102 protein-coding genes and 2 pseudogenes are annotated in these 115343 nt (G+C 37.7%); 43 read left to right on the top strand and 61 right to left on the bottom strand.

Annotated features, from left to right (window positions below; translation table 11 throughout):
• The first annotated feature begins 261 nt into the window (after nucleotides 1-261).
• Nucleotides 262-1917, top strand: coding sequence for a thermopsin (locus SUSAZ_09935; GenBank protein ID AHC52185.1), 1656 nt, complete (start codon nucleotides 262-264; stop codon nucleotides 1915-1917).
• 91 nt (nucleotides 1918-2008) lie between these two features.
• Here SUSAZ_09935 and SUSAZ_09930 read toward each other — a convergent pair whose 3' ends face one another.
• Nucleotides 2009-2455, bottom strand: a complete 447-nt coding sequence (locus SUSAZ_09930) for a hypothetical protein (GenBank protein AHC52184.1) — start codon at nucleotides 2453-2455, stop codon at nucleotides 2009-2011.
• 275 nt (nucleotides 2456-2730) lie between these two features.
• Between SUSAZ_09930 and SUSAZ_09925 the strand changes: the two genes are divergently transcribed.
• The gene (locus tag SUSAZ_09925) at nucleotides 2731-4077 is read left to right on the top strand and encodes a glutamyl-tRNA amidotransferase subunit A (GenBank protein ID AHC52183.1); all 1347 of its coding nucleotides are present in this window, start codon (nucleotides 2731-2733) and stop codon (nucleotides 4075-4077) included.
• Nucleotides 4078-4197: 120 nt separating this feature from the next.
• On the opposite strand, the gene SUSAZ_09920 is transcribed toward SUSAZ_09925, so the two are convergent.
• Together SUSAZ_09920 and SUSAZ_09915 are read right to left on the bottom strand one after the other, a co-directional pair.
• The gene (locus SUSAZ_09920) at nucleotides 4198-4818 is read right to left on the bottom strand and encodes an RNA polymerase sigma70 (GenBank protein ID AHC52182.1); all 621 of its coding nucleotides are present in this window, start codon (nucleotides 4816-4818) and stop codon (nucleotides 4198-4200) included.
• Between the two features lie 11 nt (nucleotides 4819-4829).
• A complete protein-coding gene (locus SUSAZ_09915; protein AHC52181.1) occupies nucleotides 4830-5180 on the bottom strand; it encodes a uroporphyrin-III C-methyltransferase in 351 nt (116 codons plus the stop codon).
• Nucleotides 5181-5434: 254 nt separating this feature from the next.
• On the opposite strand from SUSAZ_09915, the gene SUSAZ_09910 reads away from it, so the two are divergent.
• Nucleotides 5435-6133 carry a glycerophosphodiester phosphodiesterase gene (locus SUSAZ_09910; protein AHC52180.1) on the top strand — a complete coding sequence of 233 codons (699 nt, stop codon included), beginning with the start codon at nucleotides 5435-5437 and terminating at the stop codon, nucleotides 6131-6133.
• Nucleotides 6134-6184: 51 nt separating this feature from the next.
• Nucleotides 6185-6826 carry a 5-amino-6-(5-phosphoribosylamino)uracil reductase gene (locus SUSAZ_09905; GenBank protein AHC52179.1) on the top strand — a complete coding sequence of 214 codons (642 nt, stop codon included), beginning with the start codon at nucleotides 6185-6187 and terminating at the stop codon, nucleotides 6824-6826.
• Between the two features lie 104 nt (nucleotides 6827-6930).
• Here SUSAZ_09905 and SUSAZ_09900 read toward each other — a convergent pair whose 3' ends face one another.
• The 3 genes from SUSAZ_09900 to SUSAZ_09890 all read right to left on the bottom strand — a co-directional run bounded on the left by SUSAZ_09900 (nucleotide 6931) and on the right by SUSAZ_09890 (nucleotide 8748).
• A complete protein-coding gene (locus SUSAZ_09900; GenBank protein ID AHC52635.1) occupies nucleotides 6931-7635 on the bottom strand; it encodes a hypothetical protein in 705 nt (234 codons plus the stop codon).
• A 639-nt stretch (nucleotides 7636-8274) separates the two neighbouring features.
• Entirely contained in the window at nucleotides 8275-8571 is a 297-nt protein-coding gene (locus tag SUSAZ_09895; GenBank protein AHC52634.1) for a hypothetical protein, read from the bottom strand.
• A 6-nt stretch (nucleotides 8572-8577) separates the two neighbouring features.
• Nucleotides 8578-8748 (bottom strand): hypothetical protein, encoded by a 171-nt coding sequence (locus tag SUSAZ_09890; protein AHC52633.1) that lies wholly within the window; start codon nucleotides 8746-8748, stop codon nucleotides 8578-8580.
• Between the two features lie 423 nt (nucleotides 8749-9171).
• Here SUSAZ_09890 and SUSAZ_09885 point away from each other — a divergent pair, with 423 nt between their 5' ends.
• On the top strand, nucleotides 9172-10539 hold the full coding sequence (locus tag SUSAZ_09885) for a transposase (protein ID AHC52178.1): 1368 nt from the start codon (nucleotides 9172-9174) through the stop codon (nucleotides 10537-10539).
• A gap of 194 nt (nucleotides 10540-10733) precedes the next feature.
• On the opposite strand, the gene SUSAZ_09880 is transcribed toward SUSAZ_09885, so the two are convergent.
• The 5 genes from SUSAZ_09880 to SUSAZ_09860 all read right to left on the bottom strand — a co-directional run bounded on the left by SUSAZ_09880 (nucleotide 10734) and on the right by SUSAZ_09860 (nucleotide 16751).
• Nucleotides 10734-11069, bottom strand: coding sequence for a hypothetical protein (locus SUSAZ_09880; GenBank protein AHC52177.1), 336 nt, complete (start codon nucleotides 11067-11069; stop codon nucleotides 10734-10736).
• Nucleotides 11070-12348: 1279 nt separating this feature from the next.
• The gene (locus SUSAZ_09875; protein ID AHC52176.1) at nucleotides 12349-12921 is read right to left on the bottom strand and encodes a hypothetical protein; all 573 of its coding nucleotides are present in this window, start codon (nucleotides 12919-12921) and stop codon (nucleotides 12349-12351) included.
• A complete protein-coding gene (locus SUSAZ_09870; GenBank protein AHC52175.1) occupies nucleotides 12890-14635 on the bottom strand; it encodes a DNA polymerase II in 1746 nt (581 codons plus the stop codon). Before SUSAZ_09870 ends, SUSAZ_09875 begins: the two co-directional genes overlap by 32 nt.
• The gene (locus tag SUSAZ_09865) at nucleotides 14616-14855 is read right to left on the bottom strand and encodes a DNA polymerase II (protein ID AHC52174.1); all 240 of its coding nucleotides are present in this window, start codon (nucleotides 14853-14855) and stop codon (nucleotides 14616-14618) included. The genes SUSAZ_09870 and SUSAZ_09865 overlap by 20 nt, the downstream gene beginning before the upstream one ends.
• A 171-nt stretch (nucleotides 14856-15026) precedes the next feature.
• Nucleotides 15027-16751, bottom strand: coding sequence for an acylaminoacyl-peptidase (locus tag SUSAZ_09860; protein AHC52173.1), 1725 nt, complete (start codon nucleotides 16749-16751; stop codon nucleotides 15027-15029).
• A 397-nt stretch (nucleotides 16752-17148) separates the two neighbouring features.
• On the opposite strand from SUSAZ_09860, the gene SUSAZ_09855 reads away from it, so the two are divergent.
• A complete protein-coding gene (locus tag SUSAZ_09855; protein ID AHC52172.1) occupies nucleotides 17149-18432 on the top strand; it encodes a malate dehydrogenase in 1284 nt (427 codons plus the stop codon).
• Nucleotides 18420-18887 (top strand): N-acetyltransferase GCN5, encoded by a 468-nt coding sequence (locus tag SUSAZ_09850; GenBank protein AHC52171.1) that lies wholly within the window; start codon nucleotides 18420-18422, stop codon nucleotides 18885-18887. Before SUSAZ_09855 ends, SUSAZ_09850 begins: the two co-directional genes overlap by 13 nt.
• 114 nt (nucleotides 18888-19001) lie before the next feature.
• Here the strand turns inward: SUSAZ_09850 and SUSAZ_09845 are convergent, their stop codons facing one another.
• The 3 genes from SUSAZ_09845 to SUSAZ_09835 form a co-directional block, all read right to left on the bottom strand.
• Complete coding sequence (locus tag SUSAZ_09845) at nucleotides 19002-19958, bottom strand: acetamidase (GenBank protein ID AHC52170.1); 957 nt, start codon at nucleotides 19956-19958, stop codon at nucleotides 19002-19004.
• 161 nt (nucleotides 19959-20119) lie between these two features.
• Nucleotides 20120-21007 (bottom strand): hypothetical protein, encoded by an 888-nt coding sequence (locus tag SUSAZ_09840; protein ID AHC52169.1) that lies wholly within the window; start codon nucleotides 21005-21007, stop codon nucleotides 20120-20122.
• Nucleotides 21008-21356: 349 nt separating this feature from the next.
• Nucleotides 21357-22277, bottom strand: a complete 921-nt coding sequence (locus tag SUSAZ_09835) for a beta-lactamase (GenBank protein ID AHC52168.1) — start codon at nucleotides 22275-22277, stop codon at nucleotides 21357-21359.
• Between the two features lie 52 nt (nucleotides 22278-22329).
• On the opposite strand from SUSAZ_09835, the gene SUSAZ_09830 reads away from it, so the two are divergent.
• Entirely contained in the window at nucleotides 22330-23277 is a 948-nt protein-coding gene (locus tag SUSAZ_09830) for a 2-hydroxyhepta-2,4-diene-1,7-dioate isomerase (protein AHC52167.1), read from the top strand.
• Between the two features lie 464 nt (nucleotides 23278-23741).
• Here SUSAZ_09830 and SUSAZ_09825 read toward each other — a convergent pair whose 3' ends face one another.
• Both SUSAZ_09825 and SUSAZ_09820 read right to left on the bottom strand, forming a co-directional pair.
• Nucleotides 23742-23978 (bottom strand): hypothetical protein, encoded by a 237-nt coding sequence (locus SUSAZ_09825; protein ID AHC52632.1) that lies wholly within the window; start codon nucleotides 23976-23978, stop codon nucleotides 23742-23744.
• Between the two features lie 444 nt (nucleotides 23979-24422).
• A complete protein-coding gene (locus tag SUSAZ_09820; GenBank protein ID AHC52166.1) occupies nucleotides 24423-24506 on the bottom strand; it encodes a hypothetical protein in 84 nt (27 codons plus the stop codon).
• A 22-nt stretch (nucleotides 24507-24528) separates the two neighbouring features.
• Between SUSAZ_09820 and SUSAZ_09815 the strand changes: the two genes are divergently transcribed.
• Nucleotides 24529-24675, top strand: a complete 147-nt coding sequence (locus tag SUSAZ_09815) for a hypothetical protein (protein ID AHC52631.1) — start codon at nucleotides 24529-24531, stop codon at nucleotides 24673-24675.
• A gap of 187 nt (nucleotides 24676-24862) precedes the next feature.
• Nucleotides 24863-26038, top strand: a pseudogene (locus SUSAZ_09810) (sodium:proton antiporter).
• A gap of 34 nt (nucleotides 26039-26072) precedes the next feature.
• Here the strand turns inward: SUSAZ_09810 and SUSAZ_09805 are convergent.
• The 4 genes from SUSAZ_09805 to SUSAZ_09790 all read right to left on the bottom strand — a co-directional run bounded on the left by SUSAZ_09805 (nucleotide 26073) and on the right by SUSAZ_09790 (nucleotide 32040).
• Nucleotides 26073-27740 (bottom strand): long-chain fatty acid--CoA ligase, encoded by a 1668-nt coding sequence (locus SUSAZ_09805; GenBank protein ID AHC52165.1) that lies wholly within the window; start codon nucleotides 27738-27740, stop codon nucleotides 26073-26075.
• Between the two features lie 159 nt (nucleotides 27741-27899).
• The gene (locus tag SUSAZ_09800; GenBank protein AHC52164.1) at nucleotides 27900-28958 is read right to left on the bottom strand and encodes an aspartate-semialdehyde dehydrogenase; all 1059 of its coding nucleotides are present in this window, start codon (nucleotides 28956-28958) and stop codon (nucleotides 27900-27902) included.
• A gap of 353 nt (nucleotides 28959-29311) precedes the next feature.
• Nucleotides 29312-30739 (bottom strand): fatty-acid-CoA ligase, encoded by a 1428-nt coding sequence (locus SUSAZ_09795; protein AHC52163.1) that lies wholly within the window; start codon nucleotides 30737-30739, stop codon nucleotides 29312-29314.
• Between the two features lie 209 nt (nucleotides 30740-30948).
• Nucleotides 30949-32040 (bottom strand): succinate-semialdehyde dehydrogenase, encoded by a 1092-nt coding sequence (locus tag SUSAZ_09790; GenBank protein ID AHC52162.1) that lies wholly within the window; start codon nucleotides 32038-32040, stop codon nucleotides 30949-30951.
• 120 nt (nucleotides 32041-32160) lie between these two features.
• Between SUSAZ_09790 and SUSAZ_09785 the strand changes: the two genes are divergently transcribed.
• Entirely contained in the window at nucleotides 32161-33159 is a 999-nt protein-coding gene (locus SUSAZ_09785; protein ID AHC52161.1) for a ferredoxin--NADP reductase, read from the top strand.
• Between the two features lie 236 nt (nucleotides 33160-33395).
• Here SUSAZ_09785 and SUSAZ_09780 read toward each other — a convergent pair whose 3' ends face one another.
• The 3 genes from SUSAZ_09780 to SUSAZ_09770 form a co-directional block, all read right to left on the bottom strand.
• Nucleotides 33396-34913, bottom strand: coding sequence for a 4-hydroxybutyryl-CoA dehydratase (locus tag SUSAZ_09780; protein AHC52160.1), 1518 nt, complete (start codon nucleotides 34911-34913; stop codon nucleotides 33396-33398).
• Nucleotides 34914-35173: 260 nt separating this feature from the next.
• On the bottom strand, nucleotides 35174-36184 hold the full coding sequence (locus SUSAZ_09775; GenBank protein ID AHC52159.1) for an amidohydrolase: 1011 nt from the start codon (nucleotides 36182-36184) through the stop codon (nucleotides 35174-35176).
• A gap of 43 nt (nucleotides 36185-36227) precedes the next feature.
• Entirely contained in the window at nucleotides 36228-37523 is a 1296-nt protein-coding gene (locus tag SUSAZ_09770; GenBank protein AHC52158.1) for a glutamate--ammonia ligase, read from the bottom strand.
• Nucleotides 37524-37897: 374 nt separating this feature from the next.
• On the opposite strand from SUSAZ_09770, the gene SUSAZ_09765 reads away from it, so the two are divergent.
• From SUSAZ_09765 to SUSAZ_09755, 3 genes are all read left to right on the top strand, one after another.
• Nucleotides 37898-38845, top strand: coding sequence for an aryldialkylphosphatase (locus SUSAZ_09765; protein ID AHC52157.1), 948 nt, complete (start codon nucleotides 37898-37900; stop codon nucleotides 38843-38845).
• Nucleotides 38846-39457: 612 nt separating this feature from the next.
• Complete coding sequence (locus SUSAZ_09760) at nucleotides 39458-39817, top strand: Sulfolobus mercury resistance protein, MerI (protein AHC52156.1); 360 nt, start codon at nucleotides 39458-39460, stop codon at nucleotides 39815-39817.
• A gap of 236 nt (nucleotides 39818-40053) precedes the next feature.
• Complete coding sequence (locus SUSAZ_09755) at nucleotides 40054-40881, top strand: hypothetical protein (protein ID AHC52155.1); 828 nt, start codon at nucleotides 40054-40056, stop codon at nucleotides 40879-40881.
• Between the two features lie 77 nt (nucleotides 40882-40958).
• Here SUSAZ_09755 and SUSAZ_09750 read toward each other — a convergent pair whose 3' ends face one another.
• Nucleotides 40959-42293 carry an aminotransferase gene (locus SUSAZ_09750; protein AHC52154.1) on the bottom strand — a complete coding sequence of 445 codons (1335 nt, stop codon included), beginning with the start codon at nucleotides 42291-42293 and terminating at the stop codon, nucleotides 40959-40961.
• 171 nt (nucleotides 42294-42464) lie between these two features.
• Here SUSAZ_09750 and SUSAZ_09745 point away from each other — a divergent pair, with 171 nt between their 5' ends.
• Nucleotides 42465-42923 (top strand): AsnC family transcriptional regulator, encoded by a 459-nt coding sequence (locus SUSAZ_09745; protein AHC52153.1) that lies wholly within the window; start codon nucleotides 42465-42467, stop codon nucleotides 42921-42923.
• Between the two features lie 311 nt (nucleotides 42924-43234).
• Nucleotides 43235-43939 (top strand): hypothetical protein, encoded by a 705-nt coding sequence (locus SUSAZ_09740; protein ID AHC52630.1) that lies wholly within the window; start codon nucleotides 43235-43237, stop codon nucleotides 43937-43939.
• A gap of 244 nt (nucleotides 43940-44183) precedes the next feature.
• On the opposite strand, the gene SUSAZ_09735 is transcribed toward SUSAZ_09740, so the two are convergent.
• Complete coding sequence (locus SUSAZ_09735; protein ID AHC52152.1) at nucleotides 44184-45101, bottom strand: agmatinase; 918 nt, start codon at nucleotides 45099-45101, stop codon at nucleotides 44184-44186.
• 108 nt (nucleotides 45102-45209) lie between these two features.
• Nucleotides 45210-46340: an ABC transporter permease gene (locus SUSAZ_09730; protein AHC52151.1), complete on the bottom strand. Its 1131-nt coding sequence runs from the start codon at nucleotides 46338-46340 to the stop codon at nucleotides 45210-45212.
• 486 nt (nucleotides 46341-46826) lie between these two features.
• Between SUSAZ_09730 and SUSAZ_09725 the strand changes: the two genes are divergently transcribed.
• Nucleotides 46827-48041, top strand: a complete 1215-nt coding sequence (locus SUSAZ_09725) for an allantoate amidohydrolase (protein ID AHC52150.1) — start codon at nucleotides 46827-46829, stop codon at nucleotides 48039-48041.
• Here SUSAZ_09725 and SUSAZ_09720 read toward each other — a convergent pair.
• The 4 genes from SUSAZ_09720 to SUSAZ_09705 form a co-directional block, all read right to left on the bottom strand.
• Nucleotides 48021-49262, bottom strand: a complete 1242-nt coding sequence (locus SUSAZ_09720; GenBank protein AHC52149.1) for a succinyl-diaminopimelate desuccinylase — start codon at nucleotides 49260-49262, stop codon at nucleotides 48021-48023. The two genes, SUSAZ_09725 and SUSAZ_09720, sit on opposite strands and share 21 nt — an antisense overlap.
• 16 nt (nucleotides 49263-49278) lie before the next feature.
• Nucleotides 49279-50073 carry a 3-oxoacyl-ACP reductase gene (locus SUSAZ_09715; protein AHC52148.1) on the bottom strand — a complete coding sequence of 265 codons (795 nt, stop codon included), beginning with the start codon at nucleotides 50071-50073 and terminating at the stop codon, nucleotides 49279-49281.
• A 126-nt stretch (nucleotides 50074-50199) separates the two neighbouring features.
• Entirely contained in the window at nucleotides 50200-51492 is a 1293-nt protein-coding gene (locus SUSAZ_09710) for a transporter (GenBank protein AHC52147.1), read from the bottom strand.
• A 71-nt stretch (nucleotides 51493-51563) separates the two neighbouring features.
• Nucleotides 51564-52409 (bottom strand): peptidase S58 DmpA, encoded by an 846-nt coding sequence (locus SUSAZ_09705; protein AHC52146.1) that lies wholly within the window; start codon nucleotides 52407-52409, stop codon nucleotides 51564-51566.
• 256 nt (nucleotides 52410-52665) lie between these two features.
• On the opposite strand from SUSAZ_09705, the gene SUSAZ_09700 reads away from it, so the two are divergent.
• Nucleotides 52666-52800: a hypothetical protein gene (locus SUSAZ_09700; protein ID AHC52629.1), complete on the top strand. Its 135-nt coding sequence runs from the start codon at nucleotides 52666-52668 to the stop codon at nucleotides 52798-52800.
• Between the two features lie 257 nt (nucleotides 52801-53057).
• On the opposite strand, the gene SUSAZ_09695 is transcribed toward SUSAZ_09700, so the two are convergent.
• The 5 genes from SUSAZ_09695 to SUSAZ_09675 all read right to left on the bottom strand — a co-directional run bounded on the left by SUSAZ_09695 (nucleotide 53058) and on the right by SUSAZ_09675 (nucleotide 60189).
• Nucleotides 53058-54296 carry a permease gene (locus SUSAZ_09695; GenBank protein ID AHC52145.1) on the bottom strand — a complete coding sequence of 413 codons (1239 nt, stop codon included), beginning with the start codon at nucleotides 54294-54296 and terminating at the stop codon, nucleotides 53058-53060.
• Between the two features lie 219 nt (nucleotides 54297-54515).
• Nucleotides 54516-55541, bottom strand: coding sequence for a molecular chaperone GroES (locus tag SUSAZ_09690; GenBank protein AHC52144.1), 1026 nt, complete (start codon nucleotides 55539-55541; stop codon nucleotides 54516-54518).
• Nucleotides 55538-55912 carry a metal-sulfur cluster biosynthetic enzyme gene (locus tag SUSAZ_09685; GenBank protein AHC52143.1) on the bottom strand — a complete coding sequence of 125 codons (375 nt, stop codon included), beginning with the start codon at nucleotides 55910-55912 and terminating at the stop codon, nucleotides 55538-55540. The genes SUSAZ_09690 and SUSAZ_09685 overlap by 4 nt, the downstream gene beginning before the upstream one ends.
• A gap of 57 nt (nucleotides 55913-55969) precedes the next feature.
• Nucleotides 55970-57052, bottom strand: coding sequence for an amidohydrolase (locus SUSAZ_09680; protein ID AHC52142.1), 1083 nt, complete (start codon nucleotides 57050-57052; stop codon nucleotides 55970-55972).
• 551 nt (nucleotides 57053-57603) lie between these two features.
• On the bottom strand, nucleotides 57604-60189 hold the full coding sequence (locus SUSAZ_09675) for an ABC transporter ATP-binding protein (GenBank protein ID AHC52141.1): 2586 nt from the start codon (nucleotides 60187-60189) through the stop codon (nucleotides 57604-57606).
• A gap of 411 nt (nucleotides 60190-60600) precedes the next feature.
• Between SUSAZ_09675 and SUSAZ_09670 the strand changes: the two genes are divergently transcribed.
• Genes SUSAZ_09670 through SUSAZ_09660 form a run of 3 tightly spaced genes read left to right on the top strand, consistent with a single transcriptional unit; the run spans nucleotide 60601 to nucleotide 63652 of the window.
• Entirely contained in the window at nucleotides 60601-61827 is a 1227-nt protein-coding gene (locus SUSAZ_09670; GenBank protein ID AHC52140.1) for a sugar ABC transporter substrate-binding protein, read from the top strand.
• A gap of 6 nt (nucleotides 61828-61833) precedes the next feature.
• On the top strand, nucleotides 61834-62904 hold the full coding sequence (locus SUSAZ_09665; GenBank protein ID AHC52139.1) for a sugar ABC transporter permease: 1071 nt from the start codon (nucleotides 61834-61836) through the stop codon (nucleotides 62902-62904).
• Nucleotides 62897-63652, top strand: a complete 756-nt coding sequence (locus SUSAZ_09660; GenBank protein ID AHC52138.1) for a sugar ABC transporter ATP-binding protein — start codon at nucleotides 62897-62899, stop codon at nucleotides 63650-63652. The genes SUSAZ_09665 and SUSAZ_09660 overlap by 8 nt, the downstream gene beginning before the upstream one ends.
• Before the next feature lie 258 nt (nucleotides 63653-63910).
• Here the strand turns inward: SUSAZ_09660 and SUSAZ_09655 are convergent, their stop codons facing one another.
• From SUSAZ_09655 to SUSAZ_09645, 3 genes are all read right to left on the bottom strand, one after another.
• The gene (locus SUSAZ_09655; protein ID AHC52628.1) at nucleotides 63911-64885 is read right to left on the bottom strand and encodes a hypothetical protein; all 975 of its coding nucleotides are present in this window, start codon (nucleotides 64883-64885) and stop codon (nucleotides 63911-63913) included.
• A gap of 113 nt (nucleotides 64886-64998) precedes the next feature.
• Nucleotides 64999-66147 carry an MFS transporter gene (locus SUSAZ_09650; protein AHC52137.1) on the bottom strand — a complete coding sequence of 383 codons (1149 nt, stop codon included), beginning with the start codon at nucleotides 66145-66147 and terminating at the stop codon, nucleotides 64999-65001.
• A gap of 218 nt (nucleotides 66148-66365) precedes the next feature.
• Nucleotides 66366-68543, bottom strand: a complete 2178-nt coding sequence (locus SUSAZ_09645; GenBank protein ID AHC52136.1) for an aldehyde oxidase — start codon at nucleotides 68541-68543, stop codon at nucleotides 66366-66368.
• Between the two features lie 397 nt (nucleotides 68544-68940).
• On the opposite strand from SUSAZ_09645, the gene SUSAZ_09640 reads away from it, so the two are divergent.
• Nucleotides 68941-69633: a bacterio-opsin activator gene (locus tag SUSAZ_09640; GenBank protein ID AHC52135.1), complete on the top strand. Its 693-nt coding sequence runs from the start codon at nucleotides 68941-68943 to the stop codon at nucleotides 69631-69633.
• A gap of 125 nt (nucleotides 69634-69758) precedes the next feature.
• Here SUSAZ_09640 and SUSAZ_09635 read toward each other — a convergent pair whose 3' ends face one another.
• Nucleotides 69759-69977, bottom strand: a complete 219-nt coding sequence (locus tag SUSAZ_09635) for a hypothetical protein (protein ID AHC52134.1) — start codon at nucleotides 69975-69977, stop codon at nucleotides 69759-69761.
• 143 nt (nucleotides 69978-70120) lie between these two features.
• Entirely contained in the window at nucleotides 70121-70909 is a 789-nt protein-coding gene (locus SUSAZ_09630; protein ID AHC52133.1) for an AsnC family transcriptional regulator, read from the bottom strand.
• Between the two features lie 109 nt (nucleotides 70910-71018).
• On the opposite strand from SUSAZ_09630, the gene SUSAZ_09625 reads away from it, so the two are divergent.
• Nucleotides 71019-72185: a hypothetical protein gene (locus SUSAZ_09625; GenBank protein ID AHC52627.1), complete on the top strand. Its 1167-nt coding sequence runs from the start codon at nucleotides 71019-71021 to the stop codon at nucleotides 72183-72185.
• 48 nt (nucleotides 72186-72233) lie between these two features.
• On the opposite strand, the gene SUSAZ_09620 is transcribed toward SUSAZ_09625, so the two are convergent.
• Together SUSAZ_09620 and SUSAZ_09615 are read right to left on the bottom strand one after the other, a co-directional pair.
• Entirely contained in the window at nucleotides 72234-72674 is a 441-nt protein-coding gene (locus SUSAZ_09620) for a MarR family transcriptional regulator (protein ID AHC52132.1), read from the bottom strand.
• A 110-nt stretch (nucleotides 72675-72784) separates the two neighbouring features.
• On the bottom strand, nucleotides 72785-74464 hold the full coding sequence (locus tag SUSAZ_09615; GenBank protein AHC52131.1) for an MFS transporter: 1680 nt from the start codon (nucleotides 74462-74464) through the stop codon (nucleotides 72785-72787).
• Between the two features lie 162 nt (nucleotides 74465-74626).
• Between SUSAZ_09615 and SUSAZ_09610 the strand changes: the two genes are divergently transcribed.
• Complete coding sequence (locus SUSAZ_09610) at nucleotides 74627-75934, top strand: MFS transporter (GenBank protein ID AHC52130.1); 1308 nt, start codon at nucleotides 74627-74629, stop codon at nucleotides 75932-75934.
• A gap of 38 nt (nucleotides 75935-75972) precedes the next feature.
• On the opposite strand, the gene SUSAZ_09605 is transcribed toward SUSAZ_09610, so the two are convergent.
• The 7 genes from SUSAZ_09605 to SUSAZ_09575 all read right to left on the bottom strand — a co-directional run bounded on the left by SUSAZ_09605 (nucleotide 75973) and on the right by SUSAZ_09575 (nucleotide 81897).
• The gene (locus SUSAZ_09605) at nucleotides 75973-77022 is read right to left on the bottom strand and encodes a polysulfide reductase NrfD (GenBank protein ID AHC52129.1); all 1050 of its coding nucleotides are present in this window, start codon (nucleotides 77020-77022) and stop codon (nucleotides 75973-75975) included.
• 57 nt (nucleotides 77023-77079) lie between these two features.
• Complete coding sequence (locus SUSAZ_09600) at nucleotides 77080-77496, bottom strand: hypothetical protein (GenBank protein ID AHC52128.1); 417 nt, start codon at nucleotides 77494-77496, stop codon at nucleotides 77080-77082.
• A gap of 1 nt (nucleotide 77497) precedes the next feature.
• Complete coding sequence (locus tag SUSAZ_09595) at nucleotides 77498-78010, bottom strand: hypothetical protein (GenBank protein ID AHC52626.1); 513 nt, start codon at nucleotides 78008-78010, stop codon at nucleotides 77498-77500.
• A gap of 26 nt (nucleotides 78011-78036) precedes the next feature.
• Nucleotides 78037-79557, bottom strand: coding sequence for a 4Fe-4S ferredoxin (locus SUSAZ_09590; GenBank protein ID AHC52127.1), 1521 nt, complete (start codon nucleotides 79555-79557; stop codon nucleotides 78037-78039).
• A gap of 61 nt (nucleotides 79558-79618) precedes the next feature.
• On the bottom strand, nucleotides 79619-80383 hold the full coding sequence (locus SUSAZ_09585; protein ID AHC52126.1) for a hypothetical protein: 765 nt from the start codon (nucleotides 80381-80383) through the stop codon (nucleotides 79619-79621).
• Between the two features lie 40 nt (nucleotides 80384-80423).
• The gene (locus SUSAZ_09580) at nucleotides 80424-81287 is read right to left on the bottom strand and encodes a hypothetical protein (protein ID AHC52625.1); all 864 of its coding nucleotides are present in this window, start codon (nucleotides 81285-81287) and stop codon (nucleotides 80424-80426) included.
• A complete protein-coding gene (locus tag SUSAZ_09575; GenBank protein ID AHC52125.1) occupies nucleotides 81268-81897 on the bottom strand; it encodes a hypothetical protein in 630 nt (209 codons plus the stop codon). The genes SUSAZ_09580 and SUSAZ_09575 overlap by 20 nt, the downstream gene beginning before the upstream one ends.
• Nucleotides 81898-82099: 202 nt before the next feature.
• On the opposite strand from SUSAZ_09575, the gene SUSAZ_09570 reads away from it, so the two are divergent.
• The 6 genes from SUSAZ_09570 (at nucleotide 82100) to SUSAZ_09540 (ending at nucleotide 92074) form a co-directional block, all read left to right on the top strand.
• Nucleotides 82100-86458, top strand: coding sequence for an oxidoreductase (locus SUSAZ_09570; GenBank protein AHC52124.1), 4359 nt, complete (start codon nucleotides 82100-82102; stop codon nucleotides 86456-86458).
• A gap of 11 nt (nucleotides 86459-86469) precedes the next feature.
• Nucleotides 86470-87303, top strand: a complete 834-nt coding sequence (locus SUSAZ_09565; GenBank protein ID AHC52123.1) for a 4Fe-4S ferredoxin — start codon at nucleotides 86470-86472, stop codon at nucleotides 87301-87303.
• An 11-nt stretch (nucleotides 87304-87314) separates the two neighbouring features.
• Nucleotides 87315-88016, top strand: coding sequence for a component of anaerobic dehydrogenase (locus SUSAZ_09560; protein ID AHC52122.1), 702 nt, complete (start codon nucleotides 87315-87317; stop codon nucleotides 88014-88016).
• 119 nt (nucleotides 88017-88135) lie between these two features.
• Nucleotides 88136-89146, top strand: coding sequence for a hypothetical protein (locus tag SUSAZ_09550; GenBank protein ID AHC52121.1), 1011 nt, complete (start codon nucleotides 88136-88138; stop codon nucleotides 89144-89146).
• A 97-nt stretch (nucleotides 89147-89243) separates the two neighbouring features.
• The gene (locus SUSAZ_09545; protein AHC52120.1) at nucleotides 89244-90716 is read left to right on the top strand and encodes a 4Fe-4S ferredoxin; all 1473 of its coding nucleotides are present in this window, start codon (nucleotides 89244-89246) and stop codon (nucleotides 90714-90716) included.
• Nucleotides 90717-90988: 272 nt separating this feature from the next.
• Complete coding sequence (locus SUSAZ_09540; GenBank protein ID AHC52119.1) at nucleotides 90989-92074, top strand: MFS transporter; 1086 nt, start codon at nucleotides 90989-90991, stop codon at nucleotides 92072-92074.
• A 117-nt stretch (nucleotides 92075-92191) separates the two neighbouring features.
• Here the strand turns inward: SUSAZ_09540 and SUSAZ_09535 are convergent, their stop codons facing one another.
• Nucleotides 92192-92464 carry a hypothetical protein gene (locus tag SUSAZ_09535; protein ID AHC52624.1) on the bottom strand — a complete coding sequence of 91 codons (273 nt, stop codon included), beginning with the start codon at nucleotides 92462-92464 and terminating at the stop codon, nucleotides 92192-92194.
• 73 nt (nucleotides 92465-92537) lie between these two features.
• On the opposite strand from SUSAZ_09535, the gene SUSAZ_09530 reads away from it, so the two are divergent.
• The 3 genes from SUSAZ_09530 to SUSAZ_09520 all read left to right on the top strand — a co-directional run bounded on the left by SUSAZ_09530 (nucleotide 92538) and on the right by SUSAZ_09520 (nucleotide 96101).
• The gene (locus SUSAZ_09530) at nucleotides 92538-92942 is read left to right on the top strand and encodes a sulfocyanin (protein ID AHC52118.1); all 405 of its coding nucleotides are present in this window, start codon (nucleotides 92538-92540) and stop codon (nucleotides 92940-92942) included.
• Nucleotides 92943-93309: 367 nt separating this feature from the next.
• Nucleotides 93310-94683 (top strand): MFS transporter, encoded by a 1374-nt coding sequence (locus SUSAZ_09525; protein ID AHC52117.1) that lies wholly within the window; start codon nucleotides 93310-93312, stop codon nucleotides 94681-94683.
• Nucleotides 94684-94916: 233 nt separating this feature from the next.
• A complete protein-coding gene (locus SUSAZ_09520; protein AHC52116.1) occupies nucleotides 94917-96101 on the top strand; it encodes an NRAMP family Mn2+/Fe2+ transporter in 1185 nt (394 codons plus the stop codon).
• 73 nt (nucleotides 96102-96174) lie between these two features.
• Here the strand turns inward: SUSAZ_09520 and SUSAZ_09515 are convergent, their stop codons facing one another.
• The 4 genes from SUSAZ_09515 to SUSAZ_09500 form a co-directional block, all read right to left on the bottom strand.
• Nucleotides 96175-96657, bottom strand: coding sequence for a hypothetical protein (locus SUSAZ_09515; protein AHC52115.1), 483 nt, complete (start codon nucleotides 96655-96657; stop codon nucleotides 96175-96177).
• A 211-nt stretch (nucleotides 96658-96868) separates the two neighbouring features.
• Entirely contained in the window at nucleotides 96869-97279 is a 411-nt protein-coding gene (locus SUSAZ_09510) for a hypothetical protein (GenBank protein AHC52114.1), read from the bottom strand.
• Complete coding sequence (locus tag SUSAZ_09505) at nucleotides 97272-97718, bottom strand: hypothetical protein (protein AHC52113.1); 447 nt, start codon at nucleotides 97716-97718, stop codon at nucleotides 97272-97274. The genes SUSAZ_09510 and SUSAZ_09505 overlap by 8 nt, the downstream gene beginning before the upstream one ends.
• Nucleotides 97715-98701, bottom strand: a complete 987-nt coding sequence (locus SUSAZ_09500; GenBank protein ID AHC52112.1) for a Rieske (2Fe-2S) protein — start codon at nucleotides 98699-98701, stop codon at nucleotides 97715-97717. Before SUSAZ_09500 ends, SUSAZ_09505 begins: the two co-directional genes overlap by 4 nt.
• A 525-nt stretch (nucleotides 98702-99226) precedes the next feature.
• Between SUSAZ_09500 and SUSAZ_09495 the strand changes: the two genes are divergently transcribed.
• The 8 genes from SUSAZ_09495 to SUSAZ_09460 all read left to right on the top strand — a co-directional run bounded on the left by SUSAZ_09495 (nucleotide 99227) and on the right by SUSAZ_09460 (nucleotide 105690).
• Entirely contained in the window at nucleotides 99227-99733 is a 507-nt protein-coding gene (locus SUSAZ_09495) for a quinol oxidase subunit 2 (protein AHC52111.1), read from the top strand.
• The gene (locus SUSAZ_09490) at nucleotides 99733-101286 is read left to right on the top strand and encodes a cytochrome B6 (GenBank protein AHC52110.1); all 1554 of its coding nucleotides are present in this window, start codon (nucleotides 99733-99735) and stop codon (nucleotides 101284-101286) included. The genes SUSAZ_09495 and SUSAZ_09490 overlap by 1 nt, the downstream gene beginning before the upstream one ends.
• The gene (locus SUSAZ_09485) at nucleotides 101276-102967 is read left to right on the top strand and encodes a cytochrome B (protein ID AHC52109.1); all 1692 of its coding nucleotides are present in this window, start codon (nucleotides 101276-101278) and stop codon (nucleotides 102965-102967) included. Before SUSAZ_09490 ends, SUSAZ_09485 begins: the two co-directional genes overlap by 11 nt.
• Before the next feature lie 6 nt (nucleotides 102968-102973).
• Complete coding sequence (locus SUSAZ_09480; GenBank protein AHC52108.1) at nucleotides 102974-103096, top strand: hypothetical protein; 123 nt, start codon at nucleotides 102974-102976, stop codon at nucleotides 103094-103096.
• 1 nt (nucleotide 103097) lies between these two features.
• Nucleotides 103098-103298, top strand: a complete 201-nt coding sequence (locus tag SUSAZ_09475; protein AHC52107.1) for a hypothetical protein — start codon at nucleotides 103098-103100, stop codon at nucleotides 103296-103298.
• Between the two features lie 82 nt (nucleotides 103299-103380).
• Nucleotides 103381-103494, top strand: coding sequence for a hypothetical protein (locus SUSAZ_09470; GenBank protein ID AHC52623.1), 114 nt, complete (start codon nucleotides 103381-103383; stop codon nucleotides 103492-103494).
• A gap of 26 nt (nucleotides 103495-103520) precedes the next feature.
• Nucleotides 103521-104945: a major facilitator transporter gene (locus tag SUSAZ_09465; protein AHC52106.1), complete on the top strand. Its 1425-nt coding sequence runs from the start codon at nucleotides 103521-103523 to the stop codon at nucleotides 104943-104945.
• A gap of 181 nt (nucleotides 104946-105126) precedes the next feature.
• Nucleotides 105127-105690 carry an isochorismatase gene (locus SUSAZ_09460; GenBank protein AHC52105.1) on the top strand — a complete coding sequence of 188 codons (564 nt, stop codon included), beginning with the start codon at nucleotides 105127-105129 and terminating at the stop codon, nucleotides 105688-105690.
• Nucleotides 105691-105803: 113 nt separating this feature from the next.
• On the opposite strand, the gene SUSAZ_09455 is transcribed toward SUSAZ_09460, so the two are convergent.
• From SUSAZ_09455 to SUSAZ_09440, 4 genes are all read right to left on the bottom strand, one after another.
• Complete coding sequence (locus SUSAZ_09455; GenBank protein AHC52104.1) at nucleotides 105804-106691, bottom strand: hypothetical protein; 888 nt, start codon at nucleotides 106689-106691, stop codon at nucleotides 105804-105806.
• Between the two features lie 214 nt (nucleotides 106692-106905).
• Nucleotides 106906-108012, bottom strand: a complete 1107-nt coding sequence (locus tag SUSAZ_09450) for a cytochrome P450 (GenBank protein AHC52103.1) — start codon at nucleotides 108010-108012, stop codon at nucleotides 106906-106908.
• A 279-nt stretch (nucleotides 108013-108291) separates the two neighbouring features.
• Nucleotides 108292-108585, bottom strand: coding sequence for a hypothetical protein (locus SUSAZ_09445; GenBank protein ID AHC52622.1), 294 nt, complete (start codon nucleotides 108583-108585; stop codon nucleotides 108292-108294).
• A gap of 465 nt (nucleotides 108586-109050) precedes the next feature.
• Nucleotides 109051-109710, bottom strand: coding sequence for a hypothetical protein (locus tag SUSAZ_09440; protein AHC52621.1), 660 nt, complete (start codon nucleotides 109708-109710; stop codon nucleotides 109051-109053).
• A 413-nt stretch (nucleotides 109711-110123) separates the two neighbouring features.
• On the opposite strand from SUSAZ_09440, the gene SUSAZ_09435 reads away from it, so the two are divergent.
• Together SUSAZ_09435 and SUSAZ_09430 are read left to right on the top strand one after the other, a co-directional pair.
• Nucleotides 110124-111977 carry a hypothetical protein gene (locus SUSAZ_09435; protein AHC52620.1) on the top strand — a complete coding sequence of 618 codons (1854 nt, stop codon included), beginning with the start codon at nucleotides 110124-110126 and terminating at the stop codon, nucleotides 111975-111977.
• Between the two features lie 153 nt (nucleotides 111978-112130).
• The gene (locus SUSAZ_09430) at nucleotides 112131-112298 is read left to right on the top strand and encodes a hypothetical protein (GenBank protein AHC52102.1); all 168 of its coding nucleotides are present in this window, start codon (nucleotides 112131-112133) and stop codon (nucleotides 112296-112298) included.
• 183 nt (nucleotides 112299-112481) lie between these two features.
• Here the strand turns inward: SUSAZ_09430 and SUSAZ_09425 are convergent, their stop codons facing one another.
• The 3 genes and pseudogenes from SUSAZ_09425 to SUSAZ_09415 form a co-directional block, all read right to left on the bottom strand.
• On the bottom strand, nucleotides 112482-113840 hold the full coding sequence (locus tag SUSAZ_09425) for an MFS transporter (GenBank protein ID AHC52101.1): 1359 nt from the start codon (nucleotides 113838-113840) through the stop codon (nucleotides 112482-112484).
• Between the two features lie 437 nt (nucleotides 113841-114277).
• Nucleotides 114278-114522: pseudogene (locus tag SUSAZ_09420) on the bottom strand (ATPase AAA).
• Entirely contained in the window at nucleotides 114497-115078 is a 582-nt protein-coding gene (locus SUSAZ_09415) for a transposase (GenBank protein ID AHC52100.1), read from the bottom strand. Before SUSAZ_09415 ends, SUSAZ_09420 begins: the two are co-directional and overlap by 26 nt.
• Nucleotides 115079-115343: the final 265 nt, after the last annotated feature.

The following is a 115343-nucleotide window of genomic DNA, read 5'->3' as shown; positions in this document are numbered from 1 at the left end:
TCAATTTCGTATTTAAAAATTACTTGGAGGATGTATTAAGTTACATATGTGTAATTTCTAGATAACAATTTCATGTAAAATAAACCTATTTTTTATATATTCTCGTTGAATGCATATTTTCTACTAGACCTCATAAAATAGTCTTTGAATTACAAAAGAATGAAAGCCTCGCCCTTTAGGGCGGGGAGGAAGTCAGCTTGTCACTAAGGTCTAAATTTGTATTGAGAATCTTTTAATATGTAGTATCAATGCATACAATTGATGCGAAAAGCCACCACAATTGTAGTCCTAATATTTCTCATGTTAACCCTATCGCCACTCATTAGTTTTGCAGTGACAGCTCCTGTTGGAATTTCGAGTATAAGTCCCAATATTACAACCATATCGATACTAGGCTATGCGAACATTTCATCACTATTAGCCTACAATTCAAGCTTCTATCAGCCATATGGTGCATCTCTTCAACTAAATGCAATACTTGAGGTCGACACTCCTAGCAACACATATTACTTCTGGGTTCAAAATGTAGCGAACTTTATAACCAATAATAACACGCTCTTCTTTAATGACAATATATGGAATGCAACTGAAATGAACTCAAATATATCAGAAGTCATAGGTAGTGGAAACATTTCAACATGTAGTTCATGCCAAGCTCCTCAGACTTTTTATGGTACCTCTTCTCAACAGACTATATATTACAACTTCCCATTGTCCTTCTACCTGTTCATAAATATTACTCCCTCTGTAAGAGGACCACTAGTCACATTTGGATATATCATACTCCAGAACGGAAAAATAATATCGCCAAAGGTTCAAGTTTATGACAACGTTATAATTCCAGTACAGGGTACCACATCTGCGCAGATTGTGGTACAGAATTCTTATACGTATGTATACAATCAGGGTTCGTATTCTTATTATGGTCTAAAAAAGGACGTGGAATTAGTTTGGGGAGGATTTAGTAACGGGGAACGTACTACATTTAAGGAGATGTCAAGTCTCTTAGCTATGTACTATTTAAAAGATGGAAAATGGTTACCATTTAATGATGTTTACAACTACGGCTTTGATACTGCTGAATCTGGAAGTAACCTGACCGTATATGTAGATAGGCAGGGCTTTGCCCATGTTACAACAGGTAACCTGAACAAAGGGGAATTAACAAATAATTTTAACCCACCAACACCCTATTTTACGTTCGTCAATATTTCTAGCCCAATACCATTTATCGTTGACGGAAATAAATTCTACAACTTCACAGCATATATAAACTCTCCCTTATCGATTTACCTTTACTCCAATTACTCCTTAAGTAATGATTCCTTTGCATTACTTAATCATACTTCTACGCAAAAAATGGTAAAATTTATAATAAATTCATCAACCTGGTTTAGCTCTGTACAGTTCACTCCCAAATATACGTTTTACTATAAATTGAATGTAATCTCTTCAATTCCGGTCATAGCACTTGTTAACGGTGTTAATACAACCCTGAAATCGGGCTGGTACCCAGAAAATACTAGGATCACTATATCAACCTCGAACTATTACTTATCAAATAACACCAGGTATGTTATTACTAAAGTAGTACCCTCAACTAGCATTACCATAAATAGACCTTTCAACCTCACAGTGAAAGCCCAACTTCAGTACTTAGTCAATATGAGCGGAATATTGACGTGGCAGAATAACGGATCAGAAATAACCATACCCAATTATAGACCGCTGTTATACACTATCGCATACGAGGGGACTTATAATCTACTACCCGGTGATACGATAACAGTAACTCAACCCATAACCGAGAGGTTAATTATTCGCCTTAACTACGAGAACATATTTGTTGTGTTTGCCGGAATCATAATCCTTTTAATTATATACTTGTTAGTCAGAAAACCATCAGGTTACGAGTAATTAAATAACGTTTTGAAGTTGAAATTATTTGGGCTTACTTTGTTAATTTTCCTTCTTACACCTTTTCTCTTCCAACTTACCTTTTAAAAATCTAGCCAGTGTAGGTAACTACTACAGGTAGTCCTAAACCAGTATTAAAGTATATTGTAGCGCTGTACTCAGACTGCTTGGTAAATGTTACATTTGAATTACTCTTTATTTCGAATGTCATAGTCTGTGTTTGCCCTGCTCTTAAAATTGAACTTTGTGGATTAACGGGTACGAACTTCATGTTTGCTATCCAAACACTGGTTATGTTTACATCACTTGTTCCTGAATTCTTCAAGGTGACTGTCAAATTATAGACCTCACCATAACCAGTCAATGTTCCACTACCTATAACCTCTACTGGTTCTTGTCTAGGAATTGTACCAGCTAGACCATAAGTGAATAATACTACAGCTATAACTGCTATGAGACCTATTATGGTCAAAATTAGAGCAATAATAGAATCCGACATACCTCTCTTAATCTTTAATTTATTCTTGTTTACTTTCATATCCGTTATAAATTACGTATAGCATTAATATTAAATTTTTCTTTCAATTTTCATTTATGACAGCTTTCCTGCAAGGGAAAGAATACCGAGATGTGAAACTTTACAGTATCACAGTCATCTGGAATATTATTCACGTGTGTAAATAGAATTTCATGCATAATGTAGACCCTATTGTGCTAAATAAGGTTTATTTATTTTAGTAACCTTTAGAAATTATGCAAGATCTTTTTTGGGAAAATGTGCATTCCTTAAGGGAAAAAGTCTGTAGTGGCGAAATTTCTTCTGAGGAATTAATCATTAAATTTCTGGAAAGAGTAAACAGGCTGAACCCAAAAGTGAATGCAATAGTTACGCTTAATGATAGGGTAATTGCAGAAGCTAAAGAAATGGACTCCTTAGCCAAAAAAGGAATATGTAAACCTCTCCATGGTATCCCGGTTACAATTAAGGACAACATCTTAACTAAGGGGGTTAGGACCACCTTTGGGAGTGTATTATTCAAGGACTTTGTACCAAATGAAGACTCCATTATATCTGAGAGATTAAAAGAGGCTGGAGCTCTTGTCCTAGGAAAAGCGAATATGCCTGAGTTTGGTCTTGTGGGAATAACAGATAACCCCCTTTTTGGTGTAACTAGAAATCCATGGGATCTATCAAGAACCCCAGGAGGGTCAAGTGGAGGTTCTGCAGCAGCAGTAGCCTTGGGTCTTTCCCCAATCTCTATAGGCAATGATGGAGGAGGGTCAATAAGGATACCCTCTAGCTTCTGTGGAGTATTTGGCTTCAAACCATCACCACATGTAATTCCTAAGTATCCACCACCAAACACATTCCGAGGAATAAGCGTGGATGGTCCTATTACGAGATATGTGAGCGATGCTATACTTACAATGAGAGTACTTTCTGGACCTGACTTAAGGGATAGGAGGTCGTTAACAGTGCCTAAAATAAACTTCGATGGAGAGCTAAATTGGAACGAGGCGAAAAAACTCAGGATTGCATATTCGAGGAACCTGGGATATGGGGTAGTAGATAGTAAAGTGGAAAAAGTTATCGAGAACTCCGTTTACAGGTTGAGGGAACTAGGTGTAGAGGTAATCGATGAGATAAACCCCGAACTCCCAAACTTATACAAAGCCTTAATGACCAAGATTACAGTGGAATTTGCTACCTTTATTTACGATAAATTAGAGGAGTGGAAAAAAGTCACATACAAGCCTTATCTCAATTTCCTGTTACCGTACTTTGAGAAACTCACCTATCACGATTATGTAAAAGTTGATAATGAGGTAGACAGACTGTGGTCTAAATTGTCTAATGTTTTCCAGAAATACGATTATCTGATTACTCCAACTGTATCTGTTGTTGCGTTTAAGATTGAAGAAGGTATTGGTCCCAATGAGATTAACGGACAGAGGGTGGGCTTTGGAGAATGGTCACCCTTCTCATTCCCATTTAACCTCACCGGTCAACCAGCCTCAAGTATTCCAGCAGGTCTTGTTAATAATCTACCAGTCGGTATGCAGATTGTTGGGAAACCGTATGACGACTTTGGAGTACTGAGATTATCATTGAATTATGAGAGGATGTTTCCTTGGCATGAAATGAAACCGCAGATTTAAGATCTATAGTAATACGAATGAAGAAGCGAAGTTGAAACTGCGTAAAGTGGAAGTTGCCTATTTGTAGCTACGGTATTATTTGTAGCACATGGGATTGCATGAAGTTAGACTTGAAAATTTTTACCCCTTCTTATCTAGGTAATACTTAACTGCCTTTCTTAAAGCTCTTCTCAATATCTCCTCTAAAGTAGGAGCCTTTATCCCAAGTTTTTCAGCTAGTTCCGTCATGGTTATTCTCCTCTCAATATCAAAGAAACCCATCTTATATGATAATTTCAATATCTCTAATTGCCTTTCCGTCAGTTGCTCTTCATCTAGCTCAGATGTACTACCTACTATAGCCTTTACACCTATCTTAGTAAACTCGTCGATAAGACTCTTCAAGGAGAGCAGATTTGGAACAATGAGTTTGTACATGACTGCATTATTTCCTACAACTTTCACTTTTTCAACCACAGCGTCACTCAGGTAGAGGATTTTACACACCTTACAGCCTTCCGTCCTAATCCAGACACTGTTTTCGCTTATCCTTAAGGTTTTTGATCTCCTTTCCCTCAACTCCCTGAGTAATTTTTCAGTTAACTTCAGGGTTGCGATGTGGTCAGTAACACTCTCCCTCATCTTTACATTGTTAATTTCTGCCCTTATGTTAAGTTCTTGAAACAATTTCATAATTAAGCAAGGGTGATTCTCTATAATAAATGTGACACTCATAGGTTTCTTTACATCATCAGCACCCATATCTTCTAATATTAACTTTCCTTATTTATTAAACTTTCTATGTATTCTTTGAGCACAACTGCGTTATTATGTTCAGAGTCACCAGAGTATAGAAATGTTACAACGTTAGTCAACTTAACTATCATTAATAGAGGTTTAACTTTTGGATTATACCTCAACTCTTCTAAATATCTTCTCTTAAATTCCTCCCATTTTTGTGGTTCATAATTATACCATGCTATTAATTCTTCAGATGGGGCAAGATCCCTAAGCCACATATCGATAGAGCCTCTAGTTACGGAGGCTGGCCATGTTCTCTCGATCAATATTCTAATCCCGTCGCTAATCTCTGGTTTATCATAAACGTTTTTTATTTTTATCATAATGCAGGGGAAACGTTACTGGAAATAAGTTCAACACCTTAACAGTTAGGGTTGGAAAATAGATAAAGAAGTTTAAATATCAATTAAAAAATCTTCCAAAATTAAAATGCATACAAAAAGACAGGATTAAATAATCTGAGGAGAGACTTATAAAAGAATTGTTTACAAGGTAAACAAATCTGAACTTTTCAGTATCTAAAGTAACCCTAGACTGCTATATTAACACTTTTTTATGTTACATCTACCAAATAATTATTATGCTCATAATAGGTCATAGGGGCGCTCCATTGGAGGCGAAGGAGAACACCATCCAGTCTTTTTTAATAGCTAAAAATTTAGGTGTAGATGCAATCGAGCTAGACGTTCATTTATCCAGTGATAATAAAGTGATTGTTTTCCATGACGATGCTGTTTTAATCAACGGTAAGATGGTTCAAGTTAGTGAGTTGGCATTAGAGAGGTTAAGGAAAGTTACTGGGATCGAGGTTCCCACCCTTGAAGAAGTATTAGAAACAGTAGGTGATTTTAACTACGTTGTGGAGATCAAGAAGTCGAGCGCTTTCTACTCATCAATCGAGGAAAGAGTTGTAAAGGCAATAAGGGAGAGAGGTCTAGTTGATAATGTAAACGTAATATCATTTGATTTTGACTCCGTTAAGAGGGTGAAGGAAATAGAGGAAAAAATCTCAACAGGGATAATTTTTGTAGGTAGGATAAACTGGTTTTTAGGAATTGCTAAGGAAGTCAAGGCTGACTGGTTAGCATTTTATCATGAACTTGTAACCGAAGAGGATGTAAAAATTGCTCATCATAGTGGTTTAAAACTTGATGCATGGACAGTAAATGACTTAGATCAAGCCGGAAAACTGGAAAGAATTGGAATTGATGCTTTAACTACGGACAACCCAAGGAAGATGATAGAAGTATTTAAAGGGAGAAAGAAGAGCGCATAAACTTGATAATATATTTTTTACCTGTGATTTAAATCTACCAGTGAATACGAAATGAATAATAGACCTTACATTATTATCTTTTCTACGATAAGTATTGACGGAAGGCTCGCATCTAAGACAGGTTATAGTGAACTGAGCTGTCCAATAGATAAACAAAGGCAACATCAGCTCAGAGCTGAGGTCGATGCGATTATGGTGGGGGGAAACACAGTGAGGGTAGATAACCCCTCCCTAACAGTGAAATACGCTAAGAAAAAGGACAAAGATCCTATAAGGGTAATAGTAAGTAAAAGTCTAAATCTAGATATATCACTTAAAATATTCTCTACTCCTCCGTTGACGCTGGTTTATACTAAAAGCGATAATAAGAGTAAGCAGGATGAGCTTGCAAAAAGAGGTGTAATAGTAAGGAGGTTCAATGAGTTAAGTGATGTATTCTCTGACCTTTATGAAAGCTTCAACGTGAGAAGATTGATGATTGAAGGGGGAGGTAATTTAATTTGGAGCATGATTCAAGAGAACATGTATGACGAAATTAGGGTTACAGTCTCACCAAGGATATTTGGCAATGGGGTGAGTCTAGCTCAAGGAGAAGGTTTTCAGGGAGATGAGTCACCTAGGTTAAGACTTGTAGACGCTAAGATATGCCAGTGCGGAGATGAAGTTCATTTAGTTTATAGTAAATTGAAATGACACACCAGTAAAGACGCAGAGAATGTAAAAATATTACAAAAGAATGAAAGCCTCGCCCTTTAGGGCGGGGAGGAAGTCAGTCTTGATATTAAGAAAAAGAGGATTTAACTTACAATTTGATTGAGAAAAGTAGTAACATTCTCTACTGAGGGCATGAAATTGTAAAAGTCTACAATAAATAATTTTAGACCATTTGTGGTAAACGCTTCACCTTCACTCAGATAGAAAGTGCCTTTGGAGTAATTGTAGGCAGTATAATAAGCTGTAGCGTTTGTTAGAAGAGGATTTATCATGGACATGGAAGTAGTTGAGTTATATGTAAATATCTCCAAGACAATCTGGTTAGTCCCATTAACTAAGTCATAAACCTCTAATTTACTGGCTGCGGTAAACAGAATACCGTTACCTGGGGTATTTGAGATTTGAGAAAGGGGTATAGAGGTCGTAGAGCCATTTAAGTATGTGATAACTATGGAGTTGTTAGATCTTTGAGCTACACCAGACTCATTCTTTTGTGTCATCCAGTTTCCTCCAAAGGAGTTATCCGCAGCAGCACTAAAATTAGGAGTGGATTTGAATACGGAATTAGTATTTAATAATATAGCTACCACACCAATTACAATTACTATAGCTACAACTGTCGCAATAACCCTGAACAGCGGAAATGGTCTCTTAGGTGATTCTGGTGCAGGTTGAGGTTGTAAAGGTGTTTGCTGCTCAGAAGCTGTTTCAGGAAAAGGATATCCGCATGCTACACAATATTTTGCATCGTCAGAGTTGGAGTAACCACATTTTTGACAATTTTTCAATCAATTTCGCCACTTAATATATTCAATATACATGTATAAAAATAAATCCTACACAATATATAGGAGGTAGTGAGTTCGTATTTTTATCTGAGTTACGTATAACATCCTAAATTTAACAATTATGTTATATTTAATTTCTGAAGTTTATATCAGGTCACTAAACATGAGCTAATAGATCAGGATAAACTATTAAATGAAGCCCATACAATCTATCTTTAAGAATGAGGTTAAAATTTTCATTGAGAGGTCGAGTAATGGTTCTCTTTGTCGCAATAATATTCTTCAAGGTTTTGGTTAACTTTCTATTCTTCATCAGACTTTATGACCTCTTATCCGGAGCCTTTGACCTAGGGTTGTTTATGCAGGAGTTTTACTCTACAATTTACGGGTGAAAAAATATTTTATGACTCAGTGAACTTCTTATCATTTGGTGCCTTAGCGGTTTAGCTATTCATCCCTATTTAATACTCTTCTTAGCTATACCGATCTACTATTTATTTCCTTCATGGTTAACTCTATCAATAATTCAAACTGTTGTAATATCATTATCTTCCATATATCTTTACAGGATAGTCAATATCGTTTTAGGAAATAATGGGAATTCAAGGCTTCCTTTGATTTTAACTATTTTATATCTATTCAACCCCTTGATAATTTCAGATTTGCTTTTTGACTTTCACGGTGAAGCTCTTTTCCCTCTATTTTATATAGGAAATAAGAAAGTGGAGAGGTAAGAGTCAGAGCTACTGTAAAGGCTACAAATTTCTTCCAATCTTTTTCTAGATAATAATACGACATAAGGTATAACAGCTGTACTAGATAGTATCCAACAGAAACAAAGCCATAATTTTTAGGTGAATATAATAAAGAGAATATAATCAAGGGATTAAGTAGGAAGATAATTGCTGAAACGAGTGACGTTGAGTCTCTTTTCAAAACAATCTAACCAATTCTGTAGACGTAAATAGATGAAATGAATAACGACATATAGCCGATTATAACAGGCACTAACAACTCAACTATCTCCTGGTTAGATTGAGCCAAGTTTACAGTGGTCATATTAACATAAGAAACTGATAGGTAATTTATATAATTCTTCTGCATCTTAGCCATAAAGAAAAGAGAGCTTAATATTATTACAAAAATACTTCAATGAAGTTAATTATGGAGCATTCAGGTTCGGCTTAATATTTTATGAATTACTTGATTATGTAAGGTTTCACTAGTGCAATCATCAAAGTTTTAGACTCATATATTAAGAATTCACTCAGAATTTGTAAAGTTAAGTATGTCGAATTAATCTTGGCGTATGTATGAATTACCCTTGTATTTAGTCTATCCTTTCTTTTTTCCTTATTTTTCTCTACATGATTTAGAGCGTTAATTTAGCCTTTAACTTATGTTTTAGAAATAACTAGGATTAAGGATAGATGAAATACATTGATAAAAGAATTACAAACCTCGCCTTTTAAGGCGGGGTAAGTTACTATAAAAATAAACCCAAATTTTTTAATCAATAAAAACAATTTTCCCCTTATGACGCTTCCTTCTGGTGAACTTCCTAAAGATGAGGAGCGGGAGCCGATTACTCCCGCAATACCAGAGGGAAGCGTCAGAACAGTCGTTATGAGGCTCTTCCCTAATGGGCATCAACAGAGGAAATTGAGCAAGTTGGCAGACTCATCTGCTAAGCTGTGGAATGAAGTAAACTACGAAAGAAGGCAACAATTCTTTCAAGAAAAGAAAGTTGACCTAAAGAACACGTGGAAAAAGTATTACGAGAAGTATAAGAAAGTTCTAGGAGTTAACACTCAAGCAGTACTACAGAAGAACAACGAAGCTTGGTCATCCTTCTTCTCGTTACTGAAACAGAAACCGCCATTCGTGGACCACGTTTCAGTGCCAGGCTATTGGAAAGAGGGAGGAAAGAGGAAGTTAATCCTAGTCATTAGGCAAGACCGCTATGAGGTTGATGAGGAAAAACACACTCTCTTTTTGAAGGATTGGAAAATTGAAATACCCTTTGAAGGTAGGTTAAGGTGGTTTGGTGCACAAGGTAGGCTAGAAATCCACATTGAAGGTAACAAGTTTTATGCCCACATTCCCGTTGACGTTGGTAGAATAACTGCAAAGAAGAGTGGTAAGCCAATGAAGGACTCTCTTATCATTCACGGCGAAAGAGAAAGGATTCAAGTTGAGAAGCCCAAAGGCGAGAAGGTAGCCTCAATTGACCTTGGTGTAAACATGTTGGCTACTGTTGTTGTTAATGATGGTACAATACTCTTTTACCGTGGTTCTCTCATTAAGAGCGATTACTTCTATTTTCAGAAGAAGATTGCCGAGCTTGACAAGTTGAGGAGTGAGGTTGAAAAGATTCAAGAAGGGAAAGCTAGGGAAGAAGTGTTGAGGGAAAGGAAAAGATTATTCGCAAAGTTGTACCGTAGGCTTCTTCATTATTACAGAACGTTAGCCTCTCACTTGGCTAAGTCCTTGTGGGATCTTGGTGTTTCAACGGTGTATTTGGGTTATCCTTACTTCATCTCTCAGGACAAGGGTAACAAGTTTACTGTGAACATATGGTCTTATGGTAAGTTGATAGACGCTGTAGTGAATAGGCTTTATGAATATGGTATAAAGACGTTTCTAGTTGTTGAGTATAATACGTCACGTTTCTGTGCTTATCATGGGGTTAAGGTTGATAGAAGGCCTAGGGGGGTGGTAAACTGTCCTTTTGGCCATAAGCTTCATAGTGACGTTAACGGAGCGTTGAACATTATGAAACTAGGCGTGAAGAAGATTATTGACGTGTTGAAAAAACCTCTTTCCTTTCTTGTTACGTCTAATGGAGTATCTCCCTTAAAGGGGAGTAACGCCTTAGACCCTAGCAGAATCCTCGCCCTTTAGGGCGGGGAGTGGGTCAGAAATCTCTGTTGCCTTTAAGCTTTAATTTTAGGTTTTTATGCCTGAAATGGGAGTGTGTTTATGACGAAGATTACCTTAAAACCTATTTATGTAATTTTTACTAAATAGAGAACCTGAAATTCATAAATGAGGAGTACTCACTCATAAGGCACAATAACCAAAGTATCTAATGCATTTTATTCGACTACTATACCAGCGATTACGGTGATCCCTATCCTCTCAGCTCTTCTCTTAATTCTTTTTTCTATTGAGTTAGCTACAAGAAATTTCTTTATTGGTTTTTTATATATAGAGCTTAATATTTTCTCCCTGATCTCTAATTGTTCTATTGCCCCTTCATCTGCATGATTCTTTATTTCGAATAGATAAATAACGCCGTTAGTTTCATAGAAGTCTATCTCATACTTCCTACCTTTATGAACTACCCCTTCAGTATCCTCAATAACGCCATGAGTTACTTTAGAGGAATCAATTCCGTGCAATTCTAATGCCTCCTTATACAAATTCATAATAGTCCTCTCGATGTAGTGACCGCTTCTAGAGGTGAATGCAGAGAAGGAGACATTCATTCTCTCAATTGCTTTCCATATTTTTGTATTTTCCTCTCTAATCCCCTTTATTTCGTTTTGTGTTGCTTGTATGCTTTCCCAGATTCTTTTGGTCTCTTCTCTTTGTTTTTCTATGCTTTCCCAGATTTTCTTGTTGTCTTCTTGTAGAGTCTTTATTTCGTTTTGTGTTGCTTGTATGCTTTCCCAGATTCTTTTGGTCTCTTCTCTTTGTTTTTCTATGCTTTCCCAGATTCTATTACTATTATTTACGAGTTCACTAATTTTCTTTTCTAATTCCTCAATTCTCTTAATTATTAATTCTTCCTTAACTCTCTCATAGAATCTGTTAAAAATCGCATCTAACAGTCTAGGATTATTAATAATCTTTTCTACTATAACATCAACGTCACTACTCATAAAATTAAATTCACGTCAAAGTTATTTAAACTTAAACATATGTGGTATCTCTTTATCAAATAAATCTCGTAAAAGTTCTTCATACTTATTTACTTTCCTAATGATTAGGCGAAGAAGCGACGCTTAACTGTTTATGAACAGTGGAAGTTCATAGTCTTAAATGAACTGTCATAGGTCATATTGCGTCATGGAACCTGATTTTTTAATAAGTATTTCAGACAGACAATTACTTTACTTTCAGTAATAATAAGACCTTCATTGTCAAATTTTACACAAATTCCCATCTGAAGAATTACATAGTTATAAATTTCAATACAACTTAATCAGATTAAGACTTATAATAGAGACTTTATTATAATCAAGACTGATGATGATTTTCGCTGGGCAGGGCAAGATTGGTGATTGAGCCCTGGATAACTGATTATGGCATTTCATATAAAATTCTCTAGAGACGCAAAGTGATATTCAATGAGTTTTTAGGAGAAGGTTTTATGAAATACTTAGCCACTAAACAAAGGTTCCGTTTAAATCAATATTAAAGTAATTTTCAACTTGGTTTATATCTCGTAACCATAAATATTCCTTTTAATTTAACGTAACTATTAAGGAAAACTGATAAAAATTAGTCTATTTAAAGGTAAAGATGGGCTTAGAGACCTAATAAGTGAATTACTGTGTATATGTCTGATTTAGAAGAAGCTAACTTAAACCTGAACTATACTAGGTTAATGTGAGAGAGGTTTTTCTCTGGAAACACTTAGCTAAACGTTTAATTCATCTCTAATTATGAAGCGTCTTTACTTACAGATCACTTTTTCCTTATAAATCAAGTCACAATCCACTTCATTAAGCCCTCTCCCTCATCTTTGCCGAAAATTTCCCAGTATCCGAAGGGTATTTCCACCTCTTTTAGTATAACACTCTTGACCACTATAGCCTTAAATCCTCTTTCGCCTCTTTCAAGTCTAATCATAGAGTGTACAGAATGGGAGCCAAATAATGATCCATTAACCTCTCTATCCATACTACTGAACAAGAATTTTCTGCCCTTAGTCTTTCTTATCCCTGCCACAATCTCTGTGTAGTTCTTACCGTGATGATAAGGGTTAATTAGTATAAACTCGTCTCCCATCTCCTCAATGGTTGGTCTAACATCCTCTACCTTAAATGCTCTTCTGATATAAATATCTCCGTCTCTCTGAAATATTCTCTTAAATCTCTCTATTAGTAAGGGATTTAGCCCTCCTCTTTCCCCTACTATGATCACTTTCACGGGAGAGGAGACGACTATTACCCTATGATAGAACTCATAGAGTAAATTGTGGTCTGTAGAGTAGAACTCAACTATCTCGTCTCTTTGTATTATCCTATCTAAGGTCGAGAATCCCGTTGAGAGCAGAGAGTATCACCTCATAACTTCTCTCTAAATAGTCTAGATAATAGAAGACATCTCTTCCTTTATAACCCTTCCTCGCGTCATAAAATCCCCTTACCCCCCTCACATAAGGTTTTCTCTTGACCCATAATACATAATCCTTTGGTTCTGCATGAGCAACCCGTTGTCTGTATCTCCTGTAAATAACGTCAATTTCACCTACATCAATCTGCTCACATGTGTCAGCTTTACCCGTTACCTCAACCACGTCCTCAAGAAATTCCTTAACAATGTTTGGCATATTTTTCCTGATTAACCCCTTAACCTTCATCTCTCCGTTCTCTAATTTTCCCAAATACCTCATTGGATATGGGGTTCCGTCTTTAGCATTAAATAGGATTACCCATTTCATTTTCTCTTCTTTCAGTTTTAACCCTGTAACTTGCTGTGTGTGGTCAATAAATTCCCTAATCCTATCTCCTCTAACTATCAATGAGTCTATAATTCCATGTAAAACCTCCAGCCCATGTTCCCCAGCTAAGTCTATTGTTCTCCTTAATGTCTTCCGTGCAAAATATGTAACTAACTCATAAGCCTCTATTTTACCAAATTTAGAGTTCCTATACCCTAGGTAACCGAATGAGGCAACAAGAATCCACTTTATCGCCTCTGCTCTCTCCTTATCGACTTTCTTTAACTCCTCTTTTCTATTAACTAACCACTCCAATGCTTCTGGCACTATTCCCTTCTCCTTTAGGCAAATCATATGACCTATTTCAGTCTCCACATCATTACACTTATCCACTGTCTCAGCAGATATATTGTATTTAACTATTAATGATGGATACATGGAGGAGAAATCAACTTGGTATACGTTATTATAACAACCTACTCTAGGAAAAATAACTAGCCCACCCTTATCCACAGCCTTTAATTCATCCAATGTTCTCATTTTTTCTACCCTTGGAACAACATTTGGTATGATGACCTTTCTCTGGAAAGCAATCCACGCCTCATTCGTAGTTAAGGCTTTACCTATTGTCGAATTCTCCAACTCCCTTATCAAAGTCTTACTCAGTAGAGACCACTCTATTAATCCCTTGATAGATACTGGTGCCTTCTTACTCCTTATCTTCACCGAGGCTTTAACCTTGTCACAGGCAATGCCGAAACACTCAGCCACATCAACTTTCAGGTCTAAATCATCTATCTTCCCCTCCTGTTCTTCCTCCCCATTGATGTTTGCAACATATCTCTTACCATAGGGCGATGGTCCATACCAGTCAATACTTGTAACTGTTGCAAAGGATACTTTTGGAAATTCCTCCGGGTGGAGCTCTATCCTAGCACTACTGTTACCCACCCTCTCTGCGCTACTCCTCTTTTCTTTTCCACTCTCCTCTACAGTGATCTTTCTAAATGGTAACGCATTTAGCCTATGTAAGACTTGCGACATAACAGTGGGTAACTCATTTACAGTCTTAACTCTCTTCTTTATGTAATAATACGCATTTATGTCAGTTAGCTCAAATCTGTATAGCCTTATCTGTCTGCCATCTAAGTCCCTCCATACTTCCTCATTATAATTTACCACTGAGGGGTGTTGGGCTATCATTTCAGGTCTATCAGTGATAACGTAAATAGGAAATGTTGTCCTCACTTTCACCTTTCTGAATCCATCTAAGACTAGGACTACACTGTTGTAAGATGGTAATGCATCAACGAGATATCCTTCCATTACAAGCACCTTCAGCTAACACAGAAATTACCGCAAGAAAGACAATCTCCTGTGGGTCTGTCACTTCATCGTATAAAGCACTCTGAAAATCCCTGACCCTCTTCGTAGCCTCTACTATCACCTCTCTGAAACACGGATAACCAATTCTCTCACTAAGTCTGAGGAGCTTTGCTAACTCTGCATCAACTGCTCTGGTAAATGATGGTTGCGTCCTACCCATATGATAATCTCTAGTACTAACCAAATAAGATTTTAGAGAGGTAATCGAAATTATTCTTTTAAACTTTTTGTATAATACTTAAAAAGTAATACGATCTAAATTACTATTAAGGTATTATCATTATAAAATATAAAAGCTTCTCTCCTTCAGTATATAGTTCTCCCTTCATTACTAGTTTTTCTCCCACTTTTTACCCAACTTCTCTAGGAACATAATTGCAGGCAGTGTAAAATTTATGAGACCGTCCACCGTGTAGTCTGCATGACCTGCATCGGGGACAACGTGAAACTCAAAACTCTTCCCAGCCTTATGTAGCTCTTGGACATACCTTATTACAGGACTGAGAAAGGTTCTACTATCGTTTTGTGAGTGTATAATACATACAGGAGCCTTAACGTTATTAACGTAAGTGATAGGAGATCTCTCTTTCATTAAGTCTAAATTCTTTCCATTGAAGAGTAACTCTATAAATCCTTTAAATGTAGAATCAGATAATTCATACATCTCGCTCCAATCCGCTACTGAGGCTCCTGCGACACCAAAATCCCATTTATCAGGTTCCCTTCCCAGTGCCAATAAGGTCATATAACCGCCGTAACTATAACCCATTATTCCCACTTTCTCGGCTATCTTTTTTTCTACAGTGTAATCCCTTACCTTAACCAGATCCATCAAATCGCCACCTCCTGGATCTCCAATATCCATTAAGTAAAACTTACTCCCATATCCAGTTGACCCTCTGAAGTTAGGTGCTACCACATGATATCCAAATAGAAGTAATGAGGAAATTATTGAATTCCACCTATCATCAATTTCTCCCCATGGTCCACCATGTACATACACTACTGCTGTGCTAGGAACTTTTCCCACTTTAGACTTTATAATGTATGTAGGGACTTCTACTTTATCATAACTCTGTATTTTCACATATTCCACCTGTCCCAGATCTATATGCTCTTCATTATCAACCACAACATCCTCCTTACCATCCTCCTTATCTACCCTGTATATTTTATGTGGTGAAACCAATGAAGAGTGTGAAAAGTAAATGTAATTATCAATTACTGTAGCTCCAGTCAGGGTTCCAGGAATAGTATTAATCATTTTACCATTCAAAAACAAATTTTCTCTTCCATCCCTCTTACTAATTATTAGCTTATCCTCAGGGTCATAAAATATCTCCACAGGCTTGTACTGATAGATATCTCTTTCCGGAAAATCCACTCTCTCATAAGTACTGGAAGTTAAATCATACGTATATATCCAGTAACTCTCACCAATGTTCTCATAGTCGCTTGCTAAGTAAACTTTATTCCCTTTTATCCGATACGGTTGATTTACACTACCCTGCTTAGGTGTTAAGATCTTCAGCTCTCCACTTAGGTCAGCAATGAAGAAATCTTGAGATCTAGGGTTAACTACTGATACGCCTGTTATATGGTTAGCTTCAATGTCTATCACAAACGAAAAAGGTGGAACGTTATTTAGTTTCTTTAGTTTTCCTTCCTCAATCACATAGAGATATGTCCCGTCTTCACTTGAGCCCACAAAAGCAACATTTTTATCATCATAAGCAAGACTCATTATCCTTACTCTTGGCGATGCTATTTCATACTCCTCCCCCTTTAAATTACAGGCATAGACTGCATGTTTTTCCTTCCCTTTCTCAATATCTCTGGCAAAAACTAAGAAATCAAGATGCGACTTGGGGGTAGATGTAGAGCTTATGGGCTCCTTTGTGAGTCTAACAACTCTTGTGCCGACTAGTGCTGAGATATTAGTTACACCTTGAGCTGTGGAGAAGAAGACTAAATTATCCCTGAGTTTTCCTAGCACATGGTATTCGGGTATCTTTATAAGTCTCTCTAGTCCTTTTATAATTTCTGTGTAATTCATGTTTTAATTAATTTTAAATAAATATATAAAATTGATTCCATTCCAAAATAGTCACGTTTTAACCTAATATTTTAGGTATCAGACATATAGTCTGTAAAAGAGTAGGATCGTGAAAACTAGGCTATTAAATTCCCTTAGTGTGCGTTGAGACTTAGCAACACATTATACGTGGAATGGACTGAGGTTTTAGGTAGACCTAATTGGATTGAAAAATAGTCAGTAGACGTCCATTGTGTACTCTATTCGGCTTTTCTTTTGGAATTTTGATGGTATGGTGGGTTTAAAAGTATACAGAGTAAGGAATGAGAGATAATTAAAGTTTCAAACATATTAAATTTCCTAATGTCTAAAATGTTAAGAACAATCTATTTATAATCCTTTAGCAATAATCTACAACATGAAAGATCCTGTAGAATTATCTAAAAAGTACGAGGGAAAAATTGAAATATATCCAAAGATTCCGATAACTTCGTATGATGACTTTTCCCTTATTTACACTCCTGGCGTAGCTGAGGTATCCAAGGCTATATATAAAGATCCTGAGAAGAGCTTTGAGCTGACAAGCAGATGGAATACAATTGCTGTAGTTACAGACGGTACTAGGGTATTGGGCTTAGGTAGGATTGGTCCCACAGCAGCAATGCCTGTTATGGAAGGAAAATCACTACTGTTCAAATATTTAGGCGGAGTGGATGCAATACCATTGCCAATAAACGTAAAGAGTGCTGATGAATTCATTTCAGTGGTTAAAGCACTAGAAACCTCATTTGGTGGTATAAACCTAGAGGATATAGAATCTCCAAAGTGTTTCTACATCCTTGAAAAGTTGCAATCAATGTTAGAAATACCCGTTTGGCATGATGACCAACAGGGCACAGCCGGTGCAATCTTAGCTGGGCTAATAAACGCGATGATACTGACAAATAAGGATCCAAAGGAAAGCAAAGTGGTATTATACGGTGCGGGGGCTTCAAATATAGCTACGGCTAGAATATTAGCTGAGTACGGTTTTAAGCTAGAGAACATGATAATGATAGACAGTAAGGGACCATTATACTCGACCAGGGAAGACATTGACCACTTAATGTTACATCATAGATGGAAATACGAGTTAGCTGTAAAGACAAATGGTTATGAGGTCAAGGAGATTAAAGACGCGTTCAGTGGGGCTGATGTAGTTATTTCGGCTTCAACTCCAGGTCCAAACGTTATAAAGAAAGAGTGGGTAAGCGTAATGAATAAGAACGCGATAGTCTTTGCTCTGGCAAATCCAATACCCGAGATCTTACCTCAAGATGCTAAAGAGGCAGGAGCAAAAATAGTAGCCACAGGCAGGAGTGATTTCCCAAATCAGGTGAATAACTCATTAATATTTCCAGCTGTGTTTAGGGGAGTCTTAGACAGTAGAGCCAAGAGTGTGACAGACAAAATGGTAATTTCAGCATCAGAAGCTTTGGCTGAGTTTGCAAGGAGAAAAGGTATCAATGAAAACTACATTATTCCAAGGATGGACGAATGGGAGGCTTACTATGAGGTAGCCTCTGCAATAGCAAGTAAAGCAGTGGAGTTGGGCTTAGCAAGAAATAACAAGAGTAGGGAGGAATTTAGGGAAATAGCGAAGCAGAGAATATTAAGGGCTAGGAAAATAATGGGTTTGGTGGTAACAATATGGTCAGCATAAGACTGGCTAAAAAAGAAGATACAAAAAACATTGTGGACTTCTTCAGCAGGATGTATAGGTTGAATAGTGAATTTGACCCCCTGTTGAATAATCCAGAGAATCTAGAGGAGAGAGTGTCAAAGAGTGTAGACAAGAGCCTTGAAAATCCAGACGAAATTATTGTAGTAGCTGAGGACAATGGTAAAATTGTCGGTACTGCAAGGGTTATAGTGCATGAGAGGAGCTTTTACTTCCCTGATAGGGAGGCAATAATAGAGGAGTTTTACGTTCATCCTGCATACAGGAGGCAAGGAGTGGGAAAGGATATAATTAGTTTCATTGAAGAGGAGTTAGAGAAGAGAGGAATCCAATTACTATCAGCTAATTTCCCTTCAAGAAACGTAATCGCGTCATCCTTCTACAAGAAAATGGGATTTAGAGAAATTCATTCTAAGTACGTAAAAAGAATATATTAGAAATAAATGTGGGAGATTAGGGAAGTCAAGAGAAAAATTTTTAGTTTATTGTTCTCCTGTTCAGAAATTTTTTTGAGAGGACTAATGCACTAGATCTTCGCTTAATAAGTTGGTTTAAACCAACTGTATATCCCTCCCTAGTACGTCTTTGGGTAGGTAGGCTGTTACTATCCAATTGGGAACATCAACTACTTCGCTCACCCTTAAATTCACAACTGCACTAGCTAACATATATGCCTCTACAGGTGTCATATATTTAGATAGTATGGATATAATCCCCCTTACTGCCTTTTTTGATGCGCTCCAAAGATCTCGATCTATACCCGGAAATGCGATATATTCACTAAACTCCATTTCCTTTACCCTTTTTGTAATAAACACAGGTTGACCGAGACCCACGTTTTTCAGTAGTCTGATCTTAATTGTAACCTCCATCGGACCTTCAATAGCAGTTCCACATACCTCTCCATCTCCTTGAGCTAGATGAGTATCACCCACCGAGAGTAACGCCCCATTAACGAATACCGGAAGGTAGAGTTTTGTGCCAATCGTCAGGTGCCTTATGTCCATATTTCCTCCATTTTCCCTTGGCGGGATAGTACTGAACTTTCCCCTTTGAGGTAAAGCTACACCTATTACTCCAGGGAATGGGTGTAATGGGACTGAAACCTCTAAATCACCAAATTTTGCATAAGCGTACTTATCATCTGCTTTCCATATTTTAAGGGCAGGACCTAAAACATCTATTGGAGAGGTGTACTGTTCATCAGCCAAAAACCCAAACCCAGGAAGTACTCCTGTCCACCCCCATCCCTTATTTCGGAAGTCCAGAAACTCTATCTCTAATGCGTCCCCAGGCTCAGCTCCTACGACCTCTATTGGTCCAGTGAGGGGGTGTATCCTAGAAAAATCTAATTTCAGTAAGTCCTGGACACTAGAGGACAGAGTCACTTGTCCGTCAGATGCCTCTTTAGTCTCTAACGTGATCACATCCCCATCAGAGACCTTAAGAACGGGTTGTAATGAGTTATCCCACTTATTGTGAGTTATCGCATGTATTGTGTACTGCATAGTACCTATATACTTTTATTAATAACATTAATAAATTCATTATTTCGATAATCCTTTTCCATTAAATGATGTGACAAGTTTTATAGGTGTGCGCATAAAGAAGTGGGGGGTGTGACTATCTACTAAAAAATTAAAGTTCACTTAGATATATAGGTTTATTGTTATGAATTTTGAGTTTTGTACTTAGGTCTCTGAACTTTCACATACCTGCGTAATAATATTAAGTCTATTAAAACCGTTATGAAGAAGGGTATATAGCATATAACGAGACTGTTAGAGAGTATTCCAGCTAAGTTATTAGATAGGCCAAAGCCTGTTACATACGCGTCAAAACTCATAGCCACTCTCCTGAAGTCCTCCTTTATTCTGACTTTTGAGCTCAGAAAGTATCCAATAGCCATCCCTCCTATGATTGCTGGAGAAGTCAGGGCGGAATAATAAATCACTGTTGGGGAAAATACTCCTAAGGCAAGATATGAGGTGAATGTTGTATAACTCTCTACCACTCTAAGTAATGCGATAGCAAATCTGAATTCGTCCTTACTTAAACCCTGATTGTTAACTATCAACGCTAGAGGCGGACCGCTTATTGTGGTTATTCCATAAAGACATCCGATTGGTAGGGTGATGATGGAGCCTAAATACTTCCACGATTTTAATGTAAAAGACTTTCTAAAACCGTAAGCCTGTAATAGAATTAAGGGAATCAAGATTACATATATCAATATTTTTAGCTGAGGACTTGTCCCTCCTAAGGTTTTAAGTATATAGGAACCTAGAATTGATCCCACGACCAGACCAGGACTGGCGAAGAGTACAAAAAAGATTATTTCTCTCTTAAGTGTGTGTTTCCTAGAATTTATTATAGCATTTGAAGAATTCTGAAAGAGCTCGATAAAGTTAAGTATAGGGGAAATTTGTTTAGGTGAGTAATCGATCAAGAGAATGGGTGTGGACACTGCAGAAAACCCATATCCTAAACCTCCTGTAGGTATAGACGCAATCAAGAATACTATTCCGAGAAATAAAGGGTCTAAATTTATCACCATTTTTATTATCAGTAAAGTTATTACTAGTCAATTGATTTAAATTATTGATATAAATGCAAAAAATGCATCTTTCGAAAGTTTTTAAAAGCCACTGATCTTAGCCCTGGAAAAGGGAGGGTGACGTTAAACTATTTTGTAATTTTATCAAGAGAATCTGTGAGGAATTCAAGTGTAATTGAATTTACGTGAATAGGGATGGTTATAGCTAACTTTTCTATTAGTCTAAACATAGTAGGTCTAAGTTCTTAAATATAATTCTAAAATCACATGTTTACACAGAGTACAACCAAAGAATTACGTCAAAAGCAAGGTACAGCCAGTTAATATATTCTATCGTCTTCTTTTGTTATCAAGAAGTTTTACCCTGTCTAAGCTTCATCATCTCCATGATTATCCTCTCCATGTCATTGAGCGGAGATGCCGGTAACCCACCTTTTAGCTCACTATAGGCTCTAGCCATATTTCCGATTATCCTCTCTTTTGACAGCCAAGAGTCATATTTCCCAAGGCTAACCTCCTTTGACGCTACTACTGGATCCTCAATACCTCGTTTCATTAGCTTTCTAGCCTCATCTCTCACAAATATTAGGTAATCTCTAGCCTCATAAAGGGGTTTTCTGTCATACACAATTCCTCCGTGTCCAGGTACGTAAACGTCAGCATCTAAACTAGCCAAATCTTCGAGAGTTTTAATGTAACCCTGTAAGTAACCCATTAAGGCGAAAGGTGTACATGGAGGAGAAAACAGAAGATCTCCCGTGAATACTACCTTTTCGTCAGGAAAGTAGATGAATAGATCACTTCTCGTGTGGGCAAATCCAGGATGAATTATCTTGAGCTCCCTATCCTTGTCCACCCATAGACTCATTTCACTTTCAACTGTTATGTCTTGGGGAGTATATTTCCAACCCGTGAAATCTACTTCCTTAAATACATGTTCATAGGGATTTACTCCACTTTTCATACCTTCTATAGTGGTCTGTCTACAATTTTTATGAGATATTGTTGTGGCACTAAACAGATGGTTAGTCCAAATGTGGTCTCCGTGTTCATGCGTATTTATTAAATACTTTACGGGTTTATCTCCTACTGTTTTCCTCATCTCTTCCTTAAATACCTTGGTGGGTTTTTCACTCGTTAAGGAATCAATAACTACTACGAAGTCCTTACCTACTATAAATCCTGCATTACTTAAAAACCAGTCGCCATTACCTTGTATAAATGCATAAGCATTATCGCTCACCCTTTCTAATTTATATTCAATCATAATTTATAGTATAAAATGACAATATTTATTATTTATTTAGACTTATTAATTTACTATGAAACTCGTTAGTTATTTAAGTCAAGGTAGGGTAAGGAGTGGTGTAGTTGTTGATGATAAATACATTGCTGATCTCAATAATTCATGCTACGAGTTCTACTTAGAGAGAGGAGAAGAGGAAATTTTTGTGGAGAGATTCTGCAATGCCCTAGTCCCATCTGATATGTTGGGTGTTATTCAAGCCGGAGAAAGGGCAATAGAATTGATTAGTAACTTGCTTGGCTGGGTTAGGAATAGAGAAGAGCTCCTGGTAAAGATCAATGAAGTTAGACTGAAGGCACCATTACAAAGGGCTAATACGGTTAGAGATTTCTTAGCTTTTAAAGGTCATGTTGAGGCGAGTTATAAAAGGAAAGGTCAACAAATTCCTGAAGAGTGGTTCAAGATTCCAATATATTACAAAGGTGACCCTGCTGTATTTTATGGTCACAAGGAGAATGTACCCTGGCCTTCTTACTCAAATGCACTGGATTTTGAACTGGAGATTGGAGCTATAGTCTACAGGAAAGGAGTAAATATTGAGAAGAGGAAGGCAAGAGACTATATTTTAGGCTATACTATCTTTAATGACTTCAGTGCTAGGGATATTCAGATGAGGGAAATGACATGTCTATTAGGTCCTGCGAAAGGGAAGGATTTTGCAAATGGTCTAGGACCGTGGATTGTAACTAAAGACGAAGTGGGCGAGATTAAGGGGCTTAGGGCATATGCCAGTGTTGATGGGGAGAAGTGGTGTGATACTAGGGCTGAAGATATGCAATGGAGCTTTGAGGAAATGATTTCATACGTATCTCAAGACGAGTACATTAGACCAGGAGATGTATTTGGGTCTGGGACCATATCTGGTTGTTGTGGGCTTGACAATGGAAGAGTGTTGAGACCTGGAAGTTTAGTCGAACTTTATGTAGAAAAAATAGGAATATTAGTTAACAGAGTAGTTAAATGATACTATATTTTCGCTTTTTTATTCTAGCTCAATTGTCGTGAATAATAGAATTACACGGTTTGAATAACAGATTTTTCTTGAAAAAACCAGATAATTTTGTATTAGCCTTTAATGTGGTTAGGTATTGTGAGTAATAAAAAAGCTCTATCGGTGTTTGAGGCATTTTCACTCTCGTTTGGTGGTCAGGCACCACTCACTTCCATCATCACGTTCGGTACTGTAGGACTTCAACTGGGAGGTTCCTTCTTGGTCCCAGCAACCATAATAGGAACGATACTAGTATTGGTTAACGGTTTAGTCATTTACAGCTTATCGATAAGATATCCTCAACAGGGAGGATATTTCACCTATGCCTTTTACTCCTTGACAGAGAGATTAGGATTACTTAGTGGTTGGATGTTCACTTTATACGCCTTTGCCTATGGTGGGACTCTATTGGCAGGATCAATATACATACTGTCGACTTATGTGAAATATCCTTTTTTAAGTGAGGATATTTTTACCATAATTATCATCCTAGTCTCTGCCTTCTTCATAGTGAGGGGGCTAGATCTCTCTGTGAAATATGCTGAGTTCATATCGTTAGCTGAAATCACTGCTATAATAGTAGCCTCTCTCATTTTGCTGATAAAAGCTAACTCGAGTTTCTCGCTAACTATCCCAGTTAATCCTTTCTTAGTCATTCTATACGCTATAGGCATGCCTATCGGTTACGAAAATCTTAATCCGATGTCAGGAGAGGTCAAAAATGCTAGAAGAGTTGTGGGTATAATTACAGTTGCCGTGATACTAGCTGGTGGGCTGTTATCTGCCCTCTTATTCTATGGCTCTTCACTTTATGGAAACAGTGATCTCCTGCAATTGATAAGGGACTCCTCGCCATTTATATTCATTTACCTTATTTTCTCGGCACTGAACGGAGGTGTTTTGGGTGGTATTGCTTATATAATAGCAATGTCAAGAGCTATGTTCTCTATGTCTCAAAACAATTTTATGCCCAGTTTCCTAGCCAAAAGTCGTGATAATAGACCATTTAACGCTGAAGTCTCTTCCCTTATAATTTATTCTATTCTCCTTATCATCTCCATACACTTTTTCGGTACATATTCAACTTTCCTATTCCTAGGTGGTCTTACAGTACTAAGCTATCTCTTAATTTCAGTCTCAGCCAGCTTTTCGCTAGTCAGGATATCTATCAAGAAAATAAGGAAAAGGAAAAAAGAGATCACATTAGGAGTATTGGCTAGTATTATGTCACTTGTTGTTTTAATATACGCTATCCAAGAGAATATCCCTGCAATAAATTACATATTCTTTAGTTGGATCATCATTGGATTCCTATATGCAGAAATATTAGAGATCTTAGGAAAATATAAGGAACCTGAAGAGGAACATTGATGAAAGACCTCGACAAAGAAGAAAACTCATCTTTTACAAATGCGAATAACTTTGAAGACTTAAGGTATGTGATCAAGTCTGTATCCTACAACATATAGTTTTATCATGACTAATGGCAATACAACTTATTTCAGGTTTATAAATGTTGATGTAAAAACTTTAAATCAGACAATATTAAAACAGCCTCATGGACATACTGATTATTGCCTTATTTGATATATCCCTTTTCATATTTATCGCTGAAGTAGTGAGATCTGCTTTAGCAAGATACGGCTTCCCCTATCTTATTGGCGAGCTGATAGCTGGAATACTTATAAGTCCTTACCTTTTAGGTTACATAATAAATGATTTGTTTGGATTTTCTATAATAGAGATAAATGAATACGTTATATTCCTTTCCGAGTTTGCAGTAATATTATTAATATTCGCAGCTGGTCTCGAACACGGATTAGCACCAATACGGTCAGCTGGCGTTTTAGGATTTTTAGGAGCCTTTTTTGGAGCTTTTTTGCCATTCATCTTAACGTTCTACATCTATACACCATCTTTCGGCTTTAACTCAGCGTTGATTTTAGGTGTGTCTATGGGTGCTACAAGCTTAGCTGCAGTAGCATCTATTCTTGATGAACTCAAGCTTAAAGGAAAAGGAGTAAACTTCCTGGTGTCAGCATCTGCAGTGGATGATATAGTTGACTTATTATTACTATCCACGGCAATAGCTGTTATTCAGAGTTCTTCAGTAAGCATAACCTCCTTAGGAATAACTGTCTCTAGTCTCGTAATTATCTGGATGGTTATATTAGCTGTCTCCGTATACATTATACCAAGAATACTAGACAGGTTAAGCGACAAATACATACAAGAGGCACCTTTAGTCATACTGTTCGGTCTGTCGTTAATTATGGTCTCTTTAGGATATTAGCCGATAATTTCAGCCTTTGTAGCTGGAATGTCAATAGCAAATAGTACAAAGAGTAACAAGATAAAGGAGATAAGTAATGTATTACTAAGTATCTTCGGTTCTCTTTTCTTTGTAGTTACTGGGGCGCAAGTGGATTTGAGGATGTTTAATATCAATGTCCTGTTACTCTCCTTAGAGCTCACCGGAATCTCCTCACTATTCAAATACTTAGGTGTATTTCCATTTGCCTACCTTTTCATTAAGAACTTGAAGACTGCTAATGCTGTTGCACTGGGAATGATCCCCAGGGGAGAAACAGGGCTTGTCGTAGCTACAATTGGATTATCTCTTAACGCATTAGATCAGGTGGAATTGCAGGGTATAATTTTCATGTCACTCTTTACGACTCTCATAGGTGCAGTAGCGTTTAACATAGTGGCAAGAAAGGGACATATGTCATGATAAGATTATTTTTTAGCCTGCATAAGACCACTCCTCAGTGGGACTTATTCTTCTCCTTGTCCTGCAGGACCCTCCATAATATCTTTCCAGAACCGCTTTTAGGCAATGAGTCCACAAACTCTACGATTCTAGGATACTCATAAGCACTCATATGCTCCTTACTCCAGTTTATAATGTCCTCCTCAGTAACTTTACCTCTAAACTCAGGTCTCAATACTACATAAGCCTTTACTTCCTCACCTACTCTAGGGTCAGGCGTCGATACTACGCATGCCTCCAATATTGCTGGATGTTGGTATAACTTGTTCTCTACCTTTGTAGGCCACACCTTAAAACCTGCTCTATTTATCATTCTTTTCACTCTATCAACAATAAAGAAATAACCCTCGTCATCCATGTAGCCTAGGTCTCCCGTTCTAAAATATTCAGTACCATTTATTATGATAAAGGATTTTCTAGTCTCTTCTTCTTTTCTCCAATAACCTTTAAAGAGACTAGGACATTTGACCACAATTTCTCCTTCCTTATTTGGTGGAAGGACTTCTCCAGATGAGGCATCCACAACTAAGGCATCCACACCGAAGTGAGGAATTCCTAAACACTGAAGTTTTGGTCTATGTGGTGGATTTACATGTATTTGAGACATAGTCTCTGTCAATCCATAACCCTCTACATAATCGAGTCCAGTTAGTTCCCTTAATTTCTTAGCAACAGCCTCAGGCATAGCAGCTCCACCTCCTCCTATCATCACTAATGAACTTAGATCCCTCTTCTCGATTCCGGGGGTTGAAAGTAGATCTATTACCATCGTGGATATATTAGTCCAATGAGTTACCTTATACTTCTCTATGGTGTCAAGAGCAGCTTCCCTGTCCCATATGGACATTAAAACTATAGTTCCCCCCACGTACATTGGAGTGTTGAGACTGTGAATAAACCCCGTAACATGGAAGAGAGGCAATGATGCAAGACCAATTGCGGAAGGTGTGACCATATTCCAGAAAGATGAGCCCACAACTGTTGGCCATATTGTTGAATGGGTATGAACACACCCCTTAGGAAACCCTGTAGTACCTGAGGTATAGGGTATAAGGGCTATGTCCTCATTAGTTACACTTACTTCCGGTAAAGGTCTGTTACTACTTATTGACTCCCTCCACTTTATCACATCACCTTGAATCTCAGGTTCCTTTAGCATTAGGGGATGAACCCTAATTTCAGGGGATGAGGGTAGGTAGTCTCTGAACATTCCGGAGATAATGCTCCTCACTTCAGTTCCCTGGATAGCCTTTGTAACTTTAGGTAATTGAGAGGAGAGAGTCACAACAGCCACTGAACCTGAATCCTTAAGAATATAGTTAAGCTCGTCTTCAGCTATTAATGGATTTATCGGAACTATTACAGCATTAGCCCTAAGTGTTCCAAAGTAAGCCATTATCCACTGGACAGAGTTAGGCATAAATATTGCCACTCTATCTCCCTTCTTTATGTTAAGCTCATTATACAAGAAGGAGGAAAATTTCAGTGTATCGCTCCACAATTTTTCATACTTTATCCTTGTTCCATAGTAAATTATTGCATCCTTATCAGGGTATCTGTTAGCTGAGACCTCTAATATATTGAACAGAGGAGCCTTAGGGTAATCTAAACTCTTTGGTAGTTTGGGAGGCCAATATTTAAACCAAGGTCTATCTTCTTTCATATCAAAATAAATTTAAGCAATAATAAATAATAAATATATCGATCAAGTAGAAAATTCTAAAACATTTAGAAAACATATCTTTACTCTACTATAAAGTAATTAAAAATGAAGGAGTATATCCTCCTTGTGTAAAAATACATTAGATTGGTCCTTCTTCAACTAGATATATTTACGATTTATAAGCAGTTCAGCCGTTAATATACCTCCGCCTGCAGCTCCCCTGACACTATTGTGTATTAAGGACACGAATCTTATGGCGTTATTATCTACCTGAGTTAATCTTCCAACTATTACAGACATCCCAGGAGGGTCTCCTAACCATCTATCAAAATACACTTGGGGTCTATTGTCTTGTTCAGTTAGTATTATAACCTTGTCAGGTGCAGTGGGCAATTTTAGGGCTTGTGGTTCACCAGAAAAATTAACTAAGGACTCTCTGATTTTTCCTAAGTCTACATTTTCCTTAAATGTTACATAAACGACTGCGTAATGTCCATGAATCGTTGGGACTCTATGAGTTGTAGTGGAGATATTAATGTTGGATTCGTCTAAAACACTTCTCCTCGTGGAATTCAGCACTTTCGTCATCTCTTTGACCATTTTGGCATCGTATTCGTTGCCTAATGGCAATATGTTGTCAATCACGTCTAAGGAAGCTACCCCTGGATAACCTGCACCAGATAGGGCTTGCATGGTGGTTATAAATACACTTTGAACTCTGAAGTTCTGGTAAATAGGAACTAAGGGAATTAGGACCCCCTGGGCTGTACATAATGGGGTAGTGACTATGAAACCTTCCCAATCTCTTCTCTTCTTTTGCTCTTCAATTAGATCTAAAGAATGAGGGTTAACCTCAGGTATAATTAATGGTATGTCAGGCTCTAATCTGTGATCTGGAGAATTGCTTATAACCTTGAAACCTAATTTTGCAAATTCGTCCTCCACCTGTGCTGCAGATCCAGCAGGTAGTGGAGAGAACACTAAATCTACGTCATCCATTTGTTTTGGATCTGTTGGTCTTATCTCCTGGTTTGCTATCTCTTTTGGTATTTGCCCTATGGTCTGCCATCTTACCACTTCACCATATGGTTTCCCCACGGAGCCTCTTCCAGCCAGGTAGGTGGGCTTTATGTAAGGATGGTTCGCTAACATTCTGACATACTCTATTCCTACTAATCCCGTGGACCCTAGTATTGCCGCCTTGTATACTCTTCTCATACTTTTCACTATACATGTTGGTGAACTTGGATATAAACTTTTTGAATAATATAAGTATAACAGTTTTATGAATGATTATTATTAATAATACAATGATAAATTTTACGTCATGAGGAAAGCCTCACCCTTTATGGCAGAGAGGAAGACAGTCTAACTCCTAATAACGAGTTAACTTTGTGACTTCAACTTCATGTAAGGGGATAAAATGAAAAAGGGAAATTAGAACACTTGAACACATTTCAGAGAACTAGTATTGGGTATCCACTATGGATTTTGTTGATCTGAACACTTTTTAAAATAAAGGTTTGGGTACATTACCTCATTTAGTGTAAGTTGTCAACAACCAGTTAATACTACCTCTTCTTTCTTTGATCCACGAAGACTTGTAATTTATAACCAGTCCAGACAGCCTCTCCTGGTCTAATCCATTCTATCTCAACGTCATTTTCGTCCAATCCTATCTTATTCGCTAGCAAAGCTTTAGCTGACTTATCGTAAGCCTCATCTACTCTGTCTCTCTTACTCTCTATCTTTATCCTCAGCTTCTCCATCTCCTCTGCATAAACCATTATGTTGAACATTCCAGTCGTGTCAGGTATTTCATTTATTGCATCTTCAATATATATTGGCAACAGTAATTTTCCCTTTACTCTGAACATCCACTCGACTCTCCCTGGTATAGGCTCTACAAATCTGGCATGAGTTATACCAAAGTTTGGATCTGGTTCGGTTATAAACTCATTTTTAACGTAATCCCCTAAACTGTACCTAATCAGTGGCATGGTAAAGTGATTAAGTAGAGTTGCTATCAATTCACCCCTCTCCCCTTCAGAAACCGGTTCATTGGTCTTCGGGTCTATTACATCAAAGATCTCCATATCCTCCCATATCACAAGCTCTCCTCTTGAGTTGGGTAATTCTACAGCCATATGTCCATCTGTAGTTCCCCAGACGTTTATTGCCATCTCAGCATTGGGATGTACCTTAAAAAGTCTCTTCTTCGTATTATCAGCAGCTGCACCTCCATGTAATAACAGAACCTTGAAGGGAGTCTCCCATCCTTCCTCTATTGCCATTTCTCCTATTAATCTGTGTAACCAAGGTGTAGTTGCAAAGACGTCTATCTTCCACAGTTTGAATATTAACATATGTCTCTGCTTCCAAGAGAAAAACGTTTCTCCTCCCCCAGCAATGGTAGTAGCCCCACATCTCCACATTGCCGTCTCAACTACCGGAGGACCCCAACTGTAAAACCCGCTCATGTTTAGGTAGTTGGCGTACGTTATACCTGGTCTTACTCCAGCGAAACTCCATAGATACCTAGCCTGAGCTTCCTGAAAACAGTCTAATTCCAGTTTTCCCCATCCTTGAAATGTGGGCATTCCTGTGGAACCTGAAGTTGCACCAACAAACCTTATCCTTTTGGCTAAGTCTGGATGAAATATGGTTCCGAAAGGTGGGTGTGTCTGTAAGTCAGTCCTTATATCCTCTTTCCTAAGTACAGGAATTTTCACAATATCTCTCCAGTCCTTGATGTACTCAGGATAGAATCCCCTGTTCTTCCAAAACCTCTTGTAGAATTCAACATTTTCCCATGCCCATTTAACCAATCTCTTTAGCCTGACTGTCTTTAACTTATCTAACTCATTTCTAGGCATCTTCATTACTCTTTCATTCCATAGTTTGATGGAGGGATTTGGGGGAAAATCTCTTCTTATGAATCCTTCTTCTACAAGTTCCTTGTGGATTCTTTCATATTCATGTAAACTATCTACGTTCATCTTATTTAAGTTGTATAAGAAGTTTAAAAAACTTTACGTTTCTCATGATAAATTATATGAAACATGTCATAAATGTATTTAAATGATGTATCACTATGAAATGTAAACGTGACATCTTATTCTGTGCTAAAAACTGATCATGTTATTTCAGTCATGAAGGGAATAACTTACTATCTATTTAAGGTAATTACTAGATTTACGTGGAGAGGCTAGTGAGGAATAATTAAACTCCTTATTGCAAGCCCCTCTTCTAACAATTTTACAGCCTCATTGATCTCCTCTAACTTGAATTTTCCTGTAATGAGTTTCTGTGGGTCATATCTCTTTGTCCTAACTAACTCTATTAGTTTCGGCATATCAACCCTAGGTTTACTGCCATAATTACCTATTATAGTGATTCCATTTCGCACTATCATTGAGACTCTTACGGGAATTAATGCTGATGTAGGTGGTAAGCCTATCAAAACCACTTTCCCACCGATTCTAACCCCTTCTAAAGCCATTTGTATGGTCTCTTGGGTTCCCCCAGCCTCAATTACTATATCTGGACCACCATTGGTCATTTCCTTCAGGGTTTTTACTGGCTCAGATTCCTTGGTGTTTATGAAATCTGTTGCTCCAAGCTCCAGAGCTTTTTCCAATTTCCACTTCTTTGTTCCTAGAGCAATTATTCTCCCTGCCCCCACTGCTCTCAGCATTTGTATAACTGAAAGCCCAACACCACCAACTCCTATTACAGCTACACTATCCCCAGGTCTTATGTTGGCAGAGCTAATTGCACCATAAGCAGTTATACCAGAACATCCTAACACAGCCAGTTCCTCTATATTTACGTTGTTGTCCTCTATCTTAGTCAATGCATTTTCATGTACTATAGAATACTCTGCGAATCCTCCACCTAAAAATGTCCTTATAGATCTTCCGTCCTTATATTTAACTCTAGTTGTACCGTCAAACATTGTACCTTTCAGTCTAACTGATGCAAAAGTTTCACAAAGATTTTCAATACCAGATATACAATTCTTACACTTTCCACAAGGTTGAATGAAAGTTGATATAACCCTATCACCCTCTTTTACTCTGCTTACATTGTGTCCCACTTTCACTACTCTGCCGGCTATCTCATGTCCTGCAATTACAGGTGTAGGGACTGGTGTTGACCCTAAAAAAACATTTACATCAGAGTGACACATTCCAGTAGCCTTAACCTCAATCATTACCTCATTTTCCTTAGGCTCCTCTATCTCCACTTCCTCCACAATTATAGGTTCCTTATAGTTATGAAGCACTCCTGCTAGCATAATATAGTAGAAGTTTAAACTACTTAAAAAGTTTATATTATCATTAATTCATAGTGATTTATTGTTCCATAATCAAAAAATTTAAATAATATAAACATAATCAATTATTGGGTACCTATATTGAAGGAATATGATATAATAATCGTCGGTGGAGGACCTATAGGATTATTTGCAACGTTTTATTCCGGTCTAAGAGATATGAGTGCTTTACTAATTGACGCACAAGATGAGCTAGGTGGACAGCTGGTCACAATATATCCTGAGAAGATGGTTTATGATGTTGGAGGGTATCCTGGCATTTTGGCATATGACCTAGCCCAGAACCTCATAGAACAAGCAAAGATGTTTTCACCTGATATAAGACTTAAGGAGTGGGTAGATTGGATTACAAGGACGCAGGATAATCTTTGGATGGTAAAAACTGATAAGGGAAATGAGTTTAAGGGAAAAACAGTACTACTAGCATTAGGTATAGGGAAGATCACACCATCAAGGCTAGGTGCAGGAGGAGAGATCGAGTATGAAAATAGGGGGGTATACTACACAGTTAAAAGGAAGAAGGATTTTGAGGAGAAGAGAATTTTGATTGTCGGAGGAGGAGATTCAGCTGTAGATTGGGCTATTAACCTAGCTCCAGTTGCAAAGTCAATCACATTAATTCACAGGAGAGATCAGTTTAGAGCACATGAGAGCAGTGTAAAACAGTTGTATAACATAGCTTCAGTTCACACTTGGCATGAGTTGAAGGAAGTAAAGGGGGATGGAAGTAGGGTTACCCAGGCTGTAATATTTGATAATAGGACAAAGGAGGAGAAAACGCTAGATGTTGATGCTGTAATAATAAGTATTGGACATAAGGGAGATCTAGGAAATGTTCCCAGATGGGGTTTAAACATGAAGGGAAGGGATATTTTAGTGAATGCGAAGATGGAAACGAATTTACCTGGCGTATATGCTGCCGGCGATATTGCAAGCCAAGAAGGGGTGCCAAAGATGGCTTTAATTGCTATAGGTTTTAGTCAGGCTGCTATAGCTACAAGTATAGCAAAGAAGTATATAGATCCAAATGTGTCCATATTTGGCGGACATAGTTCAGAGATAATGAAGTCCAAAAGTTAATCGAGATCAGAAGTGGCTTCTGACAATTGATCTATACTACCAGTTTTCATGTATTTGTAAGTTCAGAGTACTATAATTAGGGGTGCATAATAACTCATTAAATTATATGCTCTGGTATCTATTTCTATGCTCTTTTGGATTTAACGGAAAAATATCTAGATTAAAATAATAGTTTTTCTATTCAAGCCAGAAATCCCAGAAAATTTGTTGTATTAAGTTGGCTTGATTTTTTAATACTACTTACCATGTTCCTTTGCTTCTTGTTCCGACTGTGTCTCTCTCCATGGCTCTGGCTTGGTAGTCATCTTCAGATCAGCCTTTCTACCAGCCAATTTCTTCGATATTTCTCTAGCCAGATCGAGATCATAAAGTCTTGAAAACATTATTCTTTGTGCAGCAGGACTTCCCGCGCCGTGAATAGATTCGATTTGGAATGCAACTCCCATGCTTACATTCTCTACTAACCTAATCATTCTAAGTCTGTCCTCTGCGGTGAAGTCCTCAACTCCCTGTAAATATCTCATTATATATTCTTTTAATTTGGGATTCTTCAAATCCCATTCGCTCGGTGCAGTTCCCACCATTCCACCTGCTATATCTATAGCTAACTGGCTGATCTGTGCAGGAAATCTAGCAACTAAATGCTTAGTCACATTAGCGTGCATTGGATTAACCCACCAGCAATTATCACACATTTTAACCGCATTAAGACTTGCCGCAATCCCTGCAGAGTACATGGTTTCAGTCAGGAATATCATTTCAGTTAACTTGTCTTGTACATGAGGAGCTTTTTCAACGCCAATCTGCTTGGCTAAGTCAGCACTTGCTCCGATTATCACATCTCCTAAGCCTGCTTTACACCCCCCATAACCCTGCCTGTGATAAGCAGCAAATATCTCCACTAATGTACCAGTGTACTCCCATTCTCCAGCTAGAAAAACTCTGTTCATAGGGACAAATACGTTGTCGAATATTACCAACCCTTCATGGTTGTAGAAATATGGCAAACCGTCAATTTCACCCTCTTCCATTCTCCTTGCATCGTTAATTTGCCTCCCGACCACAATCTTAATACCCTCAGTGTCCGTAGGTATTGCAAAGGCTACAGCGTAATCCTTATCCTCTGGTCCCATAGCCCTAGTAGGTAAGACGACCATCTCCTCGGTTGCAGCTACTCCTGTTATGTTTGCCTTTGCTCCGGACACATAAATTCCGTCCTTTGTTACTTCAGTGACCCTAAGGTAAGCGTTCTTATTTGGCTGTTGGCTGGGCTTCAATGTCCTAACACCCTTAACATCTGTCATGGCTCCTGCAAGTGCTAAATCGTTCTTCTGCACGTATTTTAGATACTCTACAAACCTGTCTCTAGACTCAGTTTTACCCTTATTTGCCATAATCTTGGTCACTATATTCAGTGTATTTAGAGAGTCCCAACCAACACATCTCTGAAAACATGCTCCCGTCTTATGACTAAGTTTTCTCAGTAGTTTAACCTTAGCAGCTAAATCCTCTGGTGACCTATGAATGTGATTAAACCTGTTTATCTCTTCCTCAAGGTATGGACTCCAGGCTCTTCCTAGCTCCTTTGTGTCCTCATCCCATGCAGCATCAAATGTTGCCTTAAAGGACATCACAGATGGCTTAAGGAATGGATGTCTCGTTACATCCTTGACCTCTTTTCCCAGAACGTATATTTCCACCTTAGAGCGGTTACTTATAGACGAGACGTATTGATCTCCTGTTCTAATTACCATACTGTATAATAATGTTTAAAGTTTTTAAACTTTAGTATAATTTCATATCACTTGAATAATAATATCACATATAGGCAACAAATTGGTATTTACACTCTATTCAGCTTCTTACAAGTCAAATAATTCTGACAGACTTTTTAAGTATATATGTAATAAACACTACTCTCCACTAGGAAAAATTATCAAAAGTATAGACAAACAATTACAAAACAACTTCAGATTTGGTTTAAACTACTGAGTGTGGACTTACTTTACATTACTTAATCAAGCTTGTATAAACGTGAGGCATTCCGAGATAATATCATTTGCCTTATCTCTTCCTCCTCTTCAATTATTCCTAATGAGACCATTTTGTTCAGGACTATGTCTAAATATCTTGGAAATATCTTAGCTGAAATCCAAGATATTTCAGGTATATTAAACCCATCACTCCCATACATTATTTTGTTAAAAGGCGCAACCTCCACTATCTCCTCTAAAGTATTTAAAGCCCCCAAAGGGGCAAATGGACAGACTTGAGACAGGTCTAAGTATACTGAAGGAAATATATAACTCATCCATGCAGTCTCCCTATGGTAAGGGTATCCTGAATGAACAAACACTATTTTTCCTTCATACCTTCTCACAACATTAGTCAAGTAAGCTGGTCTCGACAGTTCAAGCTTTATATCCCTGTCACCAGCACCCGTGTGAACCTGCAGTGGTACATCTAACTCTTTAGCTATCTCCATAGTCTTGCATAACAGATAGTCCCTGAAGCCCTTTTTCTTCTCCCCATACCAATCCTCATCTCTTGACAAGAAGTCCTCTAACGCTTTCAACTCATTGCAGGTTATATTTAGACCAGTTCTGTAAGCTATTATGCTCTTGAACCCCACATATCCTTCCCTTACTTTATTCCTCAATGTCTCCTCAAAGAACTCTGTTGCCTTATCAAAGGATAAAGAGAAGAGACTTGAATTAATTATGCTCTCTATCCTAAAGAGACGCTTATACGGTGCAGGTATTTCCATCTCTTTGCTTCCAAATCCCTCATCAATCACAAAAGCTCTAATCTTAGCATCATCAATTAGGAATTTCATGTAACTTACAGGGTCGTCCCTTATTAACCTATTCCTCTCTTTGATGAAGTCATCTCCTAAAAGTCTCTTCATCTCTTTTTTTAGCATGAGGTAAAATGGTCTCCACTTGTTCATTTCAATTACGTCAGTATTTATCTCCTTTTCCCCCCACGACTCAGCTGATGCCATCATAAATTCCTTTTCGTCCATAACTTTGGCAGAAAACCAATGGCAATGAGAATCTATCATCATGCTAGATCTTCCTGTAAACCTCGTACTCCCAGTCCGTTACAATAGATTCGAACTCTTCAACCTCAGCACTTTTGATGTTTATGAACTCCCTCACAACCTGTTCCCCTATTCTCTCCTTCAATCTTTTGTCTTTATCTAGCTCACGTAAAGCCTCCCTTAGATTTCTTGGAATATCCTCTATGTCTTTTCTAAGGTAAGCATTTTCGTTTACAGGATTACCGGGTTTTAGTCCCCTCTCAATACCATCAAGTCCAGCCTCCAAGACAGCTAATATAACTAGGTAAGGATTGGCAGAAGCGTCAGGAACCCTGTACTCAACTCTCCTGTCATGTGATTCCATTGTAGGATAAGGGGTTGGTATTCTTATCATGGTAGATTTGTTGTTATACCCATAAGATATCTTAGTCGGTGCCCATGAGCCTGGTATTAATCGCTTATATGAATTAACTGTAGGTGCAACTAATGCAGTGAGAGCCTTTGCATGCTCCAGCAGTCCGGCAATGAAATTATATCCTAGTTCACTCAGTCCATATTTGTCCTTGGGATCATAAAATACGTTTTTTCCTTCTCTCCAAAGGCTTATGTTCAAATGCATACCTGACCCTGGTAGTTTGTTGAACGGTTTAGGCATGAAGTTAGCCTCAATACCCTTTGAGAGGGCAATCTGTTTTGTTATCTCCTTGAATATTACCACCTCATCAGCACTCCTCAATGAGTTCTTGTGAACTATATCAAACTCGTATTGACCAGGTCCGTACTCCTTGATAACCCTTATAATATCTATCCCTGAGTTTGTGAGTACTTTTATCATCTCACTTATTACTGGATTATTGTAAAAAGCAGAGGAGTCGAAGCATCTTGCGTCATCATATGGTTTCCTATCCTTCACAAGGTAGAATTCCATCTCAAAGGACGATCTCACGTCGTAACCTTCTTCCTCCTTAAGTTTCTCTAATCTCGCATTTAACTTACTTCTCATATCAAACTCCCAAGGCTTTCCCTTATCTCTAACTTCACATATTACAATAGCTGAGGGTGGAAACACGGTCAAAGTCGATAAGTCTGGGACTATAAAGACATCCTCATCCTGAGGACCAAAGGAACCATAAGGAGATATTATGTCCATCGGGGTAAAGCTGAACAGGGCTTTGGTGACGCCAATACCAGTTCTTATTAGCTCTTCCACATGGCTCACTTGGGCTCCTTTGGACCTGATAACTCCATCCAACCCGACCCATGTAAACCTAAGCATCTCGACATTGTAACTTCTCAGCTTATCCTTTATGGATTGTGACATGAGTTAGATTTTAAGTGTGAAATTATAAGCCTTTAGGTTATTAATTAAATAAACTAATAAATTATCTTTATATTATGTATTTGGATGTGAGTTCGATTAATTTTTATATAGTAGTAATATATGAGAGGATTTTCACTGGGACAAAGAAGATATGAATTGTCACTTTCAACTTCACTATATAAATAAATGGTATTTGCAGAGATATATTAACGTTCTAATTTAGAGATTGAATATTGTAGAAGTCTATATGAAATAAGAGTGATGTTGCCATATCCTCTTGCCCAAATGTTTAGCTGTGACCACACAGTATGAAATGGCACTAACCCAATTTGAGATATCAAAAAATTTATTCTATCAAATTATAATATACTTAAATGACAAAAATTCCTCTTGTAGGAAAAGGCGAAATATCACCTAGAGAAATGGGTTTTACTTTGATACATGAGCATTTAAGGGTATTCAGTGAACCAGTGAGATATCAATGGCCACATCTTTATAACGAAGATGAGGAGTTGAAAAATGCAGTAAATGAAGTAAAGACTATAATGTCATATGGTGTTAAGACCATTGTGGACCCCACTGTTATGGGTTTAGGGAGAGACATCAGATTCAGTGAGAAGGTCGTGAAAGAAACAGGTATAAATGTGATTGCTGCAACAGGGTTATATACTTACACTGATTTACCTTTTTTCTTCAATGGAAGATCGTTGGAAGAGATTGCAGAATTATTAATAAATGATATAAAAAAGGGAATACAAGGGACAAATAATAGAGCAGGCTTCATCAAGGTTGCAGCAGATGAGCCAGGCATAACGAGGGATGTAGAGAGGGCAATAAGAGCAGCTGCCATAGCTCAGAAAGAGACTAAAGTACCTATAATAACACATTCAAATGCTCATAACGGGACAGGTCTGGAGCAACAAAGGATTCTAATGGAGGAGGGTGTAGACCCAGGGAGAGTACTCATAGGTCACTTAGGGGACACTGATAACGTGGATTACATAAAGAAAATAGCAGATAAAGGCTCTTTTGTAGGTTTAGATAGATATGGTTTAGATCTATTCTTGCCTGTGGATAAGAGGAACGAGGTGTTGTTGAAATTAATTAGAGATGGATACTTGGACAGGATTATGGTGTCCCAAGATTACTGTTGTACAATTGACTGGGGAATAGCTAAGCCAGAGTACAAACCTAAACTAGCTCCAAAATGGAGTATGAGTTTGATATTTACAGACGTTATACCATCAATTAAGAGGGCAGGAGTAACTGATGAGCAGTTGGATGTAATATTTGTAAAGAATCCAGCAAAACTATTTAGTTAGTTTACAGTCTCTCTTATTCTTCTCTAGATCCAGATTTTTGGTATTTTTTAGTTTAATGCACTAGCTAAACTATTCCTGTCCATCTGCCGTAAGAATTTCTAATTATGCTCTGAGCTAATTTAGTTTCACAAAACCAATTTTTCTTAGAAATATGAGGAATCGCACATGACGTAATTTTTAGAGCGACGCTAATGTCTTCATTTAAGGTTATATCACTTGATGTATTTTCAATAATTTCCATTATTCCTTAAATTAGATCCCTTAGTAGTATATCTCTGTAATTCTACACGTTCTTCCATGTATATAGTTGTCATGTATGTACCATTTACTTAAGCTTTAATCTCAGCGATCAACTATTCTCGACAACAAAAATAGACATTATAGGAGAGAGATACAAATTAACTTAATTTTCATTTGGTCTCACTAAATGATCTTTTTATTAATTTAACAGTTTTTAGTAATTATAAATTAATAACGTATTTGATAGCTATTTTTTAACGTGAATAAACTCTCTTATAATTTTACTTTTTATTAATCCATGCTTGGAATTTAATAGTATAAATTTATCATTAGGTAAAAGTTTAAATGATGTTTAATAGTCTAAAATAATATATGAAAGTTGTTAATGAAAACGAAGAGGTAGAGAAAATTGGTCTGACCCTTGAAGAGGACGAGATATTATTAGTAGATCCTAAAGGGCAACATATAAGTAAAGTATCAACTAAACAAATAGTTAAGAAAGCATTAGAGGAAAAGACATTGAGGTTCAGAATTAAGGAGGCTGTTCAAGTAAAATTAAACAGAGACGAGGAGAAAAAGCTGCCAGATTTAAAGGAGCTAGTTTTCGATACACATCTCTTGTTATACGGTAAGAGGGCTCACGAAGTAAAATACGTTGGACATGTATGTCCATTCTGTGGAATGGAAGTAGATGAACAAGGATATTGTTGTTGTAATACTGGCACAGATTAAACGCCATTAGAAAAGAGGGTCACTGGCTTCATTGTGCTGATTATATTCAAAGCTGATTTTAAGCATATAGTAGTTTAATTAGTTTTTGAAAGTGAAGGTGAAAAATTTATCAAATGTGCAATTTCGCACTATTTATGGTAAGGAGTTTTTATTATTTGTTTTCTCTTCAAACCATATCATGTATCTCTTATCTTTAGCGATAAATTTAAAGTCTCATCGGCGTTTGCGTTAGTTTTGTGAAAATACTAAAATACCTTATCCCGTACATCATAGTTGGCTCTCTTCAATACTACTTTGCAAAGGACGCAATAACTTATTCTTCCCCTGTAGTTTTCAACTTACTGAGATACATAATATCTTCGGCAATTTTCTTATCTATTCGTAGGAGAATAGTGTTTAACAGGGACGTATTTCTTCTTGCACTGTATACTACAATGAGCTCCTTAACGTGGAGTTTAGGATTAAAATACGTTTCACCTTCTGAGTCCGCTGTTTTAAGCTACACTATGCCCTTATTTTCTATACCCATAGCCTTTCTAATCCTCTCAGAGAGACCCACGGTTATTGAGACGTTAGGTGTGGGCATAGGATTTTTAGGGGTAACACTTTACGGTCTACCCTTAGTTCATGGATTCAGTCTTTTAGGAGCAACTCTGACCATTATAAACGCTGTATTTTGGGCTTTATTCTCAGTATATTATAGGAAATTAAGGAATGAAGACCCAATAGTAGTAAATGCAAGTCAATTCTCCATCGGTTCTGTTATACTTGCCTTTCTGTTACCCATAGACCACGATGTAACAATTAATGATAGTTTTATCGAAGGAACAGCATATACTGCAACAATGGGAGGGGCTCTATCTTTCTTCCTGTGGAACATGATGGTCAAATTAGAGAGAGTGCCAAGAGTTACAATTTTCAGTTTCTCAATACCTATCCTTACAACAATAATTCAGGTTGTGGTATTTAATGCAGGCGTGTTCTTAATCCAAATAGCCGGAATAGCAATAATATTTATAGGCATAATATTATCAAGGATTAGAGATTTCGTCAAAGTAAAATAATATGTAATGCGGAAAACCTCATCAACTCTCAACTACTAAACTACGTTTAGATTAAACTTCTTAACGTCAACACCTAATCAATTTCTGTACTGATTGTCAGCCTCTCTTATCACTTTGTCCAATACCTCTATGCCTTTATCAATATCTTCCTTTTCAACAACTAAGGGTGGGGCTATTATGAACCACGAAGGTCCATTGTATACAAATACTCCACTTTCTAAGGCTTTTCTGGCTAATAGATCAAGTAAAATTGGTTTACCTTCATATTTATCATCATAGTCTGCAAAGGGAGTGTTTTTACTATCCTTCACCAACTCTACAGCCCAGAACAGACCGACTCCCCTTATATCTCCTATGCTTATGTGCCTTCCCTTGAGCTCATTTAATCTCTGCCCTAAATATTCTCCTATCTCTCTGACGTGTGGAAGTAGATTGAGCCTTTTGTACTCACTGATAACAGCAGGAATGGCAGCTAAGGAGACAGGATGAGCTTCAAACGTATGACCATGAGCAAAAACATTATCCTCAAAGAAATCTACGATCTCCTTAGAAACTCCTGTAATACCAATAGGAACATATGATGCTGAAGCCCCCTTGGCAGTGGTTAAAATATCAGGTTCAATACCCCACAGATTTACAGCAAACCATTCCCCTACTCTACCCCATCCAGTCATAACTTCATCTACAATAAATATGACATCATTTTCCATGGCGATCTTCCTTAATAAGGGCATGTACTCCTTCGGCGGGACGATCACACCATTTGTACCTGTTATGGGTTCAACTATAATTCCTGCGACATGCTTTTCCTGTTTTATGATGTACTCTACGTAATTTGCGCATGCTATACCGCAATCTGGATATTTCAGTTTCAAGGGACATCTGAAGCAGTAAGGCTCTGGAAATCTTACAACTCCTGGCATTATGTTAGGCTCAACAAACCATCTCCTGTAGTCTCCAGTCAGAGATATGGATCCCTCTGTGGAGCCATGATAAGATCTGTATCTAGATAGAATCTTGAAAGAAGGTCTCTTAATCAGCCTTATGATCTTTATCGCAGCTTCATTGGCTTCTGTGCCTGAGGTTGAAAAGAAGAATTTAGTTATGTTTTTTGGCATCACTTCTAGTAATGCCCTTGATGCCTCAGCCCTAATACTGACCCCTAATGAAGGATTTATGTATTGTAATGTTTCCAACTGTTTTTCTATAGCCTTAATTACGTTTTCATTACCATAGCCCAAATTAACATTTATGAACTGGGAGGAGAAGTCCAGGTACTTATTACCTTTGGAATCAGAAAAATATGCACCCTTACCCTCTTTGATTACTAGAGGATCCCAGTTTTTCTGTTTTCCCCATGTCCTAAATGTATGTTGCTTTATTAAGTTCTTAGTTAAGACATCTTCTTCCATAAGTAATATTCTTCTTAAACAGATTATAAACCTCTTTGAGAGTAATTTGGATTATATACAAACTGATATTCCCTTAATATACTATACGTACAATTTTAAAATAGATGATAGAGATTTATACAAAATTTTATATCTATGCTTATATATTTGGAAAAAATGTATTATATACAAATGGAGTTAGACGAAATAGATATAAAAATTCTCAAGATACTTCAGGAAAACGCCAGACAGTCTTTAGAAGACATGAGCAAAATGCTCAAACTTCCCAAGTCAACTATCGCATATAGGATTAAGAGACTCGAATCTCAGGGTATAATAAAGGGTTATTATGCGCATATAGATCCCTATGCACTAGATCAAGATTACATAGTAATAACATTTGTTAGGGCGAAGTATGGAAAGGATTACCATCTGAACTTAGGCTCAAAATTAGCCGAGATACCGGGGGTCTGGGGAGTTTATTTTGTTTTAGGTGATACAGACTTCGTAGTAATGGCTAGGTATAAAAACAGGGAGGAGTTTATGAAAAATTTTCTTGAGAAACTTATGAGTATGCCAGAGATAGAGAGGACTAGTACACAAATTGTGGTAAAGACGATAAAGGAGACTCCAAATATAGTAATTTATTAAGGTGATGAAAATTATGAAGAAGAGGAGAAATATGATCCAATTAAAGTTAAGACCTTATTCTCCTTATTTTTAGGGAATGAAGTCTTTATCCTCTTTGTTTGTTGATTTTTTCAGAACTATGTCAAGTTAGATTAATAACTCTCGCCAAGTGAAACCTTCGATAAATACATGTAAGACTATACTATACCATGTTAAATACAGTTTGGGAGATCTATGTTTTAAGTATATTTGATTGCTATAAAATGTCGAATGTCTCTGCAAATATAGTCATGAAATCAACCTAAAATTATAGGTAAGCTTATTATCAGTAGATGAGATTTTATCTTGTGAGTACTGAGGAGATTTACGTAAAATTAAAGAGTGATAAAGAGTTCATACAGAGAATCGCAGAGGTAGTCGTAGAAACCGTAGTGGTTAAGAAATTAGATGAATTTGAAAGACAGTCCAGGTTCATTAACGATAACTTAGTCTTGATATGGGAGAAACTCGCTGAAAACGACATAAAATTTAACAAAATTCATGAGGAATTAGTGAAGTTGAGGCAGGAGATGAATGATATGAGGAAGGACTTTAACAGTGAAATCATCAAGTTGAGGCAGGAGATGAATGATAACTATAAACAGATTGCCAGGTTTGTGGAGAACTTAACGACAAGTATAGAGGACGATGCCCAGTATTATTTACAATGGCTTATTGAAAAGAAGTTAGGTTACAAGGCAGAGATAACTAGGTTAGAAATTGACAATGTAGTTGAAATTGACATATTTTCACAATTTGGAAATTATTTATTAATTGGTGAAGTTAAGAGTAGGGCTAATAAGTCAGTATACCTGGAACTAATGAGAAAGGTAGAGAAACTAAAAACAGTCAAACCTGAATTATTTAAAGATAAGAAACTAATCTTGGTAATATTCTCCCTAAGCGTCACTAAAGATTTGTTAGACCTATGTAAGGAGAACAAAGTATATTTGACTACGGGAAGTAGAGATTTGACAAAATTTGAGGAAATAATATAAAAAATTATGAATTAAGAACTAAACGAAAGAGATTAAGTGGTTGTTGACACCTCTTCCTGCTACTTCAGACAAATAGCTTTTGTCTATTTTGTATAGATTTGCTCTCGGCTCTAATCTTAGGTTAAGTTTTGGAATTCACGGATTATTAATCTATAAGTTAGATAGAAATTTATTAGTTTTTCAGTTTTTCCAAGGAAGTTCCCATAAAAAAGTCTACTGATACAATAACTCGAACCAAGAAGATCTAAAAGGACAATGATAAGATACTTAGTCCCTCATATATTATGTTAGCTGCTAGCATTGAGGTTATCTCACTGACATCGTATGGTGGGGACACCTCTACGACATCAAATCCAACTAATTTGTCAAATCTCCATTGCCTTATGAACTCTATTATCTCAAAGCTCGATAGACCTCCAACTTCAGGAGTCCCTGTTCCAGGTGCAAATGCAGGATCAACTACATCTATATCAAGTGAGACGTAAGTGGGTCCTTTGAGTGATTCGATCTCCTTTAATATATCTTTGGGATTAAGTTTTAACTCTCTAATGGTGAAACTCTTTATTCCTAGCTTCACTTTGTCACTTAAGTCCTCCTTTGAAAATGTAGATGCCCTTATGCCAGCCTGAATAACGTCTTTGATTAAACCCTCCTCGAGTGCTCTTCTTAACCAACTCCCATGTGTATATTTTTTACCCCAGTAAGTGTCCCAGAAGTCATAATGGGAGTCTAAATGAATCAAGTTGATCTTACCATATTGCTTATGCATAGCTCTCAGTATGGGAAGTGTTATGGAGTGGTCCCCTCCAGTTATGAAGGGAATCAACTTTTTAGATGATATAATGTCGTATACGTCTTTCTCTATTATCTTTATGGTGTCCTCAATATACCCCGGTATTATATTCACATCTCCAAGGTCACAAGCATTAAGTTTGTCAAACGGATATGTATCCAGAAACTGATTGTAAGGTCTTAGTAACCTTGAACCTTGTCTTACAGCCATTGGTCCAAATCTAGTTCCTGTTCTATATGTTACGGCATCATCGAAGGGTATTCCAAGGAAAGCCGCTTTAACCTCTTCCTGTGGTAAACATATTGGAAGTCTTCCAAAAGTGGAAACTTGGGTAAATCTTGGGGATTTAAGAGCATCGATCTGCCTCATATGAAATAATAGGAGCGTTGATTATAAAAATTAATTATTATTTCACGGTCAATTTATGACGACCTTTTAAAAAACAAGTACTCATCATGGACTATTTGGTCTGGGATTTCATTTAAGTTTTGAGAGAAGAAACAAGCTTATGATCGAAATTACACAGCCAAGATCTAAGGCAAACATGGAGAATGCAAAACTCTTGGTTATAAACAGGACGAATCCCACTAAGCTTGGAGCTATCATAGTTCCCAATTGGGACACTGCATTAGCGAACCCAATTGAAGTACCTGCCCTACTTTCTCCCCCTATCTTCATTATGATGGAGTCTGTAGGGGGTCTATAAGAGAACGAGAACACCCCTAAAAGAAATGCCTCAGCTACTACTAGGTAGGGATTAAATGTTATTATAATGAGTAAAGTGACTAAGATAAATCCTATTAAATTAATCAGTATTACATTCTTATCTCCTATTACTGCTACTAACCTTTCCACACTTAATATACCTATCAGTTGACCTAATCCAAAAAGGAATAGAAATGATGCAGATAGAGTTACAGGAATGTCTCTATAAACCACTAACATAGAGAATATCCATGTAGTTGTTCCCCACGTAGCCCACAGTTCACCTAGCCTTATCAAGGTGGCTAATATGATTTTCCTATTGAAGAGAACACTAAATGATCTTTTAACCTCGGTGGACTTCGAATCAACCTTTAACTTTAAACTGAGAAGACATAACACACTAAAACCTGTGGCAAAGAATAAGAACAAGAATTTCCATGAATCTAGCATAAACGACGAGACTGCTCCAAGAAGCAAGATAGTAATTGGTCCTGCACTTTCTAGTAAAGCTACATAAAATGTGAGATGGGAACTTCCCGCATAGGTAATAGCTATTATTTTCATTGCAGATGGAAATATTGAAGACGTAATAATTCCTTCCATAAAGTAAATTATCACTATTAGCACATACGATCTTAGAAACAAGAACAGTATGAGATTAAGTGGAACTAAAATAGCAGATGACGTAGCCATAGCCTTGTTAGGACCAATTTTGTCAATTATCAGCCCCCAGGGAATGGAAAATAAGATATATCCTATATAGAAAGAGGAGGCTACAAAGCCTACTTCTACAGGATTCAAGTTAAGTAAAATAGATATAGGTAGGGCGATAACTCCCCAGCTAAGTCTTATGAGAAGTTGCATGAAAGTCCCTAACCAGCCTATAAAAACACTCTTACGCATAATGAAATACATTTTAAAAATCATACATTTTAAGCTTTAGACTTATACGCGTTCTAGTCTACCATTATGAAACTAAATGAAATTAGTTAAGAATGAAAGTAATGAAAGAGTATTGTCTGTTTAGTCTCCTTGTCCACCTTAAACAAGAACGAAAAGTGCAGATACGGAGTTTAAATCCTTCGTATAAGATGATCCAAGACCCTTTTCTTTTTAACTTTAATTAAGGAAAGCTTAAAAGAAAGAGAAATCAAGGCAGTCATGTTTAGGCGTAATAGGATGGCTCCCTCATTTAATCTCTAAGATATGGGACAGTAAGGGGAAAAGAGTCTATTTTAACTTAGTAATTCAGACTCAGAGAGATGTAACATTTCACTCACACAACTAGACACTCCTCTATTTTCTCCCAACTGACCTGAAAAGTTATTTGTTAAATGAGGTTAAAAAGGTTAAATAATTCATGTAAAGATAGATATAAGTATGAGCTTTATAGACGAGAATCGCTTCGTAGAAACATTCCATAAACTGAGTAACATTGGATGGACTGAAGACGGAGCCATGAGGGTAGCTCTGACTGAACATGACATACAGGCAAGGATTGAACTTACCAAAATTCTTTCCTCTTTAGGGGCTGAAATTAACGTTGATGATGCAGGCAATATAATAGCAAATATAGCAGGTGAAAGTGAGGACAAGATAGCTATAGGTTCACATATGGACTCTGTACCCTATGGAGGAAAATATGATGGATTTTATGGAGTAATGGCAGGTTTAGAAATATTAAGAGGATTACGAGGACATGGAGTTCACACCAATCACACCATTTCGCTTATCGATTTCACAAATGAGGAGGGATCAAGGTTTAAACCCTCACTCATGGGTTCAGGTCTGACAACAGGAGTCTTCAACAGGGAGTACGTATACTCTGTAGTTGATAAAGATGGTATAACGTTTGAAAAAGCCCTAGAGAGATCGGGTTTTTTAGGCAATGAGAGTAACAGAATAGTTCACAATAAGCCTAAATTTTACCTTGAGTTACATATTGAACAAGGACCGGTCCTAGAGGAGGAAGGATTCCAGATAGGCATCCCCTTAGGAATAGCTGGATTAAGTGTATATGAATTCAAGTTTAAAGGTCAATCTAGTCAGGCAGGACCAACACCAATGGGTCGGAGAAGGGATGCACTAGTAGGTGCTTCAAAATTTATCACGAGTATAAGGGATTATGCCAGAAGTACCAGAGATCTAAGAGCAACTGTAGGTATAATGAACCTGAAACCCAATATTTATAATGCCATACCTGGCGAAGTGACATTAACTCTTGACCTGAGAAGTATAGAAAAGGAGGATAGGGAGAGAGCAGTAAGAGAGGCTAAGAGGCTAGCTGAAGAGATTGCAAATCAAGAGAACCTAGAGATAGAGGAGAAACATTTGTGGACTGCTGAGCAGGTTAAATTTGATAAGGAAGTTGTAAGCATTATCGAGAAGGCTTGTAATCAACTTGGGTTAAAGTACAAGTTCTTATACAGTTGGGCTGGTCATGATGCTCAATACATGATAAGAGTCTCAAGGGTGGGCATGATATTCATACCATCTCACCTCGGTATAAGCCATTCCAAAGAGGAGTATTCGTCTGATAGGGACATGGTCAACGGTTTAAGAGTACTAGCGAAGACTGTGGAATTACTTGATGGTCTTACTTAGTTCTAATAGCGTTAAGCTCAACACTTTGATACTATCGAAGAAGTCTTTTATTTCCACATACTCATCTGTGACATGAGCCTGTTCTATTTTTCCTGGTCCATAGTTTATTGATGGAATCCCCTCCTTGACGGTAAATCTCATATCAAAAGTTCCAGGGGATAACACTAGCTCTGGTTCCCTTTGCCTGACCTCCTTGATTTTCCTCCTCATTACTTCATATATTTCGTTTTTCACATCTGAGGTGATTGTCTCCACTGAATAAAACTCATCATAATCGTACTTAGCCTTATAGTCCATTGTAACCCTCTCTATGACGTTGATAATTTTACCTCTCACGTCATAAAGATTTTCCTCTGGAATTAGTCTTCTCACTATACTCAATTCACAATAATCAGCTACCGTATTCATCCAACTCCCACATCTTATAGTTCCAACTAGTACTGAAGGTCTCTTGGAAACCTCTGGTATGATATTGTATCTAGAGACTGTGTCTGGAATGGAATTGTATAATTCTTGTATTATTTTCATGGATACTTTCACAGCGTCTACTCCTAGTTGAGGAAACCCCCCATGGCTTTTCTTTCCATATATTTTCACAATTGCCCATATAGCTCCCCTATGACCATAACATATATTATCAGAACCTGTAGGCTCCGTGAATATGACGTAATCCACTTTACCTCTCTTTAAAACACCTTTTTCCACAAGGTAATGGGATCCAGCATTTACGTTTCCAACAGTCTCCTCATCTGGAACAAATGTCTGTATTACCTGCAAATTGGAAGGTAATGATTTTGCTCTTTTTAACAACTCAACGGCATATATCCCTGCAATGATCCCTGACTTCATGTCAGCTGAGCCTCTGCCATATAATTTACCATCCTTTACAATAGCTAAATAAGGACTTACAGTCCAACCATATCCTGCGGGAACTACGTCATAATGACCATTGAACGCAATCCTAGTTCCTCCATTACCTATATATCCAACTAGGTTTGGTCTATCCCCTTCTCCAAACCTAACCAGTCTCTTTAATTCCTCTTCAGAGGGGTTAAAGATCTCTGTCTTGTAGCCTAAATCTCTTAAGATCTCATCAAGTTTATCCACAATCTTTTGGTAGTTTATCCCTGGAGGGTTCTCGGTCGGTATCTTAATAATCTCCTTTAAACGATCTAAAGCCTCCTTCTCGATCTCCTCAAATTTATCCTCTAACAAGTCCATTACCTACACCCCTTAATTACACCTTTGGATCATATCTACCATCTATTGCAGTCCATCCCCCATCAACGTATATTACGGTTCCTGTAATATATGAGGAGGCAGGCATGGCTAGGAAAAGTGCCACACTAGCAAGTTCTTCTGGTGTTGCCCATCTCTTCAATATGGTCTTTTCGGTATATGCCTTAAACCATTCTGGATCACTCTTTATTTGTCTGGTCAGTGGTGTATCTACGACACCTGGAGCTATCACATTTACTCTAATGTTGTACTTACCGTATTCAGCTGCTGCCACTTTAGCTAACTGTATTATTCCTGCCTTGGTCATAGCATAAACACTCTGTCCAGGCTCCACAACGGTTCCCCTAATGGACGAGAAGAGAACCACACTACCCCCTCGCTTATTATTTTTCATAACGGGGAGAAATTCCTTTACAACCATAAAATTTCCCTTGAGGTTAACGTTTATAACCTTTTCAAAGTCCTCATAAGTGTAATTCTCAATAGATTTTCTAACATTAATTGAAGGTGTAACGTACAGAGCATCTACATTTCCGTAAACGGACAAAGATAAATTGACTAATTCCTTTACCTGATCGAGATCAGTTATGTCACATTTCATGTGGTTTACTTCATGACCTCTAGACTTCAGGGAGTCAGAGAGCCTCTTTAATCCTTCTTCATCAATATCGCTCAGTACGACTTTGCCTCCCATTTCCGAGAACATCTCAGCTATGGCTTTTCCTATACCACTCGATGCTCCTAAAACAACAGCGTTCATACCTTTTACTGAAAAGAGTCTATCAATGTCCATTTTTGTTCAATTTATAATTTATGTAGCCAAAAATATATTTACACTAGTGCAGATACTATTGAGTGGAGTGAACATCTCCCAGTTGTGCATTTGCTCTTATCCTACTTTTAAGTCATTTGGGAAATATCACTTCCTTATTGGATCCTCTTTGCCAATATAATATGTCTCTTTGGATATCAAAATACCTATGATCATAGCTATTGATGCAATGGTCAAGTTAATGAACCATGAATTGAAGAGTCCTATATAGGTGGAAATTGCGAATATTATACTAATGGAAAACCCTCCAATTATAGCACCTCCATTGTAAGTGAAACCGACACCGGTTGTCCTATATTTTTTGCTGAATTGTTCACTGAGGAAGGATGGTAAAGTGGAGAATATCATTGCCTCTAGAAAAGCCTGTATACTAAACACCGTAGTTGCCGTTGTAAAATTGTTAGTAATACCAAAGTATAAAATTGGATAAATAGACACTGTGAACAATATGGCGTAAATTAACATTGGTCTCTTTCTACCAGAGATCAAGTTAGCCAAAAGTCCTCCTGTCCAAACACCGAAAAGCGAGATAAGGTTTATTATAGCAACTCCAATCCCTATCAGTCCTCCTTGAATATTGCTGAGACTCATAACTGTTGGATATATGTTAAAGGTGGCGTTATTGATGTAAAGCAATCCGCTGGTTATCAGTAGACCAATCAGTATTTGAATATACGAGTCCTTAAATAGAGTCTTTATAGGAACCTTCAATATTTCCTCCCTATTTCTCATTTCCTCAAAGACGGGAGTCTCTTTTGATATCAATCTAATGACGAGAGTTAGAATACCAGGTGCAAGGCATGTCAGGAAGAATATCCTCCAGCCTATCATTTGAAAATTGTTCAAGAACAGGTTGTAAATACCAGAGTAAACAAGACTTATTATGAAGTATCCAGTTCCAAATCCGCTCTGAATGAATGCACCGATAAAAGCTCTCTTATCGATTGGCACATTTTCAAGAGCTAAAGACGTACCTCCCCCATATTCCGCTCCTGCAAACATTCCCTCAATAAAAAGGATTAAGTAGATTAGGATGGGAGCTAAAATACCAACTTGAGAATAAGTAGGAAGTAAACCCTTAGAGGCTCCGAATATGGAAAAGCCTAATATGGTAACAGTAAGCATACTTCTTCTTCCTAGTTTATCCCCGATGAAATTACCGAATATTAGAGAGCCTATGGGTCTTGCAATTGCACCAGTGGCTAAACCTCCAAACGTGGCTATGAGACTTATGACTTGGTTTGATACAGGAAAGAAGAGGTGAGATAGGGTTACAGCAGCCAATGCATAAGCTATGCTGGTATAGCCATCCATAAGCCATCCTGCCCACGCCCCCAGTACGGCTAACCACTGTTCCCTACTTAAGCCATAAAAAGGCATGTATACATTTAGGCAAAATAGGTATTTAACTTTCAAACAGTACAGTTACGTTTTACATGGTTCTGTAGAGCTCATTGTCCCTCTGAGTACACAGATATTACAGACTTCCTAGCTGCTTCATAAGCCATTGCGTTCAGCTCATCGAATTTAACTTCGACTCTGTTTGTAGCTATGGCGAAAACAGTATCACCATCCAAGGAGAGGTTATATGGTCTTATAACCGAGGAAAAGCCATTCTCAACTATGCTAGCTAATCTACAGGCGTCAGAGTTCGATAGTTTAGCATTTGTAATTACCACTCCTAAAGTTGTCCCCAAAGTATTTTCGTCTATAGATGTGAATTCATTTCCAGCGATTAATTTTCCACTCTCGTCATATATATTGCCTACACTATTAAGTACAGCGATAACTCCGACTTTGATATTCCCCTTTTTAAGCTCGTGGTAACCCTGACCTCCAGGTTTAGCATATTTTAGACCAACTACCTTACCTACTGTACCTCCTCTTCCTGCCCAATATCTTCCTATGGGAATCTCAGTTGATAGTGATTCGAGAGCCTTGAATCCCCACTCCTCTGTTGGAAGGATAGAATTTTCATATAGGTCATATATTGCAGCTGCTGACACTATGGGAATTCGTAGATTTACTATCTTAAACCCCACTTTTTTATTAAATAGCTCTTGAACAACACCTTGTACAGCCTTAAATCCAAATACACTCCTTCCAGTTAGGGCAATGGCATTAACTGATTGATCTTGTCTATGACCTGGTCTCAAAAGATCAGTGTTCAAAGTAGCTGGTGAGCCCCCTCTTTGTGATATACCGGCTACGTTATCCCCTTCAGTGACTATGACAGTTAAACCTGATTTAGCTTTTTCATCGGTGTAACCACCAACAAGAATTCCCTCAACGCTAATTTCCTTTGACATAAACCCACAAGATAATTAGAGCTTATAGGTCATATAAAGACTTTATATCCATGTCTAAATCGAGGCTTGATGGGAATAGTAAATATACTTATCTCAAATTAAGCTGACATAAATGGCACAATGATTTATCATGGTCAGAATATTTAAAGTTATTACGTGACAAAGAATCGGCAAGCCTTGTCTTTTAAGGCGGGGTGAGGTTTTTATAGTATCGTTAAGATGTTAAATTTGGTTAAAATGATGCGTGAGGAAACCCAAGGAAATGGGTATATTAGTTCAATTAAGTGTCCTCATGCTGAAAAACAATATTCCTGAGTCTCAAGGAGGGTGGAATGAGGGTTTGACCAGAGGGATAGGGGTAAAGTGGTTGAAGACCTAGCCTTTGGTTTACCGCTGGATGGGTGGAGTGGGGTGGGTGATACTCACTAGTTATGAGACGATGAGGGTGAAGGCGGTAAATCATAAACCTGTGAATCGCTCTAAAGGAACCCTTTAGGGCGGGGAGGAGGTCAGATGCACAGTCCTTCTTTTTACATCTGTTGGAGAAAGCACTCTGCTTATTGAAAGTGCCTCTCCCAACAGAGACCTAGCCTCTAGGGCTCGTAGGTTTTTTCTTCAGGTTACTATCATATTTTTTTATTTTTCCTTATCTATCATGCCCCTTGTCTCCATCGCAAATAAACTGACCGCAATTATGGATGAGCCCAAAATTAGAAGTGCGAGAAATTCTCCCAATGGTAAAACATTAAAGTAAGAAGACGGTGATACAACAGTCAACGCTACTAGAGTAGCACCAAAGAAACCCATATTCCAACTCATGGATACTCCTGTTCCTCTCACATTAGTAGGAAAACTCTCGTTAACAAGTGCCAGTATACCTCCCGCTCCTAAAAAACCCAAAAATGTTAACAAACTAATATATAAAATAACATAATACAAACTATTTAATGAGGCTATGAGGAAGTAAGTCGGGCTAACCAGGATTCCAAGAGTTCCTCCCACCAGTGAAAGTCTTTTTCTACCAAAGATTTCACTTAATTCTCCTCCTACAAAGGCAGATACTATACTAACTAGTGAATATACTAGTATGACCTCCCTAATTTCACTCTCTGTAAAGTTATTGACGAAGGACAAAAATGTGGGGAGTATTATGCCTATGACAAAGTTAACACTAGCCCACAGAAAACTTAGTAGAAACGCAAACTTCAGATAATTACCATATTTCTCCAGGATAATCTTCCTAGGGCTTTTCACTTTTTCCTTTAATTTCCTGAACCTAGACGACTCTGGAGCTAAAAGGGATATGGGGACCATGATTAAGGATCCCCAGAATAGAAACCTCCAATTACTCCCTGATATAAGTGAGAGACCTACTGCAACTAAATATGCCGTACCACTAACTGCAATTCCTATACCACTAAACCAACCTCTGTGCCTCTCAGGTAAGTTTTCCACACCTATCACCTGAACTCCTGCACTTAATGGTCCTGTGAATAAACCTTGAATTGAAACCAGTAGGAAGTACAAAATGATTGAAAATATTCCTATAGAAGTATAAGGAGGAAGAAACCCGATTAGGGCTGTTGCAGTAGAGGAGCCAATTCCACCTATAATTGTAGCAACTCTTCTTCCAAGCTTGTCTGATAGTGGTCCTAATAGGCTAGCTCCGGCAATTCTGAGGCCATAGGATAGGACTAAGCTTGTGTAAATTCCTATAACTGAAAACGGATAGAGACCATGAAAGATCTCTTGAGCGAGATTTTGGGAAGTGTATGCTATAACACTGCTTGCGTTATACACTAGAAATGTGTAACTTATAACGTTAAATATGATCAGTTTTATGTGGTTCGCTGTAAGTCTGTCCTCTTTAGACATCTCAGAATTTGATTGATACCAAACTTTTATATCTTATGTATAAGAAGTCTGGGGCGTGATATTTTCAGGTTCCAGATCGTGGACTAACTGTGAAAGTCTAGAGCGGTTCAGAAGAAAAGGCAGTTGTTGTCGTCTCCCTCTTTACACTGGTCATTTGAAGATCTGCAAACAAGTTTTCTTGTTATAACCGACTACAGTTCAATAAGAGGTAAAAAACTATTATGGCTTCAGGATACCTCTCCCTGGAATTAAACCTTTACTTAACTCCTCTAAGGCTTTATTTGCTTCATCTAGGGAGAAAGTTTTAACTCTTACTTTCACTTTACCTTCCACGTATAATTGGACCAATTCACTTAACTCGTTATAGGTTCCCACTAAATTCCCTAACACGCTTATTTCCCTGCTGATGAAGTCTACAGTTGGATCTCTAAATTCACCACCATATCCCACTATCGAGTAAATACCTCCCTTCTTAATCATGGACACAGCGTCTTTGGGCGTATTGTGCTCTCCAACAAAGTCAATGACCACATCGGCTCCCACGTTATCGGTGATCTTTATTATCTCCTGAATAGCGTCCTTGCCATTAACTATGTAGTCAGCTCCTAACTCCTTAGCCATCTTGAGTTTATCCTCATCCAGATCTACTGCTATAATTTTAGCTGACGTGATTGCTTTAGCAACTTGAATTCCTATGTGTCCCAGACCACCTACGCCAATTATTACTAAAAATGTACCTGGGGTAAGTTCCTTAGACACCTTCTTAACTGCGTGGTAAGCTGTTAAGCCTGCATCTGCAAGTGGAGCCATTGATATTAGGTCGACACCCTTAGGTACTATTATTGCTGAGTAGGCTGATGTTCTCAAGTATTCAGCATATCCCCCATCAGTGCCGTCCAAACCAGGAAATTTTCCATTGGGGCAATGCATATCATTCCCAGACCTGCAAGCTTTACATCTCCTACATGTTGTATAGGGATGCAGAATTACCTGGTCTCCGACGTTCAACCAGTCTACATTATCTCCTTTAGCCTCCACAACTCCCACGTTCTCATGACCTATCGTGAAAGGAAGTTTTGGATTGAATATGTCCTTCCAAACTCCCTCTTGAATGTGTAGGTCAGTTCTGCAAACTCCTGCTCCCTTAATCTTAACAATTATGTCGTAAGGTGAAGATATCTTAGGTTCAGGTACATCATCTAACTTTAATGGTTTGTTATACTCATGAATTCTCACAGCTTTCATCTTTCCTTCGCCTCAGCTATTAATTTACATAATTCTCCATTCATATTTAAAGAAAGTTGTACCAATTTACCGTATTTATTACTCCTCTTCTCCTCAAATGACCTCTTAACTTTATCGTATTCATCACCATTCAGTGATTCGTTACTGTAACACTCATGAAACTTAAGACCGTTATTAATACATTCTGAGAGTTTCTTAGAGTCATGATGGTCCCTAACCTCAATGATAGCGTCAGGTAGTCTATTTCTAATCTCCTCTAACATAATGTAGAGGAAAAGTGGGGGGCACCAAAAGGTGGGAGGAGATATTATCAGGTGTAAGTTTCCCTTATCGTCTTCATAATATCCCTTTAGGAATTTCATCTTATACATTGAGTAGTTAGTCTCTGGATCAAATACACTATCTAGGATTTTCTCTACATCCGTATCTTACCCCTCCATCTTTACATGAAGTAAGTTCCTCCTCCTCGTTATCTCATCTTCCCTTCTCATTACTTCCTCTATAGGTATACCCCATAGTTTTGAGGCATTCTGGTATAGTAGCTTCTTCTTGGTGTTGATTGTTAACTCAACGCCATACTCCCTCTTGATCTCCTCTGGTAATTCAAATTTCATGAAGTCCTCTATTAGCCATTTAGGGTTCCAAATAGCATAATCACTACCCCACAAAACCCTGTCTTCTCCCAACCAGAACAACAACTCCCCAATAATACTAGCGAAATATTTGGGTCTTTTCCTTATGAAAGCTGAGGCTACTGCTAATCCTCCATATACGTTCTTCTCTTGTGTTGCTATCCAGCAAAAGTCGTCTAGTCTAGGTAGTCCAACATGAGTTACAACAAACTTAAGTTCAGGGAACGATGAGGCTACTGCGTCTACATCCTTTACGTCAAATGAGTCTTTGTCTAATGGCCAAACTGTGGGACCCTTATGGGCGACGAAGATGTTTATACCTAAAGATTTACTGAACTCAAGGAATTCATAAGCCTCCTTTGAGTCTAGTCTCCACCCCCTTGATAGCTTTCCGTCAACCTCTTTCCATTCAGCTGTATACAACTTAACATGTCTCATTTGCCATGGTTTGACCCTGTACTTCCTAACATCTTCCTCCAATTGTCTCTTTCCTTCCTCCCCATCCCTTGGGTCAAATCTAGTACCTATAACGAAACGATATGGATTCTCTACTGCTAATTTACCAAATTCCTCTGTGTTCCCGAAAGGTTTCTTATAAAAGTAAAGTAGATATTGAGGTTGAGTTATTGCAACGTCAACATATCCATTTATCATTACGTCCTCAATGAACTTCTCATGACCATAGTACTCAAAGGTCTCGAAATCCATTCTATACTCATCAGGGGTTAAGGCGGTCTGATAATCATAAAAACAACTTATCCAACCCTTTGCTAGCTCTGGTCTTAACCAGTTACTTTCGTCAGCTTTCCAAATATGAGCGTGGTAGTCTATTACAGGAATTTCCTCCCTTCTACCACTTTTATACTCAATTACAATCAAATTTACCACCTATTTTTTACTAATATAATTTGTTTATATAAAAATTTTTATTGGTTTGATTATAATGCATTAATATAGAAATAATAAATTATTAAATATAAAGGTAAATTTAAGATCTTTAGGTTTTGGTTCTTACTATTTTCTTGGTATAAGTAATTCTTCAAATGTATTAGTATGACTTTATTTTTTATTAAAGAAAGCTTATATTTTAATAAAATGATGTTAGCTAGTATGTGCTACGAAAAATACGAGAAAACTATGATAAAGCAGAGGAGAACAAAGAGAGAGAAGATAACTGTAACGCCAACACCGACATCAAGGTAAACCTTTTTTAACTTAAGTTACTCCTCTTTTTTAGTACCGTCGTTGAACGCAGTTTCGTTTTTCCTATCTTTGTTCTCTCCCCTATCTTAAAGATCATATAGAAATAACACGGTGATTAAAGGAGAGTACGTATTTGAATCTGAGGAGATGGGCGAACTAAGAAATACTGAAAATCAACGTCACTGCTGAAGTTCTAAGACCATAAAAAGGCATCTGCAAATCATAGTTCAGATGGTCTCCAGTAATAATCTTAAGCTTCTCCTATCAATACTTTCCATATTTATTTCATATAGGTTATCATTACGGTCTATTAGCACAACCTTTTTCTCGAAAACAACTACATTCCTCCTCCCCAAAGTAAATGTCTTAGAAACTCCTTTATCTGTTACAAGATCCCATTCTAACTGATCTCCCTTTATGTTGATATTATTTATCTTAACAACCTTAAATACGAGGTTATTGTATAACAGAGCATTTTCTAATACCTTCAACGATTCGTTATCTAGTTCACTGTAGTCCTCAAGCAGAAATATCTCCTTACCGTCATCACTATAAAATCCTATGAACTTAGGGTTCGTTATGGGAAATAGTGCCTTAGGAATGAGGTCCCTATATATCTCATTTTCAGCTTTAACAGTAACCCTGCTCCTCCTCTCTGCAGGAGTTATCATAGTTGACCGGGGATCTAGTATCCTTATGTCATGTATCTCTTTCCCATTACCGTTCTTGGAGAACACGTTCTCCTCGTTTATTTGGTCTTTGAAAATCTTATGGAAGTATGTTTCGCTACGTAATAGCTCTCTAGGTTTTCCCCTCTCTATTACCTCACCATTTTCTAAGACTATTACCTTATCAGCGTTCATTACCTCATGTATATTGTGGGTTATGAGTATTACAGTCTTATTTCTTGAGACCTCCATCATTGCCTCGTAAACTTCCCTTTCACTAACTACGTCTAAATTAGACGTTGCCTCATCAAAAATTAAAACATCCGGGTTCTTTATAATCGCCCTGGCTATGCTTAGCCTTTGCCTTTGCCCTCCTGAGAGATATGTCCCCCTCTCACCTAGAATAGTGTCATACGCGAAAGGCAATCTCACTATCTCATCATGTATTTTAGCTGTTTTACAAGCCCTTACTATATCTGTTTCGTTCACGTTATCTGAACCATATGCAACGTTATAACCAACAGTAGTGTCAAACAGGACAACGTCCTGAGGGACGTATGCAACTTTCCTCCTCAAGTAATCTATATCAATTTCCTTTAAGTCAACACCGCCTATGGTTATTTTTCCCTTATTAACATCATAGAACCGCAATAACAATTTTGCAATGGTGCTCTTACCTGACCCGCTTTTCCCCACAATTGCAACCTTTTCTCCTGGTCTAATGTTTATGTTTAGGTTCTTTACAACTGGGAAGTGGGGATCATAACCAAAGAAAACGTTCTCAAACACTATCTCTGAGGGCATAACTGGTCTTTTGGGGGCTTCAGAATTCGTAATTTGTGGTTTTACCTCTAGCACTTCTCTTATCCTCTCTGCCGATGTGAGAGACTGCTGAATAAAGGGTAAGACGTTACTGAGATTATTTATAGGGCTATAAAACTGTGATAGGTAGGCAATGAAGGCTGTTATGACACCTAGTTCAATTACTCCTGAAATGACTTCATGACCACCTACCCACCATATTATAACTGTGGAAAGGTTAACCACTAGACCTATTATAGGCCAATATAGAGAATTTAACCTGTTTATTGTTACACTGGACTCATAAAGTTTATCTAACATGTTTCTGAGCCTTTTACTCTCATATTCCTCTTTCGAGAAAGACCTGACCACTAAGAAGTTGGGTATTGTGTCATTTATCCTTGATGTTATATCAGCGCTTCTCCTCCAGTTTCTATGGTATAACCTATGTGATCTCTTCCTATATCTTACCACCATGAATAGGATAAGTGGTATGGGTATAAGGATAAATGTGGCTAGTAATGGGTTGAGTGTAAAGAGTATCACTCCTATCCCTAGTAGAGTGAAGAAGTTAGTTACTAGCGTAGGTAATCCCCAGACTAGTAACCAGTTTGTATTGCCAGCATCTGTGGTGAGCCTGGATAATATTCTGCTGGGCGAGATTCTCTCTATAAATGAGTAGTCATGCTTAATGACATGATTATACAATATTTCCCTCAAATCATTTATAATTCTAGAACCTAAATTGTTTAATATTCTAGTTTGTAAAGAGGATACTAAGGCTAGGCTAGCGTATGAGGTGAAAAGGAGTAGTACTATCAATTGGAATAGTTGTGTAGAGTGATCGTTGGATATCAATACGTTGTCAATCAGTATCTTAAGCAAGTAAGGGGGTACGAGGTTTAATCCCGTTGAGATAAGTGATAGTATTGCACCTAATATCATGGTCTTTCTATATCTAGATGATATGGAAAATAACCACCTGAGTGTATTTACCCCGGGCTTGTGGCTCTTATCATCTACCTCGTCTTTAATCTCTATCTGCTCTCCAGAGTTAAATGCCTCTGCCAATTTTTTGAAGACTTCCTCTTTTCTCTTTGTAAAGTAAGCTAATTCAACAACCTTACCATCTGTCATTGTACCTATAAGTTTACTTATGGTTATTCCGCTCTCCACATTAAGTCTAACTACCCCGTTCAGATTCAGGACCTCATTGTGTTTCGAGTCATAGACTTTAGCCTTATTCCCTGTTATCTCGACAGTTTCCTGTTCTAATTTAAGGTCTCTTCCTAAATCAGTGTTGACCATGGCATGAAAATTAGTTGCTGTTAACTCTCTTTTCATATAAAGATTGGAAGATTTCTATTTAAAAAGACTTTTTATAAACAAGTTGAAACCCTATATATTAATGATGAAGTGAATGAGTTAGACCTATTTTAGTGAGAGGCAACGAAAATGCGAGGTTTCTGAGGTCAAACTATTTATTATGATATCGCTGAGAAAACCATTTATGAAAAAATCAAAGATTAGGAAAATTTTTGAATAAAACGGACCTCTCTAACATTCTGCAATAAGTTAAGAAACCATATCAAACGTCTCCATGTCAACTACTCATATGTTTTAGGTGTAAGAAACGATTAAAGAAAATATAAATACTAATTGCAATTTTATATTTATAATTATTACTCTGCGTTTATAACGTTTAACATGTTAATATAAATACTAATAATTGATAGGCGTCCTACTTATCATAACATGGCAAAATCCAAAGATGAAATTAAAGAGGAGATTGCAAAAGCTATAATTAATCAGGTGTCTAAAACAGACTTATCCAGAAGGAGAGCACTGTCTACATTAGCAAAGGGCGGTATTATTGCTGGAGTTCTAGCAGCATTTGGTGCAGGATTTGGGTCAGGATACGTAACTGCACCCAAGGGCTCTTCATCCTCAGGCATTGCTCCTCCACAGTCAGGGTTTATGTATGGACAAGTCCCAGAGCATCCAACATGGAAAATTGTCTTTATCAATCATGTGACTACAAATCCCTTCTTCGTTCCAACACAATACGGGATTCAAGATGCTTGTTTATTACTAGATTGCAACTCTCAATGGACTGGTTCAGAAACCTCAGATACTACTACAATGGTAAATGATATGGAGGCTGCTATATCTCAAGGTGCAAATGGTATAGCAGTTTCTGTTATATCACCTAATGCTTTTGATAAGCCTACCCAAGATGCATTAAATGCTGGTATTCCTGTGTTTGCTTATAACGCTTATATCCCTACAGACGATCCAAACTACTCTCAATACCATAATCCACCCTATCTAGGCTATATTGGGCAGTCACTATATGCCTCAGGTCAGTTGTTTGGGCAGAGAATACTTAATTTAGTTCCTTCAGGTTCCAGAGTTGCGTTATTTATAGCAACACCTGGTACAGCTAATATACAACCAAGAATAGACGGAATTCAAAGTGTCATTCAGGGACACTACACTATTGATGTTGTAGCAACTGGCGCTTTAGTAAGTGATGAACAGACTGCTATTGAGAGTTACTTTAACAGTCATCCTGATGTAAAGGGAATGTTTGCAGTAGATGCGGGAAGTACTCAGGGTGTAGGTAATGTGCTGAGAGAACATGGGATAAAGACTGCATCAAATGGTGGTACAATAGCTGCGGGTGGATATGATCTATTACCTGCAACTATTCAAAACATAGTTGATGGTTACCTGGACTTCACAATAGATCAGCAGCCATACCTACAAGGTTTCCTCCCAACTTTGGCAATATATCTTTACTTAATATCTGACACTTTAGTATATCCATTAAATATTGACACCGGCTCCAAGTTCATAACCACGAGCAATATACAGCCTTATTTACTGGCGTCAAGATATGAGGGTTCGTCGACAGCTTATAAACCTACATCAACTACATCATCCTCATCTTCAAGTAGTTCATCATCTTCAAGTGGGTAACCTGCAATGAATATATTAAATGTAGTTAGAAGATTTGAATTTCAGCTTTTTTTAGTAAATATAATTATTGCGCTGTTTTTCTACTTCGAGAACTCTGCCTATTTTAGCTCAAATAACATAACCACAATATTTCAGTATCTGGCAGAAATTGGGATTATTGCTATAGGGGAAGCTATGCTTATGTTGTGCGGAGAGATCGACTTATCACCTCCCGCACTGGCAAATTTCGTACCATTAATAACCTTGACCATATATAACTCCATATATCAGGCAATTTCACCGACACCTGCCATAGTGGTCTCAATACTGTTGAGTTTAGGTCTAGCGTCATTAATAGGTCTTATGAATGGTTTGATTACAACTAAGGCTAAAGTGAACTCATTAATAACGACTGTGGGCACACTTTTCCTTTTCAATGGTATAGCATTAATTTACTCAGGTGGATATCCTGAGTCATTTCCATATTTCAGATTCCTTGGAGGGACTGTCTCAATTCTCCCTGTACCCTTTATATGGTCATTAGGGGCATTGGTCTTTCTAATACTACTATTACATTATACTAAGATAGGAGTTTGGACAATAGCGGCAGGGAGTAATCCTACCGGAGCCTCAGAGGTAGGTGTACCTGTAGATAGGGTGAAAATTATAAATTTCATAATAATGGCAAACATTGGAGCCTTAGTAGGTATAATTCAGGGATCTAGAGTCCTGACCATTGGTGCAACAAACTTCACCGCAGACGTGGTATTAGAGGGTATAGCTGCTGCAGTGATAGGTGGGACATCGTTAGTGGGAGGAAAGGGTAGTCTGGTCGGTGCCTTTTTAGGTTCAGTATTTATATCTGAGCTTCTGAACGGATTTAACATACTTGGCATAAATGCCTATGAGTTTGACGCGATCTTGGGAGGGGCTATAGTGGTTGTGATGGTACTTTCGTATTACGCGAGGAGGGCATCATATAAGCTGAAGTCAATTACTACTGCTACGTCTTCATCCCCTGAAAGCAAAGATAGAATAACAAAAATATTAAAATTTAAAATACAAAAAATATATAGGAGAGTTGAGGAAAATGAGTGACCTACTAGAGATAAGGGATGTTCATAAGAGTTTTGGTGCTGTTAAAGCTTTAGACGGTGTATCAATGGAGATCAATAAGGGTGAAGTGGTTGCTTTGCTTGGCGATAACGGAGCGGGAAAATCAACGCTAATTAAGATAATTTCAGGTTATCACAAACCTGACCGTGGAGACCTAATATTTGAGGGAAAGAAGGTCATATTTAACTCTCCGAATGATGCGAGAAGTTTAGGTATAGAGACCATATATCAGGATTTAGCCCTGATACCCGATTTACCAATTTATTATAACATATTCTTAGCCAGGGAGGTAACAAACAAGATCTTCCTAAATAAGAAAAAAATGATGGAGGAGTCTAAAAAATTACTGGATTCTCTACAAATAAGAATACCTGATATAAATATGAAAGTGGAAAATTTATCAGGCGGACAAAGGCAGGCAGTAGCAGTTGCTAGGGCGGTTTATTTCTCTGCTAAAATGATTTTGATGGACGAGCCCACTGCAGCATTAAGCGTCGTAGAGGCTAGGAAAGTACTAGAGTTAGCACGAAACCTAAAAAAGAAGGGTCTCGGTGTCTTGATAATTACCCACAATATAATTCAGGGATATGATGTTGCTGATAGGATTTATGTACTTGATAGAGGAAAAATAATATTTCATAAGAAGAAAGAGGAGACTAATGTGGAGGAGATAACAGAGGTTATGACAAGTTTTGCCCTAGGGAAAGTTAATTTAGGAGAAAAAAGATAACTTAACTTGTATTTTTGATATTTTAAAAGTCTACCTATGGAAGCGGGTACAGTTTAAGAAATTCCTGAGACATTATCCGATTTCTATATCTTTTCATGGTAATACGAAAACTATCTTGAACTCAGGTTATTGTAAGGGGAAAATTTTTCTGCTTTCGTTGTCAAATTAATAACATTAACTAATGTAGCTCAAAAATTTTGTTGAAAATTTTCGAAATAAGTGATAAAAGTAGATAAGTTTTTAGTTATTACCTTCGTCTTAGCGTTCATCGAACTCTCCTCCTTTTAGGTACTTGAGTACCTTGATTCCATAATTTTTAGCTAATCTTATTGGAATCTCTCCTTTCGCTCTAAGTCTAAATATAATTATCGGGATAATTTCCTTGTCTCTGAATACCTTCTTAACCATTTCAATCTTAGTATAGAATCTCTTTACGTCTCTTTCCCTTAACGTTGCTTTCACTTCTCCCAGATAAAGTTTGTTGCCGTGCTCTAAGAATACATCAAACTCTAAATTCTTTTTTCCGAATTTTACAGTTTTTCCGCTTACTTTACTGACATCTACGCCTTGATTTTTAAGCCATGTAGGGAAATCCCTCCTGATTATTTCCTCTGTCATTAGACCAAATGTATTTTCCAGTCCGCTTACTCTCTCGTTCAGCGCTGAAACAGTCTTTACCAACTTATCGACGATTTTGGTTAGACGTAAAATGGCTTTGGTGTTCTCTTCTGTCATTTTCCTTAGTTCTGCTATAGCCTTTGTGTTCTCCTCTGTTTGCTTCCTAAGTTCAATAATGGCTTTGGTGTTCTCTTCTGTCATTTTCCTTAGTTCTGCTATAGCCTTTGTGTTCTCCTCTGTTTGCTTCCTAAGTTCAATAATGGCTTTGGTGTTCTCTTCTGTCATTTTCCTTAGTTCTGCTATAGCCTTTGTGTTCTCCTCTGTTTGCTTCCTAAGTTCAATAATGGCTTTGGTGTTCTCTTCTGTCATTTTCCTTAGTTCTGCTATAGCCTTTGTGTTCTCCTCTGAACTCTTCACCAAGTTCTGTGTTATTTCCCTTAAGCCTGCCAACTCCTTTCCAATTTCTTCAAACTTTCTATCATAATCCTTCTGTTGTTCTCTGAAATCTTGGGTAATTGAGTGTAGCTCTTTTAGGCCTTCAGCTAATGACTTAACAAGGAAAGTTTCTAACTCCTCTCTAACTATCTCTCTTACCCTTTTCTCGTCAACTACCATTATATTATTTTACTCATTTCAAGATTATATATAATTTTTGAGAGACTACAACATTTTCCTGTGTTAAGGTGAAAAATTTAATATTAACATTCTAGTTTTGTAAAATAAGAGAGCTACAACTTATCTATTTTCTCCTCTACTCGCAGAAAGAGGAGAGAGGTAATTATCCTTAATCCACCTATTGAGCCTAACATTATATCTATTGTAGTAACCATATTTGAGAAATAGTTTAGTAGTAATCCAAAGATAAAGCTAGTCAATAGGGATCCTCCTAGTGCAGCTAATCCTGATAGCATGTTGTATAACGCTATTATTGTCCTTTTATGCTGATAGTCTGAAACATCTAAGATATATGCAGTAAACGATACGGATGCGGAATTAGTGAACCCTGAGACTAAGCTTGATGCATAGATCTCATAAGGAGTTGTAGAAAAGGCATAGGCTAAGGGGAATGTAGCTAGGGCAAATCTGCTGAAAAACATGGTTGCAACTCTGTGCTTATCTATTAATCTACCCACAATCCTTTGCAAAATTACTGTGGACAGGTTACCTATAACATTAATAATGGCTATTTCAAAACTGTCTAGGTGAAACTTATAAACTTGAGCTAATGGAAATAATGGCCATGCCATAGCCCACGTGAACGTAAAAAGGGAGTTTGCCAGAAGAAAATTCCTTAATCTACTGTTTTTAAAAACCTTCACAGGGGATGCACTCTTACTCTTAAATTCGACATCTACGTCAATTTTTGAATTCACGTAAGCACCATAAATATACAGTAGACCTGAGGCTATAAAGAAGAATCTCAATACGTCTATATCACTACTAGCTACAAAACCTGTGAATAGTGTAGCTAAGAGACCTGCTAAATATACATATAGATTATATTGGGATAAGACTAAACCCTTACTCGTTCCGCTAATCTTATCAAGAATTAAAAGCCATCCAAAATTGGTAACTCCCATAATTAAGGTTATTACCACATATAGAACAACGAAGAAAATATTTGTTAGTGCTAGCAAGCCTATTAATAGCCAGATTATCCCCTCAGCTAAGGTGCCCCAAAACAATAATTTCTTAGCCTTAATGGAGAGATTTATTAGAAAGTACTGGGCTATACCAGGGAAAGTAGTTCCTGCTGAAGTAGCTATAGCAAGTACACTTCCTATTATTCCATTTGAGGCTACGAAAAATGATATGAAGGGACTCGTGAGACTGCTAGCTAGGTTTGCGAAAAAAGTGTACGCTTTAAGTGGTTTCAATAATGGTCAGTTAACTTTATTATAAGATAGAGAATTAAAATTTTATTCCTTTGTTTACGTAAATATTCATTCTACTCTCCGAAACTAATTTAAGGGGATAATTTTTAATATTTATAGAATATTAGAGTAAATATGAGGATCTGTAAAGAAAGGAGAGTCAACATACTGAAATATGGAAATAAAATGTGTATGTTTATTGCGAACAAAAAATCGTGAATTTATTCTCCTAGTAACTTTAGCACTAGTTCTGGTTTAACGGGCATGGTGTATATCTTCTTGCCTATTGCATCTTCTATAGCACTCACCACAGCAGGTGTTCCAGCTATCGTAGGTAACTCTCCGATACCCTTAGACCCAATTGGGGTATCAGATTTTGTTAATCCAAATGACCTCCACTCGACATTGAATGATTCAACAGCAGTAGGTAAAACGTAATCTGAGAAATTAGAGGTCAGCAAGTTACCATCTTGAGAGTAAATTGCCTCCTCATACAGGGCTTGTCCTACACCCTGAAGCGCACCTCCATGTGTTTGTCCCTCAGCCAATAATGGATTTACAACTACACCTACGTCATCAAATGCCTTGTAGTCCAGTACTCTAGTAAAGCCTGTGTCTTTATCAACCTCTACTAGAACCATGTGTACGCCATAAGGGGATGTGTATAGATTCATAACATAAGAGTAGTCCTGCTCGGGTAATACTCCCATAAACATGGAAGTCCTTGCAGCCTCTGATAGACTCATGGTCTTGTCTCCATGAATAAACTCACCCTCTCTGTATTCAATCTCTTCAGCCTTCACACCCATTTTCTCTGACACAACTTTCAACAGTTTTTCCTTTAGCCTCACTGCAGCTTCATATACTGCAGATCCACCGACAGTTATCGTTCTACTGCCTGCAGTTAGATCTCCATCTGATATGAGGTCAGTATCTCCCCAAAGCACATCCACGTTTAATGGGTCAACATCAAATACTTCAGCAGCTATTTGTGTGAAGGCTGTCGCATCTCCTTGACCGTGGGGTGTTGTGCCAGTTATAACTTGAATTCTACCATTGGGGAGAACCTTCACCTTAGCTGTAGAATAAGGACCAAATGATGCTATCTCGCTTACTATTGCGACACCGACACCAGCTAGTTTACCCTTACTCCTCAACTGGTCCCTTCTCTTTATTAGTTCATTGTAGTACGGTTTAGCTATTCTAAGTAACTCTTTGTACCTACCACTATCATATGTTATGCCTGTAGGTAATTTAGTGAAATTAACGTCGTCCATCACATTTCTCTCTCTTATCTCATATTGATCTAATCCCAGTTCTTTAGCACCTAGTGTCAATATCCTTTCGATGAAATATGTAGCCTCAGGTCTCCCTGCACCCCTGTAGGCACCGATAAAAGCTTTGTTTGTTGCAACGCCGAGAACCTTTATTTTAAGGGAATTGACCTTGTATCTACCTATTAACAATCTCGCTGCTATAGTTGCCATCCCAAAGGAGTCCTTATTTATGTCTTCAAATGGTGCCCCCAGATCGTGTATAAGTGTACCCTCTATTCCCAGTAACTTTCCCTCTGAGTCAAAGGCAGCCCTAAATCTCAATCTCATATCCCTACCGTGATTTGTTGTCATCATGTCCTCAGTCCTTGAATTAAACCACTTTATAGGTCTCTTAGTTATTACTGAGAGATAAGCTACAACGAACTCCTCAGCATAGTTTATTATTTTGCTACCAAAGGCACCACCAACATAAGGTTGTATAACTCTTATGTCTTTAATGCCGTATTCAGATAGGATTTCTGATAAGGACTTCTTAAGGTCAAATGGGGTCTGTGTGCTACTCCATACTGTTAACCTCTTACCGTCAAATTGTGCAAAGGCTCCTCTGGGTTCCATGGCGGAAGGGATAACCCTTTGATTGATTAGTTCTCCCTCAATAATCTTATAAGCTCTTTTGAAGTCGTTTTGAGTATCCCCAACATTCACTTCATCATGTAAGATGACATTTGATTCTAATTTACTCATAGCCTTCTCCTTATTACTCAAGGCTTCCTCAACGTCTATTACGCTAGGTAATGGTTCATATTCAACTTCGACCTCGTCTGCCAAGTCTCTTGCCTTGTACTCATCATTAGCCAATACTACAGCTATAGGTTGATCTTGATAGACAGCTTCGTCCCTGGCTATTCCTATGATAGCCTTAGGTAGATCATAGGACGTAAAGCACATTGAACCCTCAGGGCATTTTACACTTTTTATTTTAGCATGTGCATATTGACTCCTTACAAAGGATGCGTAAAGTGTACCCCTTAGGTCTAAGTCATATACAAAGGTAGCCCTTCCTGTCACAAGAGGCTGATCTTCTATTATTCTTTTTAGCGGTTTACCTATATACTTAGGCATAAAGTGGTTTTCTCCTCATCATTTAATAAACATTACGTTTAAAGAGTTTAAATTTTAAATATTATAGGAAAATTATTCAGGGGGTAAATAAATAATTATGGACTACATTGAAGTTTGTACTAGGACGAGAATCTAGCAAAATTAGAGTCCATAATAACGTTATATTAAATGACCTCTGTAAACTGTTATATCTCTCTATATCGGGTATTACTATCTACCGATCAGACATCAGCAACCCTTTCAAAGTAAAAACCAAGAAGTGTTACGTTATCTATAGGCAATAAATGTTAAGTTAAGGTTTAGAATATAATCATTCATTTGAAAATAAAAAATAAATAATATCAATGAAAATAATAAACTATATATATACAACTTCCCCTATATAAAAACAATTATGATGCAAATTTACAAGGTGAGGATGCGAGTTAAACATGACGCTTGTTGGACACAGGAGACCACAGGTTATGATGTTACGGCAAACGTTAAATACCTCTTTCCTCTAGTAGCAAAGAATTCTGTTTTCGAAATTGTGGAGTTGTATTCAAATGTAAAAACTCAGCTGACAGACTTCATTGATGTGTTAAGTAGAAAGTATAGGAATAACATAAAGATCATAAGGGTCGATAGGAATAAATCAAGTAAGACAGCATTACTATACTACTTTAAGAACTTTGAGAACTCAATTACGAAGGCTATGATGAATAGTAACGCTATTGTTGCAAATCTTACTGTAAGTGATGGTATTGAAGACTGGCAAGTCTACACATTCAACAGGAGAGATCAATTAGAAACCCAGATTAGTGAGGAGCTAAAGAGGATCGACGTAGAGATTGAAAACCTTGATTTCGATAGGGTAGAAATGGATGAGGTTAAGAGTAAGATGATTGTTTTCTCATCACTCACACCTACAGAGAGACAGATACTATACACAGCGTATAAGATGGGGTTCTTTGATTATCCCAAGAAGACTAAGCTCGATGAGTTAGCCAAAATGTATGGGGTAACAAAGGTGGCTTTGGACAGACATATAAGGAATGCTATTAGGAAAGTATTAATGCAAGTTTTCGTAGACAACTCCAACACATTCTGATGAAAACTCTTTCTGTCACATTAAGTCATTTTTCATAATATAATAGTAAATATGACGGAGTAAATTATAGACCTTGGTTAAGGAGAAATATATTTCCGGTAGAAGGTTTTTCTTTAAGAATGGAATTAAGTTATCCCGTTCTGAACTATTTTCTTATAATTAAAATAGATAGATCTTGCAAGAAATAAAGCGTCACTGTCAAGGTATGCAGCTAACTTAACTACAGAAATATCAGGATTTTCCCTGATAACCCTGACCACCTCTCTCAATCGTAATGGAACGTCCTTATCTTCCACGTTTATAGCCCAATTTTTGAATTTGATCCAAAAATTAGCATACTTCATGTATTTTGTATAACAACATATTGCTTATTAGGCTTTAGGCTTATTATGAGCAATAATTCCATAGATCGAAAATACGTTAATTATCTCAAGAAATATCAATATAATTATCACTTGTCTTGCTAACTGACTGTGAGCTAAATTATTCATTCAATTTCCAAATTCCTAGTGTCGTTCTTTATCTCATAATTATAAACCAACATAATCTGCGCGTCTGGATCTATCCTCCTCACATTATCGATCATTGCCTTTGCATTCCTTATCGAACCAACAAAGCTCACATCGATTCCTCCTAATGCCCCAGGTATTATTATAACTGAGAACCTGTTTGTGACTGTTATCACGTCATTAAGCTTCTTTGTGAAGACAGCCAGGAGCATGGAGTCAGCTTTTATTAGGTCAACCTCTGGTATTACTGCAAATCCCTTCAGTTCACCAATTAACCTCCTAACCTTCGATACCTTAAAGTTTAGCTTGTTTGCTATTTCACTTATTTCAGCCCTGGGATTCTCAACTAGTGTCTTTATCAGTAGTAGATGTTGCTTTTTAAGCTTTACGGGATTCTGAGGAGGGATATACTCCATTATGGGTTTTCCTAACTCTGATGAGATTCCGTCTACAGTCTCTTTTATCTCTTCAATGCTTTCACCCTGAAAGCCATAAACATTGAAGTTCTCAAGGCAATTGAATTTCACAAATATCTTATCTGAGTAAGCCTCTCTCAAATTGGGAAAAGCGTAATAAGCGAAGTACTTGTTTATTAAGTTTGGGTTTATGAGAACCTTGAAGCCTCTTATTACTCCTTCATCGATTAGTCTTCTGAACCTTGAGTTCAGAGAAGGAGGAGCCAGATTTATAATCTTAGCTAGTTTGTTCTGGGATATTCTTCCATCCCTGAGCAAATTGAATATTATTAGCCTGTCAATTTCATCCACACTATTACTTTTAGTTTAGAGCTTAAAAGCTATAAAAAAATTAAAATCACGATCTCCATTAGGTTTAAGCTAAAACAGTCTTAATATAGTCACATGGAGAAGTCACTATATGAATGAGAGAATCGCATTAACTACCTTAGCCTTAACGGCATTCTTGGATTCAGTAGGATTCGGAATAATAATTCCAATCCTACCATATTACTCTTTACAGCTAGGCGCCACTCCTATCGAGTATAGCTTATTAACGGTAACGTACTCAATAGCTCAGTTGATTTTCTCCCCTTATATCAGTAGACTCTCAGACATAAGAGGCAGGAAGAACGTTTTGACTCTCGGAATAGGCTCAGAGATTATAGGTTACTTGATAATAGGCTTATCCCCATACTTCTATCTTCTACTTTTAGCTAGATTTATAACAGGAGCGTTGACAAGTAATTTACCAGTTATACTCTCCTATGCAACTGAGCTAGGTAAGGATAAGTCCCGTAATATAGGGATAATATCTGGCACATTTGGGGTTGGTTTTGTAGCTGGTCCTGTGATTGGTGGTGTCCTCTCTCCTCTTGGATATAGGAACACATTCCTGATAGTTGCAGGTCTGGCTTTCCTTAACTTGATTTTAGTATACCTATTGGTCAGTAGTGACAATAAGGAAATTCCCATAAGGCAAGCTTCCCTTAAGGAAATTTTCAGGATGTCCAGCTCGTTCTTTACATTAACACTTATTATAGCCTTAAGCTTTGCCGTACTTCAAGGGACACTTGCTTTTTACGGGAGATATTTCTACAACTGGGGTCCCTCCCAAATAGGATTAGTATTAGGATTAGTGGGAATAGTCCAAGCTGTAGCCCAATTCTTATTAGTATATAGGATAATAGGGAAGGTGGGGGAAAGGATAGCGATTACTATTGGACTTTCAATAACATTTATAGCTTATATCTTACTCTCATTTCCCTCAAACCAAATCCTAGCTTATGTTAGCCTAGTCCTATTGGCGATGGGAAACGGTATAGCCCAAAACTCTATCTTAACATTACTTAGTAAGACTTTACCGCCCGGAAGTAGGAGTGGCGGATTTGGTTTCGCCCAGTCTTCAACTGCATTGGGGAGTCTAATAGGTTTTCCATTGGGGAATACAATGTTTCAATTACTGTCCCCAAATTCCGAGTATTTCCTTTGTTCTGCTTTAAGCCTTCTTTCCCTCATATATTTTCATAATATTTATGCAAATGCCACCGTTGAGAACAAAGATAATGATAAACCTATAATTGGATAATTTTAAGTTAAATGTCTTATTTTTCAGTAAAGTCTTCACCAAAAAGTACTAGCTTCTTATATTTTCCAATCTAGAGAGGAGGACGCTAAGACCCTCCAATAGGGACTTCACTTGATTATCCTTTAACTCTTTCATAATTTCTTCTGATAATTCTCTATATATCTTAAATCCTTCTTCCATCACTTCTTTTCCTTTCTCTGTTATATATATCAACACTAACCTTCTATCATCTTGACTCCTCTCCCTTCTCACTAAACCCATATCCTCCAGTTTATCAACTGTAGAAGTTATTGAAGCTTGGGTAACCAAGTACTTATTTGCCAGCTCAACCATAGGTTTGGGACCGTCCTTTATTCCTCTTAGCACGAGGTGATCGAGGTAGGATATGTTTAGCTTAGCTAACTTTTTGTTAAGTTCTCTCTGAAAAGCCCTATTTATCTTAGCAATGGTAACAATTACTTGAAGTCTCTCATCCATGGTAATCTCCATGTTCTTACCCACCACCCCTAAAATTATTTTGAATGCAATAAAAGGTGAATTTACTTGAATAACTTCTTGTAACCTTCATAATCTCTATCTTATTTATACTTGGTGTCTTTTCACTTATCAACTTTCCCACCATCTCTTTCAATCTCAGCTATTGTTGTCTTTCCCCTCAGGACTGAGGCTATTGCAGCTAAGAAGCACAGTATAGCACTTATGTAGAACGCTTCTCTTAAAGCTGATAAGAATGAAGGGGCTATTGCTGTTGGGAACCATGCATGCTGTTCCATTATGGCTACAGCCTGAGGGGGTATACTTGCATAGATCTGGGGAGGTAAAGAGGATAATATAGTTTTAACGGGATCATATCCCAGAAACGCTGAAAATAATGCACCTGTAACAGGTATATTTTGCACGTAACCAGATAATTGAGGTGCTCCTGCTTGAGATACAGCATTAGCTAAGGCTGATGGTAAGCTTGAGCTCAATGCTATTATAACTATTGTGAAGAATATGGTTATGCTTACAGTCTGCCCTATATTCTGAATCGTTGCCCTCATTCCTGATGCTACGCCCCTATATTTAGGTTGTACACTGTTCATTATAGATGCTGTGTTTGGAGAGGCAAACATTCCGTTTCCTAAGCCCATGAAGAATATGATTGCAGCGAACTCAGGATAACTGAAGTTATATGGAAGAGTGGTTAACATTAGGAACCCTACACCTACAATCACCATCCCAAGTGTAGCTAACAGTTTCGCACCGTATTTATCAGACAACCAACCACTTATTGGTCCCATTGATACGAACCCTACCATTAGTGGTATCATATATATTCCAGCCCAGAAGGGTGTCTCCTCATAACTATAACCGTGTATAGGCAACCATATCCCTTGGAGAAATATAACTAACATAATTGTTAGACCACCATAAGCTATTGATCTCAGTAGGCTAGCGAAATTTCCAGCTGCAAACATCCTAATTTTGAACAATTCTAACCTAAACATTGGGTATTGAACCTTTCTTTCCACATATATAAACGCACCAATCAGAGCAAATCCAACGACTAGTCCTGTAATCACATATGGATTTCCCCAGCCTAGCTGAGAACTACCATATGGCAATAGACCATAAGTGACTGCAACTAGTATAGATATTAAACCTACAGCTAGAGATAAGTTACCTACCCAATCAATACTTTCATTTCTATTAGGCTTTGATACCTCCTTCAACTTAGTGTAACTCCATATTGTTCCCAGTATTCCCACTGGCACACTGACTAGAAACACTAATCTCCAGTTAATTACAGAAAGTACGCCTCCTAGTATTAAGCCTATCAATGACCCCCCTAAGAACGCTATCTGGTTAATACCTAGCGCTTTACCTCTTTCGTTATAAGGAAAGGCATCAGTTATTATTGCCGCACTATTCGAGAATAGAAAGGCACCACCTATACCTTGAATAACTCTGAAAATTATAAGCTCTAGTGCTCCCAAACTTCCTTGATTTGGTGTAATTGAAAGGAGTATTGAACCTATGGTAAATATTAGGAAACCTAAGTTGTATAATCTCACCCTTCCGTAAATGTCTGATAGTTTTCCGAAGGAAACGAGGAATGTGGCTGTGACTACGTTATATCCCATCAATATCCACAGGAGAAACTGAAAGGAATCAAAGGGATTAACGTTGATACCCCTGAAGATTGCCGGTAACGAAATTATGGTTATACTACCGTTTATGGAAGCCATTAACACTCCGATTGTGGTATTACTTAGAGCTATCCACTTATACTGCATAAGTAAAAGCCAAATCATTTAAAGTTTAAATATTTAACTCTTAAGTATTTTAGGCAACTTAAGGTAACTAAGAACGTCTATTTTTGTAAATCAATGAGGTATTGAAAGTTATAGGATTTGAATATAACTAACTTTATAACTCGCTTATATGAAACCTAATTTATGGAAAAAATAGTAAAATCAGTTGATGCCTCGAAGTGGACTACCGTTCACACTCTAATGTTTGCGTCAGTTGCCGTAGGTTATTTCATGTGGGGTGTTATATCCTCTATAGCCCCGTTACTTTATCCCAATATAAACAGCGTTCTGTTTTTACTCACACCCACTCTTGCGGCTTTGGCAGGAAACCTAATCCTATCCTTCTTCTCAGACAGAAAGTTAGGGAGGAAAGTAACATTCTTCATAACTATGACTCTTTACTCAGTAGGGACAATTTTAATTATTCTTGCTTCTGTACTGTCTGGATTTAACACAACTAGTTTAGCGCAATTTCCATATATTCTACTGATCGTGATAGGCATAATACTTGGTGAATTTGGGGTCGAAGGCGAGGTTCCTGTTATGTTGTCATATAGTGCAGAGATGATGCCCATAAATTATAGAGACAGTATCTTAATATTAGGACCAAATTTCGACAACATCGGGGCTACTGTAGCTGCTCTTATAGGTTACTTGACATTCAGCCTTTCTAACTCATTTATGATTGAGCTCCTCGCTGTATCCTTAGTTGCTGTCTTAGGTATTGTGTTTGCTATTGTAATAAGGTTTCTCTTACCTGAGTCAGTTAGGTGGCTTGTAACTAAAGGGGATTTGGGTAAAGCTGAGAAAGAGGCTAGTAAGGTAGCTAAAGAAACTAGGGAATTAGATATTCAAGTTCAGGTTAAGGATAACACCAACTTGACCTTCAGGTACATAATTTTGGTTGTCTTAGGTGTAGCACAATATCTCACTTACGGTCTAATGGCGTTTACTGTTGCTGATTATTACTTCTCGAGTTCACAAACACCTTTCATAATATTCATAGCTAATTTAGGCGCATCAGTCTCAGGCTTCTTAGCAACTCTGGTTGTGAGGAGGATTAACACAAGAATGTTCTCCATGATATCCTATCTGGGCGGTACATTGAGTATGATACCAATAGTATTACTTACCATGAACTTTAACATTCAAATTTTCTTTGTTCTTCTGTTTGTAAATATGTTGTTTAGTGAGTTCAGTTGGGCAGTGAGAACTGTATATGAGCCTGTATTAATGCCCAGTAATGTGAGGGCATTCATGATAGGACTCATAAGGATATTTCCAATTACCGCCTATGGGATTTCTCTCGTTGTTACATCATCATTTTCACTCGTAGATTATCTGATCCTCAATTTCGCTCTCTGGCTTATGGGTGGTATAGTTAGTGTAATCTGGTATATTAAAGGAGTAGACACTTACAGGGTTCCACTGGAAAAACTAGAGAAAAAATGAAAGAGTATGTGTTTTAAGATATCATTCTTTTTTCCTTTTTAGCTTCTCCATCCAAATGAGCCTATAGGAGTAGGCTGATTACTACTGTATTGGAATGGCGTTAGTGGGGATACTTGATACGCGTACTGACCAGCGAAAAGTATATCCTCCCTAGTGAAGAATCCTGAGACTAAAGCTAATATCGCTACGACAAGTATTATTATTTTCAAGTAGTTAGGAAAGTCAATAGGTGAAGGACTTGGAGAATGTGAGTTAGTTTTCCTCAACATTCTCCACATCATTAGATTACCTACACCAGGCACTACAAATGTCAATCCGAGTAATACTAGGTCTATTACAAACGTTACTCCCGATATTAGGTAGTTATAGGCTACTTCATCGAATACGTAAACGAAATTGACATTTGCCATGAATAGGAACCACGTTGCTAGCTCAGCTACTGCAGAATAAGCTAAAAGTTTAGCCGTGAGCCTTCTAGCCCTAATTCCCTCTTCTCCCTTTGTCACAAGACTTATTATATAACTCCAAGCACTACCACCTACTATACCTGATGCTAAGAAAAGTGCAGGAAGACCTCCGTTATTCCAGAAGGGTACACCAGTTGCTGCAGATAGTTCAAAACCACTATAAGTTGTGGAAAAAATGCCTGCCAAGAGCCCTAAAATTGCAAATACCCATGTGGCAACAACATTTTTCACATCAAGTACCTTAATAGCCATAAAAATCAACGAGAAAACTAGAAGTCCTCCCACGAATTCAATACCTCTAGCCATCCACGAATTCAAAAGAGCTCCGAATGCATTTGCAGGGGCATAGAACCCTCTTATAGGTACTCCTAAATGTATATCAAACGCAACCAGAGATAGGACAGCAAATATAAATACGAAGATTGAGTTCCTCTTTACCAAATTAGGATATCTCCCTGTGAATTCTAGGATTGAAGTTATAGCCATCAACATTCCTGCGAGTCCAGTGAAATAGAGTGCTATTGCAACTGTTACATCCCATTCAGGATATTGGTTAATCTGCAACAGTGGTGAGTTTATTCCAAAATTAGTACCTGGAGCTGGTGCAGTGAACAGACCCATTGTATGTAAGTATAATTATTATAATAAATAAACCTTAATTTCATTTTATTGATATTACTAGTCATTCATATTTTCTCCACTGAGTATATTAAATACGATAAAACCTGCGTTCTTCACGAGTGTTACCGTGTTTATTAGTTCGTTTTTACTTAAGTCCTCTTGATATAGTAGTTTAGCAATCTGAATTGCAGTTGGTTTCTCTGGTGGCATAACGTAAAATTCCACATTTAGCCTAGCCAACTCTACACCGATCTCCCTCAACACTTTCTTATTAAGTTTAGGTGGGTCAACCTCTATTGCCATGGTCACGATGTAGTACTTCGAAAAGGCTGTGGGTCTTATTATAGACACTATGGCGGAATTTGCAGTTGGTGGAGATATATTTACGTGAAAGTGTAACCCTTGCTGTTTTTCCTCCTTTACCTTCATTCCCAACTCCTTAAATATTTCCACGACCTCTGAATCGGATATCAAATCACTTACACCTCAGTGAGGAATCACCAATTTTGGAGTCAACATAACTCTTTCCTGTCAGTTCAACGATCTTCTTAAGGTCCCTAACTCTTATTACGTCCACCAGGTTTACGGAATTTCCACCTTCACGATCTATCATGACTACCTTAAATTGATTTGACTTTGCATTATTAATTGAGATGGTATTGGAAGTTATGAAATAACCTGTTCCTCTTTGTATTCCAGTCATTCTGTATAAATATTCAAAAAATTTAGGGTTTGTGGTAAACACGCCCACATCTTCAGCAGAGACCACTCTGGTAATGAAACTGTCTAGGTTAAACCTGTTTAAGATCTCATAGGCTAACTTAGATGGGACATTTGTAGCTATGAATATCCTTCCCCTATAGGAGAGCTCCTCTAGGAGATAAGCATCAGAGTTCACAGTCATGTTTGTAGGATCAATTTCAACTTTGAAATAATTAGATCCCTCGATCTGCTTCAGGATATCCTTTAGATTAGGGGCTCTTATCAACGTGTTAAGCAAAGTTATAACGAAGTTCATTTTTTGCTCAACCCCAATGTCCTTTCAACCCACTTTTTACTCATGTTCTTCTGTTTGCAATCGTTACACACGTCTACATAGTCTTCAATGTCATTTATTCCTGAACTCATCAAAATCTCACCTACTCTGTTTTTCACCTTGATTGAATCTAGTGGCTTCCCACAGTATTTGCATTTACCTACTGTTGCCGAGACCACTGATCTGTTACCCAGTTCCTTTATTTTAACTGATCCCATCAGTGTTATCGCCCCCTCAGGACAATTTCTGACACACCTCTGCGAACCTATGCAATATGATAAATCATGATATAGTGTTGTACTGTTGGAGGTATTTTTAATGTCAAATACCAACATTTGACAAGATCTTACACAAACTCCACAAAGAACGCATTTATCAGGATCTACTACCACCTTAAACACTCCAGGTATCTCGTCTTCCTCGTTTAGCTTCGACTGTGATCTGAACTGAGAGATGGACCACAATAGTAAATTCCTCCTCCTGCTTCTCGATAAAACTATGTCCTGGGGTATCTCATTCCTAGTCAATATGGTGGAATCCCTGACGATATTTCTCAATACGTCCTCTAATTCATTTAGATCCTCCACATAAGGGAACCATATTTCGGTTCCGGGGAATCTCTTGATAGCAACCTCTGCCCTTATTTTTGCCCTATCTCTCAGTTCACAAGAGCTGTCAGGGGAGTATAGTACGGGGTAAAAACCAGAGACCAGGATTGCTGTTAGAAAAGAGTCGTGAACTGATGAGACACAGGGAGATATAAGAGGATATATATATGCCTCCCTCAGCTTTGGTATATCTGTAATCCTGTTGCACGTGATCAGGACTATACCAGGCTTATCCTTAGGGGCATAATTACTCAGTGTGTTAATAAATGCAATGACTTGGTCTGTACTGAAGTTAGGCATTTCCAGGTAACCTAAAAATGACATACCTGAGCAAAATCCACAGGAAGTACACTTGTCAGGATCAGAAACTTGTGGACCCTCAGGGGTCTTCACCACTAATTCACAAAGTGATGAGAGGTATTTCATCTCCCTCTCAAAGGATATCTCCTGGGAAAGTACAGGGTAAGGTTTATAATAATACAATTTTCTCCTTAAGAGCGACCTTCTAGTTAAGTTCTTGTTTCGTAGTGGTTGAACTCTCCTTGCCAGGAAGGAGAGGGAAGCTTTGCTTAGGTAAGCTAGTATTAGGGCTTTTGCTTGCTCCCTTGACTGTAACCAGTTAATGTCTAACACTTCCACTGACAAAGGGTGTATATTGGTTAACTCGTCTATGTTACTCAAAAAGTCCTTAATATCCCTGTTTTCGCTCTCACTAACTACCACTAGTGCATTTACCCCATTCTCTTTCAAGTCTTTCTCCATGAAGTCACCATATTCAGCTACATATGCGATTTCTCCATCATTAAATATACTAACTAAAAGTTCGTCTCCTAGCATTTCTCTAGCCTTCTTAGACACTATTAGCCCAACATTTAGCCTTATTATTGACAAGCAATATCTAGTTTCAGAGACGCTTAACCGGAAAATAATGATTCTTTTCAAAAAACTGAAATTATTTCTGTCCACACATATTTCTTAAGGACTCATAGAACTCCCTTATCACATCGTTATTGGGATCAAGGCTTAAAGCCTTCTCAGAATCACTTACGGCTTTTTCACACTCTCCTGTCATGTACTCTGAGAAGGCAAGAAGATAATAATTTTCAGCGGTGGGTCTTATGGATACAGATATTTTGAACTCGCTTAGTGCCAACTTGTAGAAATGGGTCTCCAGATAGATCTTACCCTTGAGGGTGTGTAGTGTCTCGTCCTTGTTGTTGTACTCTAAAGCCCTATTTATCTCCTTAAGTGCATCTAGGAATTTTCCTGTCAAGTAGAAGCATTGAGCACGTAATAACCTACTTTCAACATCATCAGGCTTCATCTTTATCACGTAGGTGAGAACTTCAAAAGCCTCCTCATATTCCTGCATTTCGAACAGTATCCTAGCCTTTAGTTTATTATAATCATAGGAATAAGGTAGAATTGAAAGAGCATTATTTACCTCGTCCAATGCATTAACAAGGTCATTATAAGTGAAATAAAGTAAGGCTAACTCATAATACATGTAGTGGGCATAGGGAAATCTGTTTATGCCCTCTTTAAGTTCTCTTATAGCCTCTTCACTTTTTCCCATCTCAAGATAGGCTTTGCTCCTCAAGATGTAGGCTTCAGGTAAGCTCAAATTACCTAAGATGTTCAATGCCTCAGGGTAATTCCCTTTCTCAATTAGTCTCTCAGCTTCATATATTGGATCCTCTTCTCCTTCCGTGTCCACGATTTATGATCACCAATATGAAGTTAAAAATAATTTTTCCTTAATTACTAAAATTTGATCTGAAAACTCTTAAGCCGAGGCTAAGAGCTTTATCAACTACCCTGTCTACACCAATCTTGTTTCCCAGTATGACCACTGAAAATGGACTCGCAAAAGGATTTTTTGTGAAGTTTTTTGTTAACTCGAAAATGTTTTTATCATGAACTATGATAGTTTTTATCTTCAGCGTTTTCAATCTCTCGATAGAGTCCTGGCTCATGCCAATATCCTCAACATATGCAAGGTTATTCTCGTTCTCTATTACCACCTCACCGAGTTCCCTGTAAACTTTTGAACTAATTTCGAGAATCTTCTCCTTTTCTCTCCTAACATAGGACTCATCTAAAGTAAGTCTCCCCATCACAAACCTATTGTAGAGAGAGATAAATGCTAACTCACCTAGAGGCTGTATTATGCAATAGTCACTGGGTTCAAACTTTCCAAGCTTCGCAATGCCCTCACCTAAGCCCCATCCAAATAAGATGTCCTCTCTTTTGAAATAAAGGTTATCTACAGCTCCCTTAACCACTATGGGATTTAACACTAGACCTCTCAACAGACCGTCGTAAATTTCAGATTCAGGGGGAAAAGTTATATCAACAATACGCAGTGTGGACGCTGAGACCAGAGCCTCTCCATTTAACTTTACGCTTCTCTCTATTATGACTTCAAGTTTTGGAGAGAAGTAATGTATGTTTATTTTGCTCCTCTTCTCTATTGGTTTACTTGACTTAATGAAAAATAGGCTTACTTCTTCACCTTTCTCTCCATGGTAAATCTCAAATTGTTCGCTCAGCTCGCATGTACCTAAAATAGTAGAAGGACTAAAACCTAGTGCCAAGTAGTCATTGAGGTAATTCAGCATTTTTGACACTGAGATACTTTGATATCTCGGGACAATAATACCTTAATTTTATACCATCTATCTTGCACTTTGCTGCAAGTACATAAGGTTTTCCACTATTGTCATATGAGATAATTGCCTTACATCTGTTCCTCAGGTTTATTGACGGGAAAAAGTTTATCAAAATATTTGCTATAACCTCTTTCGTCTCCTCCTTTAGCTCATCAAGTCTACTGTATAACATTGTGGCGATAGTTACAGGCTGATTAAAACATATGACAAACGGTGATAGGTTCATATTCTTCAAAACTTTATCTACATCTTCTAGGAAATACTTGAGTTTCTCCTCATCGCCATCATAGTTCCACAACTTCTTTAGAACTGACAAACATCTTCTCTTCACATTGCCCTTAGATGTGTTTAAGTAGAGTATTATGGCACCCCTAGCTGTTATTGAAAACCCCCTTTTATCCTCCCTCTTGACTAAGCCTAATCCCACTAGCCTGTTGAATGTCCTCCACGCTGTCGCATTTGATACCCCTGTAAGCTTGGAGAAACGATATGAAGTGAGCTGAATGTATAAAATTAACTCCTCCAACACTAGTATGTCATTCGGTTCTAATCTTATCATTATTTTAAATTGTAAGCACTTAATCTTAAATATTTATACTACTATAAATTTCATCAAAAAATAATGATAAATTATATGTGAGCTTATTTGTTCAAAAGTTTATCGTGGTTGTGGTAATGAATAAGTATAGTAAATATGAACATTCAGTCATATCTTCAAATTGAAGTGAATACTTAAAAAAACTTTATTAAAAATTTAATTAATGAGTCAATTAAAGCTAAGTAGGAGAGACTTTCTAAAAATAAGTGGATTTGCTGGTTTAGGTACTGCAGTTTTCCTTGGTACTCCATCAGTTGTAGATAAAATATTTAGACCACTTGCCGACACAACTAGCTACACACTAAACTATCCATCTGACGAAGTAGTGTACACTAACTGTTTCCAGTGTTTAGGTAGATGTGCAATTCAGGTAGTTAGAACTCCAGAGGGATATCCTAGGTTCGTTACAGGGACTATTGGATGGCACATAAATGATGGCGGAGTTTGTCCTAGAGGAGCAGCTGATGTGTATTACTACTTCGTTCCTTCAAGGCTAAGGTATCCTCTATTGAGGGCTGGACCTAGAGGGTCAGGTAAATGGATTGCCATTGACTATGATACTGCTTATGATATCCTTGTGAATGGTGCCAATGCGAGCTCTTGGTCGAAGTTAGGTTTGAACCCGGGAAGTTTAGGTATAGGTGACTTTCCCGGTCTATTAAAGATCAGGCAAACTAATCCCCATTCATTTGTCTTATTTACTGGAAGGGATCAGTTGATCCCTGGAATAACAGCAGGTTTCTTCGCTGCTAATTTTGGCACTGCTAATTCTGGTGCACACGGAGGATTTTGTTCAATGAATGTCTACTCAGCAGGAGTTTATGTTACTGGTGCGCCAGTGTGGGAATATGCAGGACCTGATGAGACGAGAGCCCAATACTTCATTTTAGCCGGTCTTGCTGGGGATCACTTCCCTAATTGGATGAGGAGAATTATAGCTAGGATAAGGGAAAATGGCGGCAAAGTCTTAACCATAGCCCCTGAGAGATTTGGCTTCTACAGTGTCTCGGATGAGCATCTGTATGTAAATCCAGCTACAGACGGAGCCTTGTTCATGGGATGGATAAGGGTTTTGTTAGATTTCCACTATTACGTATATAAGGTTTCCAATGGGAAGACAGTCTTAAATCCTATTACCTTAAAACAAGTTTCTTCATATTACAGTGGGACAGGACAACTACTTTTCCAGACTGTTGCGCCTAACGGTCAAGTGGTGCCTCTTCCTCAATTTGGCGAAATACCAGATACCGCCAATTTCCCTCATATAGACGAGGAGTTCTTGAGGTATTATACAAATTTATCCTGGCTAGTAATATTAAATCCCAATCCTCAGTATGGAGACCCATTAGACCCCTCAGACCCTAATGCGAGCAATAATACAGGTTTACATGTTAGAATGCCAGTGAAAAACAGCCTCTATTCCACCTCACAGAAGATTACTGCAACAACGTCCTCAGGCGGTACTGTTTCCTTTACTTTCTCTGCTTCGAAATGGCTAGAGGCTGTATTGGGAAGTGATGGCAATGTTTACTCTTATGTCGATATACCATGGCAAAACGGTGTTATGCCCATCTTGACCCTAGACGAGTTACCTTCAAGTATGATCAGTAATTTAGTTCAAGTCCCCTATAAATTAAGGAATGGTCAAACAATAAAGATTCCAGCAATTCAGGTAACTGTGCCTGCATCACCCAGTAGCAGTAATACCATAACCTTGACTGTTACAACAGGGTTTGAACTTCTGAGAGCTGAGTTGATTAACTATGATCCCTATACCTCACCAGATCAAACGGCTCAATACGGTGCCATAAATGTTTCTAATCTTACTGGAATACCAGAGTACACTGTAGTTAGGATCGCAAATGAACTAGCAGTTGTTGCATTTCAGAAGGCTATTCAGCAACCTGTAAAGTGGGTTGATTACCTAGGAAGGTATCATGAGTCAGTTACAGGTAGACCTGTTTCCATTTACTTTATGAGAGGGCTAGCAGCACATGGTAATGGATTCCAATCTGCTGCTTCAGCTTACTACTTAGTATTAATGTTAGGTGCTTGGGACAATCCAGGGGCTAATGGGTATAAATATCCATATCCTCACTACTTCCCTGGTCACGGAGTACCACCACATCCTTTAGCTAATACCCCATCGATAGATCCTGATCTTGCATCCTTAGGCGTAAAACCACAGGCAGGTGGTAGGGCAGGTTTTCTCAAGAACGAATTAATACATAACGATGGAACAGTTGAAATCACCAGTGTGTCAGTGATAGCTACGGGTCCCTATGGTTTCCCTGATGGTCCAGATGACTTGGTAGTTTATAAAACAAGTAGACCTCTACTGGTTGACCGTGGTTATAGTTGGGAATTACCACTTACTACGCAGAGATCTTACTCGGCAGTCTCATACACTGCGTACATGATGAATAAGTATGCTAGTAAAGGTATAATACCATATAATGTCCAGGCTATGATGTGGTACCTAACCTCGCCACATTGGAATAACGCTTACACATTAAGTGATGTATTACAAAAGGTTACAGAGACGGATTCGAACGGAAACTATATTATACCATTCACTGCAACTATTGACCTCTTTATGCACGAGAACGATAATGTTGTAGATTTAGTTATTCCCGACTTGTCATTCCTAGAGGTATATGGTTTTCACTCAACGTTTGATAGACCTACTACTTTACCAAGTGGACCCTCTGATTCCTTGAACTGGCCTTCACTTCCATCTTTATACCCTGTACTAAGTGCGGGTGATTTTCTACTTACACTCCTATGGTTAGTTAGAGGGTATCCAAACCAAAAATCCAATCCCAACTTATCTATTAGTCCCACTAACAACCCACATTATACCACCCAGGATCCAGTAACAGGTCTACCACTTGTTAGCCCAGTCACAATACATGACCCTATCACGGGGCAACAAATATTTTCTCAAGGTCAACCAGGCTTAATATCCTCAGGAATTTACATCCTAAAATCAGGGACTTTAATAGCGGGATATGGTAACAACTTTGAGTATATATTGAAAAATGATGCTGAAGCGCAAACTCCAAATCCCCAACAGCTTAAGCTATATGCCTCATTTGTTCCAAATGGTTCTGACCAAAATACAGTCATAAGCCAGATTACCTCTCAAGTGCCTAGTGGTTCAACGTTCTCTACAGCAACCACTTACACCATAGGTGCAAGTAACAGAAATGGTGGAATTGAGGATTACTTCAGACTACCTGTAAAGTTCCAACCGTTACTCCAGAACATGTTACAAAGTATAATAAATAACTTCGCAAACGGAAAAATGACATTAAATGACATAAATCCAGGAGTAGTAAAGGTAGGTAAGGGAGGCGCAGTATACGTACTTCCACCTTCAATAAGATACATGAGAAATGTCAATATGTTCTACTTTAGAGGATGGGGAGCGTACATGCCAGGAGGCTATGGTAATATTGGGTTACCCTATATTCACAGGGTATATCTTGAATATTTGCAGAAATTTAGACTTGCTGCGGCCGGAAAATGGACAGGTTATAACGCGGCGTATTACTATTATTACAAGTTAACAAACAACTCTAAGTTCCTCGTTCCATCCACACTGCCTAATGATAGTTACGGTAATGCTCTTAGGAAGAACATATTGGATTACTTCAAACCTTTTGGAGGGTATTACCCCACTCCAACATGGAAGTCTGATATTACTCAAGATGGTATAGACCTCTCCCAATATCCATTGACATTCTTTGTGAGGAGACATGACAGAGCATATCACTCCTGGTCTTACACTACTCCATGGTTGACAGCTATTATACCTTATACCCCAATGGTCCTAAGTTCGGCAGACCCCTATGTTAACTCAATGGGTATAAACAATGGAGATTTTGTCACTTTCCAGGCTGTAAACGAGCCCAAGAGTGGGGGACTAACAACTCAGCTCACTGCATTAGTGTTCCTGGATGAGGCAACTAGACCAGGTTCAGCATGGGTGATAGTATCCTCTCAGGCATTACCAGGTTTCAGGAGTCAAACTCAGGACTCTCCTCAGGTGAAATACAGTATATTAAACAATTGGGCTTCCGTAGCATACATGCCTCCCTCTAGAGGAGGGTCACTAGACCCTAACGTGGACAATGCATTTCCCATATTAAACTTAGACCCTATAACAGGACAGACAGCATGGCATGATGCCAGAATAAAGATAGTGGGAAAGGCTAGTACAAATAAGGTCAGCGTGTCTGCAAGTACTTTCATTTATATGGGGCAGGACTTCAGTAACCAGGATATAATAAGCATAATAGTCTCTCAGATAGGCGGACAAATAAGTGTAAGCAATTCCCCAGTTGCACCTGCCTTTGCACAAGCAGTTGATATACCCTACTTACGTTTCAATGCTAACTCAATGCAGAACACAGAAATATGGAGCTTTATATCCCCTGGCTCTTTAGCCCAAAATGGCTACGTGATTGATAATTATAAGTTGAGGTATGGTTATGCATCAGAACAAGTCTCCCCATGAGGTGAAGTAATATGTCCTCCACAAATAATACACAACCCCAAAAGATAACCCTAGACATGTATCAAAACGGAGTTGAATATAGGTTACCGTTTAAACCATCTAAGAACTTTGCAATAATTACGGATCTAAATAAGTGCTTTGGCTGTGCAGGTTGCCAGATGTCGTGTAAAGAGTGGAACACATCAGGTATGTTCGGACCATTACCTGATCTTAACCCCTATGGAGACCTAGATGTAATGTTCTGGCTGAGAGTGCTAAACGTTGAAGTGGGGAATTGGCCTCAAACCAAGGTTTATAATATACCAATAAACTGCTTCCACTGCATGAATGCCCCTTGTGTACCTGTATGTCCAGTGGGGGCAACTTTCAAGAGAGTTGAAGACGGTATAGTTCTTGTCGACTATAACAAGTGCATAGGTTGTAAGTACTGCATTTATGGATGCCCTTATGGTAACAGGTTCTTTGATCCAGTTCAAGGAGTGGTGAAAAAGTGTACGCATTGTTTTGATAGACTATATGATCCAACCATACCACCAGAGGAGAGAATTCCAGCATGTATTCACGGATGTATGGTTCAGGCTAGAATCTGGGCAAATATATTGGATCCAACAGATCCAGGAACTATATTGTTTGTGGATAAAGGTGGATTTGTGATGGGACCTGAGACTGGAGCAAATCCAGCTAGCGGTTACTTACCATGGAGAAGTGATTATGCAGGCAATGATGATGTAGAGTTATTATCCCAGGAAGAATACTTTAACGTCTGGACTGCAACAGGTGTAGTCCAATTGGGGTCACAGGGAACCAACAGCACAACAACTCAGAGCAATAACTCTGGTAGTTAAGATGTTTTCCTATGTCCAGTGAGCAAGCAATTCTAAGATTTTTAATATACGACACTTTTTCTGAAATCTTTCTATATAAAATAGAGGATAAGGAATTTAATGATATGTTAGATAAGTTGAATGACGTAACTGAAAAAGTAGGAGGTGTATTAAAGGAGATAGCCAACGTGGATATGTTCGAAATAAGGAAGAAGTTCAAGAGTAAATCAAAGAAGGACTACCTGATTGAGTACACGACATTGTTCCTTACAGGTTTTGGAAATAAACCTTTAACTCCGGTCGAAAGTAAGAGAAATTACTTACTTATAGGCGAGGGTATAACAACCTTTAGATACAATGACATAGTTAGATTTTACACCACAAGAGGTTTAGTGATGAAGAGCAGAAGTTTTATGCATGAGCCTGACCATATATCTACTATCTTAGGGTTTATGTCATTCTTGATTAGGGAGGAAATAAATTTATCAAAGGATAATGGAGACATATCTAAAATAGTCATGGACCAGTATAACTTTATGACGACACATATTATGAGCTGGGTGCCTGAATGGATTAATGATGTGTTAAGCGACGGTAGATCAGACATATTTAGACCAGTTTGTGCCAACTTAGGGAGATGGATCAACTATGATTATAGTCAAATGTCAAAGAGGGCTAAATTTGTTGGAACTGTGGACAGTAATTTAGGTCAATCCTTTCATGGATCAAGGTGATAATATCAGGTTTAAATATTTCCGTTAGAATTTTTCAAACCTGTTTTTCCTTTTCCGTTAGAATTTTTTAAATATATTTTTAAAATAGCCTTAGCCATACATGAAAGAAGTGAACTATTGTGAAAAAAGATAAGGGAAAAATAGAAAAAGCCGTATCTAATACTGTATTCGCCGTAGCGGTTGTAATATTGATCATAATAGCTGCCGTAGGTTTTGTGCTATTTGCGACTAAATCCACTGGTCCAGCCACTACTGTTACCACAACGTTACCAGCTGGAACTACTACAGTTACTTCTACTTTGACTCAGCCTGTTACTGTTAATTCCTCTGGTGCCTTTTACAATGGTCAAGTTATAACATTCCAGTACACTGCCCAGTTCATGTGTACTCCACCTTCTACTACTTTCTTCCCCAATGAGACTAACCAGAGTAAGGTTGCAATGGGTTGTGAGGTTGGTGCTGGTAATATTTCAGCATTCCCCAAGAACGCTGCCCCTGTGTTTGTCTTAGTCCCTGCATTTGCCAGTTTGTCAATATTTGGTGTTCCTCAACTTGGTGCAACATCTCAGGGCTTCCCCACATTTACTTACAATAACGTGACTTATGTTATTACCACACAGTGTGGTGCTGCTTTGACAAAGACTGCCTGTCCTGACCACATGAGTTTGATCTACTCCCCAGCATTTACTGCTGTTGAGCAGGCTTTGGGTATTAAGAATGGTGTATTTGGTCTACCTGAGGGTGTTTTGCCAACACCAGCCCACGATCATTTGGTGACATTTACAACAAACCAGAGCATACCATGGTATATTGTTGTTGTTTTGGTTTTTGATCCAAACATATTCCCCAACCCAATTACAGGCCAATGCCAGGCTATAGTACCATCAAATACAACTAACCCAACAGCTAACTGTTTAAATAATATTCAGGCACTTGAGAATGCAATGATGACTTATGACAGTGCAGTTGGAATGGCAAATGCTAAGAACCCAATATGGACAACACTTGTTAATGCAGACTTACAGGTTGTTGTCCCAGGGATAACATCACCAACTCAACTAATGTCAGCAACAAACTCAAACATGGTATTATACTTCAGCGACCCAGCAGTATACCCATACCCAATATAAAACAACAAATATGTCATTAAATAACTTGATTAAAGGTAAATGTAGTAAATTTTTTACTTTTACATTATTTACATTTAATTAAACGTGGTGATGAGATGTGAATAATGTGAAAATCCTAAATAGATTTGTGGAATACATTTTTAGAAATTCATATATTTTTACAATCATGATAGCCCTACTAATCCCTTTCTTAACTTTACCAGTTACGTTTGCAACTATGGTACTTATTGGATTTCTGTTTCAGAGTTTATACTATAAGAGGTTGTCACTATCAAATTATCCATATAAGTTAATAGATATCTTATCTGTTCTCGTCGTAGTGTATTCATTTGAATTTTTTTCGAAAGCTTACAATTTGCCCACATATTATGCTGTGATTTCGGGTTTATTGGTTTCCGCATATTTAATGTATAGGGTAAAGTTCAATATCCAGAGAAAGGTTAGTTACCTTAGCAATTCTAGAGTAGCTTTCCTAATTCTCCTCTTGGCATTTTCTCTTTCTTGGTTCGCTAGTGGAATACTGAATTTTGAAACAGGGATGATAAGTAATGTTACAGGCTTGTATAGTAATTTTGGTTTCTTCCCTTTGACTAGCCCTTTGTTTGCCTTGATGGATTTTCTGTCTGTTTTTGCTACAATAACAGCAAGTCCGTGGTTTATGATAAATATGGGAGTGTGGATGGGATTATTAGGTTCATTTAGAGTATTAGAGCTGAATAAGTTGGAGAATAAGATAAGATATTTATTAATGATGTTTGCGTATGCGTTTTATAGTATTTGGCTTCCTAACTTCTCCCCAATATCAAGTAGTGTACAATATATTCCTTATATGTGGTTTAATGGTTTAGGGACTTATGGTCCTGTGGAGCCGTCATACTTGATTGATGGAATAATAGGAACTTTTGCAGTAACAGCAATTCTCTCATTTCTATTTGGAGGTAGGCAAATATGCTCTGTCACTTGTACAGCCCCATTCATGTTACAGGGCACATTTCAAGGCTCTATGAGGAAATACAATAGGAGTTCTAAGCTGGGAAGAAAGACATTGACCTCTAAGATGACTAATTGGTACAAGTGGGTAATTATTACAGTGTGGGTGTCTTTGATCGTGTTTGCTGTCTTATCCTATTTCAACTACGAGGGAGTAATTTCATTTTCAGTCTTAGGTAATGACGTTGTACAATTCTATGCGAGTCTTTACTTTAATGTGATTTGGTATTTCCAGTTTATGTTTATGCCATTTTTAGGCAACTATGCATGTGTAACTGAGGGTATATGTGCTTGGGGGACATTTAACCAATTCTTCGGGTATTTAGGTCTTTTTAAGCTAAAGGTAAAGGACCCTCAACAGTGTCTGAACTGTAAAACTGTAGACTGTGCATTAGCATGCCCTGTTGGGTTAACGGACATGAGGGCAAATTTCATCAAAAAAGGAGAATTTAAGTCATTTAAGTGTATAGGTGTAGGCGATTGCGTAGAGGCTTGTCCACATGACAATATAGTCTTCCATGATGTTAGAAGTTACTTAAAGAAATTTTCACTGAAGCTGTTACAAAAACAAAGTAAGTAATTTTCAAGGAAGTCCGAAGCTATTACTGGAATAATAATAATCAACGTATAACGTAAGAGGGTCACTCTCTTCAGCTGTACCACATTCTAAATAGAATTAATGAAATTGGACTCTATCTGTTGCCACAGAATCTATGTCGGGAAGAGGTCAAACTTTCTTATTTTACTACTCTACACGGAGAAACTATAACTGAATTAAAACTATTTATGTTATTTATTTAGTTAACCTTAATCGACATATTTTTTATAAAGTGACTATTATTATACTAAAATATGGCTAAATACGAGAGTTTTTTGCTTGTCATATCGTCATCGCTTTTCGGTATATCCATGGGGGCTAACACTATAATTATGTCCCTTTATCTCCTTTCATTAGGACTTAATCCTCTGACTATTGGTGAGTTATTATCAGGGTCAATAATCATTGGTGCATTGATTTCCTTAACCCTCTCTTTCCTAGGGGATATGTATGGGAGGAAAAAGTTCTCTATAATAAGTAGGGGTATAAGTACACTATCTCTATTCTTCTTGTTTCTGGGATATCCCTTAGCTTATCTGTTTTATCAGACTTGGGGATCAGGGAGTTTAATAATGTCTTTATTGGCAGAAAGATCTGAAAGTTTTCAGAGACTTTTAGGAGTTAGGCAAAGTCTAACAATCCTGTTATCAGTCGCTGGAAGTCTACTCCCCCTAGTACTTACTTATAAGGAGATATTGCTAATTGAGGTCATTATCAACTTAATTTCCCTACTACTGTTATTCCCCGTCAAGGAGAGTTATAAGGGATACAGAAACATGGCTCTTAAGAGTTTAGGGACAATAGGAAAGTTCTCGACAGAGGCTCTAATAGGTCTAGGGGCAGGACTAGTAGTTCCACTTATGTCACTATGGTTTAACCTCAGATTTGGGGTTACCAGCTCACAGATGAGTCCAGTGTTTGCAATAGCAGATCTAACATTAGCTTTTAGCACATATTTCTCAGTAATTATAGCTGAGAAGATTGGAGGAGTGAAAACAATAGTATACCTACATGCAACTGCAATTGCTCTTCTCTTCTTACTCCCTTTTTCTCCATCATTTATTATCGGCGCAATAATTTTTGTAACAAGAAACGCATTGATGAATATGACCTCTCCCGTATTTCAGGCTATGGTGCTGAAGTTAGTTCCAGAGAACGAGAGAGGTAGGGCGAATGGAATAGTTAATTTGATGTTCTCTATACCCAGAGCCTTTGGACCTAGTATAGGGGGTTTTTATTTTAATATAGGTAACTATGTATTACCCTTCATAATAACTTGTTCCCTTTATAGTCTAGCTACAGTTCTTTTCTTCCTGTTCTTCAGGAATGTTAGAAATTAGAATCTCTTGTGTGAAATAGAACTGGCTACAATAAAAAAGACTAACTTAAACCGAATTTATTTTAAGAATTTTAATGTATAAAAAATTTTGGATAAAGTATATAAAGAATGTGCGTATTCATGAACCTATGAAGACCTCAACTATAGTCATAATAGCGGTTGTAGTAATTATCGTAATAATTGCAGGTGTTTTCGCCATAATGAGTTTTAAACATGGAAAACCCACTAGTAGTACTACATCGTCCAGCAGTAGTAGTACCAGTAGTAGCTCATCGGCTAGCTCAAGTACAACTACAACATCCACAACAACGAGTACTTCATCAACGTCATCTTCCACGTCGTCCTCTTCCACTACTACATCTACCACTAGTTCCACAACGACCACATCCACTACTATGACTACTACAACATCTACATTACCCCCAGGAGCCTATCAACTACAGTATAACCCCAGCAATAAAACGGTGTTTATTTATCTAGTTGTACAAGGGAGTTCCCTAAACTATAATGGCACCTCTAATGGTCAAATGAGAATTTACGTACCTGCAGGATGGAATGTGTTAGTGAAATTAACTAACCCTCAATCTTTACCCCATAACGCCCTAATAGTGCTAAACAATACAGCAATTCCCAACAACGGAAATATATCAGCTGATGGTAAGATCATGCTATATGTAGGAGTTAATGCTACAGACTACTATGATAATGGTATATCCGGTGGACAGTCTGCTGTAGCAGTACTACCTAATATTCCAGCCGGTTACTACTGGATAGCATGTGGATACTATTATCATGCAGAGTCTGGTATGTGGGTTGTATTAGTCGCATCCAATTCCGTTACTGTGCCATATGCAATTGTGAATAGTTAGCTATTTCTGAGAAAGTATAAAGATAAAGCCACAGTTTTTCTTTTACTTACCTCTTCAATATGTATGACTTAAAAAGGTTTTGTTGTTTTTAATCATAGCAAAAACTTCCTGAAATATAAGTAATATTTTAAAATAATTTCAGTTAAGTACGTTGTTATAAGGAAATATTGTTAATAATTACTGCCTTTTTATAATTAGTATTCAATCCATTGAATTAACTTCAATACTGCTTATAAAAATAGATTTTGTCCCATGAACTACATATTTTATAAACCACTATTTAGTTCTTATTTCAATATATAAATATATTTAGTTAATAATACGAAATATTTATATCTACCACAATTAATCATAACACAGAGATAATATGAGTAAACCCTTTAAGCCTTTAGATGAGAAGAATCTGAGCTGGTTTCACTTCAAGTCAATGATAACTACTGGGATGGGAGTATTCACAGATGGTTATGATCTATCCTCTATAGGCATAGTATTGCTCACCGTGTTGCAGACTTTCGGAATAACAAAGACTAACCCAGACTATTCATTATATGTCTCCTTAATAACTGGTTCAGCCCTCATGGGATCAGCAGTTGGAGCTATACTTTTTGGATTTTTATCTAATAAGGGGAGGAAGACCTTTTACGGAGTAGATGTTGTGATTTTGACGATAGGTGCACTACTTCAATCCCTAGTTGTTGACCCAGTACAACTAATTATTGCTAGGTTCATATTGGGATTAGGTATAGGCGCAGACTATGTGCTATCGCCAATGATAATGGCGGAGCACTCAAATGCTAGGGACAGAGGGAAGATGTTGGCGTTAGGCTTTGGTCTATTTTGGGGATTTGGTGCAACAACATCAGCGCTATTATACTTAGGTCTTTCGAGTATTGGACTTAACCCTCAACTTGTATGGAAAGTGGTATTAGCAGCAGGAGCAATACCTGCAGCGTCTGTAATTTACCTCAGAAGGAAAATACCTGAGACTGCTAGATACTTGGGGAGAATTAAGGGAGATTTAAAGGAGTTGAACAGTGTCATAAAGAGTGTGACTGGAGAGGAGTATTCAGTGAACACCGATTTAAGAGACAGAAACAACTTCAGATTCTACCTAATGAAATTTTGGAGGCAGTTTTTAGCTGCTTGTGTTCTATGGTTCCTGTTCGATATAGTAGCTTATGCAGGAAATCTATTCGGTCCTTCGCTTATAGCCTCAAGCCTAGGAATTAACCCTGGAGTATTTCAGATAATGATAGAAGGGTTGTTTGTGATCCCAGGTGGAATAGTTGCCCTTATGTTAGTTGATAGGATAGGTAGGAAACCATTGCAGACAATAGGCTTTATTGGAATGGCATTAGCTCTCCTGGGTTTCTCGTTATACAAGAGCTTTGCATTGAGTTTTTCACCCATAATAGCTTTCCTAATATACGGTCTCAATAACTTTGCAAGTCAAGCTGGACCTGGTTCAGTGAGTGCAGTTGGAATTTTAGGTGTCGAGTTAGCTCCAACTAAGATACGAGGATTTGTTCAGTCATTGACCGTAGCCTCTGGAAGGATTGGTGCTGCCTTGACTGCCTTTGTATTTCCGTCGCTCTTCACAGAATACGGTGAGTCATTTGCTATAGGCTTCCTAAGTGCCGTAGCCATAGTATCAGCTATAGTTACACTGATCTCAATACCTGAGACAAAGGATAAGTCCTTGGAGGAGACTTCAGGAGAGCTTAAAATTTTAAGCGCGTGAACAAGAAAGTTCAAATTATAAGGTTGGAGAGTAAAGGTAAGAAAACAGTAGTAGATAATGATAATAATCGGCAGATTCATCAAAACTCCACTTCTTTTTCTTCTGATTCTCTCTTTGATCCTTATCGTTCATCTAAGAACTGGGGAAATGAGTTTAGTGTTAGCTGGTATCTCTGTTTCACGTGAATTACGCCAAATCGTAAAAAATATAAATCATGCTGTCTATACATCACTATGAGTATTAATGATGTCGTAAAGCTGTTTGGTTCTGCATGGATAGTAATGATGGCTGATGTTGACGCCGCTAGTATATTGACAGGAGTTGCTGATGGACAAACATATGGTTACAGGCTGATAATTCTGCTGTTAGTTCTCACGCTTCCGCTTTTCATAGTTCAGGATGCTGCAGGAAGAGTAGGAGCTGTAAACAATGGAAAAGGATTAGGGACTATTCTGAGGGAAAAGTTCTCACAGAAGTTTGCCCTAGTCGCTGCAATTCCCATGTTTTTAGTTGACCTTTTCACTTATGTTATTGAATATGTCGGGATTGCTGTTGGCTCTCTAATGATTGGTGTTCCAGTCTATATAAGTTTACCATTATTCTTTGTGATCCATTTATCAATTGTGTTAACTAGGACTTATGAAAAGATGGAAAAGACATTATTAGGCATATCGATTTTTCTTATAGTCGCATTTATAGTTCAAGCACTTCTAAGAGGAGTTTCCCCAAACCAAGAACTATTGTACTTTTCCACCTCTAGGTCCTTCCTATTCTTCTTAGCTGCAAACATTGGAGCAGTTGTTATGCCCTTCATGATATTTTATCAAGCCTCTGCTACTGCATATAAATATGATAACTCAGATCTGGGCAAAGACATTAAGGTGAAGTGGTCATCACTGGAGACATTTATAGGGGCTTTAGTGTCAGAGCTGTTAATGGTAGCTATCGAGGTATCGACTACAGGGTTGTCCTCTTCTATTGATCCCTTAAATTACAGGGAGATGTCATATGCCTTATCTGCCATAAGTGGTTCATACTCACCGTACTTGTTTGGAATAGGTCTAATATGTGGAGGCTTATTGGCTCTGATAGTTGAATCTTTAGGAAGTGCTTGGGGTACATTGGAAGCACTAAATAAACATAACTACAAGAACGTAACTCTTCTGTATATATCGGAGTCTATTCCAGCAGTCCTTATTGCGTTCGTATTCAGTCATAATTATGAACAGATAGTTAACACTATATTATCTTTAATGTCCGTAACACCTATAATAGTCTTCATCCCTTCCCTCTTTGTAGGGCTCCTGGTTAGTGATAAGAAGATAATGGGTAAGTACAGTTACAGCAGGAGAAGGCTGGTAATTTATTGGATTACAGTAGCTCTACTTTTATTAAGTGGAATAATATCCTTATTCTGAGAAAAACTGGATTTTATCGTCTATTTAAGCCAGTTAATGTGATGGATTTTGGAAATGTTTACATAACTTATGTTCAAATAACCTGTGCAATAGACCCTGCTAAAATCATCATGGAAATTGAAAGTAATAGGAACACTATATTAAGCTTGGAGAGCGTTGTAATTGAATTCCTTATCTCTAGTCCAAGTACATCACCTTCTTTAAGGTTCATTAACTGTCTTATTCTGTTACTAATTACTAAACCTGAACCAAAAGCCAAAAGACCTAACGCGCCACCAACCAGATTAAGGAAAGCCCTCACTCTAATGTTTAAACTGTCATGTAATACAGCATCTACTATGAACAGGTTTCCGTTATATGGTATAAGGTATATATACGCAAATATTATTATGCCGGTGATAATTGTTACAACAGAGGAAATTAGAAAGAATTTTCCCATTCTGGCGAACTGTTCTTTCTCTCGTGGTTTTATGAGGAAGTTCAAGAATGCTGCACCAGCCCATAAGGCACCAAAGAAACCGTGAACTTCATTTAAAATATCAAATATTATCGTCATGTGTGTAAATTTACTCATTATGAATATAAGTTTTTGTTAATGTAGTCTCCTCGTAGTTACGTGTAAGAATTTGTTGGAGAGAAGGGCTTTACAAGTTTTAATAAATTAAATAAAAAATACATATTGTATAAGGTATCATGCGACTTTACAGGAAATATCTAATAAAAATTATTAAATTCAAAAAAATAAATAAAATTATGTTATTGGCTTTTTAAAGGGAGTAAAACAGTATTGAGGACGTAGAAAATAGGGAACCAAAGAATCCCAGAGCCATGAGGTATGAGTAGTCTGGGTTGAGTATTCCGTAAAACGCTAAGCCACCTGCCGCTGCTATTCCTATGAAAATCATGTTGAGAATGGAAAGGATGTAGACATTCCTTAATCCTTCTCTGATCGCTTGAGCTAAAATTGCGACTCCAAAAAATCCAACAAGTAATGCGAAGATTATGTGACCAGAGAGTATCAGTGCCTCACTATATTGGGTTAGCGGGATATTAACATAGAACATTGTTGATATCCCCTCAAAGAACAATCCAGCAAGGAGAAACGTTTCAACTAGAGACGTGTATAAAATTAATCTACTTGGTCTTATCCTACTTTCTGTTGTGACCACATTACTCACCTCTTTTTATGGCATATATTAAACAACCTGATGCGGTAATAACTGCAAACACAAATCCCATACCCATTTGCATTAAATAAGACACGTCAACAATACCACCAAAATAGAAGGAGCCCTCGAATGCTGCATAGAGTATGGAAAGGACATTAAGAAGAGATATTAGAATAGCCCCCTTATCCCTATAGTTTACTGCAGCTGCCAGGAGACCTAGGCTTAAAACAGCCACTAATATGGCACCATATAAATGCATTATGAGTAATGGTCCTTCAAGTGGTAAATTGTATATAGCTAACCCCATGCCTCCACTGTATAGTATTAGGAGTAAGGCTATTTCGCCAGCTGCAATGGCTGGCATATAATTCATTTTTGACATTAACTTAGTAGTTTGCGTGTACTTTTCATACATGTAGTCAAATATGGATGTCTTCATATCTCTCATCCCTGAAAGGTATTTCCATAGTTTTGTACTTCTGTGTAACAATTTGAAGGTGTCTGGTTACTATTTAACAGTAACTTTTTACAACCCGTGGACTCGTCGTACGAGGATAAGTAAGCATAACCTGAAAGATCAGACGAATGTCCGATTATTACTGGTGCCTTCTGATTCATGCCAACGGCATATAGGAAGTCTGTGTTTGAATCCCAATATAACTGAACATAAGGAAGTGGTCTAACTGTTGGTCCAGTAAGCACAGATGCACCATGATATGGGTCATAAGAAGAACCGTGGCAGTCACAATGGATTATACCTGGTGCATTAGCCTGTTGAGCTGCCTGTAAAGCTACATCAGGTAAGTAGTTAGGTGTTGGAAGCCCAACTTTCATATATTTTGGAGGGTAGAAGTGTATTTCAGGTGGAGCACAACCGAGGTGTTGGCATATAGCTGAATAAGCTACGATGGAATTGTTGGGACCCACTCCTCCAGGGAATGAGTATGTTACACCATTTTCGGGTATTGTGACTGTAGCTGGAGGTACTTGAATTGGATTGTCATTCTCGTCACCAAGGTTCAAGAGGAAAGTTATATCTCCCTCCATGGGGTACTCAAATATAAGGATCTCTGGGTTATTTACTTGCAGTTGTGAGGCTTTAATGGGATTACCACTGGAGTCCACTATAATGACCCAGGGAAAACTATTCAAGGAAATTTCAGGTTGGTTAAGGTAAGACACGATTGGAACAGCACTGGCAACTGCTGCTACACCGATTCCAATTAGAACAGCCTTTAAAAAGGCTCTCCTACTGGGATCTAAAGGACCCACATTCTTTTCTGCATAGTTAAATAGATAATCTCTACCATTCTTTACAAATTCAGCCTCATCAAATCTAGTTTTTGGATTCCTCATCTTTCTTACTAATTTCAATGAAAATATAAGATCATCCCGCTTTATAATTGGAATTCCTCCAGATCTAGGTCTCATTGTTAACCTATATTACCTATTCCTTATAAACTTTATTAAAAGTTTTCATTATATCTCGAGATTCTAATTTTATTTTTAAGTACAAGTTGATATTCATATATTAATAAAGAAGCTTAATTATTAGATCATAATATGTAAAAAATTCAAAAAACTGAGTGGAGTGTGGAGTTACTGAATTCAAACCATTTCTCTTATTTATTTTCATTAAAAGAATAAAGAAGGAAAATTATTATTTTCCGCATCAATATTGGATATTAGTGGAGTAGAGTGATAACATTCATTTTTTACACTGTCTAGGAGTAAATATTAATTAAACCTCATGACTCAAAATTTTTTGAGAATAACAATAAAGTTCATTTTAGCATATATTTTTATTAAAAAGTATTAATACTCTCAGTGTTGATAAAGTACTTAAAGGCTTTATTGTTTAAATACTATATTTATTAAAACTCAAAATATTGTAATTCTTCAATAACAAAGACTTATAAACCCTATAGGAGATGTATAATAAGGTGTTTAGGGTTTATGGATATTAAGGAACATGCTGAAGAGATCTGGTTCATCGTCATGCTAGTTCTAGTAGTTATATTCTTCAGCTGGAACGTATATTACTTATCCACAGGAAAGAGCTTCTCACTTGACTATGGTTTACCAACATACGCAGGATTACCTGAACAAGCCCAAAAAGCAGTCCAATACTTCAACTCTCACCCTCCACCACCAGGGCAATACTCGGAAGTAATAAACGGGATGTTGGTAGTCAATCTTACTGTGACACAATATAAGTGGACCCCTGATTTAATTGTAGTGAACAAGAGCGAACCAGTGATCTTGATCATAAATTCTCCACAAGTTGATACCGGGTTTTACTTGAGAACACCTGACGGAGTGATCAACCTCAATAATGTGGCTGGGATAACGAGCTATGCGTATTTTGTAATTAATCAGCCAGGTAACTACACGTGGAGAGATGCGGAGTATGCGGGTTACAACTCGTCTTACATGACTGGTACGATAGAGGTGGTGGGCTGATGAGTCTCACGGAGAGAATAAAAAATGTGGTTTGGCCAAAAGACACTCTAAGTGTAGTTTGGCTATATACTATAGGTTCTATATTTTGGTTAGGAGTGCTAGGAATAGCTGCAATGAACTTAAGGACATTTCTGACCTATAACCAGAATTCCCCTAATGTAGGCGAACTGTATTACAGTGCTCTGACAATACACGGATGGGCTGGCATGATAGCCTTTGTGCCACTAGCTGCAGCAGCAGTAATAGGTTTCTCCATGTATAAGAGCAAATTGTCCATAATTCACACTAAACAGATGGCGATATTCTTCTGGTTATCAAATATCCTGTTAGCAATCGCTATGGCTGGCTCCCCTGATATGGGCTGGTATATGTATCCTCCCTTAGCAATCGAGTCAAATAGTCAGTTTCACGCTTTCCTATTTTACACAACACCCCAGCTAATGGGAATGGCTTATTTGGTAATGTCAATAGCAGTTATATTGCAGACTGCAGCCTTTGTTACACTTATTGCAGATGCCTATGCAACTAAGCCTAAGGGTGAAAGACTAAACATATTTGCAGCTTATGGTGTAGCGTTCTCGATTGTGATAGCAGTTACCCTTCCTGCGTTGGCAGCAGCGACACTCTGGTATACCTTATACTTCTTTGCAAATGTGCCTGTAAACAACTTACTTTGGGCAATCCTGTTCTGGTTCTACGGTCATCCCGTAGTCTATTATGTACCGTTCCCTCTATTTGGTGCACTCTACTATTACATACCTCAGTATGCTGGTAGATCTTTATATAGCGAGAAGTGGGCTAGATGGAATATATATTTACTAGCAATAGGAACAATGGGAGTTTGGGTTCACCACCTACAGACTTGGCCCCTACCAATTGTGTTGAGGGAATGGGTGAACTTATCCACACTTATATTGGCAACAGGATCTGGACTGACAGTACTTAACTTAGGTCTGACAATCCTCACTTCAAGGAAGTATGACTGGAAGGACCCTGTTGGAATGGGTGGGTTAATATCTTTGATAGGTTTTATACTAGCCGGAGCCCAAGCATTGGTTCTACCTGAGAACTCAATAAATCCCCTGTTCCACAACTCATACTATGTGGTTGGACACTTCCACCTTATGATATGGACATTAATAGTAATGGGTTTCACGACAGTGTTTCTTGACATGTTAAGGACGAGTTTTGCCGGGTTTAACTTTAGTGCAACATCATCTAAGTGGATGAGGATAGGTATGATATGGTGGACTGCTCCTTTCATGGGTGTAGGATACGCTATGTCAATCGCAGGTTATTTAGGTTTTTTAAGAAGAATGATAGCTTATCCTGTCATATTCCAGCCCTATAATTTAGTGGAATCGTTCCTAGCCGAAATAGGCATACCCGGTTTGCTCCTCACGTTATTTCTGGGGATGTTCGATGCTTTAGCTTATGCATCAAAGCAACCTGTTTTTTCATCACCATCTGTAAGTAATTTTAGTATGCAGGTTGATAAGGGTGAACTGGTAAAGAAAATTGATAGTAAGAAAGGGGTGAATAATGTTGGTTGAAGAGAAGAAAGCAGGAATAATAGATTCGATTTTAGAAAGATTAGGAATAAATGAGGCACCCCTGTTCAGGACTCCAGATTATATGTATAATGTATCTTACTGGCTCGGAGCTATGGTTGCTGCATCATTTGCCTATACAATAATAACCGGTCTCTTCCTCCTCCTTTACTACCAGCCTGCATTTGCATATCAGTCAACCCAAACTCTGATTAACAGTGTACCTTACGGTTCAGTTTTACTGTTCAGTCACCTGTACGGTTCATATATTATGATTCTTCTAGCCTACATTCACATGTTCAGAAACTTCTACAAAGGAGCATACAAGAAACCTAGAGAGTTACAGTGGGTGACAGGAGTTATACTACTTACTTTGACCCTAGGGGCTTCCTTCTTTGGATACAGCCTAGTCAGTGATGTCTTAGGAGTAAATGCAATTGATATTGGTGATCAGCTTTTAGTGGGTACGGGTATACCTGGGGCAACTGCAATAGTTGGATGGCTATTTGGACCTGGTGGTAGTGCTGCGTTGTCCTCTAGTCCACTGGTGAGGTCTGAGCTGTTTGACAGACTTTTAGGTTGGCACGTAATTATGGTGTTCTTGTTAGGTGTACTCTTCTTGTTCCACTTTATGCTTTCTGAAAGGTATGGAATGACTCCTGCAACAAGGGAGAAGCCCAAGGTTCCTTCCTACTACACTAAGGAGGAGCAAGAGAAGTTCAACCCATGGTGGCCAAGAAACTTTGTGTACATGCTGTCGATTGTACTGATAACTTGGGGGATTATTCTGTTTGTACCTAACCTGTTAGCTAACATAAATGGATTGCCTATAGTTATTAATCCATACCCAGCTCCCCAAGCTGGATCTCCTCAGGCAGTTAGCGTTCAGCCTTATCCACCGTGGTTCTTCCTATTTCTGTTCAAGCTTGTTGACTTCCTGTTGCCTAATGGAATACCAATAACTCCGATACTCACTTTGGCATTGCTAGTCGTAGGATTACTGATCTTAATATTACTTCCATTCCTGGACCCATCAGACTCGTTGTACGTAACGAGAAGGAAATTCTGGACATGGATAATGACTACGTTAGCAGTTTATCTAGTGGAGCTATCTATCTGGGGATACCTCCAACCTGGCGTTCCAGAGCCAACATCTGCCCAGATTGAGTTCCTTGGATCTCCACTGGTGATAATAGGTATAATTGTGTATTTATGGCCCACTGATAGAAAAACTAAGACCGTGAGCCCAACTACAACTGACTCTAGGGTAATAAAGATGAATATCACTCCTATGGAGATATTGCTAGGAGCTGTGGGGACACTGTCATTTGCTGCTACACTATTCAATTTCATCCAATTCCCAACACTTATAAACGGTATAATTCTGGTACCACTTGGTCTATTTGCAATATACGCATTAAGGAGGATATCGTTCTACGTCCTAGGAGGTAAGCCTGTCGCTTCAGTAGGAAATTCCAATTCAAGAGTAAGTGTAAGGAAGAAGATTGCCTTCTTTGGAATTATTGCTTTGTTCATAATTTCGCTCGTATTACTAGGTCTAATGTGGACTTTACCTAGTGTAGGTCCCCAAGCCACATATGCTGGTATGGATCTTGGTGTGATATTAATGTTGTGGGGAGCTGCTATTCAGCTCTATCATTATGAAATATTTGTTAAGGAGTGATGAAAGATGAACAAATTAGGTCTGGTAATTTTGGGGCTAATTTTCGGTGCAACTGCATTTATGATAGGATTTATGACCTACAACCTTTTATGGGACTCAATAAAACTAATTACAATATTGGTGAGATGACTTGAAGAGAATGACTGTTGCTGTACTAATAACGTCCATAATTGCAATTTTTTTCATAATATTATCAATCCCCATAAATATCCTGTCCTCAAATGCTATAGGTAACTCAAACACGTCAATTATAATGGCAGCAACTTACTTAATATTAGCGTCAATTATATTTCTAGTAGTTTATCGTGGAATAAATAAGATGGGTATATAAAGTTAAGTCTACTTTTTTAAGTTTCTCACATATGGTTCGAATTTGAATATTTTGAATATATACTTACATTTACTGTTTACAAATGAACAATTCTCTAGGTCAAGTTATAAAAAATTTTCCAGGAATGTTATTTAAACTCATAATGACGAACGAGATGAAGAGGCAAGTTGAAGGGTTTTTCGGAAAAAAGGAATAAATATTAACTCAGTGTAATCCTATTTTATGAATTCTGATAACCTGTCCTTATTTGTGGTGGTACTTGGAACTCTTATGTCTGCAATAGATACCACAATAGTACTCTTAGCAATTCCCACCATAACACAAGAATTAAGGGCAGACCTGTCAATAATTATCTGGGTCATAATCATATACTTACTCATTATAGCAGTATTTACAACTCAGTTAGGTCGAATTGGAGACATATATGGTAGGTCTAGGTTGTATAACATGGGTTTTCTGATCTTCACCATAGGCTCTGCCTTATGCGGTGCGTCTTTGTCAGCAGTTGATCTGGTTGCCTTTAGGGCGATTCAAGGACTAGGAGCAGCGATGATGCAGGCGAATAGTGGTGCTATTATTGCGGACTTATTTCCTCCTAATAAGAGGGGTAGGGCTTATGGTTACACATCCATAGGCTGGAATGCAGGGGCTACGTTGGGAATAGTTCTAGGGGGGTTCATTACAACATTCATAGGTTGGAGGTATATATTTTACATCAATGTACCAATTGGAATACTAGCGATATTACTGGGTTTAAGATATATAAAGACCAATGAGAGACGAAAAGTGAAACTGGATATATTAGGGATGGCATTCCTTTTGGTTTCCTTGTCGTTGATTGCGTATGGCAGTGCAGATATTGCTGGTGCAGGCGTGAGGTCATTAAACATTTACCTTATCTCTGGAGGAATTATTCTCTTGCTCATATTCTTCCTCTTGGAGAGGAGACAAGAGTTTCCGATCATAGATCTTAAAGCGTTTAAGGGCAGTAGAGTGTTTACATACTCACTTTTAGCCTCTTTCCTGCAGACAACGGGTTATTTGGCTACTGCATTCATAATTATCATGTACCTGCAAGGAATTAGGGGACTCTCCCCCTTTGATGCTTCAGTATTACTGGTCCCTGGTTATGTTTTAGCCAGTATCGTCTCTCCATTTACAGGGAGATTATCAGATAGGATAGGGGCTAGAATACCTGCAACAATAGGCTTGGGTTTAATGATAATAGCAGTGCTTATCTACCTCTCTATTGGACTAGACACTCCACTGTATGTAGTGATCATTGCATCGGTGATAGGCGGTCTAGGGTCATCTCTTTTCTTCCCCGCAAATAATAGTGCTATAATGGCTAATGCGCCAAGGGGATTTTACGGTGGAGCCTCAGGGTTATCAAGGACGCTAGCCAATATAGGGACATTGTTAAGTTATGTTATTGTGTTGAGTGTAGCCTCTGTAACAATACCAAGAGAAGTTGCATTCGAGGTTTTCTTAGGTACAACTAACCTCATAGGTGGTGTGGCTAGCTCTTTCCTAATAGGGTTAAAGTCCGCATTTTATGTCTCAATAGGGATTTTGGTAGTGGCACTTATCTTATCAGCACTTAGAGGAAAAGAGGCTAGAGCGCAACTCTCAGCTGACAAGAGTTAATGAGTAGATTAATTTTCCAGGTTTTTGGTCTTATTGTAAATTCTCTCAGATAGTCTAATGTCTTCTATTGTCATGGAAGTTTTTATCAAATTTTACATTATATGCGTAGATCAATGAAAGGAGTAGATACACTCCTCACTTTAAAGTAAGATTTAAATTCGATAAAGAGTATATCTTCACTATGTCCTATTTTAACCCTGAAGAGATAAAGAAATTGATAAATAAGGGTAATTCGGTTTTAGTGGTCTGGGACGTTCAGGACACTTTAGTAAATTCTACATTTAATAAGGAGGAGTTTATCGCTAAGACTAAGGAGCTTATTGAAGCTGCTAGATCAATTGGAGTGCCAATTGTGTATACTATGATTACACCTTATCCTGAACGATTTCAATCAAAGGTAAACTTAAGGAGAATATTTAACCCAGGGGATATAAACAAAGAGGTTTATCCTAGGGAAGGTGATGTAATATTAAGGAAGAATACCCCTAGTATATTCGTTGGGACAAACTTTGAATTGATGTTAAGACATGGTGGTTATATTGCAATAGTATTCACTGGCATAGCTACTGAAATAGGTGTCGAAACCTCTGCAAGGCATGCACAGGCACTAGGTTTTATCCCTGTCATAGCAAAGGAGGCAGTGTCTTCAGCAGATAAGCAAGCCCATGAGAGATCACTTGCCAACATGACCAAATTATCTCTAGTACTTAATAATAAAGAAATAATAGAGTTATGGCAGAGATAAGGAGGTTGTAGTGTGGACATAAAGGAAAATAGAAAAGGTTATCTTTTGTTTGTTTTTCTCTTCATAACACATTCGTAATCCAGGTCTATCTTACGATGTATGGGAGTTATTGATTAAGGCTGAAATGTTACGTTAATATCTAGAGTCCTCCCTGATGCTAAGTTGAGCCTAATTACATAATTACTATTTGGCATTAGGTTAAGCAGAACATTGAAGTTTACTGTCAAATTGTTGAAACCAGGCTGTAACATATTCGGGACTATTAAGCCGGTTATATAGTTTGTACCTAATATTTGGGCTGATATTACTTGCTCTAGTGTCTGTGAGTAGACATTTATGTTAGCAGTACCATTTCCTCTTAGGACTCCACTACCAGTCTGTTGAGATGGCATTTGGGAAGATGGAGGGAAAGTGGGTCTCATACCGAACTCTCTCTGTATTTGTCCTACTCCTACATATGTCATTATCATGCCTATGAAAGCCGTAATATCTATCAAGGGAATTGCCACAAGAATTCCTCCTATCTTCGTTAACGAGTTGTTATAAATCTCTCCTATTCTATAAATCCCAATACCAAGCAGTATCTGTCCTATGAATATTAGTATGGCTCCGATTATATCTACAAAAGGTATTATTAGTAAAATAGCCCCCACAAGTATTAGTGTAGTGCCAGTCTTCCCAATTCCCACATCTCTGCCTATTACCTGTAATATTGAAAACCCATCCCTAAATCTCAGAAACGACAATATTACGAACACAAGGATTATAATACCGACTATAACTGCAACAACAATAGCTCCTATAAGACCTGCAAAAATGCCTCCAGCCGCTGCTGAGCTTGAACTTGGGTTACTTAAACTACTTGATACACTGAATATAGAGGCTATTAAGGGTGAAAATATGACAAAGACTGAAACTAACGTGATCAAGACCGCTATAATGTAAAATAGACTACCGCTCTTTATTCTTCCAATTCCTTCAGCTTCTCCCTTTTGAGTCATAATATAATTTGAAATACAGACTTTAATAAATATTTCTTTGCGGATAATAATGAGACTAAAAATCATTAAAGGTATATAACTTTTTAAGATGTACTATATATAGCCTGAAATTCATAAGCTGATTACCTGTTGAGGGTAAAAGTCAGTCTTATAGAGACAAATAATATTATGACTGTTCACTCCTTTAATGCTGAATGAAGAGGGAAAATCTGAATTATTCAGTAGCCTTCAGCCTGACAACTAGTCTTTTATAGCCATTCAGTACCTCATTCGGAACTTTTTCAGTCTCAAGTACCACCACACTTCCAAACCTCTTAGAAAATTCTTCAATCGCTATTCTTGCCTCTAATCTCGCTAAAGGAGCCCCTAAACATAAGTGTATTCCAGACCCAAAGCTTAGGTGGGGATTTGGATTCCTGTCCGGGACGAATTTCTCTCCGTCATAAAATACCTCCTCATCTCTGTTTGCTGAGGCTATCCACACTCTAACATACTCTCCCTCCTCAATAGTCTGATCACCCAATTTAACTCTCTCCTTAGTCTTTCTCACAGTCCTCATTACGGGAGGAGAATACCTCAATGACTCCTCAATAGCCTTAAGGTAAAGGTTCTCCTTTCTTATTCTCTCCCATAAATTAAACCTTGTGAAGTCTATAACAGAATTTGATATTAAATTAGTTGTAGTCTCATTACCAGCTATTAAGAGCAAAATAATATAACCTAGTTTCTCTATATCTGAGAGATTCGAGTTGACAACTCTGCTTACCACTTCTGTCCCAGAATTGAGATGGTCTTTCACGTAACCTATCAACTCAAGGTACTTCTTACCCAACTCAAATATTTCTCCAGGTTTACCCAACCTGAATGCTACTAGGTCTGACCACTCTTTGAACTTCTCCTTATCTTCAATGGGAAGACCCAATATCCTTGAAATAACTATTATTGGTAACGGGACCGCTAGCTTTTTCACTAGATCGTCCTCTTCAGGGTTAATTGAGTCTAACAGACTCCTGGTGGTCTCCCTAATAAATGTCTCAAGTGTCTGTAGCCTTTGTGGTGAAAATATGTCAGAAGACATGGATCTAAGCTCATCGTGGAGAGGAGGATCTGATGTCAGCATGGTGTACCTAGTAGGGATGTCGAAGCTTATTTTGCCGTTCCTTAGGTCCTCAAGTCTCTCATGGTAACCTGTGAGGTCTGAAGAGAATTTCGAAAAGTTGTTTAAAACCTCCTTAGCATATTTATAGGAGAACACCTGCCATATGTTTCCGTCATAATAAACTGGGTCTTTCTTTCTCATCTCATTAAACCAGTCATACATAGATAATACTTTGGAAATTCAAATAAATAAATAGATATATCTTAACTTAAAGTTATGGATATAGAAAAATCTGGATTTTTAAATAGTTTTTAACAATTTTTAGTTGATTTAAAACGAATTATGATAGTACATGTTGATAAGTTACCTCACTTTCAACGTATGATAGACGTTTACTGTGATAGTCTCAACTATGTTAGTGTATAACCTATCCTTTAGTGTAACTGCTCCATACCTTAACTAGCCAGGGTATAGGCTAACTAAGCTGACCTCCTCCCCGCCCTAAAGGGTTCCTTTAGAGCGGTTCACAGGTTTATGATTTACCGCCTTCACCCTCATCGTCTCATAACTAGTGGGGGTTACCCACCCCACTCCACTCATCCAACGGTAGACCAAAGGCTGGGTCTTCAACCATTTTACCCCTATCCCTCTGGTGGAGGAACCCGTGGAGGAACCCTCATTCCACCCTCCTTGAGACTCAAGGATATTGTTTTTCAGCATGAGGACACTTAATTGAACTAATATATACCCATTTCCATGGGTTTCCTCACGCATCATTTTAACCAAATTTAACATCTTAACGATACTATAAAAACCTCACCTCGCCTTAAAAGGCGAGGCTTGTCGATTCTCTGTCACCTGGTAGTATCATACTATGTTAGTCGCTTGTCAGTATTTTCCTTAAGTATTTCTTAATCCAGTTCAACGTCGATAACATGCATTACCCATAGGTCTATAGCAAAGGAATCGAATAGGCACTTCATCTTACCTTTTCCTCCTCATTTCCTAAATCTGGCTAACTACTTTCTCTGTATTAGCCTTCATCTACTCCTCTGATGCTATTTCTAGTTTCCTCCTTCTCAATTTTTCATTTTACCTTCTTTACTTCTTCCTCTAAGACAAAAACAATCCACGTGTGAAATACTTTACGTAGATGTAATGTAGTTCAGTGCAGAAAATTAGGTTTAATTCTACAACTCAGTTACAAAAGAATGAAAGCCTCGCCCTTTAGGGCGGGGAGGAAGTCAGATGTATAAACTCTCACTTGTCAAATTTTCGATTTTCCATCCTGTACAATAGTCTAATAATTGGTAAGGAGCTGATGGACACTATGAACAAAATTAGCTCAGTTAACACAAGGGAAATACTGTGGGATAGATCGTAATAGGCTACAAAAGAGTCTGTCATTCCGTATGGCATGGAGATGAACAGGTACTTAATGTCCTTCTTACTTACTGATAGGGCAGAGGCAAAACCCCAGAATAAATGGAGTATAAATGACGAGGTCCTCTCTAAACCGTAAAGGGCAAACGATAGGGGAGAAAAAGGTACACTGAGTATTAGGTAGTTTGAAAGGCTAAGTAATCCCAAAAATATGGCATTTTCATAAAAGGCTAAGTAAGACCCATACGAGAGACCTAATTGTCCATTTACTTTAGCCTTTGTTAAAACTAAATATAAGTAAGCGAAACCTGGCTCTAAGACTGTTGTCAATATACCGTAACTCAAGTAGGTGGGAAGAGAAGGTGTGGTGAAAAAACCTCTGAAGGAAAGTTGTATTATCTCCTTGAGTATTATCGCGGTGAAGTATGAGGCTGCAGCTATGCCAAGGAGATAAACGCTTTTCTTGAAGACTAAGACCGGAATCACACCAATTATTATGGAGATTAACGGGTAGAGTAATGAAATCGTGTTTGTCATATAACAAATATAACAACTTCTTTTTTAAAGTTATGGCTTACATTAGGTTATTGATAAGCTGTCGGTAAGCTAAGGGTTTCATAGGTAAAGCATGAAAGAAGAGTCCTACGGGCTAAATACTACAAGTTGAGGTAGAAGTAATTGTCTCTGGAGATGTTAAATTGGAAGAGTCAAATTCCGATTTTTATAGATTTAGGTCAGTCTGCATAGAACTTTCTTATTGGCTATCTAGGGAATTTTACAGTAACTATTATTAAATCATGACATGTCATAATTACGGTATATAAAACAAGTTCTCCTATATACATGAAAGAATATCGGTTTAAAGTAAGTAAGTAGTTTATAGATTTACGTCTAACAATTAATCTGAGAAATCTTTATAAAAGTCCTTCAACCATTATATTTTGATCCATATGCGAATGTGGGTTTTAGCTTTAATCGTTCTAGTAGTTGTAATAGCAGTTGTAGTGTCTTTCTTGTATCTCAATGGATCCTTGAATGTCTCACCGGCAAATACTAAAACTATGACATCCACGAGTTCTTCAGTTACTACCTCAACTACTGTCTCATCTACTGTAGTAATAAGCCCTAGATATATGATAATAGATCGACAGGACGCAATGCAGTTGGCAAATTCACTTATACAGAGCGGTATATATTCTCAAAGTGAGCTAAACTTATTGCAAAACAGTTATTTTGTAATAATAAAGGCATCAGTAACCAATAATGAAGCTCAGAATTTCACGTTAAATCCATCATCATTTCAATTAGTTACAAATAACGGAAGCGTTTATAGTTACTTTTTTTTACAACATTCCTATTTACCTTCATTAAAATCTTTGATATATGCTAACTATCAGCTAGCTCCATTGTTTCTCTTCCCAACACAAAATATTACTCTAGGTTATCAGGTTACTGAAAATAGAGACCTAATCTTTCTCATTCCTCTAAATTCAACTCCCTCAGTATTGAGAGTAGTTGATAACGGTAATATTATTGGTCAGGTTAGTTTAGAGAATGTGGTAACTGAGTATTTAAAAGTTATTAACGTCAGTACATTTACCAACAGCTCAGAGGTGAGTTTAAGCTTAAATAATTTATCACCAATTTACACATTAAACAACACAGTAACTCTTTCATTTAATATTGAAAACAACGAGAGCTTGATGCCCTTAACCGTAACTAAAATAGGAGTTTCTCCTTCTATGTTCAGTATTATTCAAATTTCACCAAATATAATAAATTCGACTCTGACTCCAGGACTGTATTTAATTTCTACAGGGTCGACTTCTCCCATGAGCGAGAATGTCATAATATCACTCAAGTTACCGAATGAGACATACAGTGGAAATATAAACGTGTTTATGAACGTTACATATAAACCATCATTTCATGCAGCTGTAACCCAAGTATTGAATGACACAGCAGAGGCTAAATTGCAATATTCTCAAGGCGGATCTGGACAGCTAGATTCCACATATTTGGTGGCAAACTTATCAATAAAGTATAATGGTAGTGCTAATATTCCGTTCGATCCAGGGAATATATATATTGTTACGAATAAAGGTATATATGGTAATTTATACAGTCCTAGATCTTCTTCCTCTATTTATCTATATGCAGTAACTAATCCTATAGATTATATAGATAAGATAACAAATGGACAAATTATTCAAGGACAAGTTGCTTTTCAGATACCGCTAGGAGCAAAACCCCTTTACATAATTTATGTAAGTGAGAATAACCAGACAATCTTCTCTACTCCTATTCCCTCAAAGATTTACAACTTTAGTATATTTACAATTAATTATAACATAAATAATAACTCCTTGGCTTATGTGACCGGCACGCCATATCATTTCGGTATCTATGTGTATGGAATTAGTGGATCTAACTTTACTATAAATCTACAGGCATTTAAAGACTTATATTCTCAGAATAGTCTCGTAGAAGTTTACAATATAAGCTTGAGTCCCTCTATCTTCCAAATATTAAACATATCTCCTAAACTAGTAGGAACATATTTAAACACTTCACCTACCGACTTCAACATCACTATAGAATTTCCTAACCAAAGTTATTATGGTCAACTCTCAATTAACGTATATGTGAAGGTAGTAAGTAACACAACAGTTAGTAATAATCCCATTTATACACCTAAGACGCAATCAACCTCTCTAGCCAATAAAGCTGTCCTAATCAAGAGTTTTGACAATTATTACTTGATAACCTCTGTGATACAGCGTGATATGAGCGATTCAGTATAAAAATATGTTTATAATTCTTTTTTCCCTCTTTCATTCTTACTTTTCCTACTTTTAGAAATTCTCTGGGAATATGGTCTACTTTGTCGCTCTCTGTTTTTTCTCTACAAGAAATCAAAATCAATATATATTAGGAGATTCTAAATATATAATGATATGGCAAAGAAAATGAAGGATAAAATAGAGGATGCGGCTAAGTCCGCAGCTGAAGGTGCAAAGAAGGCAGGAGAGAAAGCTAAGGACGTTGCAAAAGAAGGAGTAGATATGGCTAAGAAAGAGGCTAAGAAGGCTAAGGAAGAAGTGAAGAAGGAGAAAAAGAAATAATATGGGAAAAAGTAAAGAATTTATTTTTATTTATTTTTACACTCTACTGCATTATGAGACCTTTTTTAGTTTCACCAACAGTCCTCCTATTCACTGATGTAAGATTTCTATGACGGCAGAGCCAGGGAAGTAAAAAGTGTTTACTTATATTTCACTTCACCAAAATCCAGTTAAATTACAGTTTTAAGGCGATAGATCCTCCACCTTTATCTGTGAGGCTTTTGGACCTAGTATACCTACATCTATGGCGACAACTATTGCTATAATGAAGATGGCTAAGAACATGGCAAATGGACCATAAGCCACTAGGATCTTAGGTAAATATGTCTGCCATATGAAATTACCCAGCCTGCTAAGACTGTACTGGGCACCAGTGGCAAATCCCCTAATTCTCGTTGGGTATAACTCAGCTCCATATTGGTGAAATGCATTTGAGAATATATTTGCCATATTTGCCAGTATAAAACCTGAGGTAAGTAAAATTGGCACGTTTAAGGAATACCCAAATATTAGTCCATCAATGCCTATCAATATGATCATTGTCACTATTTGCCACTTCCTATCAAACTTCTTACTGTCAATTATGAATACAGATATTAATGACCCTGTAAAGTACCCAGTGTAGATTATCAGTGAGTACTGTAAAGTAGAGACTATCGTAAAACCCTTAGTCAGCAGGACTGTTACGGCTAAGCTAGTGAAACCATAATAAGCTGCAGTTTGAAAGAACTCGAATATCCAAAGCATTGTAGTCCTTTTCCTGTATTCCTTGTTAAATATAGTTGAGATGGGTATCTTCTCCGCCTTTACCACTTTTATTTCTGGTACAGGTGGAAGAGAACCATACTCCCTTAGTGCTCTTTCCTCAAATTTACTCACTATTTTCTCAGCCTCTTCAAATTTCCCTTTAACTTCTAACCATCTTGGGGATTCAGGTATGAGGAACCTTAAGGGTATTATACTCAATATACCTAACCCACTTATTACGTAAAGCCATTGCCATCCGGGTATGATAAAGGTTCTAGGTATAATAAATATTGATAAAACAGCTATGATAATTGGAGAAGTCCAGGCAAGTGTGTATCCTAGAGCCAGTCTTCTTCCTCTTATCCTGGCAGGGAAAAACTCTGTACTCATGATGTCTAGTACTAGAACTGCCTCTGGTCCAACTCCCAAACCGGATATAAACCTGAACAGACCGTATAAACCAACGTTAGACGCCAAGGGTACTAACAGCTCACCTATGGAGAGTAAAAACATGTTTAGTACTATTGCAGTCCTCCTTCCATATGCGTCTCCTATTAGTGTAAATAGTAGACAGCCCACGAAAGCCCCTAAGAATAATAATGCTACAGTATAGAAGACAGCCTCTGCTCTACCAATACCGTAATAAGTCGCAACCGATGGAACTACGAAGCCACCAATGAATAGGTCAAATAGGTCAAAAAACTCTCCTATTGCAAGTAAAATTAACAGTTTAGTGTGTAGGGATGTCCAGGGTAGTCTTTCTAATCTCGCGGTGTAGTTTCCGTTACCTTCCATAATCCAAATATAAACATTTATATTTATAAGAGTAAGTATATATATTCTTATTATAAATTAAAATTATATTAATAAAAAACTCGCTGAGTATTAGGTTTTCGGTCTAGGTATGAATTAGTTTGGATATACCCTCATCTTTTACATAGTATTATTCACATTAAAATTCATGAAACCACGATTATAAAATGAGGAAAGCCTTTGGGGTGGATAGGAAGTCGACTTAAAAGCTTGCGACAGCATTAAAATCTCGCGTATACACAAAGGAAGTCTAATTCATCTCATTTTCAATTATTTCATTATGAGGTCGAGTGTTATTCTACAAAGAGAATTACGTATCTCTTCCCTCAGTCTACAGTAATAGTCCAATCCATGTAGATAGTAGCACACAGGTATGTCCATAACAGAATGGAAGGATCACTACTTTATGGCTCTATTCTCTACAAAAAATTATATAAGGGGATAAGCTTAACCGTCTTGCCATTAAGGATCTTCTCCTCACCCTCGATATCATAAGTTACCATATTAACTCCTTAGCCCTTATCTTTTCATTGGCTTTTATCAGACCTCTGATCTCCCTTTCCTCTACCTTATCCGTTGCATACGTTACCTGAATTAGCCTGTTATTTATCTCATCGTAAAAATCAACCTCGTAGTCCTTATTTTTGACATAGTATAATAACATGTTGTTTATCATTGCCTACAGTGAGATTCTCCATGTTAACGTCAACTGCAACACCACCAGACGCGGTTGGCGGCTGAATTTGCTTCAGAAAAGTCACTTTAAGAAATACTTTATCGTTTACTATCTTCAGTCTAGCTTCCCTAATTTCCCAATCCTTATACAGTGTGTAGTTTCTAGGATAACCAATAATGGAAAGTTCACCAACAGAAGTTATGTTAACTTTCATTTTCTCAAGATCAAGTCTATACGATAGTTTGGGCGTTACCCACACTGAGAAGCGCTTAATTTTTGGAAAATTACCTTGCTTAGGATTTTTCCTCCAACCATTATAGATTGTGACAGCGTTCCTATAACAATCTTGAGCAACTTTAGATGGCAAATTAAACTTCTCTCTTAACTGTCGATAAACGGCGTGATGTACTTGCTTTACAATATCCTTCGCAGGCTTATTCTTCTTTAACCAATCCATTACGAAATTGAGTGCTTTACCATACTGAGAAACGAGGGAGAGTAGTCCGGCTGAGGGGGAAACCATGAACGAGACTGTTGATTGGATCTCGATTCCCTCATGAGGGCGCTTAGAGTTACTCCCCTTAACCTGACTACTCATAAGAGCATGAATGCATAAGTAGTTTTAAAAACTTTTACTACACCATAAATGACTAGTTTTTCGTTATTCTAAATCTACATCCCCGCCTTAAGAGGCGAGGCTTTCATCATTTTGTAAGTCCTAATAAAGTTGGTGGAATTTATTCCTATAAGCTCTAAGGTTCCTTATTCCAATATTCGGCTTAATGAGATTTCAGCCGTCATGTGTTATG

This window comes from Sulfolobus acidocaldarius SUSAZ (genome assembly GCA_000508305.1).
GTDB lineage: Archaea > Thermoproteota > Thermoprotei_A > Sulfolobales > Sulfolobaceae > Sulfolobus > Sulfolobus acidocaldarius_A.
This window is presented reverse-complemented; position numbering and strand designations above follow the sequence as displayed.

Bases quoted from the DNA above. Each gene is read 5' to 3' on its own strand.
- SUSAZ_09935 (AHC52185.1), top strand. From the start codon at position 262: ATGCGAAAAGCCACCACAATTGTAGTCCTAATATTTCTCATGTTAACC.
- SUSAZ_09930 (AHC52184.1), bottom strand. From the start codon at position 2,455: ATGAAAGTAAACAAGAATAAATTAAAGATTAAGAGAGGTATGTCGGAT.
- SUSAZ_09920 (AHC52182.1), bottom strand. From the start codon at position 4,818: ATGGGTGCTGATGATGTAAAGAAACCTATGAGTGTCACATTTATTATA.
- SUSAZ_09915 (AHC52181.1), bottom strand. From the start codon at position 5,180: ATGATAAAAATAAAAAACGTTTATGATAAACCAGAGATTAGCGACGGG.
- SUSAZ_09905 (AHC52179.1), top strand. From the start codon at position 6,185: ATGAATAATAGACCTTACATTATTATCTTTTCTACGATAAGTATTGAC.
- SUSAZ_09890 (AHC52633.1), bottom strand. From the start codon at position 8,748: ATGGCTAAGATGCAGAAGAATTATATAAATTACCTATCAGTTTCTTAT.
- SUSAZ_09885 (AHC52178.1), top strand. From the start codon at position 9,172: ATGACGCTTCCTTCTGGTGAACTTCCTAAAGATGAGGAGCGGGAGCCG.
- SUSAZ_09870 (AHC52175.1), bottom strand. From the start codon at position 14,635: ATGGAAGGATATCTCGTTGATGCATTACCATCTTACAACAGTGTAGTC.
- SUSAZ_09865 (AHC52174.1), bottom strand. From the start codon at position 14,855: ATGGGTAGGACGCAACCATCATTTACCAGAGCAGTTGATGCAGAGTTA.
- SUSAZ_09860 (AHC52173.1), bottom strand. From the start codon at position 16,751: ATGAATTACACAGAAATTATAAAAGGACTAGAGAGACTTATAAAGATA.
- SUSAZ_09855 (AHC52172.1), top strand. From the start codon at position 17,149: ATGAAAGATCCTGTAGAATTATCTAAAAAGTACGAGGGAAAAATTGAA.
- SUSAZ_09850 (AHC52171.1), top strand. From the start codon at position 18,420: ATGGTCAGCATAAGACTGGCTAAAAAAGAAGATACAAAAAACATTGTG.
- SUSAZ_09845 (AHC52170.1), bottom strand. From the start codon at position 19,958: ATGCAGTACACAATACATGCGATAACTCACAATAAGTGGGATAACTCA.
- SUSAZ_09840 (AHC52169.1), bottom strand. From the start codon at position 21,007: ATGGTGATAAATTTAGACCCTTTATTTCTCGGAATAGTATTCTTGATT.
- SUSAZ_09830 (AHC52167.1), top strand. From the start codon at position 22,330: ATGAAACTCGTTAGTTATTTAAGTCAAGGTAGGGTAAGGAGTGGTGTA.
- SUSAZ_09825 (AHC52632.1), bottom strand. From the start codon at position 23,978: ATGCCTATAGCGTATAGAATGACTAAGAAAGGATTAACTGGGATAGTT.
- SUSAZ_09815 (AHC52631.1), top strand. From the start codon at position 24,529: ATGTCACTTGTTGTTTTAATATACGCTATCCAAGAGAATATCCCTGCA.
- SUSAZ_09805 (AHC52165.1), bottom strand. From the start codon at position 27,740: ATGAAAGAAGATAGACCTTGGTTTAAATATTGGCCTCCCAAACTACCA.
- SUSAZ_09800 (AHC52164.1), bottom strand. From the start codon at position 28,958: ATGAGAAGAGTATACAAGGCGGCAATACTAGGGTCCACGGGATTAGTA.
- SUSAZ_09795 (AHC52163.1), bottom strand. From the start codon at position 30,739: ATGAACGTAGATAGTTTACATGAATATGAAAGAATCCACAAGGAACTT.
- SUSAZ_09790 (AHC52162.1), bottom strand. From the start codon at position 32,040: ATGCTAGCAGGAGTGCTTCATAACTATAAGGAACCTATAATTGTGGAG.
- SUSAZ_09780 (AHC52160.1), bottom strand. From the start codon at position 34,913: ATGGTAATTAGAACAGGAGATCAATACGTCTCGTCTATAAGTAACCGC.
- SUSAZ_09775 (AHC52159.1), bottom strand. From the start codon at position 36,184: ATGGACGAAAAGGAATTTATGATGGCATCAGCTGAGTCGTGGGGGGAA.
- SUSAZ_09770 (AHC52158.1), bottom strand. From the start codon at position 37,523: ATGTCACAATCCATAAAGGATAAGCTGAGAAGTTACAATGTCGAGATG.
- SUSAZ_09765 (AHC52157.1), top strand. From the start codon at position 37,898: ATGACAAAAATTCCTCTTGTAGGAAAAGGCGAAATATCACCTAGAGAA.
- SUSAZ_09760 (AHC52156.1), top strand. From the start codon at position 39,458: ATGAAAGTTGTTAATGAAAACGAAGAGGTAGAGAAAATTGGTCTGACC.
- SUSAZ_09750 (AHC52154.1), bottom strand. From the start codon at position 42,293: ATGGAAGAAGATGTCTTAACTAAGAACTTAATAAAGCAACATACATTT.
- SUSAZ_09745 (AHC52153.1), top strand. From the start codon at position 42,465: ATGGAGTTAGACGAAATAGATATAAAAATTCTCAAGATACTTCAGGAA.
- SUSAZ_09740 (AHC52630.1), top strand. From the start codon at position 43,235: ATGAGATTTTATCTTGTGAGTACTGAGGAGATTTACGTAAAATTAAAG.
- SUSAZ_09735 (AHC52152.1), bottom strand. From the start codon at position 45,101: ATGAGGCAGATCGATGCTCTTAAATCCCCAAGATTTACCCAAGTTTCC.
- SUSAZ_09730 (AHC52151.1), bottom strand. From the start codon at position 46,340: ATGCGTAAGAGTGTTTTTATAGGCTGGTTAGGGACTTTCATGCAACTT.
- SUSAZ_09720 (AHC52149.1), bottom strand. From the start codon at position 49,262: ATGGACTTGTTAGAGGATAAATTTGAGGAGATCGAGAAGGAGGCTTTA.
- SUSAZ_09715 (AHC52148.1), bottom strand. From the start codon at position 50,073: ATGGACATTGATAGACTCTTTTCAGTAAAAGGTATGAACGCTGTTGTT.
- SUSAZ_09710 (AHC52147.1), bottom strand. From the start codon at position 51,492: ATGCCTTTTTATGGCTTAAGTAGGGAACAGTGGTTAGCCGTACTGGGG.
- SUSAZ_09695 (AHC52145.1), bottom strand. From the start codon at position 54,296: ATGTCTAAAGAGGACAGACTTACAGCGAACCACATAAAACTGATCATA.
- SUSAZ_09690 (AHC52144.1), bottom strand. From the start codon at position 55,541: ATGAAAGCTGTGAGAATTCATGAGTATAACAAACCATTAAAGTTAGAT.
- SUSAZ_09685 (AHC52143.1), bottom strand. From the start codon at position 55,912: ATGTATAAGATGAAATTCCTAAAGGGATATTATGAAGACGATAAGGGA.
- SUSAZ_09675 (AHC52141.1), bottom strand. From the start codon at position 60,189: ATGAAAAGAGAGTTAACAGCAACTAATTTTCATGCCATGGTCAACACT.
- SUSAZ_09670 (AHC52140.1), top strand. From the start codon at position 60,601: ATGGCAAAATCCAAAGATGAAATTAAAGAGGAGATTGCAAAAGCTATA.
- SUSAZ_09665 (AHC52139.1), top strand. From the start codon at position 61,834: ATGAATATATTAAATGTAGTTAGAAGATTTGAATTTCAGCTTTTTTTA.
- SUSAZ_09660 (AHC52138.1), top strand. From the start codon at position 62,897: ATGAGTGACCTACTAGAGATAAGGGATGTTCATAAGAGTTTTGGTGCT.
- SUSAZ_09655 (AHC52628.1), bottom strand. From the start codon at position 64,885: ATGGTAGTTGACGAGAAAAGGGTAAGAGAGATAGTTAGAGAGGAGTTA.
- SUSAZ_09645 (AHC52136.1), bottom strand. From the start codon at position 68,543: ATGCCTAAGTATATAGGTAAACCGCTAAAAAGAATAATAGAAGATCAG.
- SUSAZ_09640 (AHC52135.1), top strand. From the start codon at position 68,941: ATGCAAATTTACAAGGTGAGGATGCGAGTTAAACATGACGCTTGTTGG.
- SUSAZ_09635 (AHC52134.1), bottom strand. From the start codon at position 69,977: ATGAAGTATGCTAATTTTTGGATCAAATTCAAAAATTGGGCTATAAAC.
- SUSAZ_09625 (AHC52627.1), top strand. From the start codon at position 71,019: ATGAATGAGAGAATCGCATTAACTACCTTAGCCTTAACGGCATTCTTG.
- SUSAZ_09620 (AHC52132.1), bottom strand. From the start codon at position 72,674: ATGGAGATTACCATGGATGAGAGACTTCAAGTAATTGTTACCATTGCT.
- SUSAZ_09615 (AHC52131.1), bottom strand. From the start codon at position 74,464: ATGCAGTATAAGTGGATAGCTCTAAGTAATACCACAATCGGAGTGTTA.
- SUSAZ_09610 (AHC52130.1), top strand. From the start codon at position 74,627: ATGGAAAAAATAGTAAAATCAGTTGATGCCTCGAAGTGGACTACCGTT.
- SUSAZ_09605 (AHC52129.1), bottom strand. From the start codon at position 77,022: ATGGGTCTGTTCACTGCACCAGCTCCAGGTACTAATTTTGGAATAAAC.
- SUSAZ_09580 (AHC52625.1), bottom strand. From the start codon at position 81,287: ATGCTGAATTACCTCAATGACTACTTGGCACTAGGTTTTAGTCCTTCT.
- SUSAZ_09575 (AHC52125.1), bottom strand. From the start codon at position 81,897: ATGATAAGATTAGAACCGAATGACATACTAGTGTTGGAGGAGTTAATT.
- SUSAZ_09570 (AHC52124.1), top strand. From the start codon at position 82,100: ATGAGTCAATTAAAGCTAAGTAGGAGAGACTTTCTAAAAATAAGTGGA.
- SUSAZ_09565 (AHC52123.1), top strand. From the start codon at position 86,470: ATGTCCTCCACAAATAATACACAACCCCAAAAGATAACCCTAGACATG.
- SUSAZ_09560 (AHC52122.1), top strand. From the start codon at position 87,315: ATGTCCAGTGAGCAAGCAATTCTAAGATTTTTAATATACGACACTTTT.
- SUSAZ_09540 (AHC52119.1), top strand. From the start codon at position 90,989: ATGGCTAAATACGAGAGTTTTTTGCTTGTCATATCGTCATCGCTTTTC.
- SUSAZ_09525 (AHC52117.1), top strand. From the start codon at position 93,310: ATGAGTAAACCCTTTAAGCCTTTAGATGAGAAGAATCTGAGCTGGTTT.
- SUSAZ_09520 (AHC52116.1), top strand. From the start codon at position 94,917: ATGAGTATTAATGATGTCGTAAAGCTGTTTGGTTCTGCATGGATAGTA.
- SUSAZ_09515 (AHC52115.1), bottom strand. From the start codon at position 96,657: ATGACGATAATATTTGATATTTTAAATGAAGTTCACGGTTTCTTTGGT.
- SUSAZ_09505 (AHC52113.1), bottom strand. From the start codon at position 97,718: ATGAGAGATATGAAGACATCCATATTTGACTACATGTATGAAAAGTAC.
- SUSAZ_09500 (AHC52112.1), bottom strand. From the start codon at position 98,701: ATGAGACCTAGATCTGGAGGAATTCCAATTATAAAGCGGGATGATCTT.
- SUSAZ_09495 (AHC52111.1), top strand. From the start codon at position 99,227: ATGGATATTAAGGAACATGCTGAAGAGATCTGGTTCATCGTCATGCTA.
- SUSAZ_09490 (AHC52110.1), top strand. From the start codon at position 99,733: ATGAGTCTCACGGAGAGAATAAAAAATGTGGTTTGGCCAAAAGACACT.
- SUSAZ_09485 (AHC52109.1), top strand. From the start codon at position 101,276: ATGTTGGTTGAAGAGAAGAAAGCAGGAATAATAGATTCGATTTTAGAA.
- SUSAZ_09480 (AHC52108.1), top strand. From the start codon at position 102,974: ATGAACAAATTAGGTCTGGTAATTTTGGGGCTAATTTTCGGTGCAACT.
- SUSAZ_09470 (AHC52623.1), top strand. From the start codon at position 103,381: ATGAACAATTCTCTAGGTCAAGTTATAAAAAATTTTCCAGGAATGTTA.
- SUSAZ_09465 (AHC52106.1), top strand. From the start codon at position 103,521: ATGAATTCTGATAACCTGTCCTTATTTGTGGTGGTACTTGGAACTCTT.
- SUSAZ_09460 (AHC52105.1), top strand. From the start codon at position 105,127: ATGTCCTATTTTAACCCTGAAGAGATAAAGAAATTGATAAATAAGGGT.
- SUSAZ_09455 (AHC52104.1), bottom strand. From the start codon at position 106,691: ATGACTCAAAAGGGAGAAGCTGAAGGAATTGGAAGAATAAAGAGCGGT.
- SUSAZ_09450 (AHC52103.1), bottom strand. From the start codon at position 108,012: ATGTATGACTGGTTTAATGAGATGAGAAAGAAAGACCCAGTTTATTAT.
- SUSAZ_09445 (AHC52622.1), bottom strand. From the start codon at position 108,585: ATGTTAAATTTGGTTAAAATGATGCGTGAGGAAACCCATGGAAATGGG.
- SUSAZ_09440 (AHC52621.1), bottom strand. From the start codon at position 109,710: ATGACAAACACGATTTCATTACTCTACCCGTTAATCTCCATAATAATT.
- SUSAZ_09435 (AHC52620.1), top strand. From the start codon at position 110,124: ATGCGAATGTGGGTTTTAGCTTTAATCGTTCTAGTAGTTGTAATAGCA.
- SUSAZ_09430 (AHC52102.1), top strand. From the start codon at position 112,131: ATGGCAAAGAAAATGAAGGATAAAATAGAGGATGCGGCTAAGTCCGCA.
- SUSAZ_09425 (AHC52101.1), bottom strand. From the start codon at position 113,840: ATGGAAGGTAACGGAAACTACACCGCGAGATTAGAAAGACTACCCTGG.